Origin of the sequence: Peribacillus loiseleuriae, from assembly GCF_001183985.1 — a bacterium.
Lineage (GTDB): Bacteria > Bacillota > Bacilli > Bacillales > DSM-1321 > Peribacillus > Peribacillus loiseleuriae.
This window is the reverse complement of record NZ_LFZW01000001.1, coordinates 145261-230805: the sequence shown is the minus strand read 5'-3', so window position 1 is coordinate 230805 and position 85545 is coordinate 145261. Positions and strand designations below refer to the sequence as shown.

Sequence of the window (85545 nt, the reverse complement as noted above, 5' to 3'; positions counted from 1 at the left end):
TGACTTGCTCATTTGTTTTTATAGTGTGTACTCACTTAAATTTAAACGTTGGCGCTTTGTTTTGTTCAGTTTTCAAAGAGCAATTTATCGTTAACCCAAGATTAGATTAACACATTAGTGATTAGTTGTCAACTTCTGCGAAGTTTCAACGTTATTTATAATCGCTGTGTTTCGCAGCGACTAATTCATCTTACCATTCATTTTATAAGAAGTCAACATTTTTCTAAAAAGTGATTTGTCTTATTACTTGGTTACCCAAGTCAAAATAGTAATGTTTAGTCATTGCTCAATCAGCAACTTTGTATAGACTACTCCTTTTTCTCTTTATAGTCAATATATATTTCAAATTAATTCATCAAACCTAACAGTCAATTAAATGATTTTATTCTCTCTACATATCTTGAAGTAGAAACTTTAAAGTTAATCAGCCCCTAGCGAGCTTTTATAAAATAAATCACACTATGCATTTATTCGTCTTTAAATATATCTTATTCCCCTTTACTATTATAGAAAAAAATTTCCCCTTTCAATCCACACCTCAAAATCCAGCCATATCCTTACCTTTGCATGAGAAGTATCGATACGTTAGCAGTAGTCTAGTTGAACAAGTCGGTTCCGTTCGTACAATGAACATCGAATTCACCAATAGAGACGATCGTTCCATTCAATCTTTTGCCACTTTTCTTCTATATACATTACTATCATTTATTTCTTAACAAAAAAGGGGGTGACTCAAAAGCAAAGAGCCAGACCCCTAATCAACTAAATACAGTAAAAAATTAGTCTATAAACACTGCATACTGATTTAGAGTACGAGGTCAGCCCCTTATAAGACACCCTCGTTTTCACATATTATTTTGTTAAATTGACTGAAGAAGAGCTCATTTGTTTGGCTTCTACATATAGAACATGATGTCCATCCATCTCTTTCACAGTGAATTCATAGTCCTCGAATTCTAATTTATCTCCTACTGCCACATCATATCTACCAGTTAAAATCCAACCGCCAATCGTGTCTATGTCCATTTCAGGCAGGTGGATTCCTAATGTAGAGTTGACATCACCTATTAATGTTTTGGCATCAAAAACAAAATGTTCATCCGTGATCTGCTGGATATTTGGTCGTTCGTCCTGATCAAATTCATCACGGATATCACCGACAATCTCTTCTAAAATATCCTCAACCGTTACTAAACCTGCCGTTCCACCATATTCATCTGACAAAATTGCCATATGAATCCGTTCTTTTTGCATTTTAAGCAGTAAATCATGAATAGGTATCGTCTCAAGCACACGAATAACTGGAGTGATAAATTCATCAACATTTAAATCCGTCACATTTTCTTCCGTTATTGTAGCCGTATAAAGTCGTTTAATATTTACCATTCCAACAATATTATCTTTATCTCCATCTGTTACTGGGTATCTTGTAAATTGTTCTTCTTGGATTAATTCAATGACTTCAAGAAGCGAAGTTCCTTGTTCAATCGTTACCATTTCCGTTCTTGGCACCATGATTTCATTGGCAATTCGATTATCAAATTCAAAGATTTTATTCACATATTTATATTCAGATTGATTAATTTCACCGCTTTTGTAGCTCTCTGATAAAATCAAGCGTAATTCCTCTTCAGAATGGGCTAATTCATTCTCAGAAGCAGGCTTCATTCCGAACATACCGACGAGCAGACGAGAGGAACCATTGAGAACCCAAATAAAAGGATACATAATACGGTAGAACCAAATTAAAGGTTTAGCAAATGTAAGCGTAACTTGCTCAGCTTTCTGAATAGCAACTGTTTTTGGAGCCAATTCACCAACAACGACGTGCAAGTAAGTTACTGAGGCGAAGGCAATAGCGAATGACAAGATGCTTATTGCTGATTCAGCCACGTTCAATTTTTCAAACAAAGGATGCAAAAGCGCCTCGACTGTCGGTTCCCCTAACCAACCAAGACCAAGAGCGGTAACCGTAATCCCTAATTGACAAGCAGATAAATACTCATCTAGATGAGACGTTACCCGCTTCGCAGCGAGAGCATTCTTATGTCCTTCTTCAATTAATTGGTTAATACGTGAACTTCTCACTTTGACAATGGCAAATTCAGAAGCAACGAAAAAAGCTGTTAAAGCAATTAGTAGTGCTATGGCTAACAATTTTATGGTAATCTCCAATGCGGGTGGGTAATCGGTAAACAATCCTTTTTTGATTCTACTTTCTTGCTATCGATCAAAATAAGGAAACACTTGAATACGATTGAATCCCAGGCACCTCCTGTAAAAGTATCTCTAATTTTTATATATAATTTACACATAATCTCGATTTCTTAACCCACTGAACCTCACAAAAGTAAAAGCAGCAATGACTGCATTAATGTCACACTTTCATGTGACACTTGATTTTTTAATGAGCTGTTTTTTTTCTTATCATTTTCAAGCCATCTTATGACCGTTTGTAACTCTACATTTAGGTCATTCAATTTTTCGTTTAATTGCTTTTCAGATGCATGTATCTTAGACTCGCATTCTTGGATAAGCATCATCCTGATATGGTCAAGTGAATACTGCTTCTTTTTATAAGCAACAATCTTTCGTAACCGTTCAAGTTCACCATATTTATAATAGCGGTAATTAGATGCAGAACGTTCTGGTTTTAATAATCCGAGATTTGTATAATAGTCGACTGTGCGCTTTGTCACATTCGCTAATTGTGCTAGTTCACCAATTCTTAGTCTCTCGTTCCCAACATAACTACCTCCCAACTATCACGTTATGGTTTTGTTTGATTTAACCACTCAAACATAGTTCTATTCTACAAAATGAATGAGCTTTTGAGAAATATTTTTCACTGAAGCACATCATTTTCCTAAAAAATAAAAAACCGACTCTCCTTAAGCAAGAATAATCGGTTGAAATGAACGATTTTATTTATTCGTTTTAGAAGCTTGGGGTCCAATAAGAATCTTAGGACCACATTGACATAAGGCTGAATGTTTTAATTTTTTTATGGGTGCTCCACAAGTGTTACAAATTTTCACCGCCATGATACGTCCTCCTCTTTACTCGCTTTTCTTATAGTATACTATCTTTCGTTTTATAATCAATATTATTTTATAATGATTATAAAATAATTACTTACAAAGATTAATTACCATTTTCTCTTTCCACCATTAATTTTTCGTTTTCGTGATCCATAATCTTTGTTACTTTTTCCACAAAACTAAGAATGACAGCTAATTCTTCTTTATTATATGTCGAGCATGCTTCTTTGGTCGCTTCTGCCAATGATACGAAATGGTCTTTTATTTGTTGTTGTCGTTTCTGGATCGGGGTGATCATGACTCTCCTGCGATCTTCCTCGTCTTTTTCTCTCATTACATAGCCTGTTTTTTCAAGCCTATCAATAAGCGCCGTAACTGAACCTGAGCTTAGACCAGTAATTCTTGATAGTTCACCTGCAGTAATGGGCCCTGTTTCATTTAAAATTTCTGCTGTCTTTAAATCCGTATGAACAACGCCCATTTTCTGCGCCATATTTTGTTGAAATAAGACGGTTCTCATCCCATATTTGTGCAGGCTTTGCGACAAATTCTCTAGCATCTCTAATTTTTGAAGTTTATCCCTTGACATGGGTAGGCACCTCCCACTAAACTTGATTTTATCTCGATTATCAAGATAACCATTTTTATTACATTTTTCAAGTGAAATAATACATTGGTCCATTATTAAAAAGGGGGTTTTTAATTGGTGGCTCATATTCAAAAGAATAAACATCAAAATCTCATTGTTGCTGGTTTACTATTGGGGATTTTTATGTCGGCGATGGACAATACCATTGTCGCTACGGCGATGGGGACCATCGTATCAGATTTAGGCGACTTTGATAAATTTGTCTGGGTAACATCTGCCTATATGGTTGCCACAATGGCCGGGATGCCGATTTTCGGTAAACTTTCCGACATGTATGGTCGCAAACGTTTTTTCATTTTTGGTCTTATTGTTTTTCTACTCGGATCTGCATTATGCGGAATTGCCCAAAGTATGGTTCAATTAAGTATTTTTAGAGCGATACAAGGGATTGGTGGTGGAGCTCTGATGCCGATTGCCTTTACAATTGTATTTGATATTTTCCCACCTGAAAAACGTGGGAAAATGACTGGGTTGCTCGGTGCTGTATTTGGGGCATCAAGTGTTATGGGTCCTTTATTAGGCGCTTATATTACTGAATATGTAAGTTGGCACTGGGTTTTTTATGTGAACGTCCCCATTGGATTAGTATCCTTCTTTTTCGTACTACGTTACTATAAAGAATCTCCACAAGTTCAGGAACAAAAAATTGATTGGGGCGGAGCTGCAACACTTGTCATCGCCGTAATTAGTCTCATGTTCGCACTTGAACTAGGTGGTAGTAAATATAGCTGGGATTCAATCCAGATTATCGGTTTGTTTACTAGTTTCGCTGTATTCTTGTTACTCTTTTTCTTGTTCGAAAAAAGAGCGCAAGAGCCTATCATCTCTTTCTGGATGTTCAAAAAACGATTATTTGCCACTTCGCAACTTTTAGCGATTCTTTATGGGGCATCGTTTATTATTTTAACCGTATATATTCCGATCTTTGTTCAGGCAGTATATGGGGGATCAGCCACAAATGCAGGGCTTATCCTTATGCCGATGATGCTCGGTTCTGTGGCCGGAAGTGCATGCGGCGGAATTTTCCAAACGAAAGCAAGCTTCCGCAAGCTTATGATTATTTCTGTTGTCGCTTATTTCGTTGGCATGTTCTTGCTCGGAACATTAACTCCTGAAACAAGCAGAGGATTACTCACCCTTTATATGACAATTGTTGGTATTGGAGTTGGTTTTTCATTTTCTTTACTACCAACAGCATCCATACACGATTTAGAGCCGCGTTTCCGAGGATCAGCTACCTCAACGAATTCATTTTTGCGTTCATTTGGCATGACATTAGGAATCACCATTTTCGGCGCCATACAAAATCATGCATTTACGAGCAAATTAGCTGATTCATTTAAAGGGATGGGGAATGGGGCTGAAGGAACATTCACTAATCTTAAAGATACACGAGAGTTGTTCCAATCAGAAGCTCGTGCAAACATCCCAGACTTTGTTCTTAACAAGATCGTACTAACCATGTCGGATTCGATTACCTTAATTTTCATGCTGGCACTTATTCCAATCAGCATAGCAGTTATTACCGTTTTCTGTATGGGGAACACACGCGTTAAAGCTCCTCAAAAAAGGGCTGTAAACCAAAAATAAAACAAGGCTGTCTTTGTGACAGCCTTGTTTTATTTTTGAGAATTATTTCGTATCAAACCTCAAACCTTTACGGATTGTTGTTCAAATACTCGTAATCTCCACGTTATCAGGCAGTTGAAATGGATTTTTCTCATTAATCCTGTCATAGAACATGACGCCATTTAAATGGTCCAATTCATGCTGGAATACGATGGCCGGGAACCCTTTCAAGCGAAGTTGGATCCCCTCCCCTGTTAAGTCCGTTGCTTTCACTTTGACACGCTCATATCTTGGCACGTAGCCACTTATGTCACGGTCAACAGAAAGACAGCCTTCGCTTTGAGGCAAGTAGACCATTGATGCTGAATGGCTGATAATTTTAGGATTAACGAGTACATGTTCATATAGGGTTCCTTTTATGTCTGTAAAGTACATGACGAACATCCGTTTATTCAAACCGATTTGATTCGCAGACAGCCCTACTCCAGCACGTAAATGATATTTTTTTGCTGTATCTGGATCCTGACTATTCTTCAGGAACTGCATCATACTCTCCAATGTTTCTTTGTCTTCCGCAGAAAGGGGCAGTTTCACTTCTTCTGTATTCTGACGTAATATCGGATCGCCCTCTCTCACAATATCGTCCATTGTAATGATATAATCACTCTTAAATTTATTCATTCATAACCATTCCTCTATTGTTGTTTGAGAACTAGTCTCATGCCTTTTCACTTTACCACGTCACACTTAAGACTGTCTAACATCGCAGATACGATTAGGAAAAATAAACCGCAATACGGGGTATTACATTATTTTCCACTATAAATAGTTCAAAAGAACCATTTATAATAGTAGTTAGTTCACTATACTAGTTTCATATAATAAAGGGAGATGAGAAATTGAACTCAAACTCTAGATTCGTTTCGAAATTCTTGCCCATCTTTATGGCATTACTTGTGATCATTTCCGGTGTTTTATTGTATGCTGTTAACCAGTCATCGAAAACAGAAATTCCTTTTTCTTCGGTCGAAAGTACGATCGCTGCTCAAAATGGTGATTTAGTAACGTTGAAGGAAAATCAGAATGGTACCTTGACATTGACTACTTCAGAAGGAAGTTATATTTCTCACGTACCTCCAAATAGCCAATTAGTAAATAAACTTGTTGAAACATATAATATTCAGTATTCTTTCTCATCAACTAGCCCATTCAGTTTATGGTTGTTAGGCGGATTAATCGCTGCATTAGTGGCAACCGCCATTATTATACAAAGAAAAGCAAAAGGTGGCATCGGTATCGGAAAAATGAAGAATAGCGTGTCTTCTGCAAAACCGCTCCCAGCCATTACTCTTGATGATATCGGCGGATTACAGACCGAAATTAAAGAAGAAATTCTACAAACACTTTCCATTTTAAAAGAGCCTGAGCGTTCAGAGAAATTAGGAATCACCGCACCAAAAGGAATTCTATTATACGGGCCTCCTGGAACCGGGAAGACATTGCTGGCTCAGGCCATCGCTAAAGAAATGGGTGCAAATTTCTTTTCTACAAGCGGTTCAGCCTTTAATGAAATGTTTGTCGGTGTTGGGGCTTCTCGTGTTCGTAGTTTATTCCAAAATGCAAGAAAACAAACACCAGCGGTCATTTTTATCGATGAAGTAGATGCTCTGGCTGCTAAACGAAAAGAACATGGCGGTGAAGAAGGAGAAAAAACATTGACTGAGCTACTCGTTCAGCTTGATGGTGGGCATTCGAACGATGGAATTTTGTTTATCTCCGCTACAAACCGGAAGGATATGTTAGACGACGCCTTCCTTCGCCCTGGACGGATTGATTTTGCATTCCAAGTACCGTTGCCAGATACGAAAGGCCGGAAAGAAATTATTGATATCCATGCAAAAGGCAAACAGCTGTCAGCAGATGTTCTTCTTTCTCTTGATCTGTTAGCTGAAAGCACTTCAGGATTTTCCGGTGCAGATTTAAGTTCTCTATTCGATACAGCTTCAAGACGGGCATTACGTAATGGACAGGAATTTATTGAGAAAAGTGATCTTGATTATGCCATTGACCGTACGATTTTAGGAAGCACATCACGTTCATTGAATGATCCTGAAACCAAAAGACGTGTTGCCATTCATGAAAGTGGACATGCCCTAGTAGCTACGATTACGAAACCAGGTTCTGTTCGTAAAGCAACCATCATTCCTCGTGGCGATGCACTCGGTTATGTTGCACCGCTTCACAAAGAACTGCATTTAGCCACAACAAGTGAATTACTTGATCAAGTCAAAATGATTCTTGCTGGCGGTGTTTCAGAGCGGATGTTTTTGGGTGAACATAGCATCGGTGTAAGCGGCGATGTCAAACAAGCAAAACATCTATTAGAACAAATGGTCGAAACTGGAATGCTACAAGACGGCTTCACCCTTACGTTCAATAAAGGTGAAAAAGAACAAAGAATGCAGGAATTATTTAACGAAGCCATTCAAGCAACCGAAAAGCTTATTAGTAGTAACCGCGAACAATACGAAGAACTTGTCGAAGCGCTATTAAAGAAAGAAACGCTTGAAGGATCTGAAGTGGAAGAAATTGTTAGCAGTGAACGGCCTGAAATAGTACTTGTTTGATGAAAATCCCACCTAGGCACGACCGCTTAGGTGGGGTTTTCATTGTTAGATTAAATTGACTACTTCTCTGTCAATTGCCTAAACGATCTTTCATACAGTGTTTTTGTGTGCAATCTCCCCAATGAATATTAATTGAGATGAGAGTAGGTTAATTTTCCCTCGTTTATGTTGTTGCCATCTTCTGTGCCTTTAAATGGGCGCTCTGCTTTTCTTATTTGTCTTGCAGTAATTGAAAAGCAGCTTGGACCATCCATTTTACGCCGATTTTGATAGCTTCCTCGTCGACCATAAATTTGGGGTGATGCAGGTCGTAGGTGATTCCTTTTTCTTCATTTCTCGAGCCTAGCCATACATAGCATCCAGGTACTTCTTTTTGATAGTATGAAAAATCCTCTCCACCCATGGTTGAATCGGATAGAAGCGTATTTGCTTCGCCTACAACGGATATTGAAGCTGAGCGCGCAATTTCCGTTACTCTGGCATCATTTACTACGGCAGGGATTAAAAATTTGTAATCCACTCCGACTTCCCCACCAAGTCCTGTCACCGTATTTGTCACGACTTTTGTAAAAATCTCATAGATTTTTTGTCGAACTTCTTCATTAGAAGTCCTAACGGTCCCTTTTAAAATAGCGTGATCTGGGATGACATTATTGGTTGCACCTGCTTGAAAAGAACCAATACTTACAACCGCAGTTTCTTTAGCGGAGATGTTACGGCTGACGATCGTTTGGAGCTGAGTAACAACTGCACTGCCTATCACGATTGGATCAATGGTTCTTTCAGGCAGTGCCGCATGTCCGCCTTTCCCTTTTATCGTAAGGGTAAAATCGTCCACGCTTGCCATAAAAAATCCTTCTTTTATCCCCATTGTACCTGTAGGAATATCTGGGGAATTATGGAGACCAATGATGGACTTTACACCTTTTAATAGGCCTGCTTCAATGAGGGACACAGCTCCTCCTTCCGTTTCTTCTGCTGGTTGGAATAAAATACGGACATTTCCTGGCAGGGTCTCACTAAGCTCTTGCAAGATAATCGCAGCACCTAATGCAATCGTTGTGTGGACATCATGACCGCACATATGGCTGACGCCGTCTATTTTGGAACGAAACGGCAGATTAGATTCTTCTTGAATTGGTAGCGCATCAATATCTGCACGTAAAGCAATGGTCGGCCCTTGTTGTTTTCCAGCCACCCTTGCCGCTGTCCCTGTTTTTAAGTCAGTAGGAATTTGCGAGATTCCGAATTCTTCTAACCATTCGTTTAAGCGTTTTGTTGTTTCAAATTCTTTGTTGCTAATTTCAGGATTCATATGGAGATGTCTTCTGATTTCAATTAATCGAGGGAATAAATGATCTACTTTTTCTTCTAGAATGGCGGAAAATTCTTTATTTGAAACTTGTTTCATAATCCACTCTCCTATTTCAAATGTCCTAAAAATTCTTTCGTTCTCTCATGCTTTGGTTGACCAAAAATTTCTTCTGGAGAGCCTTGCTCAACGATATACCCTCCATCCATAAAGATCACACGGTCAGCTACTTCCTTTGCAAACCCCATTTCATGTGTGACGACCACCATGGTCATCCCTTCTTTTGCCAATTGTTTCATGACTGCTAGTACTTCACCGACTAATTCTGGATCAAGGGCAGATGTGGGTTCATCAAACAACATAATTTTTGGTTCCATCGCCAATGCTCTAGCAATTGCCACACGCTGCTTTTGTCCTCCGGATAATCGGTTAGGAAACTCATCTACTTTGTCTTCTAATCCTACTTTTTTAAGAAGTTCCATCCCTTTTTCCTTCGCCTGATCCTTTGTCACTTTTTTTAACAAGACAGGTGCTTCCATGATATTCCCGATTACGGTCCTATGAGGGAATAAATTAAATTGCTGAAAAACCATCCCGATGTCCTGACGAAGTTTATTTAATGAGGACTCTTTTGACTCGACTGTTTTTCCATTAACGGTAATCGTCCCACTATCAGCCACTTCTAAACAATTCATGCAGCGGAGAAACGTACTTTTCCCAGAACCGCTTGGTCCGATAATTACGACAACCTCACCGGAAGCAACATCTAAATCTATCCCTTTTAAAACTTCTAGGTGATTAAATGTCTTCACCACATTTTTACATGAAATCATTCGTATGCACCTACTTTTTTCTCAATTTTTCCTATAATAAAGGACATGACAGTCGTTAATAGTAAGTAGATTAAACCAACCAGGAAGAAAATCTCCATATAACGGTACGTACTGCTGATAATTTGTTGGCCTGTCCGTAACAAATCATATAAGGCAATGGTTGACACAAGGGATGACTCTTTAATTAAAGCAATAAATTCGTTTCCTAGAGGCGGCAGCATCCGGCGAAAGGCTTGAGGAATGATGACGCGTCTCATGGATTGACTCGAACTTAATCCAAGTGATCTTGCTGCTTCCATTTGTCCCTTGTCGATTGATTGAATCGCTCCTCTGGCAATTTCCGCAATATAGGCAGCTGCATTGATGGATAGCGCGATACAGGCCGACACAAATGGCGGCATCGTAAGGGAGCTGAATACCGATGGAATGGCAAAGTGGATGACAAATAATTGCAATAATAGAGGGGTTCCACGGATTACCCAAATGAAAAATTTACTTAACTGTGATAAAAGAGGATTCTTTGAAACCCGGCCAAGTCCAACTAGTAATCCTAATATACTTCCAAAAATCACCCCAATTACCGCGATTTCAACGGTAACTAATGCCCCCTGTAATAAGTAAGGTAAATATGTAAGTGCAAAGGATAAAAACTCGTTCATTTCTCTCTCTCCTTTTTTACAATAAAACGGATAAAGCGGTTACCCGGTTTATCCGTTTTTGATTACTGTTTCGTAATATCCTTTTCAAACCACTTTTCACTGATTTTACTTAACGTTCCATTACCCTCAACCGTACGCACTGCTTTTTCTAAGGCGTCCCGGAGCTGATTATCATTTTTTCGAACAGCAATCCCCATAGGTTGTACTTGGAATGCTTCGCCCACAATTTCAAATTCTCCAGGCTTAGTCGTCATGTAATAACGGCCAATCATTTCCCCTACAACAGCAGCCTCTACACGTCCAAGTCCCATGTCATTGAATACATCGGTAGTCAAATCATATTTTTTTATTTCTTTAATCCCGTTAATGGAGTTTGCGGCTGTTTCACCTGTAGAACCTAATTGGACCCCGACAATCTTTCCTTTCAAGTCATCTACTGATTTGATATTTAACGGATTTCCTGTTTTTACAGCCAAAATTTGCCCGACACCAAAGTATTCGACAAAATCAACTTTTTTCTTTCTTTCATCTGTTGCATTCATGGAAGATAAAATAATGTCAAATCGTTTCGCATCTAAACCAGGGATAATTCCATCCCATGCTGATGGGACAAATTTCACTTTAACCCCAAGTTCCTTTGCAAGTGCTTCAGCAAATTCAATATCAAAACCTACCAACTCATTTTTATCATTGCGATATTCCATAGGTGGGAGTGTATCATCTAAACCAATGGTGATTTCACCCTTTTCTTTTATTTCAGCTAAGGTATCGCCGCTCGTTGTCTTTTCACTCTGCCCACTTTTTGAGTTTTCTGGCATTTTAGGTTGTGTGCCGCACGCTGTAACCACTAAAGCAATTGCCACCATGAATAATGATAGAATAACCTTTTTCATATTTCTCCCCCCAAATGTCTTTATCTCTTTATCTCTTTACCTCTTTATTTATTTAGCGAAATAAAGTATTCTGATAAAATCATTTTACGAAAGTGAGAGGTAAAACGCAAGATGTTTTTTCACCAAATTCCGACACCTTTTCGCTGATATAGGCAAATAATCAAGCTAGGAGGTTGTAAAATCTATGTAAAACCCTAACTTCCGTTTATCAAAAGTACATAAGTTTTAAATAGATTGGAATAATAATAGCGCTTTTCCATTCCTTTAGAAGGGCCTGCCTCCACCACTTGAATAGGTGTGACGAAGGAACGAGAAGGCATTGATCCGTTGAAACATGGGAACGAAAACCTAAAAAAAAGGGCGTGGAGAATACATATCACACTAAGCAACCAACAATACTTAAAACACCCTAAAGAAAAAAACGAGCAATTTCTGCTCGTTTCTTTCTTTGAGTATTGAACTCATTATTATTTATTAGGAATTAATGTATTACTAATTTTATGATCTTTTTTCTGCTCCGCTAGCCATGTCGGGAATTCAGCAGTCAGTTTTTCCGTTTTTAGGGCTTCTCTGATGTCCTTTTTGCTATCTTCGAAGTTCGCTGCTTTTGCTTCCTTTTTACCGGTCACTTGAATGATATGATAGCCAAAATCTGTTTTAACTGGATCACTGATTTCATTTACCTTCAGGGAGAAAGCTGCACTTTCAAATTCTGGAGCCATTTCCCCTTTTCCGAAATAGCCCAATTTCCCTCCATTGGAAGCGTTAGCGGTGTCCGTAGAATATTCCTTTGCTAATTTAGCAAAGTCGCCTCCATCAGCTAATTTCTTAGCTACTTCTTTAGCTGTCGCCTCATCCTTCACTAAAATATGACTTGCTTCTACTTGTTCAGCTTGCGCATACTGGTCTTTATTAGCTTCGAAATACTCCTTCATTTCATCATCTGTAATCTTGATTCTAGGCTCTAATAGCTTAACAGTCTTTAAATAGGAGCGAATATCATCTTCAATATCTGCAGTTTTTAAACCACTGCTTGTAAGCTGTGCTTCGAACTTATCTTTTCCGCCATATGACTCTATCATTTTATCTAACTCTACTTGAATTTCCTTATCTGTAATTTTAACCTTTGCTTTTTCCGCTTCAAGGTCAACCAATTTATTTGTGATTATTGTGTCTAATACTGTCGTTCCATACTGACTGACAAGGGCGTCATATAACTCATCCTTGCTGATCTTATTCCCATCCACTTCTGCCACAGCTTCACTGTTTGAAAAAGAGGCAATAAGTACGGCTGCAGCGACAATAACTAGAATGGCTACAACCCATATATACGTTTTTGTACTTTTAAAGAATTCCTTCATCATCGCTCTCCCTTATCATTAATACGTTCGTTTCCGTGATTTGTTCTTGTCCATTCATCTTATCGAGAAAATATGACGAAACTATGAACGAGTCTTTAAATAAGTGTGACAATCACATGTTTTGTCAAAATGAAAAAGGGGCTACCCAGAACCAAGGGAACAGACCTCTCAACACCTAGTACAGTTCAAATTAGCATTTGCCACACATAAACCTGCTTTAGTCAGATCCACTTTCAAGGCACCCTCTTTGCTCATTATTTCCGGTGCATTTTAAACTCTAAGAAAAGTTCATTATAAGTGGCCAAATTTCTTTTCCCAAGGTTCTCATACACTTCTAGCTTATCGGTTAATGCCAGTGATGGATAAAAACGTTCATCATTCACCATTTCTTTTGGCATGTATTCAAGCGCTGCTTTATTTGGCGTTGAATAGCTTACATACTCCGTATTTTTTGCAGAAACCTTCGCATCTAACATGAAGTTAATGAAGGCATGGGCCCCATCAATATTTTTTACTGTTTTCGGTATGACCATATTATCAAACCATAAATTAGACCCCTCACTTGGTACAACATAGTCAAGGTCTTCATTTTCAGACATAATTTCAGAAGCATCTCCTGACCAGGTAATTCCAATGGCCGCTTCTTGGTTTGCTAGAAGCAATTTATTTTCATCACCGACAATCGCCTTGATATTTGGAGTCAGTGTATCGAGCTTCGCCTTCGCTTCTTGTAAATGCTTTAAATTTGTATCATTTAATGAATAATGTAAACTATTAAGTCCCATTCCGATTACTTCTCGCGCGCCATCAATTAACAGAATTTCGTTTTTTAGTTTACGATCCCACAAATCATTCCAACTTGTTATTTCCATTCCATCCAACATTTTCGGATTATAAACAATACCTACGGTTCCCCAAAAATACGGAATAGAATATATATTATCAGGATCAAATGGCAAGTCCATAAACCGTTCATCAATATTTTTCAGATTCGGCAGTTTAGAATGGTCAAGCGGAATTAATAAGTCTTCCTTAATCATCTTATCAATCATATATTCAGACGGAACCGCAACATCATACGTCGTTCCACCTTGTTCGATTTTCGTCATCATCGCCTCATTCGAGTCAAATGTCTCATAGATGACTTTTATGCCTGTTTCTTTTTCAAACTGATCAATTATATCCGGAGCAATATAGTCTCCCCAGTTATAGACCGTCAACGTATTGCCACCTGACAACCCTTGTGAACGATTCAATCGATCCGTGATATAAAGGAGCACAACAGAAACAAGAATAATCGTCAAAAATACACGGACTAATTGTTTCATTTGCGAACCCCCATTCCGCCTGACTTCGTACTACGCTTCGTGATGAAGTAATAGCCAACGACCAAAATAACAGTAAACAGGAACAGTAAGGAAGACAGAGCATTAATATTCAAAGATACTCCCCTACGTGCCAATGAGTAGATCTCAACCGATAATGTCGAGAACCCATTTCCTGTCACAAAGAATGTAACTGCAAAATCATCAAGAGAGTAAGTTAAAGCCATGAAAAACCCAGCAAATATGCCTGGTGTAATATAAGGTAGGATCACTTTTGTGAGCACACCTATGCTGCTTGCTCCAAGATCACGTGCCGCGTCAATATAAGTCGGACTCATTTCCATTAGCTTTGGAAGAACCATTAAGACGACGATTGGTACACTAAAAGCAATATGTGCTAACAACACGGAATAAAAGCCAAGTTTAATTCCAGCCATCGTAAACAAAATCAAAAACGATGCACCAATAATCACATCCGGGCTGACGATGAGCACGCTATTCAATGATAAAAAGGTGCTTTTCGTTTGTCTTTTCTTTACCGAATGAATATACAAAGCACCTATTACGCCAATAATTGTCGAGATTAGAGCAGATAATAACGCAATCACAAGTGTATTCAAAACAATAATTAACAAGCGCGTATCACCAAATAATTCGCGATACCAATCCAGCGTAAAGCTTTCAAAGTTGAACATAGTACCGCCGCTGTTAAATGAGTAAAAAATAAGAAAGAAGATTGGTGCATACAAGATAAAAAAGATAAGCACTAAAAATAGGGAAGATACAGGTGACAATTTCTTCTTCATCTTATACACCTCTTTTCCTTGCACCTGTCAATGCCATGATCAGGAACATAAAAATAATTAAAAAGACCGCAATGGTCGAGCCCATTCCCCAATCTTGGATGACAAGAAAATGCTGTTCAATCGCTGTACCTAGTGTAATCACGCGGTTACCAGAAATTAAACGCGTTAGCATAAACAGGGATAGGGCCGGGATGAAGACAACCTGACAGCCTGATTTCACACCGTCTAATGTTAATGGAAAAATGACACGGCGGAATGTAGTCCATGTCGATGCTCCTAAATCATTAGCCGCATCCATAAACGTAGGGTTCAACTTATTTAATGCATTAAAGATTGGTAAAATCATAAATGGAATAAAAATATAAACCGATACAAAAATAAAACTAAAATCAGTAAATAAAATTTGTTTAGAACCAATTCCAATCGTTTCTAGAAATTTATTCGCCGCCCCGTATGTACCGAAAATGCCAAGAAACGCATAAGCTTTCAACAGCAAATTGATCCATGAAGGAACAATGATCAGTAATAACCATAGCTGTTTATGCTTTGTCTTCGTTAACAAATAAGCAGTCGGATAAGCAAAAAGTAAAGAAAAAAACGTTATTAAAAAAGCATACCAAAAAGAATTCAACGTCATCATTAAGTAAACTGGCGTAAAGAAATTCTTATAATTAACCAGTGAAAAGTTCCCATCAATATCGAATAAGGAATAATAAAGGACGAGTAAGATTGGTGCAATAACAAAAAAGACGATCCACAGAAAGTACGGAATGGAATATAAATTAAACTTCGCTTTATTTCCCATCTTGCACTCCATCAGTGTATGCTTCTAAACGTTTGTCAAATTCCTCTTCAGATTCGCCAAAACGCATAACATGAATAGCCTCTGGGTCAAAGTATAGACCAATTTGATCGCCAACTGTCGCTTTCTTTGTAGAATGAACTAACCACTCATTCCCATCTGTATCATAGCTGCTAATTTCATAATGAACGCCGCGGAATAACTGCGAGTCCACGCGCACCTGTAATTTACCACGGTTCACATCGGTAATTTCCAAGTCCTCTGGTCGAATTACAATCTCCACTGGCTCATTTTCATTAAATCCACCATCGACACACTCAAACTCTTTTCCTGTAAACTCGACTCGATTATCACGAATCATTTTTCCTTCAACAATATTCGATTCCCCAATGAAATCCGCGACAAAACGGCTGATTGGCTCATCGTAAATATCCGTAGGCGTCCCGCTTTGTTGGATTTTCCCATTATTCAAAACGAAAATCTCATCTGACATCGCAAGCGCTTCTTCTTGATCATGAGTAACAAAGATAAAGGTAATCCCTAGCCTTTGCTGTAATTCTCGTAATTCATATTGCATCTCCGTTCTCAGCTTCAGATCAAGCGCAGACAAAGGTTCATCCAGCAAGATTACTTCAGGTTCGTTTACAATCGCTCTGGCAATGGCCACACGCTGACGCTGTCCACCTGACATTTCTGAGATTTCTCTTGTTTCATAACCAGCAAGATTGACAAAACTCAATGCTTCTCCAACCTTTGCATTGACTTCACTATTCTTCATTTTCTTAATCCGCAAACCGAATGCGACATTTTCAAAAACATTCAAATGAGGAAATAAAGCATAGTCCTGAAAAACGGTATTTACTTGCCGTTTATTAGCCGGTACTCGGTTAATAATTTTCCCATTAAAATAAATTTTTCCTTGCGTCGCCTCTGTAAATCCGGCTATTAAACGTAGAATGGTTGTTTTTCCGCAACCAGAAGGTCCTAATAGCGTATAAAATTTGCCTCGTTCGATTTCAAAACTAACATTATTCAATACAGCTGGATCTGTATCATATTGTTTAGTTACTTGTTCGAAACGAATGATTGACTCATTTGTCAAAATATTCTCCTCCTCAATATCTTCATGTATTCGTATGATCCGTTCCACCAAACAGCTGACTTCTTATAAATAGGAATTTGTAACAACTAGAAGCAATTCTGTTGGTCCATCAACATCATTAACTAATTGGTGAGCCTCAGAAGCATGAAAGTAAATAGATTCTCCTGCTTTAGCCACATAGATGCGGCTTCCTAAATAAACAGTGACTCTTCCACTTAATACATACCCAAAGGTTTCTGAAAGAGATGGTTCAAACTTCTTAAATTCCCCTTTTTCTTTAAACATCAGATAGATTGGTTCCATTTCCTTTTCGTTCGATTCCGGTACGAGCCATCTAATCTGATACCCTTTTTCTACCTCCGCAAAAAAGGTCTGTGAATCTTTATCATATACAACTTTTTGAACACGCTCTTCTTCATCGAAAAATTGCTTCGGTGAGCACCCGAGCACCTCTATTATATTGAAAAACGTTTCAATAGAAGGGGAACTCAAATCACGCTCCAATTGAGAAATATAGCCTTTACTTAAATCTGTGCGTTCGCCTAATTCCTCTTGGGTTAGCCCTTTTTTTAAACGTAAATTCTTAATCTTTTTTCCAATTTGCATAGTTACCTCCATGTGACTCGTCATAGCCACCGTTTTAAACGAAGGTTATTGTTTAATGATCTTCATCGCCTTGACCAAGAGTTTAGTTTTAGTAAACTCCAAGACACTAAAGTATTCTATATGTAAACTCTAAGTTTACTAACAACCTCAATTATTATACAGGAATCATAATAATCTTCAACTTCTTTTTTTGTAAGAACTAATGGTACTTCATTCGACACAAATATTCCCCAAGAAATAAATTCCATCAAAATACTACACTCATATTGTAGTATTTTGCCGGTACACTTTATTATAATGAAGAGCCTATTCTATTACTGCCCTTAGTAAAAGCAGCAAAAATCCCCGTGAGCAAAACCACGGAGATTAGGAATGTATCACTTATAGGGAAGTTTTTGATAAAAGTAATTTGGTTTAATGATTTGATTTTTATAAGGCTTATGGAATATATGAGTCGCTGCTGGAGAAACTGGCGGAATAAGCCACGTCCAATTACCAGTCACAGGACGGCTAGCCGCCTTTTCTTTTTTCTCAAACATCTTAAATTGCTGGGCAGCTGTATGGTGATCGACAATACTTACCCCATCCTCTTTAAAAGAATAAAGAACAGCCTGGTTGAGCTCAATAAGAGCCCGGTCCTTCCAAAGCGATGAATTTTTGTGGATATCGAGCCCCATATGTTCCGCTATAGTTGGAAGCATATTATAGCGTTCTTCGTCCGCTAAATTTCTTGCCCCGATTTCTGTGCCCATATACCAGCCGTTAAACGGGGCAGCGTGATAGGTGATTCCGCCGATTTCAAGACTCATGTTTGAAATAATGGGAACTGCATACCATTTGAGCTCTAGATCAATAAACCATTCATACTCAGGATGACGCAACGGGACTTCTTTTACAAGATTAGAAGGGATTTCAAACCACTGAGGCTCTCTACCATCTACTTGAATGACGAGAGGTAAGAGATCAAACCGACCAGTTCTGCCCCTCCATCCTAATTCTTCACAAACTTGTGTGAATCTCAAGGAATCCGGATCGCCGATAACCCCATTCTCAGTTTCATAGCCTGCATATCGAATAAGCTGATGATTCCATATCCGAACACGATCAGGATGAAAAACAGTAATAGACGGTCTTATTTTGCCACCGTTTGTTGCAATTGATATATGTTCGAGTAACGCTTCTTTTATTTCTTCTATGGATTGTAAATCACGCTTATCAATCACCTGCATCGTTTCCCAAAACAGCCGCCCAATACACTTATTGCTGTTTCGCCACGCCATTTTAGCCCCATGTTCAAGCTCTTCAAGCGTATGTTCATACTTGTCTAGTTGCTGAAGATGATTGGTCACTTCTTCTAAACGTTTATGAATTTCTTCTTCCCCTTTATTCAGCTCCCTATAACAAGCACGAATAAAATGTTCTGCTTCTTTTAGTCGATGTCCCATAGATATATGATGCCTCCTATGCCATTCTTCGACATTATTATCTTTTACAAGTAATGTACCACAATCATTCTCTTCTCTCTAAGTAAGATGATGATAAAAACCAGACAATCTAAAAAATTAACACAGTTTCCACAAATTGTTTGGGGGAACTAGCTAACGGTATCCAACAATAAAAAGGGGCTGACTCACATGCAACGAGCCAGACCCCTATTCATAATTGCTCCGTTACCCATTTAGCCGTAGCTTGACCATTTCCGATACAATCAGGAATGCCTACTCCGTAATAGGAACAGCCAGCTAGACGAATACCTGGAAAGTCTTTCTCGAGCTTCTCTTCCAACCGCTGTACAACTTTTCGATGATGGATATGATAGTTAGGCATCATACCACTCCAATTAGTCACTTCACTCGTGACAGGAATACCTGTAATGCCAAGACTTATTTTAATATCTTTTAATGCAACCTTAAGTAGTTCTTCTTCAGTAGCAGTTTGTAATGACGCAAAAGCAGGGTTTGTGCTTTTATAGAAAAGCCGGATTAGCAAATGATTCTTCTTGGATGTATGCCCCCATTTTCTACTTGTCCATGTACAAGCATTACAAGTTAATTCACTAGTTCCTGCAGTAATAAAGCCCGTTCCATCCTTTGGAAGCTCGCTGTCCGCCAAATTGAATCCTACATAAACACTAATAATGGAACTGTTCTTCAATTGGTCAAATTCCCTTTGGATTGCAGAATCCTTCAATACCCTTTGTGCAGCATTGTGGGGGATGCTTAAAATGATATAATCTGCGATGATGCTTTCACCGTTCACAAAAGTAACGATGTAAGTATCCCCTTTTTTAGTAACAACTTCTACCGCTGTTCCTTTACGTATTTCAACATCTTCCATCCGTTCTTCCATGCGATTAAGCAATGTAGAAAGACCGCCTTTAAAAGAAAGAAATTTCTTATCTCCATTACCTTGGAAAGCTTTTTCATTTTCTGAAAGTCCTCGTATGATGCTGCCGTATTTATTCTTGTAATCCAATAAATACGGTAGTGTAGAAGCAATAGTCAAGTCAGCAAGCTTGCCTGAGTATACACCAGATAGCACGGGAGCAATTTGTTTTTCCACTAATTCTTGTCCAAGAAAGTGCTCTAGAAATTCACCGATGGAATCATCTGCAGTGAACGTTTCATTTTTTGTGTAGAAATCCTTCAAAGCGGCAACTTTACCTTCCGCAGAAACTAATGTAGTTTTCGCCAATGATTCGATGCTAGTTGGTATGCCAAATACAGCTTCTTTTGGAATGAGCTTTAATTCTCCATCACTATGAATAAAGGAGCGACCAGTCGCATTGTACACCACTTCACTTTGCAGCTCTAACTCCTCAATTAACGGTCCAATATATCCTTTTCGTGCCACAATAGAATCCGCACCTGATTCCATTATGAAATCACCATCATGCACCGAACGAATTTTTCCTCCAAGCTCCTCTGTTGCTTCTGTCAATACAAGTCTAATGTTTGAGCCCGTCTTCTTTTTCCACTTTTGCAATTCATAAAGAGCAGATACACCCGTAATGCCTCCGCCTATCACAACGACTGTTTTCAATGAATGTACACCTCAATTACGATCCAATTTAAGTTACCTAAAGTGTACCATAAGGGTTCCTTAGTTAGTATTTCTAGACATGATAATCCTCACAATAGCCACAAATAAAGGGTAACTTCCATCGGTGTTTTTTCATCGCCACCTATTTTTTCTTGATTCCCTCACAAAAATTGAGAAGGGAATTCCAGCCTGTAAGACCGGGATGAATATTACGACAATCCATAGCTATATATATGCATTGAACCGCTTCGTCCAGATTTCTCGGCACCTGTATCGTGGAATCCAGATTTTACATACAAACCTTTTGCTGGCTCATTGTCCTTATTAACTGCGAGAATGATTTCTTCCTTACCAGGGAAGTGTTGTTGGACAAAAAAAGGTAAAGCAGTCATTGCCCTTGCTGCAATCCTGCTGCCTTGATGACTGTGATTTACACAAAAAACTCGTAGTAAAATAGCTAATGGATTTTCAGTAAACTCTTGAATACCTTCTCCTATATGTAGAATGAAAAAGCCAATTGGCACCCCTCCCGAAAAGACCACAATTGGTCTTCTATCTGGATCTTCTACGCACTTCTTCAATGCCTCAATAGGTATGGCTGTATATCTTTTCTGTTCCTCAGTTAAACAAAACTTGGCTAATTCCGCTTTATATCTAGGGTCATATAATTCTAATGATACACCCTGATTTTCAAGCATTTGTTTATTCTCCCCCTTTATCTGTCTAAACTTTTGCCTATATGAAAAACAATCATGTTGTATACCGCCCCAAATCCATTCCTTCATTACATCAAGAACCGTAACTGCTTTCATCTACTGTATTTGCTTCTCTAATATTAATGTGTTGACGTATTTTTTGCGCTAATTCGAAACTGATTGTTCCTTCTTCAAACATGTCCTGCACTTCATCACGTTCAGCTTGAATGGCTGTGTATTGTAAATCACGCTCGAAGTTTACTTGTTCGTGCCCCTTACTTGCTTTAGTCTCCCTTTTTAACCTTGAAATTAGAGAACTATATTCCGCGATCACTATTAAAGAAATCCCCTTATCATCTGGATTTGTTTGCTCCTTAATCTCTCTGATCGCTGCCTTAGCTGTCTTCACCTTCATTGCGATGATTTTATGGAGACCCTCTTTACGTTGCTCGATTAATTCTCTTTTTTTAGATAAAAATAGACTACTACTCATTACTAACAGCTTTTTAAACACAAGGAAGGATATCAGCCTACGATATTTCTTTCGATTGGTTACCGCCATTTTCATTCTGCGAATATGCTCTAAGCACAAGTTTGCTACTTCATGTTCAACTTGTTCCGCTTTTACAAATTTCATGATTTCTCGTTCCTCTGCCTCAAGTCCTATCAGTCGAATCTTATTTTCTTTCTCTCTGATTTCCAATTGATTCTTTTGACCCCCGGCTGCATGCGCTTGATTAATCCTTACATTATATTTAGAGATAATTCTTATTGCAGCTTCGCGGTTTTCATTTGTAATGGAAGATTCCACAGCTTTGATTGCCGCCGAATGCGATTGAATCAAGGCACGTTTTTCTTTTTCAGCTTTATTCTCACCCGTCTGTTCTTCTTTTGATCGGGCAATAACCGGCAAGAAAATACTTGTAACCAAAAGTGTCATCAAAATGACTCCGGCCGCAATAAAAATGATTAATGAACGTTCTGGAAACGGACTGCCATCATCTAGTGCAAATGGGATAGTAAAGGCCCCCGCTAATGTAACAGCACCTCGGACACCTGAAATAGTCATAATCCCAATGGCTTTTAATGGTGGCTTTACTATTCCCTGCTTCACCTTCCAGCCAGTCCACCATGCTGCCAATATCCAAACGAAACGGAGAACGAATAGAGACGCACTGATTACGATGATATAACCGATCACATCCATATTATTAAAAGCAGCGTTTTCGAAAATAGAGTTCGCTACACCTGGCACTTGCAAACCAAGCAAGACAAAAACAAGACCATTCAAAATAAATAAAATTACAGACCAGGTACTATTCGAAACGATTTGCAGCTTTATCGTCGGCGACTGCTCACGATCCCTTTCAATTGCATGGACGATTCCACCAGCTACAACACCCAAGATTCCTGAAAGGTGAAAATGTTCGACGCTTAAATAAATCACAAATGGGGTCAAAATCTGAATGAGCATATGGATCGTCACATCTTCCATGCCCAGTCGGCGGATTATGACCCTCAGCCTGATAATAGCAAAGGCAATGATTGCACCCCCGATAAGGCCCCCTAAAGCAATAATGATGAAGCTTAATGATGCTTCCGCTAAGGAAAAGTAGCCCGTTACCGTAGCCGCCACAGCAAACTTAAATGCTACAAGACCTGATGCATCATTCATTAATCCTTCTCCTTCAAGGGTATGCATTATGTTTTTCGGTAGCTTAACACGGCTAGCCATGGCACCGACGGCCACTACATCGGTCGGCGAAAGGATGGCTGCAAGCGCAAAAGCAGCTGGTAAAGGAATAGACGGAATCAACCAATGAATTAAATATCCGATTACAAGAACGGTTACAAAAACTAGTCCTAATGCTAATAATAAAATTGGTACTCTAAGTTTCCATAGCGCCTTACGCGGAACATTTTTTCCATCATTGAATAACAACGGTGCAATGAATAATACAAAAAACAACTCAGGCTCCATTGGCACTTGAAGGCCCATAGGCAAAATTGCCATTATCCCGCCCAAAGCGATTTGAATAAGCGGTACCGGAATGAATGGTATAAAGTGATTAATCATACTGGATAGGCCAATGATGAACAACAGAAGTAAAACGATTAGAAATATTTCCATCTATCCTTTAAACCACCTTTTCTATATGTTTTCTATCTTTAATTTACCATAATAACGTCTTTTCTATTTATCAGAAATACTTATTTGCTTCATTTTCCGAACTGCAATCAAACATTTCTACACAAAAAATTTACATAACCTTCACAAACTTTTAACATCATTCATGGATAATTAGACCCAGAAAGAAGAGGTGGATGATGGGAAAATTATTTAATTTTTATGCAAACTGGTCCTTAAAGACCAAACTCTTACTATTTATAATATTTATCTTAATTTTCACGTCCGGTATTATTAGTTATATGTCTTATGCAAAATCAAAAGATGCTACGATGACCGCTGTCGAACAACGTTTAAAAAGAGAAGTTATGCTTTTTTATCAAATGTCGCAAAACCTCATGTATCTTCATGTAGGAGATGAAAAGAATTTCAACAAAAAAATAGAGGGCGTCATTAAAAGCCAAAACGCGGATATGAGTCAAGATGGCCTCCATAGTGACTACTTCCTCATTAAAGGAAAAGAAGCCATCCCTTTCTCTGTAAGCCAGAGAACGACAATAACAATCCCTGAGTCTCTGCAAACAGAAATCACTAAAAAGGGAAAAGGCATTTTACATAAAAAAATTAACGGTGTTACCTATACATTTGCTTTTCAACAAATTCAAGAAGTCAAAGGCGCCTTTGTCATCGCTCTACCACAACAAGTCTATTTGACTAAAATACATGAAATGGCATTTTCAATTCTCACAGTCACGATTGCTTGTGTAATTATTACAGCTCTTCTTGTCATCGTACTCGTTAATCAATTGACAAGGCCTTTAGAAAAACTACGTGGGCTCATGAAAGAAGCCCGTGAAGGTAATTTTGATATATCGCTTAAAGATATCCCAAGGAGCTCAGCAGAAGTAACATCTCTTGTTAAAAGCTTCGAATCATTATTACTCACAGTGAAAAGCATGCTACAAAACATAGGCTCAACCACTAATCAATTACATACAACCGGAGCCAAGCTGCAAACTTCCTCAAATGTTGTTTTAGTCCGAAATCAGGAATTGATAAATGAAGTAGAAACGGTCAAAAAAGCCGCAGATGAAACAGCCGTTAGCTCTGAAGTATCCATGGTTGCTTTTGAAAGAATGAAGGCAGATATTTACCAGACCTTTCAGGAAATGCAACATATTTTTGACATCTCGAAAACGATGGAGGCTTCTTCTCTTAGCGGGAAAAACCATATGGATCAGCTAGTAAATGAACTAGGTTTATTTCAAAAAGAATTTAAACACATCACACAAACGATGGATACATTGAAAACTCATTCAGTCTCCGTCACTTCCATCGTCTCATTGATTCAGTCCGTTGCTGAACAGACGAAATTGCTGGCTCTGAACGCAACGATCGAGGCCGCAAGAGCAGGTGAAGCCGGTAAGGGATTCTCCGTTGTTGCAACAGAAGTCAGAAAGCTCGCTAATGAATCTTCCAAAGCAGCTGAAGAAATCGCTACAACGATGGGGCAAATGGAGGGGATAACCAACCAGACACATCGTGAGTTTGAGGATATTTATCATATTGTCAACAAAAATGTCCAAGTAGCATCAAAGAGTAAAGACTCGATTGATTTATGGAGTTCACATGTTGATGAGGTCAACGTTAAGCTTCGGTTCATTGAATCGATCTTAAAAAACTTGCAAAATTCCCTACCAGAAGTTGAACAATCTTCCGAAAGATACGTAGCACTATCACAGCAGACAAGTGCTAGCGCTGAACAAATGCTATCCAGCTTTCAAGAACAACTAGAACAATATAAAGGAACGTATGAAATCGGGAAAGTGCTCAATGATTTATCTAGCAAGCTAGGCGAACAGACAAAGGGTATTCGAGCTTAGGAAGATAGTAAAGTCGGCGTGGCCTACCTACATGATTATTTACTGTTGTAGCTTATTCAAAAAACACCTCATTTCCTTTCGGAAGTGAGGTGTTTTTCATTACATTCATTATTTCGTAGCAATTGGTTCAGTAAGCTGGCTTGCTCTTTCAGCCCATTCTTCATCTGTTAGATTGTGTTGCTTTACGTAAAGGTTACGTGGATGTACGCGGCACTCATGTGTACAGCTGCGCATATATTTGTGTTCATTTTCCTCTGATGCAAGGATTTGTTTATTACACTCAGGATTTGCACAATTAATATAACGTTCACAAGGCTCATCAGTGAAATAATCGCGGCCGACAATGACATGTTCCTTTTGATTGATCGGAACAGAAATTCGCTCATCGAATACATACATTTGTCCATCCCAAAGCTCGCCTTGTACTTCAGGGTCTTTTCCGTATGTGGCAATCCCGCCATGAAGCTGACCTACATCTTCAAACCCTTCTCTTACAAGCCAGCCAGAGAATTTCTCACAGCGAATACCGCCTGTACAATAGGTTAATACCTTTTTACCTTCTAACATTTCTTTGTTATCGCGTACCCATTGTGGTAGCTCACGGAAAGATTGAATATCTGGTTTAATGGCATTTCTGAAATGTCCTAACTCGTATTCATAATCATTTCTTGCATCTAGAACAATGGTATTTTCATCTTGAAGTCCTTCTAAAAATTCCGTTGGACTTAAGTAACGGCCAGTAACCTCGAGTGGATTAATATCATCTTCCAAACGAAGCGTGACTAACTCATTTCGTGGTCTGACATGCATTTTCTTAAATGCGTGTCCGTCAGCTTCATCTATTTTAAATACGATTCCTTCAAATCGAGGATCGCTTTTCATCATGTTGATGTACGCATCAGTTTGTTCAATGGTACCTGATACAGTCCCGTTAATCCCTTCATTTGCAACTAAAATGCGCCCCTTTAGCTCTTGTTCTTTACACCAAGCAAGATGTGCAGCTGCAAATTCCTCTGGGTTCTCAATCGTGACATAATAATAGTACAGCAATACTCTGTACGGTTTACTTTCTAACATTCTTATTACCACCTATCCAATTATATTTGCAAGATATAAAAGGTGATCCTTTTAGACACTTTACTCTTACAGCTAAATATTATACCAATAAAACTGCATAATCGTCAAAAAATGATTGGAAATCACCCCAGTTGTCCCCTACCATTAACCAAATCTACTTATTCTCCTTTTCTCTTTATTATTCGATATATTCAATCTCCACGATCTTCACACTTTTAATAACACGAAGATAGGATATTTGCCAAATGGAATATCCATTTCTCCCATAATTTTTAAACGAGTGTGGCAAAAAAACTCAAGAGTATTGGATTACGAAAAATTATTTTATTTTTCAGTTAATTATCTATACATTTTTAACGAATGGGTATATACTGTATTATAACAACAAACAATAAATTGGATCTGTACTATAAAAAAGGAGGAACTACACATGCAAACAAAAAAACCGATGGAATTCTTCAGAAACTTACCACCTAAACAATGTCCGGACTGCGGTCATCATATTGATGAACAAGCAGAATCCTACGCGGTTAAGTGTACAGAATGCTCATCAAAAAAATGAATTCAAAATAAAACGGGTTAGCATTGGAGCTAACCCGTTTTATTTAATTGAATGACTGTGTTATATAACGCTGTTGATTTTTGGCTTGTCTATCAACGCCGCTTTAATATGGATCGGATGGAACCTATGATGTGGCATTATGATGCTATTGGTTTGCAATAAACGTACTCCCTATCTCACTTACCGCTTTTCTATGATTCATCCTGCATGAAAAAGAAAAAGGGATTCCCGCATTCACAGAAATCCCTCCAGTCTTACATGTTCCACATGGTTAAAATAAATAATCCTGCTTACCTACTCGCTCGCTTTCACGATTCATTCACCACGAACGTCCGATATTTTTCGCAATCACTTTGCTTACACTCTACTTTGATTTTCGTGCCTTCTTCTTCATATTCCGTTTCAAGGATTTGCGCATGTTCATTAAAATAAGAGATGATCTGACCTTGATCATATGGGATGAGCAGTTCACAACGAACATAATCTGTGAAGATGTTTTCACGAATCTTTTCAATCAATTCATCCACACCAATTCTCTGTTTTGCTGACAAATACACAGAATCAGCACGAACTTGTGGAATCTCCATTTCCGTTAAATCCGCCTTATTATAAGCATAAACGGTTGGGATATTTTCAATTCCGATTGCTTTAAGTGTTTCATGTGTAATTTCAATAAGCTGCTCATAATTCGCATTAGAAAAATCAACAACATGAATAAGTAAATCAGCTTCTGCCACTTCTTCAAGCGTTGATCGAAATGCTTTTACAAGATGATGTGGCAGCTTTGAAACAAATCCAACTGTATCTGTTAACAGAAATTCTTTATTGTCTGGAAGCGGAATGTTTCGGACAGATGTCTCTAATGTCGCAAATAGCATATCCTTTTCAAAAACCTGCTTCTCCGTAGATGTATGAAACTTCTCAACAAGAGCATTCATGATCGTTGACTTCCCAGCATTTGTATACCCAACAAGTGAAACAACAGGGATTGCATTCTTCTTTCTCTGCTTTCGCTGTGTTTTCCTGTGAGCAACGAGCGTTTCTAGTTCTTTATTCAATACATTAATCTTCTCTTCGATTCTTCGGCGGTCCAGCTCGAGCTTTTTCTCCCCAACCCCTCTGTTCTTTGTTCCAACACCACCACTTTGACGTCCAAGTGATTCTCTAAGACCGATCAAGCGTGGCAACATATATTGTAATTCCGCCACTTCTACTTGTAGCTGCGCTTCTCTCGTCTTCGCCCGATCTGCAAAGATATCAAGGATTAATATCGTACGATCAATCACCTTACAGTCCAAATCCCGTTCTAAGTTACGAATTTGTGATGGAGATAGTTCATCATTAAAAATAACCAGATTACCCTCACTATATTCTACAAGAGTTTTTACTTCATCTACCTTACCACTACCAATATAATGAGATGAATTCACTCTTTGTAAATTTTGAGTCATCTCGCCAACGACCTCTACACCGCATGCTTCCGCTAAATTTGCGAGCTCTTCCATAGAGTAAGCAAAGTCCCGATGGTTATTAATATTCACTCCAACTAATACCGCTTTTTGTTGTAATTCTTCCATTAGCATATTCCCCCTTAAGTTTTGTATGAAGGACATGGGACGGGGCTTCGCGACTTACTTATATAGACAATCTACTTTGCATATATACTTACTTTGTTAAGAAAGTACCTCAAAATCCCGCTCCGCACCGCCACCATTGTGATTAGGTGAGTGTAGCGTGCTATATAATTTATCCTTCATGGTAAATGGTAGCTTTTTAACGCCATATTTGTTTTGTAAGTATCCTTGCTACACCGCAGATTGAATATGCTAAAAAACACAGACCCGTCGCCTGTGTTTGAGTAAACGAAAAAAGTGACGCAAAGGATATAGCACTCTTTTTAGTATAGACAAAAAAAGAGAGCGTTCATTCGCCCTTCCCTCATGTTTTCATTATAGGGTTTTGGTAATTAGGCAGACTTATCCCGTTCACCCTGCACACAGACAGAGCTTTTTGAGCACTATTCAGTTAGCGGCACAAAGTGTTGAACGTAGTCTGACAAACTTCACCGTAAACCCCTCCGTTTCATTTAAGTTATGGAAATTTTACCATATGAATGCTTGCTTGGCAATTTGTTTTTTATAACAGGTCACACGCTTCCTTCTTTACTTAGACAATATCATCAAAGTAACTGAACACAATTCAAAAAAGTTTCTTGATAAAAGGGATATAAAACAATTCATCATCTTTTAACTAATTAAGATTCCACTATACAACTGAATCTAAATCCAGCCCATGCAATCAAAGAACTCATCATACCGATTTACGGACCCTAATACTTTCTCTTAATTTCTACTTTCAATCAATCGTCATTTTCTCCATAGTCGCGAAGCTGTATCTTACAAAACATCTAGACAACTAACGAAGGAATCAGACTAAAATCTGCTATATAGCGTTTAACCTATAATTAACACAATAGACGGTGTATAGAGTGTGTAGTCATGCCATTTGAGAGATATCCTTATTTTCCATTAATATTCATAATCCATTTCTTCGGTCATCACGAGACCTTCCAATTCTTCATAGAGGGTATCTCCAATTTCTTTGTATAGTTTGGAAACGGTAGCTGCACTAATTTCATACTTATCAGCGATTTCCTTTTGTGACGGCGCTGACATATCCAGTAAAGCTGATTGTACCAAGTAGTCAATTGATGCGGCGTACACCTCCGGTTTACGTATAGAAGGTGACTCTTTCTCACAATACGACTTCCAAATTACAATAGCGGTCATGATCATATCTATGGAGCAATCGTCTTTTCTCATATATTCTTGAATCAGAATCGCAACTTGTAGCTCTTTTTCTGAGCTCCATTCAAATTGCGTTATATCTGGCAGTTCAATATCCCCCACCATCCTCAGGAGTAGCCTTTCAAGGATGTATGGAAAATCAATTTGGTAAAAATCGTCATACCCTCCGCCATCTTCAAGATGCTCTTCCAATTCATCCTGAAATTCTTTCACTAACTTTACCGTCCCAGCGGCGGGGAATCTTATGGGGTCTCCTAAGAAGTCCATTCCAGAACCCATATCCAACAGCATTCCAAGTAGTAAACTGTTTTCCTCCACCATTTCTTTTTCATACTCAAGCTGCAGTTCATACTCAGTCCTACCAAGTATGTCTTCTATCACGACCCTATCCGAATAGATTGTCTTTAACAGATATAGTTTTGGTGTCGATCCACGCCATGATTGAATCAGATTTTTCATTTTCTTCCTTACTATTTTAGAGGATTTCTTTCGATAAAATTCTTCAAAAATCGTCTGTCCTTTAGCAATCGGCAGGTTAAACACTGCCCATGTGCGCATGTATTGCATATAGGTGTCATGTGTTTCTACAAGAATTGGGTCCTCTTCAACATCCGTAAAGTCGAATAACGGATACTGAAAAGCAAGATCTAGAATCACAGTCTCATATCTTTCAAGAGCATATTTTAATAACTCATTTTGAAATATTGCTGCTTCTTCACTAATCGATATCGTTGGAAACTCTATTACATTCTTTCCGCAACAACTTTTATATCGATTCTCACTTCCACACGGACAGGGATTATCTTGATATATTTCACTCAAAAAACTTTCCTCCTTTTATAAAAACCATCATCGGTCCTTAGTTACAAAAACTAGGGATTTTAACATACCCTTATTAGTTAAAGGAGCACCTTGAAAACATAAACTCCTTGAGCCTGGAAAGACCGACTATGTTCGCCACACACTGCGTCAAACGTTGAAGTCAGCAATTGCTCCTGTACAAATGTCCGACAAGCTTAGGTTCTTCAAGCCCCCCTAAAGCCCGTCCTTTTAGAGCCCGGATAACATTTAAGCCTCAAGGGCCTATTTTCGCTAGATGCTGTTAAACAAATAGGCTACCAATATGGTAGCCTATTTGTTTATATTTCTATTTTTTCTCCGACCGCTGCTTCAATTTCTTTATAACGATTCGATAAAGTGGAAGCGCCTACCCCATATTTCTTAGCAAGCTTAGTCTGAGAAGGACTGAACTCCCCTTTAGAAAGCTGTTTCACTGTATACTCCAGCGCTGCAGCAAAGGCTTCTGGTTTTCGAATAGATGGAGAATGTTCCATACAATAGGTGTTCCATAACACTTGAACACGTTCTATTAATGCATCCGGATAACCCTCTTCATGCATTCCTTGTTTCACCATTTCAGCTGTTTCTCTTTCTTTCTCATTGTACCATACTAGCTCATTTGTTTCAGTTTTTGGTAATTCGATACCTTCTGTAATAGCCGCAAGACTATGGAAAATTTGCAAGAATTCCCGAACCATGAACTCTTCTGCTTTTCCGCCAGTATGCTTGTACGCCTCTACTTGTTCGTTTATCGTTCTTAAAATGTTGTCTGTATGCCTCGGCTCAAAACTAATAAACTGACCAAAGAAATCACTTCTTGTTCCCATATCAACCAAATACCCAAGAATGATTTCCCCAATTCCTAATTCTTGGTTTGCATATGGCGTAAATGGAAGCGTCGTAGTTTGTTTAGTCACGATATCTTCTAGAGTAATTGTTTCACTAATTAATTCCTTAATTGAAAACAATACCGGTGCCGTACCTTTCCATGACTCTACGATCTCTCTCGTTTTTTCTCTTACAATATTCGACCCTTCTTGCTTCATAAATGTATCAAAGATTGTATCACCATTTACAAACGGCTGCGTGAAAGTACCCCATATATTCACATTGAATTGATAAATTTCTTGTACTTCTTCACCCACAGTAGCCGGAAGTGGATAATCAAGCAAAAGTTGATTGATTTCAGCTTTATAATTCTTTTCTGTAAAATCCAATAAAGCCTTCTGCATGAGTGATGCTTCTTCATAATGAACGGCTGTTGGGCTTTCGTCGACTTTTCTACCACAACATTTCTTGTACTTTTTCCCGCTACCACATTCACACGGTGCATTTCTATTTAATTTTCCCATATATATACCTCCAAAAAACAAATCGCTATTTACCATTGTATCAAAAATTAATGAAATTACCTAATGGTACTCATAGGAAGATTGATATACCTTAGTCTCGAGGTATTCGTATTTTTGTTAGGGTGAGAACATAGCATGAAGGATAGTTGTGAAAAAAATAGGGACCATACAAAGCGCCACCATTTACCATGAAAGATTAATCCTGTAGCATGCTACACTCACCTATCACAATGGTGGCGATGCGGAGCCGGATTTTGAAGTACTTTCTTAATAAAATACGTATATTTGCAAAATAGATGGTCTATATTAGTAAATCGCGAAGCCCCGTCCCCATGTCCTTCATGCAAAAAGGGCTATTCCCAAAAGGAAAACCCCCTTGAAATAGCCTTTATCTTAATCAATGTCAAGTGATTAACAAATATGTAAACACAGGATTTTTTGAGGAGTTGGGGTGTTTAATTTTATCTGTCATATCAATCCATTTGACTTTCGCACATCTTTCTTCCAACTTCTCATTTATTTCCCCTTCAATGTCATGCATAAACTTAATCATTTCACCATATTCCAAATGAAAGTGTTTGGCCGCAGTCAGATGTGGCGCATGCTTCACAAACAACTGCAGAAGATGATCGGCGGTATCCGCTTGCTGAGCCAATTGGTCTTCTTCATTTACTATATATTGATAAATCTCACGCTTTTCATCCGATAAATTCGAAACAATATCTCGCAGTAAAAATTCCATTAGAATATCATTCATCATTAGCTACCTCGAGTTTTCATAAGCCCATTTTTCTCAATCATAACCCATCTTTTTAAATTTGTAAATCGTAACTATTACTATTTAATTCGTGGAATCCAAATACTTTTCTATGGAAAAATGGCGGGGCTTCGCAAAATCAGCTCCACAGCTCCACTTTCATAAGGTGATGCAATTTGAGAACCTGAACCTTTTTCAAAGTTTTAGTTAGAATCAGATGCTCTTAGAGGTTTTTTTATAATATGTGCAACCTCATCCCCAGTTACCTTTTTGCTTATTGCCACTAGTTGTGGCTGTAAGTCACAATTTGTTATATTGAAAAATAGTTAAACTAGGTTTTTCCAAAATGACTATGTTATACTTAGAAAAACCTTTTATGCAATTTACTTTACTTGTTACTACTGTTATCCCACTTGTTCATTGAGTGGGATTTTTTTAATTATTTTGTTTACATAACAAATGAACTCTAATTCAAACGTTAAAAAAGACAGACTCTAATATAGAGTCTGTCTTTTGCATGTATCAATTAAGCTTTTTGTACGTTAGAAGCTTGTGGTCCACGTTGACCTTGTTCAACTTCAAAAGTCACTTCTTGACCTTCGTCAAGAGATTTGAAACCTTCGCTTTGAATAGCTGAGAAATGTACGAATACATCGTCTCCGTTTTCGCGTTCGATGAATCCAAAACCTTTTTCTGCGTTAAACCATTTTACTTTACCTTGTTCCATTGTTGTTGCCTCCTAGTGCGTTCATCACACATTATATTACTATCCTTGCTCTGAGTGACAATCGAGTCAAAAAGTTCTCACTTTTAGATTCCTACAGTACCGAACAAAAATAATTCCTCTTAATAATAACAGGATTTGGCAACGATTGCAAATTATTAACGGAAATATTTTTGATAGGACACCGTCCTTTGGTAAGCTATTCAAATATGATTTACAATCCATAAAATTTTTTCGTATTTTTATACAACTCCACGTATACTTTCTCTACCTGAACCCTCTTTATTTCTGCTATTTGTTGTACACTGTCATGAATCATTTTAGGATGAGTCACAGTATCTTGGAATGGTCCTCCGAATGGCCATGGTCCGTCCGTTTCTACCATCATATTGGCTAACGGATAGGCTTTTATCAATTGCTGAATCTCTGTTTCATACAAGCAGTCCGGAGTAATTGAAATATAATACCCATTCTGAATCATACGTTGAACCGTTCTTTCATCACCTTTGAACCAGTGGAAATGTGCCTTTGTCACCGAGTATTTTTCTAAAAGGTCACAGACCACAGGAGCGTCGTCGTATACAGCATGAAGACTAATTGGCTTATTCAGCTCCGAAGCTTGTTTTACAAAAATTTCAAGCATTTCAAGATACGGCTCAACCTTTATTTCGGGATGTTCGCGCAGCAAATAGTAGGGTAAGCCTACTTCACCAATAGCAACCATTTGATTTTTGTGTTCATTTAAGAATGAACATAATTGATTCACTTCCCAATCACTTGGTAGCTCTTGTTCTGGATGAAAACCGAAAGCAGGCTTTATTCGTTCATCCACCTCTGCTAAAGCTAGGTTTTTTTGAGCAGAGACTAGATTCGTTGACACGGAAATAAGTGCCTCCACCTTATATTCTGGCAATTCTTTTAAAATGGTAGACCGGGTACTCTCTGAATATTGGTCAAAATGAATATGAGAGTCAATTATAGAATGTTTCACATAATCACCCGCAATTCATTGTAAATCTTCTTTTTCCAATGTAAAAATTCCTCACTTAGTAAAAGCGCTGCTTGTCTCGGTCTCGGAAACGGAACAATAAACTCTTTTTTCACTTGGGTAGGCTTCTCTGATAACACAATAATGCGATCAGATAAGTAAAGAGCTTCTTCAATATTATGGGTTACGAGTAAAATGGCACGTTTATCCTCTTCCCAAACAGATAAGAGCCAGTTTTGCATTTCAAGACGCGTGAATTCATCGAGCGCTGAAAAAGGTTCATCTAAACAAATCAGCGATTGCGGACTTAGCAGACTGCGAATAAACGCCACTCTCTGCTTCATCCCTCCCGACAGTTCATATGGATAAGCGTTCTCGTATCCTTTCAGACCCGCTTTATTAATCATATCTAAAGCAGCTGCTTCATCTGTCTCCCCAACAAGTTCTCCACCAAGCAAGATATTGCCGAGAACTGTTCGCCAAGGCAACAGAGATGGGCTTTGAGGTGTATAGCTAATCGAACCAGTTTTGCCGTTAATTCGTTTACCATCAAGTCTGATTTCTCCAGAATCCGGTGAATACAATCCGCCGATTAGTTGGAATAAAGTGCTTTTCCCACTCCCAGAAGGTCCTAATATCGACACGAACTCTGCTTCTTTTACATGAAGAGATAACTGATTCAGCACTTGACTTTCACCAAATGATTTCGATAGGTTCTCAATTAAAAGTTTAGTCACGCCCTTTTCCATCTCCTTTCGGCTTCCACTTCACAATCATCCGTTCTAGCGAAACAATCAAGGCAAAGAATACCAGACTCAGAACCATAATCAAAAAGATGGCGACAAAGACACGGTCCGTTCGAAAGGAAGAAGAAGCTAATGTCATATAGACGCCAATTCCTTCTTTTGCCCCAAGCCATTCAGAAATAACAGCCCCCATCACGCTATACGTAGCGGAGATCTTCAAGCCTGAGAAAATGGATGGTAGCGCATAAGGCCACTCCAATTTCCAAAAAATTTGTTTCTTCAAAGCCCCAGCCATTTTCATATAGTGCATAAGCTCTGAACTCGTTTGTCTAAATCCATCCAAAGCAGCTACTGTGATTGGAAAAAAACAAACAAGTGTAATGACAATGAGCTTAGGTAATATTCCGAACCCGAACCAAATAACAAGAAGTGGCGCCAACACAATGATTGGAATATTTTGCGAGAGAATGATAATCGGATAAAGTGCTTCTCTAAGCTTCGGAATAAGGTGAAGACCAATAGCCACTGCGATACCTACGCTTGAGCCAATTAAAAAGCCGATGATTGCTAATCCAATTGTCGATGTTAGATGGCGGTAGTAATTCGGCCATCCAGCTGCTCCTTCTAACAAAATCTGCGTCGGGGAAGGTAGAAGCCATTTTGGTATTTCGAACAATCGACAGGACACTTCCCATATGATGAATAAAAGGATGAGGACCAGAGCTGGTCTCCATCCTTTATACCAAATCTTCATGGGCGATATTTCTCTGTCAATTTAGCCATAGATGCGCCGCTCGGTTGATAAAGAATTTTCACTTGAGAAATCACATTTCTACTGCCAATCTCAATCATCCGTTGATTCATTTTTTCGATAATTGAAAAGATTTCTGTCAAATTTCCTTCCATGGTTGTTTCAAGTGGATGAACTTCATATTTAATTCCAGAGTCATGAATAATCGCTATGGCTTCATCTACATAAGGAATCACATCTTCCCCATTTTTTGTTTTCGGGATAATTTGAATGCTTACTAATGAGTCGCTCATGTTGCTCTCCTCCTTATTTCGGTAAAAATTCATTGGTGAATGCTTTTTTTGCGTCTAATTCACTTTCAAGCAAACCGTTCTCTAACATCCAGCTTGCATAGTTTTCCCAAACCTTTTGATCTTGAACACCCCATTTTGAAGCGTCATCTTGATATTTCGGTGATAACCATTTTTGACTAGCTTTTACCAATTCCGGATCTAAGTCTGGAACTGCTTTGATTAAGATGCTAGCCGCTTCATCCGGATGATCAATCGTATATTGATAACCTTTTGAAACTGCGGCTACAAAGGAACGGACTGTCTCTGGATCTTCTTTTATCAGATTCTCACTCGTTGTGAGAACAGGCGTATAGTAATCTAGCTTTTCCGTGTAGTCGGTCAAATATTGCATATTCAATTTCTCGCCACGCAGCTCAGCTTCTACACCTGTCCATCCATAATAAATCCAAGCAAAATCAACATCTCGTTTAACCGCTGTGAAAAAATCCGTATCTCCCATATTCACAATACCGACTTTTTCCACATCTCCATTTTCCTGCTTCATCAGAGAAGAAAGGACAGCCTTCTCGACAGGTGCACCCCAGCCACCATAAGTCTTGCCTTCGTAATCTTTCGGAGAAGTAATTTTCTTATCAGCTGGAGAAGCAAACCCAGACGTGTTATGTTGAATAATGGCGGCAATAGAAACTAATGGCACACCTTGTACACGCGCTTCTGTCAAAGATTCCTGGTAGCCAATTCCGAACTCTGCTTTTCCTGCCGCGACAAGCTGGTTAGCTCCCGCTTCACCTGGCATTATAATCTCAACATCTAATCCCTTTTCTTCAAAATACCCATTTTCTTTTGCAACATACAAACCAGTATGATTCGTATTCGGCGTCCAATCTAAAACCATGGTGACTTTCTTTAGCTTCTCTTGATTATTTCCCTTCGAACCATCGTCCTTACTATTCCCACAAGCAGCGAGAATCAGTACCGTGCATAGCAATACAAGCCATTTCTTCATCATAATTCCTCCTTTTAACATGTCTTTACAAAGCAGCAAACGAAGAAACAAGGAGGAAGATATGTAAACGTTTAATAGGAACAGCGCTACGTAAAAAAGCACCGTAGGTTTATACCTAGGGTGCATATCGTAACAATTGAGTCCTGTTTAAATATGTTCCCTACGCTGGTTTTAACCAGATCAGGTTCCAAGGGTATGTATCTATTGGATACGGTCTCAACCAGCAACACTGGTCCCCCTACATGTTTCGTTATTCAATTCGTTTAGTGCCTTATTATCTATTAACTTTGCCATAGGTCTTGTTAATTTTCAAGAGATATGTTTATGAAATTACAATTAGATTGGGCAAAAAGTTCCAGTAGATTGATTTTTTGTCATTCCTCTTGCTTAGATATGCCATACGAATTCCCAAGGGTAACTAGATCTTTTTTCCAAATAACATTCCAATTGTGGTTCGCTGTCGCTTGGATCGTTTTTCTCTTACGTATATAATTCGCAATTAGCTCCGTCATATCCATTGGAATATCCTTCACAACTAGTTTATCTTTAAACATCATATAATCCCCACCACCACAAGCACGATAATTATTCATCACAACATCGAACATTGAATCGAGGTTTAAGGGCTTGCCTTTAAAATATAATTTTGTTACACGCAATCCAATTGGTTTTGTAATATCCAAAATGTACTCAATGCCTTCCCACATATCATAATTATAGTGTTGCGGCTTCGGCTGAATGAATGAGGGGTTTATCGCAAGCTCTCCCGCTTGATCAATAGTAAAGTAGCTAGCACTTTGCTCAAGCGCCGCTTTGATATCATGTCCGGATAAGCGCAAAACGGTTAATGTATTAGGATAGATATAGTTTGAAACTATATCACGCATCGTTACTTGGTTGCCAAAGCCGAGTGAGGTATTATCAAATAATGCTGTATTAGAAATTTCTACACCAGCTACATCCATTTGCACTTTGTTAATAAACTCAATAAGTGGATGATCTTGCGTTCGGATTCGTAGCGGGTCGGTTATCCGCATATCTCCTTCAATGAATCCAATGGGTGTATCTAGCCATTTTTGCGTTTCATCTTCGTACTTTAAAGTAAGTTTGAGGATCTCTGTATCCACTTCAACTTCATCCATCCATAACAATTCGGAGTTTTTTTCAAGAATCTCTTTTTGCTTATTCAAGCTTACGGTTATTTTCCCCAATGCCTGCCCTTTGAAGGATGGCTGAATGACTTCCACCCCATTAATCTTGCCTGTAAGCTCACGGTGCTGATGACCTGTTAATAACACATCAATTCCTTCAACTTCCTGACAAATCGCAAACCCTTGATTCTCTCCTGTAAGGACTTCAGTTGGTTCACCTGTTTCTAAATCCCTTTCAAAACCACCATGATACGAAACAATTAATACATCTGGTTTCTCTTTTTCTTTCAAATATGAAGCCCATTTCTTCGTTTCTTGCAACGTGTTTTTAAATTCAATCCCCTGAATATTTTCAGGCTTTTCCCAATTCGGGATGTAATGTGTCGTAATACCTAATATGGCAACTTTCACAGATTTTATTTCTTTGATAATGTACGGTCTACCGAAATATGGCTTACCTGAGATTGAATCGATCGTATTTGCAGATAACCATGGAAAATTAGATTCATTTACAGCTTGATTTAGCAGATCAAGACCATAATTAAACTCGTGATTGCCAATGATGGCCGCATCATATGATAAATGATTTAAAAGGCGTACCATCGGATGTTCTTTATCCTGTAAAAATTGTCCATAATGATAGGTTAAGGGCGAGCCTTGAATCAGATCACCATTATCAATCAATAGTAAATCGGGATCTTCGGCCCTTTCCATCTTAACCTTCGTGGCTATCTTACTTAATCCCCATTCGACCGTCTCGTTATTTGCATAGTTAATTGGATAGATGCTTCCGTGAATATCACTTGTATAAAGAATGGTTAACTTAATTGTTTCGTCGTTATCCACCATGTATCACCTCCATTGTTTTTTAGCTCTTTAATCAGAACCAGAATATGAATTTCTATTTATCTCGAATATAATCATTTATAAGATCGTAAATCCAACAAGTTTATGAGATATGATATTTCTAGTGCCAATGCTCACTCTTACTGTTTTGTTAACTCGTGGTTCTTCAACACATACGTCACACCATACTCAGGTAATACTTGCTTACCGCGCCTAGGAATTAATCGTTCCGGATGAAAACTATGAAGTGGAATTAAGAAATCCGGATCGAGTTCGTCTACAATATATTGTAAATGATTCGGAATCGCGTGGCCTGATGTTCCAACAAGTACGTGATTGATACCGATTCTTTTTAAGAAGTTTTTCAAGTTTTGATAAGATGGATCGAAATCCCCCAACGGTACGCCGTTTGAATGAATATAAACGCCATTTTCTACGTGTAAATCAAACATCTCCATTGTCTGTTCATAACTATTTTGTACAAAATAACGCGAAGGGTCTTCATTGATTTGGACAGCATCCAATGTTTCATATCGCTCGAGTACAGCTTTCTTCCATTCTAATAATGAATCGTTCTTCATCTCTTCTTTCGTTTGGGAAGATAAATAAACAGCGAATTCACTTTCAGGCATGAACAAGGATGCAAGATATGCCAGTTCCGGTTCAAATACTACGATTCGTTTACTACTTTTTCCTGCTGTTAAAATACCTTCTATTCGATCAAGGTTTCGATTATAAATATTGAAACAGCCAACCCCTTTTGCTTCTTCTAAAGCTTCTACCATTTTTCTCGGCAATTGAGCCTCCGTTAAAAGGTCTTCAAAAATTTTATTCGTTGAAACCATCGAATCTCGCTGTACTTCTACACTATTTAAAGTCGTTCCTTCCATAATAAGAACATCAAAACCACATTCTTTTGCTTTTTGAATCATTTGCTCGATTCGTTCTGGATAGTTACCATGTAATCGAAGATCACCCGTGTAGAATATAGACCCCTCTGGCGTTTCAATATGGAATGCACAGGCTCCTAATATGTCGTGATCTACTTGGATTGGAGTAACTATTATTTCGCCAACACTGAAAGATTGGTCATAATCACAGTTCTGATAATCTCTGTTCCCTGGCACACCTTCTCCGATCGTGTCAAGAGCATGATAGAGCTTTAGTGAATCGCTTGTAAGATATACAGGTATTTCAGGAGCAATCGTTCCCATGGCACCAATATGATCAAGATGGATATGGGAAATAATCACAGCTGTTTGCCGTTTGTCTAATTCTGCAGGAATAACGCCTTCATTTCCCGCTAAGTCCTTTTCGGAATATAGACCATCTATCTTTGGAATCATGCCTAAACGTAAATAATCTTGAACAATGGAAGTTGTGCGCAATTGAAGCTTTCCGTCAAAAAAGTTATTGGCAGGATCGTATTTTAATCCAAAGTCAAACACAACTCTAGAATCTTTATATTCCACTGTCACGATTGTTCCACCAATTGTTCGTAACCCACCAAAAAAACGAATATTTGTCCGTTCGAGTGTTGCCACCCAAATCACCCCATCCATTCAAATTATCAAATTCATTTGATAAGAGGCTGCCTAAAAGCTTAGGGCTATGACCCCAAAGACAACCTCTTTGTTTTATTAGTAAATAAGAATATCCTTTTCTGCTTCTTTCTTCATTACTTCGCTTTATCTAGTGCGTCTTGTGCACCTTTTGCTGCATCTGCTAAACCTTGATCAACTTTTTTTTGTCCAAGAAGAACGGATTGAACTTCTTTTGATACAACATTCTTCATATCAAAAGCCCCGACTGGACGTGGATCGTAGAAGCCAGATTCAAATTGTAGTTGTCCCACACCGTACACTGGGTTTTCCTCGATATATTGCTTCCAAGTTGGATCTTCTAGTGCAGATGTACGAACAGGAATGTATCCCGTTTCTTTCGCCCAGAATACCGTTTGCTCTTTGCTTGTCATAAATTTCAAATATTCCCATGCTGCTAGTTTTTCTTCATCTGTTGCAGAAGAAAATACTGTTATGTTGGTGCCTTGGAAAGAAGTTGCTCCCACTTTACCTTTTGGCAGTGGAGCCGCAGACCAGTTAATATTACCTTCTGCTGCTTGTGACACAAATGGGATACCTGCCGACGATCCGATATAGATACCTGTGTCTCCACGACCAAATGGGTTAGACATGTATTCATCTTCTCCAGCTAATCGTGCAATTCCATCTACCATCATGCCATTTAAGAATTCAAGTGCTTCTTTTCCTTCTGGTGAATCAAACATAATTTTGTTACTTCCTTCATCAAGGAACGTTCCACCAGCTTGTCTCACCCATGTAGGGAATGAAGTGCCAATTGAATTCTCAAGCCCTAGCCCTACAACTTTTTTATCTTTATTCGTTAACTTTTGCGCAGCATTACGTAGCTCTTCCCAAGTCGTTGGAGCTTCTAAATTATTTTCTTTAAACATATCTGTATTATAGTAAAGAATCTCTGTACTTTTATTGAACGGTACTCCATATAATTTTCCATCCCAAGTATTCGCATCACGGAAAACCTTTACAATGTCGTTGTACTCCTCGTCCGTCCACCCATATTTCTCATCTTGCACATAAGGTGTTAAATCTGTAATGAGGTCATTTTGGATATATTGTGTCATCCAATCTTCATAGGCCTGTGACATGACAGGTAAAGTACGCGCTTTTGCAGAAGCCATTACTTTCTTAGATAGATCGCCATAGTTCCCTTGGCTCACAAGTTTAACTGTAATATTTTCTTGTGAATTGTTAAATTCATCTGTCATTTTTTGTAGTGTTTCACCTAAATGTCCGGTCATTGCATGCCAAAATTCAATCGTAACTGGTTTATCAATCGTTGTCGTGATCCCACTCGTTTGTCCATTTTTTGAATCTGATTTTTCGCTATTTGATGAATTCGTTTTTGCAGTTGAACCATTTGAACAAGCGGCTAAAGCAAATGTCAAAATGGCTGTTATAGCTAGTAAAAGGAATCTTTTCACCTAATAAACCCTCCGTTAACGTTTAATTATTATCTTGCATGTTGCTGGAATTCAACGTGGTGGAACACCACCTCCTTAAAGTCATTCACATGATCCGTTTCATGACTTTTCAAACATTCTTTACCCTTTAATACCCGCTCTCGCTACTCCTTCAATGATGTACTTTTGTAGAATGATATATAAAATAATCATTGGTAAGATAATCATTGTAGAAGCAGCCATTAATAGCTCATACATCGTACCTGCGTCTGTACTGAAAGACGTTAATCCTACTGGAAGAGTACGCATATTCTCAGAACTTGTTACGATTAGTGGCCATAAAAACGCATTCCAGCTACCGATTGCTTTTAATAGAGCAATCGTGATTAAAGCCGGCTTTGCAAGTGGTACCATGATAGACCATAAAAACCGAAAATCACTACATCCGTCAATCTTTGCAGCAAATGATAACTCCTTTGGAATCGAAAGGAAAAATTGTCGTAATAGAAAAATACTGAAAATACTTGCTAACCAAGGGATAATGAGCGCCTCGTATTGGTCAATCCACCCTAAATTGGCTAGTGTGACGAAATTAGGAATTAACAATACTTCACCTGGAACCATCATTGTTCCAAGTAATACAGCGAACGCAATATCTCGTCCATAAAAGTTAATTCGCGAAAAGGCATAAGCGGCCAATATCGTCGTAATTAATTCACCAATTGTGCTGGCAATTACAACAACTAGGCTATTCAATGTATAGCGAGCAAATGGAGCCATCGTCCAAGCAGTTACATAATTGTCCCAGTGGAAAATATCTGGGATCCATTTCGGTGGCATGATCATGACCTCATTTGGCGCTTTTAAGGAGGTACTAATCATCCATACGAATGGCAAAATCATTAACAGACCACCAATTATTAATAACGTATATACAAAACCTTTTGAGAGAGCTTCTCTTTGCAAATTTCTCCCTCCTTCATTAGTAGTTGACCTTACGTTTACCCACGTATAATTGTACGAGGGTCAGGATAAAAATAACGATAAACAAAGCATAAGCGGCTGCTGATGCAACACCAAAGTCCCATTCTCCATAAAATTTATTAAAGATATAATACACAACGGTTTGTGCACTATTTGCAGGACCTGGTTGTCCACCAAATAACGCAAACACCTCATCAAATACTTTAAACGAGTTGATTATTGATATAATTGAAATAAAGAAAGTGGTTGATGATAACAATGGAACTGTGATGTTTTTAAATCTTTGCCAAGACGATGCTCCATCTATTTTCGCTGCTAAATAGTATTGCTGATTAATATTTTGTAACCCCGCTAAAAAGATAATAATGTTATAACCGAGCCCCTTCCAAACCGCTAAAATAATAAGCGCTGGCATGGCCATTTGCGGATCTGATAACCACTTGATTGGCGATACTCCAAAGAAACCAAGGAAGTGGTTAAGTAATCCATACTGAGTGTGGAAAATCCAACGCCATACGATGGAAACGGCCACAACAGATGTAACAAATGGAATGAAATACACGGTTCTGAAAAAACCTCTAAATTTTATCTTTTGATTCAATAAAACGGCAATTCCCAAAGATAAGATGATAGAAATGGGTACAACACCGATCACAAAGATCATCGTATTTTTCATAGAAAGCCAAAACTCTGGATCTTGGAAAATATAGCTATAGTTACTTAGTCCTCGCTCATTAACAATATCTTTAAAATAATCATAGTCGGTATAAAAGCTCATTAAAAATGACTTGATGATTGGATAAATATTAAACGTACCGATAATAAGGAGGGCGGGAGCTAAATAGAGCAAAGCTTTAAGTGTTTTTCCAATGGTTGGCGTATCGTTCAACAAAGCTCCCTCCTATCGTAATTTCGAATCAAGTAAATTTTCTCCGGTATGAACAGCGAACAAATGGGCACGTTCAGGGAGAATGCCTAATTTCACAACATCCCCACGCTCAATTCGTAAATCTGGAGATACTATGGCTCGAACCGTTTTATTCTGAACTTCTACATTTAACAAGTTATCGCGGCCAATTCTTTCTACCATAATGGTTTTTCCGAGAATCCCTTGCTTCTTTTCATCTGTTTCAATATAAAAATCCTCTGGTCTTATACCTAACGTTACTTGCCTTGCAGGGTCCATTCCTTCTTTCAAAGGAGATGAAAGTGTAATGACATCGTTAGTTCCGCTAATCGAAACATCTTTTAAGTTGTCCATCAAAGAAGCTGGAAATAGATTAATAGGAGGACTTCCTAAAAAGCTAGCCACGAACTCATTTTCTGGATGATCATACATCTCTTGCGGCGGACAAAACTGCTGAAACTTCCCATCCTTCATTAATAAGATCTTATCGGAAATACTCATGGCTTCTTCTTGGTCATGAGTAACGAAAATCGTTGTTATTTTGACTTCCTGCTGAATTCGTCTTATTTCTTCTCTCATTTCTAGACGGAGCCTAGCATCTAAATTAGATAGAGGTTCATCTAAGAGAAGGATTTTTGGCTTTTTTACTAATGCTCGCGCTATTGCAACACGTTGTTGTTGCCCACCTGATAATTGTCCAGGCTTACGATCCAATAGATGATCAATTTGAACGAGTTTTGCCATTTCTCTTGCAAGCTCTTCCGCTTCCCCTTTAGATACTTTCCTCATTTTCAAAGGAAACATAATATTCTTTAAAACGGATAAATGCGGGTACAAGGCATAGTTTTGAAACACCATGCCAATTTCACGGTGTTCTGGTTCAATTTTGTTCACGAGACGATCTCCAAAGAATATCTCACCAGCAGTTGGTTTGTACAATCCTGCCAGCATAAATAAAGTTGTACTTTTCCCGCAACCACTAGGACCTAGCATAGAAACTAGTTCACCGTCTTCAATCGTAACATTCATGCGATCTACAGCAGTTATATTATTGAATTGCATCGTGACATCTTTCATTTGTACTTCCAAGGTTGGACCTCCTACATGTTGTTCAAATCTCTATCAATATATCATCTATAAATCTATTGAATACCAGAATATTGTAATGTAATTGTTAAGACACGGTTAACTTTATGTGTAGAAACCCCTTCATTATTTTGATTACTTAGTTCCAATGGGCATTTTTCTAGCAGAAGTTATGGTGATGGTAGAGGATCAGTCTGTTAAAGCGAGGGAAATCTTATCATAATAAGACCCTGCACACACCGAATAACTTGTGAGCAGGGTCTTTCTAATCCATATATGCACTTCAAATGCCGTTTTTGCACTTAGATTTCAGCTGTGTTTCTACTAAATATCAATCATATATGCCCAAGAACAGTCGGACCCTCTTGGTACATGAGTACAGTCATTGAATATAGAATGGATTTACATTATATGATGTATTCCTTGTAGCAATAGGTTACTCGACTAAAATAGATTTATTTCTTTACCTAAAAAAACACGTATGAAAAGCGACTTTCATCGCTTAACTCATACGTGTTCTTTAAGTGCTGTGTTTAAATAAATAGGTTGTTTAAGGTTCAATTTCCATTTTCATAATCATACTTCAGGTGCTTGTTCACCAAATGTCGCCCACTCTTCCCTTGCCGGTCCATATACGCCAGGAACAGTCAGACCCGCTTGACGCATGAGCACGGTCATTTGGCCACGGTGATGTGCTTGATGAGTGATTATTAGCCCAAGCACGGTGGTAATCGACCACATTTGCCCGTACATATCTCTCTCTTCGTTTAATGTTTCGTCATTCCATTGCTCGCGAATCGAAGCGACCATCTCTTCACTTGACGTGCGGTATGCTTCAGCGATTTCACTCGCTGTTTTCGGCACTGGCGAATTATGCCGCGCCGCTTTAAAAACAAGCCCTGTACGTCCTATCATTTCATCAAGCGTCGTAACGACATGCCAGGCGATTCGTCCAAGTGTACGGTCCTCAGGTGATACCTCCTGCGCTAATGATTCATCTGTCAATGCATTCAATATTTTTTGCGTTGATCCACTTTCATGCTTCCAATTGGTCAAAAAATCTTCAATTGTACTATACATCCCTTCGCCTCCGTTTATCAATTTCCACCCATCATCATTACCTACATTCGCTAATAACATGCACTATCCTACTAAAGATAACTCAAGATAGAATGTCTATCAACTTCGCTATTAGTAATATTTATATTGTTCAGTGGATTATCATTATTGTTATCTTCCGTTTATTCCAGGAATATTTGGCCTAGAAAGGGCATCGGGATGGTTCAGTTGGATTGGACCCTTCATTACGCTGGTGGTACATTGAAAAAATGAAGTTAAAGTATGCACAATACCGTCCACAAATGTAGACGGTATTGTGCATATAGCTATGGAAATTTTACAAACCAAGTCAAATATTAACTCGTAACCATACAATTAATGATGATATTATAACTCTACACCATTAGACTCAATGACTTTTTTATACCAATCAAAAGAATCCTTCTTCGATCTCTTTAACGTTCCATTTCCATCATCATCTAAATCAACGTAAATAAACCCATAGCGTTTAGTCATTTCGGAAGTAGACATACTTACTAAGTCAATAGGTCCCCAGCTCGTATACCCCATAAGATCAACACCATCTTCAATCGCTTCTCGCATTTGTTCGATGTGTTTTCTTAAGTAATCGATACGATAATCATCGTGAATCGAACCATCTTCTTCTACCCTATCATAAGCACCTAGGCCATTTTCAACAAGGAATAGTGGTTTTTGATAGCGATCATACATATCATTTAGCATAATTCTTAAACCAATAGGGTCAATTTGCCAGCCCCAGTCTGATGATTCTAAATATGGATTTTTTACACCGCCAAATAAATTCCCTTGTGCTCTTTCCCCTTCTGGACTTGCAGAAGCAGTTAAAGACATGTAATAACTAAAAGAAACGTAATCCACAGTATATTCTTTTAGTATTTCATCGTCACCATCTTCTTTTTTAATAGAAATCTGATTTTCTTTAAAGAAACGATTCATATAGTTTGGATATTCTCCACGTGCATGTACGTCTGTGAAGAAGAGGTTCATTTGATTTTCTAGTTGCGCTTTACGCACGTCTAATGGATTAGGCGTGTTAGGATACGTTTCCATCCTTGCAAGCATACAGCCGATTTTTGCACCAGGGATAATTGCGTGACAAGCCTTTGTAACTAAGGCACTTGCAACAAATTGATGATGTAACCCTTGATATTGGGCTTGTAGAGGATGTTCTGTGCGATCAGAAACAATGCCTCCACCCGTAAACGGACTCAATGTAATCATATTAATTTCATTAAATGTCAGCCAATATTTCACTTTGTCCTTATAACGTGTAAATACGGTTTTGGCATATCTTTCAAAACAGCCAATGACTTCTCGTCCTAACCAACCATTATATTTTTCAGTAAGCCCATAAGGCGTTTCATAGTGAGAAAGCGTAACTAAAGGCTCAATTCCATATTTATGAAGTTCATCAAACACATCATCGTAAAATTTTAGACCTGCTTCATTTGGTTCTTGGTCATCTCCATTTGGAAAAATTCGCGCCCAGTTAAGCGATAATCTGAAAACCTTAAAACCCATTTCAGCGAATAATGCGATATCTTCTTTATAGCGGTGATAAAAATCGATACCTTCCCTTTTAGGATATCTAGCAACTTTTTCACCTGACAAGATTTTCTCAATTTCATCCGAAGTGATTTCGATCGCATTATCTTTCTTTCTTTGATCTTTCGGGATATAAGCAACTAAATCTGCACTAGACAAACCTTTCCCGTCTTGGTCAAATGCACCTTCTAATTGGTTCGCTGCTGTAGCACCGCCCCATAAAAAGCCTTTTGGAAATTCTTTATTTGTGATTGTCATTTTAATAATCCCCTTTCTATCTTTTCATTTTCTACTATCTTTTTCAGTATTACTAACATATACAAATTCTCGAATTTATGAATCTTAGAAATAGCCCCAAATTAGATTAGATGTCTTGTCCGTTCGTTTTAATGACTTTTTGGTACCAATAAAAGCTGTCTTTACGGATACGGCGCATATCAAGTAGCTCAAATTCATCACGGTTAACATAGATAAAACCGTAGCGTTTGCTAATACCTTGGTGTGTACTGACTAAATCAATCGCAGACCATGGACAGAAGCCAAATACTTCTACACCATCAGAAATTGCCAGTTGCATTTGTTCAAGATGCTTTCGCAAGAAGTCAATGCGGTATTCATCATGTACTTTGTCGCCTTCTTCTAACTTATCGAATGCGCCAAGCCCTGTTTCTGTTACGATCAGTGGCAATCCGTAACGTGAATAGATTTGACGAAGTGTTGTTCGGAACCCCACGGGATCAATCTCCCAACCAAACTCATTCGTTTTCAAATGTTGATTTTTCGCACCCTTGAACACGCCCGTCTCACCGATCGTTAAATGTTGATCACCTGTTCCTTGCTTGTCTTCCTCGTCACCTGTACTTTCTTGGACAGTCTGAGAGGTATAGTAGTTAAAGGCGATGAAATCTGGCTTTGCTCCTTTAAGGATTTCCATATCTCCATCTTGAATCACCGGAGTCCATCCATTTTCTTCAAGATAGGACCAAACAACATGATTATATTTTCCAAAAACAGCCATATCTAGGTACAACCAATTGCGAATCGCTACATAGTTGTCTGCCGCTAAAATATCTTCCGGCTTGGACGTTGCAGGATAAATCGAAACGATGTTCGGGGCAGGACCAATCTTCGCGTGCGGCAATTTATCATGACACATCTTCATCGCTTTTGCCTGTGCGACTAACATGTGATGGTTTTGTTGATATAAGTCTTTCTTTGGATCCTTCAAGCTCGGGTCCAACGTTCCAATGGCATCCCCATGAAGAATCATCATATTCTGTTCATTAATGGTTAACCAGTATGTCACCTTGTCTCCGTATTCGTTAAATAAAACTTGCGCATATTGCTCAAAGGCATCGACCATTGCACGATTCGCCCAACCACCTTGCTGTTGAAGAGCGTAAGGTAAATCAAAGTGATACATCGTTACGATTGGTTCCATATTATGCTGTTTAATTTCATCAATCAGGTTATGGTAGAACTCTACCCCTTTTTGATTGACTTCCCCTGTCCCTTCTGGGAAAATGCGTGTCCATGCAATCGAAAAACGATAGGCTTTAAAGCCCATTTCAGCAAATAATGCCACGTCTTCTTTGTAGTGATGATAATGGTCACTTGTTACCTTAAAATCTGTCACACCTTCTACGTGGTTGGCCATGTCTACAACAGATGGACCCTTGCCATCTTCATTCCATGCACCCTCTACTTGATAAGCAGATGTTGAACCACCCCATAGAAAATTTTCCGGAAATGTTTTTAAAGAAGTATGTTTCATTTTAGAATCTCTCCCTTATATTTATTTACCTTCTTCGACTGACTTTCTTTACAAAATAAACCTTTGTGTTTTCATGTTTTAGTGATCCGTTACTTTCTCACAACAAAAAATGGCGTTTGCTATCTCCCGTATCGTTTAATCACTGTGAATCGTATGCCCCATTCGACATACGATTCACATCTTAATTAATAACTGTAAGGATAGACTGCCCGCTAACTACTTCTTTCGGCTCATCTGCAATGACATCTAAATAATTTGTTGTATTCGTTACAATCACTGGTGTCGTCACTTTATATCCTGCTTCTTTAATACCAGCAATATCAAATTCTACTAGGATGTCTCCTTGATTAACTGCCTGTCCATTTTCGACATGGGCAGTAAAATGTTTTCCTTCTAATTGGACCGTATCTAACCCAATATGAATGAGAACTTCCACTCCGTCATTTGAAGTTAATCCAATCGCATGACTTGTTGGAAAAATCATTGTTACTGTTCCATCAAACGGAGCGACTGCGCGTCCAATCGTTGGTTCAATTCCAACTCCTTTGCCCATCGCGCCACTAGAGAATACAGGATCCGGTACATCTGCTAACGGAAGAAGCGTACCTTCAATAGGACTAGCTATAGCCATTTTTTTATCTCTAGCTGGTGGAACTGGTGTTGTTTGTTCCGGTTCGATTTCTTCTTCTTTCTTTTTCTCATATCCGATTATAAAAGTCAGAATGGTCCCAACCAAGAAAGCAATCATTACGCCAATTGTATATTTAACTGGAGGCTGGTAAGCCGGGATTGTTAAGATGCTGTTAAATACAAACGTGAATAAACGTACATCAAATGTCGCAACGATGGCTCCGCCAATAACACCCGCAATCACCATGATTGGAATCAACCTGCGGTAGCGCATGATCACACCATATATAATCGGCTCGGTCACACCAGCAAGGACACCTGATAACACCGCTCCAAGGGTCAAGGATTTCAATTTCTTGTCACGTGCACGCAGGAACACACCAAAAGCAACACCCATTTGAGCAAACGTTGAAGCGGCTGTGATAGGCAAAATCACATCCCCGCCTTTGGCAAACGCACTAATCGCGATTGGCACAACACCCCAGTGGACACCGAGAATAACAAGAAATGGCCACACACCCGCAATAATAACCCCTGTTAGAATAGCTGATACAGACGATAGATAAGAAACACCGTTCATAATTCCGTCACTCACGTACACTGCAAACGGACCAAATACTAAGGCTGTTAACGGGACCATTACGAGTAGACAAACCATCGGCGTGAAAAATAATGTGAGTACACTCGGTGTAATTTTTTTAACCCATTTTTCTAATAGAGCAAAAATAGCAATCGCAATCAACATCGGGAAGACTGTTGATGAATAATTGGTCAAAATTAACGGCAAATTCAAAAATTCCGAACGAGCTCCGTGTTCAAGAAGAGCTGTAAAGCTAGGTTCTAATAAACCCGCTCCAATCGCGCCACCGACATATGGATTCGCACCAAGTTTCAACGCAGCCGTGATCCCTACAAAGATAGGCAAGAAGAAAAACACTCCACCCGAAGCTGCATTTAGCACTGCATACGTACTGCCATCTACATCAATCCAGTGTAATAATGTTAATATCGCAAGAAGGGCTTTAATCATCCCCGCCCCAGCTAGTGCGGGGATCAAAGGAGAGAATGTTCCAGAAATATATTCAAAAACCTTTGAGACTGCACCGACTTTTTCAGTGGATGTTGATTCTTTGATCGTTTCTCCACTAATTTTTGCTACTTTCATAACTTCCGCATACACTTTGGGCACATGGTTCCCAATAACAACTTGAAATTGGCCACCACTTTCAACTACAGTGATGACCCCCTCCATGTTTTGGAGTTCGTCTTTTTTCGCTTTACTACGATCATCCAATTTAAAACGTAAACGAGTTGCACAATGTACAAGAGAGTTTATATTCTCTTCTCCGCCTACCTTTTCAACAATCTTTTTAGCTAATTCTCTATTATCCATCTGTTAGTTTCCCCTTTTTGTAATTTGACTAGGATATCCTATCCGTCGTTAAGTTTTTATAAGTAGTAATCCCCCTCCTAAATTCCTTTTATCCTTGATTTTTCGAGATAAGAGGGTTTGCTGCCCCATCATTTACGGTAAAAAATAAAAAACCTGAAAAGAAATGCAGATAGAAAGGAGGGTTACACACCCACTTTTCTCAACATTTCTTCTCAGGTTTTGCCTGCCGAACAGTAACAATCCTAATCAGAAAAATTATGCTTTTTTCTCACGACTAGATACGCGATGAATATGGATCATGAAATACACCATTTCATCCTTCGTCATCTGGACGTTATAACTTAACTGCAAATAAGTTTGTACTTTGATGGTACATTGATACGCTTCAGAATATTGCTTACTCACTTGATCAAATAACGAGTCCTCATCTTCACGGGATAGTTCACCTCTTTGCATACGGTAAGCAAAATAGCGTAAATGAGTAATAAATCGACTATAATTCATTGAATCTTCATCAAACGTGATGCCAAAATGATACTTCACGATCGTAATGATGTCATTGACAATCTTCGTCATCTCCATGGTTTGTTCCATGCCTGCCGAATCATGCCTTGCATTAAACAGATGCAGCGCAATCGATGCACTTTCATCATCTGGTAATTGAATACCTGTCCGGTCCTCAATCATCTGAACCGCTTGTTTAGCTACTCGATATTCATCTTTATAAAATTTCTTAACTTCCCACAATAGGGCATTCTTCACTATCAGTCCTTCTTGAATCCTTGTTAGCGCAAAATGGATATGATCCGTCAATGACAAGTAAACGGTTTCGTTTAACTGATATCCCAATTCTCGTTTGGCCAATTCGATAATATCATTAGACAGTTCCAAGTGATCAAATGGGATTTCTTTGAGCAATTCAGATAATTTATCAAAGACATTTTTCGAGTGAATGACGAAGGTTTTCTCAATCTTCGTTTCATCGATTTCATCTCCAACTTTCTTCTGAAAAGCGAGTCCACGCCCCATAACAACCATTTCTTCTAGGTTCCCATCTTCTGTCAGTATAACGTTGTTGTTAAAGACTTTTTTTATGCGCATAATGAGTCACCTTATCACTGATTTTTTAAATACTAACAAAAAAACCTGAACTGATCCCAATATTACAGTTTCCCCGTAATACTCCAATCAATCCAGGTTTTGCCTGCCGAACAGTAACAATCCTTTGTCTACCATTATTATATAAAAGCATGTTTGCGTTTGCAAGAGGTATTTTTAAAAGGGGAGAAATATTTTCATAAAACCACGGAAAGCCCTTCGATCAAATTGCCGACCGTGGAATTTATTATAATGAGATAATCTTATTGCTACTCAATGGACTCATTTTCTTCAGTTTCCGTTTCCAGAACATTCTCGATATAATATTTCCCCCATTCATACATAGAATCCAGAATCGGCATCAGACTCCGTCCATGTTCAGTAAGGGAATATTCTACTTTTGGCGGTACAACAGGATAAACTTCTCGATGTATAATCAAATGATCTTCTAGCTCACGCAATTGATTCACCAGCATTCGTTGGGTAATCCCCGGCATGAGCGCCTTCAGTTCACCAAAGCGCTTGGTTCCCTCTTTCCCCAAATGCCACAATATCAACATTTTCCACTTACCACCAATAACTGAAAGAGTCAATTCCTTTTCACAATTAAAAAATTTATTCTCTAGATTGGGCATTTGCTCCACCTCCAACACTTATATTACATTAAGTATACTTTTTACCATTATATTCAAAATAAGCATGTACTATAATTATACTAATATACTTAGTATAATTACCTGTTTACGATTAGTAAAGGCTGTATCATTGGTGCAAGTATTAATACATACAAAGTTATCGAAAAATTAAATCAAAGCGTGATTTTCATTTTAAATGAATAAGCTGGATTGTTAGTCAACAAGATACTTGTATTAAAAAAGCTCTGCTGCTGAAGCAGACAAATCTAGATTCATGAGCTATGCATATTTGGTCAGTGTAACGGTAACGACCCATTTAGAAACAGACGATATGTTGATGATCGGCTCTATATCACAAAAAATGAGACATTGATTTCGATAGCTAATAAAGCAAAGGATAGGTGAGACAAACGCATCTGTAAGGATTTCTCCTGAATTCACGATTGGTAAGTTCATATTACCGTTAAATTTCCTAGATCGGTAATATTTCAATCTGAAAGGGTTTATAGGACGCTCCAACCAATGAAGTCACTTTTCGAGCAAGCTATGCTGTTATTCGATGCCGTATTCTTAGGTTTTTTAGAAAAAGGTTAGACTATACTAAATTGTATGAAAAATATACCAATCTAGAATAGAACCTACACTTTAACTACCCACCACTTCATTTTTATAGCCACAACACGAACAAAGTTGACTGGAAGGGAAGTTTGTTGCAACCGTTACGACTTGTTTTCCATACCATTTCTCCTTGTATTCAATTATACTTTTGAGCTGTAACCAGGATACTTCACTCAGAAAATGATAAAAATAAAGGATGGAGGTTCTTAACTCGCACACTATACAACCCTTTATAACGCCTCTGGATCTGACCCTTTTATTATGGGCCCCTCTACTAGTCAAGCAACCGTTAATTAGTTAAAAGTCTTTACAAGAAAAAACATCACTCGAATTATTTTCGAATGATGTTTAGTATGGATCAGTTCTCGATTAAGTAGTGCTATAGAGAATCTGATTTACGCAACGATTCTTTATACTCCTCTACTTTCTCAATCTAGTTGAGCAGAGTATGGATTGATTTTTTTTCTTAACAAACTGATAACATATCCTAATACTCCCCCGATAATAGCAGAACCGATCCAGCCAAGTCCTACTTCATATCCAGGTAGAATCGCACTAAATAGGTCATCAATTACTTTAATATTTAATCCTGCAGCACTTAATCCGTCAAATAAACTTATAATAAAAGTCATTAGCATTGTGCCTAGATAAACTTCTTGTCTCCCTTTAAAGAACGAATGTAAGAAAGTTAAAAAGATTAACGCGATTGCTAATGGATAAATCGCTGTGAGAACAGGGACGGATATACTAATTAATTTCATTAAACCAACATTAGCAAAAATCATGCTAAAAATAGACAATACAACGGCGAACATTTTGTAAGAAATGGTTGGAAATAACTTATGGAAATAAGATGAACATGCCGTAATAAGTCCGATACTCGTTGTTAAACATGCTCCTAATACGATTATTCCTAGTATTGGGCCTCCGAATGATCCGAAGTAGTGATTAGAAACGGCTGTTAAAACTGCTCCACCATTTTCTAAATGTCCAATCCCTTCTACACTGGACGCTCCAATATACGTAAGAGAAGTATAGATAATAGCCAAAAGCGCTGAAGCAATTAGTGCAGCTTGTGTACAAACGATCATCGTTTGCTTCTTAGTTGTTACACCTTTATCCTTAATAGCGTTAATAATAATGATACCAAAAACAAACGCCGCAAGAGTGTCCATTGTTAAATATCCCTCTTGGAATCCTTTAAAGAATGCACGCTCCGTATAAGCTTCAATCGGAGCTTGGTATTGCCCAATCGGATTAATGAAACCAGCTATAATCAGTATTGCTATTACGATTAACAAAATAGGCGTCAAGATTTTCCCTACTATATCGACAATTTTCGCAGAATTTAGTGAAAAAAAGCAAGTAACGCCGAAAAAGATAATCGTGAAAATTAGCAATGGTAAAAAGCCAGTATTTTCAGATAAATAAGGCTTCAGAGCTATTTCATACGAAACACTGCCAGTTCTTGGTATAGCGAATAACGGGCCAATTGATAGATAAAGAGCCATCGTAAAAACAAGTCCAAAGATAGGATGTACTCGACTCGCTAACGATTGTAAGTCACTTTTCCCCGATACCCCAAACGCCAGAACTCCAAGTAACGGAAGCCCAACTCCTGTTACGACAAACCCTGCATTGGCTGACCAAAAATTCGTTCCTGATGATTGACCTAACATTACAGGAAAAATAAGATTCCCAGCCCCAAAGAATAAAGCAAATAGCATAAATCCTATAGCTACTAAAAATGAAAACGATATTTTTTTCGTCATATTAAACTCCCTTCGTAGCAAGTAAATTATTTTTTTAATATACGAAAGATATCATATAAATTATACTTACGCAATATATTTCAAAGAATTTGCAATTTTTAATTTATATGCAATATATTGAGTTTAACTTAGTTTTTTTATATACTACAATTAAATACAACCTAAGATTTAAGAGTAGATAAAATTCACGAGACGTTTTCAAAATTATTTCATTATCATATTATAAACAATTTTAAAAGGTGGTCATACTATGCCCATACCTGCTAATTTCTCAATAAAGCCTCGTGTATCTGCAAAAAAACGTGCATTTAATCAAATACAGGAATGGATTATTGATGGTACTTTTAAGCCAGGAGAAAAACTGAATGATGCCGACCTTGCACAAGCATTAGGTGTAAGTAGAACGCCTATTAGGGAAGCCTTGCAATTGCTCACTGTCCAAGGTTTCGTCGAAATGTATCCCGGAGTCGGTACACAAGTCACCGCCTTAAAGAAAGAAGATGTTTCAAAAATATTGCCTCCGTTAGCAGTATTACAGGCTTTGGCAGCAGAACTAGCAACACCTGTCATTAATCAAGAAACGATTCATTTGTTACGCGATATTAATACAAGATTTGCTCAGTCTATTAAAAATGGCGACTCTGACAATGCCCTAAGGTTTGATGAACAATTCCACAATATCATTGTAGAAAACGCCCACAATGAATATATCTCAAGTTCGGTTTCCACGCTTCAGTCGCATGTTTTTCGACTTTATTTTCATTCATCAATTGTCTTTACTCAACGTTCGATCGAAGAACATGAAGCAATTTTGAATGCTTTCGAAGAGAAAAATAAAGAAGAGGCTGCTAAGTTGGCACGAATCAATTGGCTTCATCCTATTGATCTTTTCTATGCTGAACAAGAACAATAGGTAAACAAAGATTAGACCTCTCTCTTATTGCAATATCCTAAAAAAACCAGTTCTCTGAATGAGAAGGCTGGTTTTTTTACTGGAAAAAGCCTATCTTGATCATGAATGATAAACATTTTTTACAATCACAGAATATACTAGAGCAGTTCTACACAAGCTTTACCTTGTAAACGTTTGACTATTAAGCCCCCACCCTACTTCTCTTAAAATTCTTCAGTCCATTTGCCACGTTACACCACTGGCAAATATTTTGACATTGTAAGCGTCCGCAGACATTATATCAACCCTATTAACTAGTAAGTCTCTCAATAAAATCATTTAATTTATCAAGTGAAATTATATTTTGATTACACTTTTGACTATTTTCACAAATATAGTTCCCTCTTTTAATAAATGTACCGATTGCTGTTCCTTTTGCTTCAGAAAGAAACATTCCTATTTCTTCGTGATGATTACACAGTGCACAAATTCCTTTTTTGTTTATACTTTTATATGTGCCTTGTATGCCTATGAGCTTATTATGATGATGAGCTACGATATATTTTTTATTAGATCCCTTATCGTTCCAACCCAAATATGAAATCTCATACAGATTCATGTTTTCGAGTATTGGAACTTTTAGCTTCTTTGCTTTAGGGAATAATTTTTTTATCGTTTTTTCTGTTACTTCTTTGAAAGGAATCACATACGGCAAAACATGCGATAGAAACTCCTCAGCCTTATCGTTATCTTCAATGTTAATGATTGGATGTAGTATCTGTCTTTGCTCTTCGCTAATGTCCATGAATAAATGTAGAACTTTTTCTTGAACAATAGATTTTAATGCATGAAGAACTTCAATATCATTTACAGTCGAGTGACCATTAATTAGAATCTGTGTTTGGGCCTTAATAAAGTTATACTGATCACTTCTAATAAAAAGTTCCATTTTCATCACTCCTGGTACTATATTATTTTGTAGCTAAATCAAGCTGCCAAGAAGCCATCATATTAGAAAACCCATTACATTCTTTTCTTTTGTAACCATACATTCCACACCCATTATTATTGCTAAATTCCCTATTTATTTTAAAAGTTCTGCTTACCTTTTTCAATGTAGAAAATGACTATGAAGCAAACTTACCATATAAAAAGAGGATGTCTCAAAGCAAAAGGTCAAACCCCGCAACAATAAAATACAGTATAAGATAAGTGTATGAAACACTACATACTGATTTAGAGTGCGAAGCCAGACCCTTATGAGACATCCTCTTTTAAGGAACCACTGAGAGTTCCATTATTTTTTAGAATAAACAATTTTTTTGATTGTTTCAATTGAAAGAAAATATTCTTCAGCTAATTGATGGATCGTCCTGCCATTTTTAAAAGCATTTTTAATAGTGGTATTTCTGGCATCCATTAACTTTCTTCCTCCAGAACGTGTCCCCCACTTTTGATAGTTCGTTTCTAATTTAGGTATATAAATGGTTTCTCCTTGAATATACTTTTGAATTTCTATGATCAGCTTTTCGGGTAAAATAGTCGTTGCATTTACATATTTCATTTCTGCCAGCCCCTTATTTTTTGTGTAAATGAAAATAAGGTGCAAAGCCAACTATTAGAAATAATTTGAACTAAATTTGGGCGATATTAAATACGTGTTCACCCCATACAAAGTATCGCCTTTCCAATACTAGGCTTTGCATGAGATGTTGCAGAATCTGGCAACCAAGTTTTATTTACCATTTTACCTCACCCCCTTAAACGTTTATGATCCTTTCAAACCATGCTTTTAATCCATTATGGTCAAATTACGAAAGAATTCAGATCTCCTACATCATTTTTTGATCGACTCGTATGAGATCCGTCCTTGAAGAAGTGCCTTCCATCCTTCAGAACCACAAATTTATTTCTTATCACATTATTTCTGGATTATACAATACTACCCTCTATTTTTTCATTAATTACATCCTATTAATCACTCCTTCTTCGTACAACTCAATTTCCCCGCTGACTCCTTAAAAGGGATTCAATAAAAGCTATGCAGATGATAAGCTTTAGAGTATAGCCGCCCTGTAGTCACGAGTAGGACAATGGCTGGGAAGCAACGGCTACTTAAATTGAAAGATCAACTAACTAATGAATTCGATAGGACCCGGGGATAAATATCACAGACGGAGAGGATTGGCTTAAATGAAAATAATTGTTCCACGAGAAACAATTTATTTAATTTAGGCTCTGTTAAATAATATTGTTAGGAATCTTCGTTACGGAAAAGGGGATTTGAGAATACAAAGCGAATTTATTTCTTAAGATAAATCAAAATAATGCGAACTGGAACCGGCCATCTATGTAGGAGTACAGCTTGTGAAACCGAGATAAAATAGGAGAATAGAGGGAGGAATGAATGTGTCTTGGGTTTATTTATGCCTAGCTATCTTGCTTGAAGTAGCGGGCACAATCAATATGAAGTTATCTGATGGTTTCACCAAATTAATACCAAGTATATTATTAATTTTCTTTTATATTGGTAGCCTTAGCTTTTTAACATTAGCACTGAAGACCATTGAAGTGTCAGTCGCCTATGCAATTTGGTCCGGTATTGGTATCTTGATTATTACTTTCATTGGCGTTTTTTTCTTTAATGAAAGCTTTAGCCTTTTAAAAATTGCTTCAATACTTCTCATTATTATCGGTGTTATCACTTTAAACTTTACTGTAAGTCATGATGCATCCAAAGATGGGAAGATAACAGAAAAGCAAAAATGAATAACTTCTCTTTTAGAAACTCAAAATGAAATAAAGTAGAAATTCAATCAGTTTAGGTTTCTTTCATCATCCTCTAACTACGCTTCTTTGATTCTTCTAGGCTTTGAGATAGGGTTTACTGCCCGTTAATGTGGGATAAAAGAAGAGGGAATTGTTTAAAATCACGTACTTCAGCCTTTTTCCAGATTTAAGTCTTTAAAAAAGATAAATGCCCATTAAAAACGATCTTAATGGACATTCTTTTTATCAATTATTTAGATGATATGTGATGACTATAAAGAGAATCGAGGTTTTTATAGTGGAAGTGTTCTATAGCACGCCTATTATTATAGAATCTATTTCGGTCTGTTTCTTTAAACCTTTTTAACAAATTCAGATTTTAATTTCATTTCTCCAAAACCATCAATTTTGCAATCAATATCATGATCCCCATCAACCAAACGTATACTTTTTACTTTTGTCCCTATTTTTACAACTAATGAACTTCCTTTTACTTTAAGGTCTTTGATTACTGTTACAGAATCACCATCATTTAAGACGTTGCCATTTGCATCTTTAATAACCTTTTCGTCTTCACCGATTTCAGTCTCTACTTCTAAAGTCCACTCATGACTACATTCAGGGCAAACAAAAAGACTTCCATCTTCGTACGTGTATTCAGAATTACATTTTGGACAATTTGGTAAATCAAACATTATTTCATTTCCTCCATTCATTAATTGTTCCTTCTAATAAATAGGTATTATTTGCAACAGATCCCTTTTTACACCTTCGTAAGAATAGCAATTACGAACTTTTAATTATAAGCCAATAAGCGTGATTTAAACAACTCTATACTTTTAAAGGATAATACGCCTAAAAGTACAAGTGCTTCATCAAAATAGCTTGGTAAGTGTAGTACCTCACATAAATATACAAAGCCAAATCTGGCCTTAGTAAAGTCATCAAAAAAGAGGGACTCAAATGGCTTTTTTCACACTTCGCAGGCTAAATATCAAAGTGCAGCTAAGGGTCAGCCATAACGAGTCCTATATTTTAGGACGGGGTTAATATAAAGTTGCTTAATGTACTAAAAAATATAACAATAAAGTCGTTTATATCTACCACAATCGCGCCCGATTGTTGAACAAGCTACTCTTATATTGCATATTGTTGGACAACTATAAATAACGCCACCTTATAAAGGTGACGTTAAAAATGATCAGCTACATATCTTCTCCCGGATTCACCATGCAATTTCCATCTCAGATTGCTGATACTGGAACAGCGTCACTATTTAGCACAGGTGGTTTCACATCAGATGGAATACCAGATTTGTAAGCCGCTCCTTTTGTGCTTGCTTTGAATTCGTCCTTTGCTTTTTCAAGAATACCATCTTGATCCAACAGTAATTCGTAAGCAGATAATGCCATTATTTTTGCTGCATAGTGCATTCCCTTCAGGCCGATTGATGAACCAAATGAGGCCGTAGCCTGCCAAGTGTGGAATTGAACCCCGAGTGGTGCGCAGGTGGTCATTATTTGCCCCATTGGAACAATCCAAGATACATCTCCTACATCGGATGATCCACCAATGGATAAACCGAAATGATTCATGTTGTGGTAAAAGGCTGTATCGAGCATTTTGCTTGCATCCGCACTCATGAGTTGATTTTTAGCACCTACCAATACAGATGGCTCAACCGTTTGGAGAAGTTCTTCAGCAAATTTCTCTTCCTCTTGGGTAAAAGTAAATAATCCTGTTGCTTCCTCTTGCATATACATAAGCTCATTCAAAGTTTCGTTTGGCAATGTTTCATAGCATCCAGATTTGATTTCCCAGCATACTGAGGTCTCTGTCATCATAGCTGCCCCCTGAGCAACTTTTATTAACCTTTCCTCTAATTCCTCCACCTGCTTACGGTCTGCCCCACGTAAGAAATAATAAACACTAGCCTTATCTGGTACGACATTGGGTGCCATTCCCCCGTTTGTAATCTGATAGTGAATTCGGGTACCATCTAGAACATGCTCCCGTAAATAGTTAGCACCGACATTCATTAACTCAACGGCGTCTAGTGCACTGCGTCCAAGATGTGGAGCAGCACCGGCGTGGGAAGTTCTCCCAGAGAAATAAAATTCGATTGCAGTTAATGCCTGCATACGGAAATTAGCTGTCGTATTGACCGTTCCAGGGTGCCATGTAAGGGCGCAATCTAAATCATCAAATACACCCGCCCTTGCCATAAACGTTTTTCCGGAGAGAAGTTCTTCAGCAGGGCACCCATAGTATCGAATGGTTCCTGGTAGCATTTCTGCTTCCATTCTTTCCTTAAGAGCAATCACAGCATTTACCCCAGCTGTTCCAAGCAAGTTGTGACCACAGCCATGTCCTGGGCCATTTGGAACGATTGGGTTATAATTTGGAGTGATATCTTGGGATAATCCTGGTAGGGCATCAAATTCACCGAGAATCCCTATGACTGGTTTTCCTTTTCCGTATTGTGCAACAAAAGCGGTTGGCACATCACCAATCCCAGAAGTAACCTCAAATCCTGCTTCTTCTAAAGTCTTAATTTGCAAGGTAGATGCAAACGTTTCATTATAGCCTAATTCAGGATTTGCCCAAATTTGTTTGGCCAAGTCTGTAAATTTAGCTTCATTCTCATCCATCCACTTAGTAATGTTCGATTTGCCCATTTCTTCTCCACCTTTTCTTTAATTATTGACTCTGCTAAAGTTCAATGTTGAAAATAATCTATTATTATTCATGCGTATCGGTTTTATTCAAATGAATAACGTAATGGCTACTATTTGATCAACACTAATGTTTAAAACAGCCTAATTATTCATTCAATCCTGCGATTAATCACTCAATTTGCTTTTTCTATGGTAGAATACTCTGTTGCTGCTTGGCTCTTTTTAGCTGATGGTAAGAAACAAACAACAACTGCAGCGACGAGGCAACATATCGTTAAGAAAATGAACGCGGCTTTGTAAGACCCTGTCGAAGCGATAAGAGCACCCATAATCATTGGGGAAAAAATACCTGCAGCCTGACCTCCAAAATTTATGATGCCAAATGCGGTACCCACTACTTTCTGTTCCATAACCCGATGTGGCACTGTAAAGACAAAGCTCATGACAAATGACATAAAAGTAAACGCGATGCTCTGATACATAATTACCTGAAAAACACCGGATGAAAGTGACATTAAATAAAGAGAAGCCCCTGTAATAATAATTCCAGTTAATACTCCATATTTTGCCTTCGAACCAATCTTATTAATGATTCTTCCACTAATAATCATCCCTATTGTCAGAAACAAGCTGGGAATCGCAGTGAATAACCCAACTGATTTAAGATCGATTCCAAGCCCCTGCATTAAGTATGAAGGCATCCAGGAAATAAGACCCCAATTTGTAACATTAACAAAAAAGAAGATTAATAGAACTTTCCATAAATAAGAATTGCGGAGCAGCTGTGTATATTCTTTTCGACTAGGCTTAACTGCTACCCCAGAATTAGAGTAATTCCCTGCTTGTCTAGTAGATAGAAGGAACCAGACCAAAAAAACAATACCTAATAGGCCGACAAACAAAAACACGTTCCGCCAACCAAATGCGACTAATAGTGGGGCACAAATAATCGGTGCAAGAGCAGCACCAAATGCATTTGAAGACATCATTGTGGATTGAGCTTTCGTCCTTTTATCAGCGGGAAAATAATCAGATATTGCTTTAGTACTTGCTGCAGGATATCCCCCTTCACCAATTCCAAAAAGAAACCGAATTAGAATTAACGAAGTAAGGGACCAGGCAAGTCCAGACAATGCAGTAAATATCGACCAGGCCACAACAGCTGCCACGATGACTTTTCGTGATCCAAAACGGTCTGCGAGCCAGCCACCTGGAATCTGCATTAATGCATAACCCATGAAGAAGGCACTTAGTACAATCCCTAATTTTGACGCATCAAGTGTTAAATCTTCTCCAATCTGCACAATTGCAAGACTTATAACAGTTCTGTCAATGTACGATATAATCCATCCAAAATAGAGAACTAATAAAATCATTTTTTCTCTTGAATTGTTAGCGCTTTCACTCATTGTAAAACCTCCCTTTTTTACTTGAATGATTACAAAATAAATATTAATAGAACAAGCTGTTAGTTGTCATTGTCAAAATAAACAATATATTCAGCATTCAATTGTAAATCTCAACAATGCATAAGATAATGAATGGAGAATTGTACAATTTTAAAAAAAGAAATGGTTTAGGGTGAGTGATATGGAACAGAAAGAAGTTATAATGTGCAAACCTGATTGGACCTATACATACCATATTTGGATATTGGATTCTACAGAGGATTGGGTCCACATATGCGGGGAACCCCTCACCAATCGTGATAAAATTATTTTTTCGCATGAAGATAATTGGCCGAATTTAACATGCATAGAAAGTAATCATTATGCTACTTGCTACAATCCTGATAACGGTAGCCAACTGTTTTTGTTTAAAACGGAAGTTCCTGAATCAACTTCAGTTCGCGCGTGCATATGTTCTGGTAGGACGTTATCTAAATTAGAGTGCGATCATTTTGTGCTACAAGTCCGTTATTTGCTTCTTCAACAAACATTAAAGCGGCATTGGCAAGAGAATGATGCATGGCTCGAGGGTTTGCATTCGTTAACTTCCATTCTTGAGTTGGATGAGCTGTTACACAACATCATGCACAACGCATTGATCGCTATTCCAGCCGTTGACCGTGGATTTTTAATGCTTTATGACCCTGAGATACAAAGGCTTGTCCCTAAAGCAAGCATTGGAATGGGACCGTCTATCTACGATTTCAAGACCGAATTAGGGGAGGGGATTGGAGGGGAGGTTTACCGGGATGGAGTCGGCCATACCTACAATATGGAACAAGGATTTGCAGCTATATCGAATATCAAGCCGGACAACATGAAAAATTTAATGGCCGCAATGGAAAATACAGAGGGAAATACTGTTCTATTTTCGATGGCTGTTCCTGTTAGTATGAAAAAAGAGAAGCTTGGTGTAATGATCGTCCACCAGATTAATAAAAATCGAAAGTTGACAAATGATGATTTACGCTGGTTGCAGGGTTTTGCCGATCAGGCAGCGATTGCGATTACCAATGCAAGACTTTTTTCAAATCTAAGAGAAACAAACGAATATTTGGTTAAACGAAACCATATTCATGAAGTTTTTACTAAACTCTCTTTAAAGGATTCTGATTTGATAATGGTTGCTAAAACAGTTGAACAGATGATCAACCTTCCTGTTTCTCTTTTCGATATGACTAAAAATGAATGGTATCCACATTACACTCCTCTTTCAAGGAGGCTAAAGGATACAGATTTAATAAAAGGATGGGAAAATCGTGTGAACACATTGACAGTTACTATTAACGAAACTTCTGTTCATTTGTATCCCATTGTGAATGATGGGGTTCCAATCGGTTACTTTGTGGTGGAGCTTCGCCGATCGCTCCGTCCTCTTGATACTGTAGTGTTAGAGCAGGGAAGTGCTTTGGTGGCACTAAAAATGGTTAATACCTATTCCATGACGGATATGTACTATAAACAATGCTATGAATTTTTTAATGAACTTCTCCAATATAGGGAGCCAAATCTACTTGCTTCTAAATCAAGAGATTTTGGTCTTTCTCCAGACAAACCACTCTTCGTCACAGTAATACAACTGAGTGGGAAGGCACAAGTCGTCAAGAAACGAGAAACACACCAGAGAATGCTAATTTCCACTCTACATAAAGAGCTGGGGTCTTTAGAGTACCTCCTGTTCGGTTTTCATGATAAAGTGACGATCATAATGAATGCCACTACCGAGTCTCAACAGGACAGCCTAATCCAAAAATTAAACAAAGCAGTAAAGTTGTGGACAAATAAAGATACTCCACTTCTTATGGGAGGTATAGGAAGGCTTTACCCAGGTCTAGAGCATGTTGTGAGGAGTTCTAAAGAAGCGAATAAATCATTAGCTTATCTCTTAAGTCGTGGGACTCCTGGCATTATCAGTTATGAAAGTATTGGCATTAACCGATTGTTTCTGAATCAGCAGACCGAGGATATTGAACAATTTATTCAAGAGGTGTTTGCACCGCTCCAATCTCCTAAGGCCAAGGCAAGTGATCTGGAGTTGACACTGAGAACATACATTGCTGCTAATCGATCTATATCCGATACGGCAGAACGTCTGCATATTCACCAAAATACACTCTACCATCGAATAAGAAAAATCGAGGAAGCTCTTGCAGTTGATCTAAACGATTCTAATGTTTGGCTTAAGTTGCTCCTAGCCTGTCATCTAAGTGAAACGTATTAGAAGTTGAAAAAGCAAGGTATTTAACTCCTTAAGGGTAAGTGCTGTTAACTACAAATAAAGTACTACCCTTTTAAGAAGTCATTTTAATTAAACGATGAACACAATATAAAATGTGCTTTACTAAATCAAACCGTTGCTCAACAAACTGGCCCTTCGTATTATAAGGTCAGCCAGAACATATTTCTGGTTGACCTTTTTTTATATCGATATATGATAACGGTAGCCGGGGTAGAACGTAATGGCCCTTGGGACTTGATCCCGTCCGTTAAACCGTTCGCCCCTACTTGTAGAAACATGATTGAGGCTGGTTGGGACTTGGATCTCGTATAACAAGCGAAGCTATGACACTACAAGAAGGAATTAGGGGTACCGGCAATTTTCTTGAGGAGGAGATAAAACATGAATCCAGTCATTGGTCTGGATGTGGCAAAAGATGAAAGCCAGGTTCAGGCATTCGTGGCGTTGAAACACTATAAATTGTTCAGCCCTTCATGATTTTACTCATTATTATTTATGACTAAGAAACTTATATAAATTTGCCTGGGTCAATAAATATCCTAACAATAAGTCCAATATTTAACATAGAAATCGAAAAGCCACCGACTAGAAAATCTTTATATGACTTCATTTTATTTTTTTCGATGAATGATTAAAGGGAGCAAGTAAAACCAATAAAGACTCTGCTAATTGTAAAATCATCATCATCAATTATTTGAATTAGCATTAGTATATGGCTGACACAACGAAAAAAGAGGCCGTCCATTTTTGGACAGCCCCCTTTCCGCTAATTATAAAATTTCTAGTAAAACTCTTTAACATTGCATTGGTTACCATCTTTGCTTCAGAGAAGGTATCTCCTAAATAAAGCGACTTTCAATATTTGAAAACTATGAGAATACTGCAATTTTACGTGCGATAGATTCTGTTAAACGAGATGCTACTTTTGGAACAGCCCATTTAATAATTGGTGTTAACACCGCACCCGATATTCCACCTGCATGGACTTCCACCGTACAAGTCATTGTAGTTTTACCATTAACATCTTCTGCAGTAAAGTGACCGCTTCCTGTAAAATTATCTGTTAAACCTTTTAGTTCAAACGTAATATTTGAAGGTTCATTCCATTCAGTAATATCTACCTGCGCTTGTATTGTTTTTTTAATACCTTTCACACTACCTTCAAATGTCCAAATAGATTGCTTGCCATTTATGATTTCATGTTCTTTATAGGCTGGTACTGTCGTTGCCCATTTTTCAAGATCACTGACATACTCCCAAACTGCTTGTACATCTACTGGAATTTCTACTGTATGTGTTCCCGTTGCCATTATGATCCCCACTTCCACTACGTATGAATTGTAAATTTACATTTCTATAAAATAATTATTACATGAAAAGCATAAACTTACATCAATAATTTTACCTAGCTTTCCTTCTTCCAATAACCTGATTATTTGAAGAACCCAAATCTTCTAATCCCCCTAAATCTGGCTCTATACATAAAGAAAGAGCGCAACTTCTACTCTAGAATTGCGCCCGATTGCTTAACTCCACAACGTCTTTTAAATAGATATCGCCAATATGATGTGCATCAAAGTTGTTTGTAAACTGTTAGATCCAGTTTCAATACCAAGTTGGAGATCGAAATCAATTCAAAGCTTCCCCCTCAATATTTATTTGATTTCCTCAGCCAACTCCAAAATAATTCCCTCTGGCCCACGAACGTAGCATAACTTATAGCTTTCTTCATATTGCTCTCACTAAAGACTTCCGTTCCCTTCTTTTTCAATTTGGCAACAACAGCTTCAATATCTTCAACAGCACATGTAATATGTCGGATACCCAGCATATTTGCAAAGGGTTTCTGAATACCTTGTTCATCTGGCGGCTGCAATACTACACATTTGCCTTTAACGTCATTAATCCCAACTATCCAATCCACCCATTCTCCTTCAACTTCTTCTTCCCCTTACACTTCAAGTCCAAAATCGAGAAAAAACGCTTTAGCTGCTGAAAGATCATTTACGATTACACCCACATGATCTATTCTATTGATCTTCATATCCCACATCTCCTGTGTTCCTGTTTTTTTGCAATACCCGTATTCAAATTCTATTTAGTGTTTTATAGTATTCCTTTGATTCTTAAACACTCCGGCTCTTATATGGGTATTTTGGGATGCGGATACCATGTCAATTTAGTTTTTCATTAAATGTCGCTAAACTTGGAATCCTTCCAACTGTTTTTGGTCTATATTCAACATTTGCCTTTACATATTCTATGAATCCTTCACTAGTATACGAATTAGCAATTTGCTTCGCTTGTTTAATAGCTAATAACGTATAATCTTCAATAGGTATACCCGTTCTTTCAAAGAATTCATACCAAGTAACATCATATTTAATCTCCTTAATTATCAGAAATTGATCTTTATAATCATTAACAATTACAAGTATTTTTTCTAACCTGCCCTTTAACGGAACAACTATTGTCACTTATCAGTTCCTTAATCCACTTTTCAAATTCAGGTGTTCTTTCCTTTTTCACTATAAATAAACACCCCTTCAGATCATGTCTAAGGGGGTATAACTATGGCTTTGGAATAAAGTCACGACGTTTGTAAAAAAGATGCAATGTTTAAAATAGAGTCGCGACGTTTAGAAAAATGTTGCGATGCTTTTCCCTTAGATAATCTTTATTTAATGGTATTTTTCTCACCATATTATAGAGCATAAGAAAAACATGTTGATTTAAAATAAAACTTGATCATTTATAAATTGATAAAACCCTTTATTAATTAGGTGTTTCTTTTGACTCTTAAACTCCAGCTGTATTGTTCAATTAAAGGGCCATGATTGTTGAGGATGTAATTTAGCATTTATAGTGGGGAACCGGTACCATCAGTAAACGAGGTTTTTGCGAAAAAAGTAACAGCACCCTTTAATTTGATGGAAAGGTGCTGTTTTGTTATTTGAATGCCTAGATGGACATTTGTTGCATGAATGGTTGTTTTTGCTCTTGCGATGAATTTAATTTTTTTTGCTCAATCAGGATTTTCTTATCCAAATGAAGTAAAAGAATGACCAAATACAAAAAATGGATGAATTCCTCCACTTGCGCTTTTGCTTAAGTTAATATTCTCCTTTAATTACAAAAAACGAGCCCCGAATTGTTCCAGCTAGTTTAGACTTCTGCCTAGCAAACTTAAACTTTCCTTCTAACTCCTTTGGTACATCCATCCCCTCAGAAAGTTTAAAACCAACAGCTCGCTTCTTAGGGTCATCAACCGTATACATGACGTTGAGCACAAGACCATCCTCATAAATGACGTAGGCAAATTGGATATTTTCCACTTGAAAACGCGACGTTTCTAATGGTGTGGCCGCAAATTCAATATCACGTTCTGCTTTCAAAATTCGGTTCACATAATCAAGAGTCTTCTGGCTTTCGCTAGCTGGTACAACCGTAAATTCATGCTTGTATTTGTTCATAAAGTAACGGGCTTCATTAGCACGTAAACCAGCAAGTGCGTCCACTATAGGTGAAGACTCCAAACCAACCGTAGACACATTTTTAAAATCAACGATATAAGACATTTCTATCCTTCCTTTTATCTCGTTATTTCCTAACAACAGGAATCCACATTTCACCAAATACTAAGCCGTTTCGCTGCCCCATCTCAACCATTGTATTGGGCCCACCAACATAGGCAAAATTCTTTGCTTCTGGCAAGATTTGACCAAAGACAATGCCAGCAAGCTTATTACTCAACTCATCAGCCGTCTTCTCTTCCCCTTTAACAACTAAGTATTCCCCCTTAGGAAATTGGATAACTCTCGATGCTTCTGGTACCGATGCCTCTGTCATGACGCCAGCATAATGCATCAACTTGTTATTCACCGCTTCGTTCACGGCAAAAATGTAGTCATTTGTGGCTACGGCTTTTAAAGTGCCAAGTCTTCCATCTTGTTTGACGGCTCTCCAAAAGGCTGCTTTTTCATTGCTTATGCCAGCAAAGTCTGTGAAATTGCTCTTAAGCTCAGTTTCAATACCTAAAACGGTAAAGCTGTCTTTTTCTTCCAGTGTATAATTTGTCATATTCAGAACCTTCTTCTTTTTTTATTCATCAAATGATTTGTCTTTTCACTTGATGGGTTTATAATAACCTTAAATCATGTCAAAAAATGATACTGTTTAGGAGGCCCCGATGAAAAAAGTTGAACGGATTAATATCATCATGCGGTATATCAACAACCGCGCCCACTTTACAATTTCTGAAATCATGCGGGAATTTAACATCTCTCGTTCGACAGCTATTAGAGATATTAGAGAAATTGAAGCCATGGGGATGCCGCTTGTCGCTGAAGTTGGAAGGGATGGGGGGTATTTTGTCATGAACAACTCTGTCCTGCCCACTGTTCGTTTTACAGATAATGAGATTAAAGCTCTTTTTATTGCCTTTATGGCCACAAAAAATCAACAACTCCCTTATCTAAAGAGTCGTCAGTCGTTAGCTGAAAAATTACTAGGCCTCATCTCAGAAAACCAACAAAATGAACTTGTTCTTTTAAATCAAATCTTACTTTTTGAAGGGACCAACCCCAATAATCCCGACCTACTTGATCTGTCAGACCTACCTCATCCCATGCTAGAAAAATTCATCCAAATCCTTCTTTTGGATAGCTATTTATTGATTACTATCAAAGAAGAGAAGGTGATAAAGTCTTATCCAATTAATCTCTTGCACCTTTATCATGAAAAAGGTCTTTGGTTGATTGAAGGATTTGACTTAAAAGAAGAAAAGAAACGGATTTTTCCTGTCGATAATCTCACCAATGTCAAACCCTACCCGACGAAAAAAAGATTAAGTAAGAAAAAGATTTTAGAAAAACTAAGTAAGCAGGAAGAAGAAATTAACCTTGTCCTTGAACTTGGTCCAAAAGCGATTGCCCAGTTCAAAAAATATCATCCTTTAAAAGTTTCAATTTCCTATACGAATCCTTACCAAATGACAGCCATTCTAAAGACTTTTATCGATATTAATAATTCAGAAGAATTGTCTGAAATAACAAATTGGCTGCTTTTCCTAGGTGGGGATATCAAGATCAGGGAAGTGCCAGAAGAAGTCTTAGAAGGTTTACAAGCGAGATTATGCTTATTCTGCCCATAAGCAGTGCCAGTTAAAACCCAAAATAATTTTGAGTTTGGCCAATTGCCAGTTACCCTTTATTTTCGCACACCCAAAGAAAATAAAGGTTTCTGGATGTTGGAAATACTTTAAAAGGGTAATAGCATTTTATCAGTACTGTTCTTTATTGAATTTCTCGTAAATTCATATTAGTAAAAACAGGTTAAGCCTCATTTAGATGCGTTACCGTTGAGTAATAATAAAGACATTGAATTACAAATAAAGTTATTTAATTTACAACAAAGTTGTTTTGTGGCTTTAAAATAAAGTTACGATGTTTATAAAAAAGATGCGATGTTATTGTAGCTTTGAAAAAAAGTTTGATTAAAAGTAACCTTTAAAGTCAAATTTTATACCGAACGAAAAGAAACCATTTTGAACAAAGATTGATCAAAATGGTTTCTTTCCTGGTGATTTAGTATTCAGTTTTATAAAAAATTTTGATCATTTTTTAGTAACTCTTCTTCAACTAACGATGCACATCGTTTCATTTTGTTTTTCAATGTTTAAACTTCAAACTGTTTAAAATGATGGTCAAGGTGCTTGTATATTCCTTTACCCCATTGCTCAGAAGTGAGTTTACCAAAAAAAGGATGTGGATGAGTTGTGCACTTCTCTGGTCCGTTATTTTGGAATGTGATAATTTTTTGTTTAAGCTTTTCTTTTTCTGCGTCAAATTCTCTATCATCTGCAATCAAAATGGTTGGAATAGTAGACATATTATGGGGCAATGCCTTGTCATTGTAAATGATTTGTTTTGCAAACCTCCCTACTATTATTCCTAACCAACTCCTTGGTGGAAAAGAATTTCCCATTGCAATGTCTTGGAAAGATGAACAATGCGCTAGCATTTGGGCAACATCCATTTTTCCCCATTTTGGTTGTGAATTTGGACTCAATTTGTCAATACGTTTTAAAACTTCTGCTGTATGCATATGATTAAAAATATTTTTCATTAGTGCATATCCCCTTTAATTATAATGAGTCAACCTTCTTAACTTATTTGCCCGCTAGTTGAACAAGTACTATATTCAAGAGATATTCAAGTAATCACTTACTTACTCAAAAGGTATAAATTGTAACTTTTAATTGATAAATAAACGAAAAGGATACCTAAAATGAAAAAAGAGATGCTCAAACCTTTCTTTTTCAAAATGAATTGTTCAACACTATTTAAAATATTAATTAAAGCAAAAATAATTTGAAATAGTCCATTATAGAGATAATTAATGCTATTAGTAGGAAAGGAATAAACCGCCATTATTAATAATGGAATCAGCAAAATAAATTGGATAATTACTATTTTTTTAATTCTGTCTTTAAATATTCTGTTTATAAATTGACTCATGATAGGTATCAAATTATTCTCCTTAAATATTTTCTTAACTTTATAATAATTTTACCATTTATTCTTCTTGTATTTAATCCCTAAAAATTACCGATTCTTCTTCAACTAGTCGAGTAGAAGGGAACCTTTCTACCTTTCGGTAGATTGTGTTCCTCCCCCCTCACAGAACCGTGCTTGCGCTATTCACGCACACGGCTCCTCCTAGTTATCATTCACAAAATGTAGCTAATCTCTTTTCTTAAGTCATATATATTGACCTTAACTCTTGGTGAAGGTAGTGGATATTTATCAAGAAATAGTCTGAATTTATCCCATGTAAAGGATTTCCTTTGACTTCTTCTGTTGAGCCATTTATACAGTATGTATCCGATTTTGTCTTTGAATTTGTTTACACTTTGGATGTTATCTGTGATGCAGTAATAGTTGTAATAACCTATTAGTGAGCGTTTAAATCTATCCATAATCATATGAATATCTTTATTTCTATTATTCTTCAACCATTCTTTTGATTCCTTAAGTTTGCCTTGGACTTTCTTCCTGCTTGATTTCCTTTTCACTCGAAAATTTCCCTGTTTACTCTTCCCACAATAGTGTGTAAAACCTAGGAAATCAAAGGTTGCTGGTTTTCTATTTCCCTTTTGTTTCGCATCTTTCTCCGCAAACCTCCCGAAGGGAATAATTTTAGTTTTATCCTCAGCTATCTCTAGTTTAAACTTCTTTAATCTAAGTTTTAATGATTGGAAGAATTCCTGAGCTTCGCTCTTATATTGAAAACAACAGACAAAATCATCTGCATATCTCACTATGTATGCTTGTCCTTTGCACTGTTTTCTTACCCTTTTCTCAAACCAAAGGTCGAGGACATAATGAAGATACACATTGGCTAATACCGGAGATATCACTCCACCTTGCGGTGTACCATTATCTGTTCTATGTTTCTTACCTTCCTCCATATATCCACCTTTAAGAAACCTACCAATCATTCTTAGTAAGTTAGGGTCAGAGATTCGCAGTTTTAAGAACTCCATTATCCATATGTGGTCAACGTTGTCGAAGAATCCTTTAATATCTACATCTACTACATAATTTACTGACCTCTTTTCAATATAGTGGTTCAGTATTTTCAAAGCATCATGGCAACTCCTATTTGAACGGAATCCAAATGAACAATCTAGAAAGTCATTTTCATAAATGGTATTAAGTATCTTTGTAATGCCTTTTTGAACAATTTTATCTTCATGTTCAGGTATTCCCAATGGTCTTTTCTTGTTTGAACTGAGCTTTGGAATGTACATTCTCCTTACTGGAACAGGACGGTAACTTTTGCTTTTAAGCCTACTTATTAAATCCTCTATGTTTTCTTCTAAACTTTCACCGTATTGCTCTTTAGTTGTACCGTTGATCCCAGTTGCCCTCTTATTGGGAAGTTCATGATGACATTGAACTAATGCTTCCTTATTTAAAAGATGTGCAAGAGATGTAAATTTCATTTTAGGATCAGATTTTGCTAATTCTGCTATCCTTAGTAGTTTTGTTTCCATTTATTATACCTACCTCTGTGTGTAGTAAATGTGTCCCTAATAAGGGTGATAACTGGTAGCTAGCCTTTCCTACATCGGCATTTGGTTTCCTTGCTTATTATCGCTTGTACACCATACTCTTCTAAAAGGAAGAAAAGACCGGTAGGGTCTCCCGAGTTGCCGTATCATATCAATGTGTAACGTGCCAAGGTCTCTGACTTCAGAGAGGTTTTATCCTTCTTGCCTTTTAACGCAGGATAAAATGTAGCTTTCTGCTGCAGGTAAGGCATCAGCCCTCTCGATTCACTAACATTATGGAGCTCAATCCCTTCATCCTTTTGGCTTTCGGCCCGCCACCTAACTGTCTACGCTTAAGGACTAAAGTTACCTTTAGCCCTCCAAGACTCGCTACGAGCGAATGGCTAATTCTTACTCGACGGGAATCCCACCCGTTATATGATACGACCTAGGCTCGGCCGCACACCTGCTTCTTTAGTTTAAGTACAAACTTTCACAATTTCGTCTACACTGTAATATAGATATCCAATTTTCTTTAAATGTCTTGCTCAATAATTTGGCCCTTTAATTGAATATGGAGAGGTTATTTGCACAAAATAAAAACCCCTAATCCAAAAGAGCATTAGAGGTAAAATTTGTTTCATTAGTAAACAGCTTTTTTATCTTGTAAAGGACTTTTTTTCACGTAAAGAACTTTTTTTCATATAACAACACATGTCATTTTCAGCTTAAACCTTACTCCACTGTAACACTTTTCGCTAAGTTACGTGGTTTATCTACGTCGCATTCGCGGTGAAGCGCTGCATAGTAGGCAATGAGTTGGAACGGTATAACAGAGACAAGAGGTGTTAATAATTCATGAACAGCAGGGATGACAAAGCGATCGTCTGCTTCTTCCAAGCCTTTCATTGAAATGATGCATGGATTTGCTCCACGGGCTACGACTTCTTTAACGTTGCCGCGGATGCTTAAGTTTACTTTCTCTTGAGTGGCAAGGGCAATAATTGGTGTTCCATCTTCAATTAAGGCGATGGTTCCGTGTTTTAATTCGCCGCCCGCAAATCCTTCTGCTTGGATATATGAGATTTCTTTAAGCTTCAGTGACCCTTCAAGACCAACGTAATAATCTAATGAACGCCCGATAAAGAATGCATTGCGTGTAACAGACAGATATTCACGAGCGATGGCTTCAAATTCTTCTTTCGAATCACAAAGTGCTTCCATGGCTGTTCCGATAATCCCCAGTTCTTTTACAAGATCAAACTCGATAGACTGGTTACGGAATTTAGCTGTTACATTGGCCAAAATAGCAAGTACAGCAATTTGTGCTGTATAAGCCTTCGTTGAAGCAACAGCAATTTCAGGACCTGCATGTAATAGCAATGTGTAATCTGCTTCACGTGACAAGGTGGAACCAGGAACGTTTGTAATCGTTAGAGCTTTATGTCCAAGTTCTTTAATGGCTACAAGTACGGCACGGCTATCAGCTGTTTCACCGCTCTGCGAGATAAAGATGAATAGCGGTTTTTCTGAAAGCAATGGCATATTGTAGACAAATTCAGATGCAACATGAACCTCAACTGGAATCTTCGCCATTTTCTCAATAAATTGTTGGCCAATTAAACCTGCATGATAACTTGTTCCGCATGCAACAATATAAACACGGTCCGCTTCACTCACTGCTTCAGCAATATTGTAATCAATGACAAGCTGACCTTCTTCATTCTGATAAGCTTGAATAATTTTACGCATAACAGCAGGCTGCTCATCAATTTCCTTCAACATGTAGTGAGGATACGTCCCTTTTTCAATATCACTTGCATCCAGCTCTGCTGTATAAGGGGAACGAATCATTTCTTGACCATCCAAGTTCTTAATTGTCACGTTTTCCTTCGTTAAAATGACAATTTCTTTGTCCATCAATTCTACGTATTGATCGGTTACTTGAATCATAGCCATAGCGTCAGAAGCGATTACATTGAAATCATTTCCTACACCAATGAGCAACGGACTTTTATTTTTTGCAACGAAAATCGTGTCGTCATTTTGGTTATCTAGTAATGCAAGTGCATAAGATCCCTTAAGAAGCTTAAGCGTTAAAATAAAGGCGGCTTCAACATCATGTCCTTCATTGACGAACTTCTCAATAAGCTGAACAATAACTTCTGTGTCTGTATCACTGTTGAATGCTACTCCATCCAAATAGTCGCGCTTTAGGATTGCATAGTTCTCAATCACTCCATTATGAACCAATGTCAATCGTCCTGATGTGCTTTGATGCGGATGAGCATTCTCATGGTTTGGCACACCGTGTGTTGCCCAGCGCGTATGGCCAATCCCTGTGTTTGCAGTTGCCGATACATTCACAACTCTACGTAAATCAGCAATCCGTCCTTTTGCTTTAAAAACTTGCACACTTGACTCATTTTTGACAGCAATACCTGCAGAATCATAGCCTCTATATTCAAGCTTTTCTAAGCCTTTTAATAAAATTTCCTTTGCATCTTGATTACCAATATATCCAACAATTCCACACATAATTTGTTCCTCCAGAAATCGTCAAGGGAACAAGAATGCTGGGGGGCATGCTTGCCCCCTTGTCTCTACTATTTTTTTATGTGTATTTCCGATCCTTTGTGCAGCAAGTTGCCCAGCTGTTTTAAAATCGAAATTTTTGCGGCTATACACATACAACCGGGAGGCATCCGCCGAAATCTCGATAAACCTCCACCTCGTCAACTAAGCCATATCGTCCGAGCTTAGTTCTGGCGCTTATATTAGTACTGACACAATCCTCCTCCCATAATTTTTTCCCCATTCATGTAAAAACAGGATAATCATAACCTAAACATTATGATTCGTCAATCATCTTGTTAAAACTCTTGCTTTTATAAAAATATGCATAAGAGGGGAAAATGTTCCTCTTATGCACACTTGTTTCATTCTTCAAGTCCCATTTCCGCTTTCACAACTGTTACAATACGCTCTACATACTGATTACATTGTTCGGCATCAGGAGCTTCTGCCATTACACGGACCAATGGTTCTGTACCAGATGGGCGGACCAAAATTCTTCCGTTTCCATTCATTTCTGCTTCTACTTCAGAAATGATTTCCTGAACTTTAGCATTTTCTGTCACACCGTACTTATCAGTGACACGAACATTTACCAGCGTTTGTGGATATTTCTTCATTTCAGCAGCAAGCACAGATAATGGTTTTTTTGTCATTTGGAGAATACTAACGAGTTGCACACCAGTCAACAAGCCATCCCCGGTTGTATTGTAGTCTAAGAAGATGATATGGCCTGACTGTTCTCCGCCTAAGTTATATCCGTTTTTCTTCATCTCTTCTACAACATAACGATCGCCAACAGCGGTTTGAACACTTTTAATACCAATTTCATCTAACTTTTTATAGAAGCCAAGATTACTCATAACTGTTGAAACAACCGTACCGTGTTTCAGTCGATTTTCTTCATTCAAGTATTTTGCACAGATATACATAATTTGGTCACCATCGACAATATTCCCTTTTTCATCAATGGCAATCAAACGATCTCCATCTCCATCAAATGCTAACCCAATGTCTGCGCCCTTTTCCAATAAATATTGTGAAAGAGCTTCTGGATGAGTAGATCCAACCTGATCATTTATATTTAATCCGTTAGGTGAAGCACCCATTGTAGAAATATCTGCATCTAAATCTGCAAATAAATGTGCAGCCAATGAAGATGTCGCACCATGTGCACAGTCCAAAGCTACGTGAATCCCCGTGAAATCTTCATCGACAGTTTGCTTCAAATATTGAAGGTATTTCTGACCGCCTTCAAAATAATCATTTACATGACCCAAATCTCCACCTACAGGACGTTGTAAATGATCCGTTTCTAAATCAATTAAATCCTCTATCTCTTGCTCTTGATCATCGGAAAGTTTGAATCCATCTGGTCCAAAAAATTTAATTCCGTTATCAGCTACCGGATTATGTGAAGCAGAAATCATAACACCTGCTTCTGCACTTAAGGCTTTCGTCAAGTACGAAACACCTGGTGTTGAAATAACTCCTAGACGCATGACTTCAGCTCCAATGGATAATAGCCCTGCCACTAAGGCGCCTTCAAGCATATGACCGGAAATGCGAGTATCACGGCCAATTAATACTTTAGGTCGTTCCGTATTCTTGGTTAACACATAGCCCCCAAATCTACCTAATTTAAATGCCAATTCAGGTGTTAATTCACTGTTCGCGACTCCTCTAACCCCATCCGTTCCAAAATATTTTCCCATTACAATTCGCTCCTTCTTCAAATGATTCCTAAATGGAATACATCACATTATGTCTCGTCTTTTTTTATAATCGATATCGATACTGATGTCTGTTTGTTTTGCAGTTCCCAGGTTATTGAAGATGGAGCATTGACTTGAATCTCTAAATCATGCTCACCTTCCTCCAAATCCGCTGCGTTAATCGTAAGCTGTATATTGGACTCATTCACTTTTTTCAATTCATCTTCAGGTCCTTTTATAAGGATACTTGTAACACCATTTGTTGGTGATAAAAACTCCAAATGTTTCTCCGCTGGCAATCCAATCGCTTGAATTTTAAGATTGGGGATGGTCTTCGTCTGTACAGAAACCTCCTGATCTTTTGGCTGTTCCGTTACCTGATTGGTCGGCGGGCTTGCCTCTTCTTTAACACGGTCTGTCTGAATTTTCACTGTTACTACTTCCCTAGAAATCCTTTGAACATTATCGGGGACAGCAATCGGCAAGTCAAATTCTTCATCACCCGCAATTTTTGATACATCAACGGGAACCTTTACTTCTTTTATATTTTGTAAGACCGACGCTTTACCGTAAAGGACAACTTCCTTCTGTTCAGCTGTAACACTTTTTATCTCTAGACCGCTTCTTACTTTACCAGATTGAACGAGTGTAATCGGAACAGTTTTGGAAGAGATATTTACCTTTAACGTAAAGCGTACAGTAGCTGGCTCAATTATAACATTTAACTTATTCAAGTCTCGATCCAGTGCGCGAATGGTTGCTTGTCCATTGACAGTATCTTTTATATCTTTATTTAACTGAAGCATCGCCTTTACATAAGAAATCTGGTCAATCGTATCCTTCGCCCCTGTAATCCTCACAGTTTGGGGATTAATAACTACGGATTCTGTCGTATAGCCATCTTTTAGATTTGCCCGATTATAATCTGGTTCTACTGAAAACTCTTCTGTCACCCGTTCTTGAACATTCACCGTCACATATCCAGGGTCAATTGTGGCTTTCAACTTTTCACTTAAATCCATGATCTTAATTGGCACTCTTTTATCGCCCATTGTAATGTCTGGATCTGAAAGGTCAATGTATACTTTAAAATCCCGTTTACTTTTTGCAGACATTAGGACAGGCTTCACACCTGTTAACGTAACATCAACCTTTTCCGGTGCGCCAGTAACAACAAGATTCTTCTGATCATAGTATATTTCTACCGGTATATCTTTAATAAGTTCAGTATCATTTTCCCCAGGGGTAGATGTACCTGCTTTACCGAGTTTCGAATCAGGCACAAAATTGACAGAAATAAATAAAAGAGCAGCGATTGCAAAAGCAATAATTCGCGTGAACCAAATGCTGTTCATAAATCTATCCATTTTTCTTCCCCCTCAAATTCCAACGTCCTGAGGAAGCTGCCTTCGTGTCATCAACAAGCTCTTTCGTCAACATTTCTTTAAAAGTCTCAAGACTGAGCTCACGATAAATCTCTCCATTTTTCGTTACGGAGATTCCGCCGGTTTCCTCGGATACAATCACTGTAATACAATCGGTCACCTCACTGATCCCAATCGCCGCTCTATGCCTCGTTCCAAGTTCTTTTGATATGAATGGGCTCTCTGATAGCGGTAAATAACAGGCTGCAGCTGCCAATTGATTATCCTTTAGTATAACAGCACCATCATGCAACGGGGTATTAGGTATGAAGACATTTATTAATAACTCCGATGAAATATGAGATCCTAATGGAATACCCGTCTCAATGAAGTCGGTTAAACCTGTATCCTTTTCAATTGAAATCAATGCACCAATTCTTCGTTTTGCCATATAAGAAGTAGCCTTTACAATTTCTTCTACCAAGCGGTCCTGTTCTTCCTCCTCTTGCACGATGCTCCTTGAGAAAAATTTCCCTCTACCTAGCTGCTCAAGCGCTCTCCTTAATTCTGGTTGAAAAATAATAATAATGGCGAGGACCCCCCAGGTCATCACTTGCTCCATAAGCCATCCGAGCGTATTAAACCCAAGCAGATTACTTAAACTGTGAACTACAACAATGACAAATATCCCTTTAAGCAGTTGAATTGCCTTCGTTCCTTTAATAACAACTAATAATTTATATATAACAAACCATACAAGGACAATATCAATAATATTTATGAAATAATCCAGGAAAGTAAAGTTGGATAATGACATGGTACTTCCTCCAGTCGGTGATACTCTAAAGCCATTCATAGCAACACACCTTAGTATACCATTTATTTTCTAATACTTCTAAGGAATGTATATCTTTAAATTGAGATACGTATCCTGAATTTCAATCATAGACAAATAAGCCCTACTTACAAAAATAGGGCTTCATATTTGTATTTTTGGTCAATCCTCATCCAACTGGAATAAATCTTTTCCTGTGTCCTTTATACTAAACCAAAGCCATTCAAACATTTGATCAATTACGTAAATTTGACCAGTAACGTTACCTGCAGAAGCCATGTATTGCTCACCGTTGATAACAGTTACATTGCCCTGCACTTCCCCTTCAATACGAATGTCCCCATTTCTAACGACTACATCCCCTTTAACAATTTCGCCAGCAGGTATAATGACGGTCTCGTTGTCTACTACCAAATTATTTTGTTTTGATACAGAAAAGGTTGCATCCTGGTTCCATGTTGAGAACAGCGACCCTGCCATTAAAATAATAAACAACGAAGCAGCAATTAACAGCGGGTGATTTCTCATCCATCGCTGAGCACTGATCTTTTTCTTTTCTTTTGGAAGACTCGCCTTTACTCGTTCTGTAAAGTTGTCAGGGGCTTTAATATGCGACGTACTTTGCACTAATGCCACTGCTTTCTTCATTTCATGAAAATACGTACGACACTCTTCACAGCCCTGTAAATGCTTTCTCAAAAGTCCCTCATCTTCTGCACTGATTTCTTCATCTAAATAATTATGCATATATTCATAAACTTTATCAGGACATTTCATTCTTTCTTCACCTTCTTTTTATAAATGGCGCATTTGCTTTCTTAATGACTCTCGACCTCTATGTATCCTCGTTTTTACCGTACCAATTGGCAAATCCAAGATCTCACTGATTTCCTTTAAAGATAATTCCTCAATATACTTCAATACAATCGCTGATCGATACTTTTCTGGCAGTTTAAGAATTTCGGCTTGAATCGTTTCTTGCAGCTCCATCGATTCTACCTGCTCTTCTGGCAGGGCAATTTCAGCTGCAATTTGAGAATACATGTCCAAGCCGTCAGTACCTGCAACTTCCGCATCTAAAAAATAATCAGGCTTCTTCTTCCTAATCCGGTCTATACATAAATTCGTTGCAATTCTGTAAATCCAGGTCGAGAATTTCATTTGAGTATTAAATCGATGAATATTCACATATGCCCTTACAAAGGCTTCTTGTGCCATGTCTTCAGCCTCATGGCGATTGCCTAACATTCGAAAGCAAAGTTGAAAGACTTTATCTTTATATAGCTCGACAACTTCCCCGAAAGCATTTTGATCGCCTTTTAATACTTGATGAATTCTCTGTTTAACAATTAACTCCATTTATTTACCCCCGCTCATGCGGCTGTACGATACGTATACGAATCGCAAGCTAAAAGGTTCCAAAAAACATTACTATTATTTTAACAAACTTTAACCAAATATGTTTAATTAAATCCAATAATAGAAATATAAAGGATATATATCCATTCATAAGCAGGGGATCTGCACTCTTATTAAGTTGGGGTCTATCAATTATCTAAAACCTATCTTCAATCTCCGCTTCTTCTATTGATATCTCCGAATAATTTGTAACATATATACAGAAATACGATATATTACTTTTGAAGTGTCAGCATATGAGACAAATGCACAAAGTCTAAGGCCTTCGCATTATTAATCCTGTTTCTTTCATTAGGGATATATAATCTGTTTACTCCATTCCAAACTTATTCTTGATTTCTGATAAAAATGGAAGAATGGGTACAACCAATAAAAAAAGTCTTAAACCTGGATGGCTTAAGACATAAATGTAGTGATATGTAATTAGATGGTGGAGCCTAGCGGGATCGAACCGCTGACCTCCTGCGTGCAAGGCAGGCGCTCTCCCAGCTGAGCTAAGGCCCCTTACGTTATCAAGACTTGGAGCGGAAGACGGGATTCGAACCCGCGACCCCAACCTTGGCAAGGTTGTATTCTACCACTGAACTACTTCCGCAATTAAAATGAGCCATGCAGGATTCGAACCTGCGACCCTCTGATTAAAAGTCAGATGCTCTACCAACTGAGCTAATGGCTCGAATAAGACTAATGAGAAGATGCGTATTAATTCGTTTGATACATGTTTGTATACACTGCTATAAAAAATGGCTGGGCTAGAAGGATTCGAACCTTCGCATGACGGAATCAAAATCCGTTGCCTTACCGCTTGGCTATAGCCCAATAAATACAGCATTTTGACAAAAAAATAGGTGGTAATCATATACTTCCCTTTTAAGGATAATATATAACTGACCAACAGATAATTTTTTTATAAAATGGTGGAGGGGGGCAGATTCGAACTGCCGAACCCTAAGGAGCGGATTTACAGTCCGCCGCGTTTAGCCACTTCGCTACCCCTCCAGAAAACTGGTGCCGGCAAGAGGACTTGAACCCCCAACCTACTGATTACAAGTCAGTTGCTCTACCAGTTGAGCTACACCGGCAATATAGGTAATGATGGAGGATGACGGGATCGAACCGCCGACCCTCTGCTTGTAAGGCAGATGCTCTCCCAGCTGAGCTAATCCTCCAAAATATATATAGTGACCCCTACGGGATTCGAACCCGTGTTACCGCCGTGAAAGGGCGGTGTCTTAACCGCTTGACCAAGGGGCCGGTATTTAAAACTAATTACATAATAGTCAATCAGGAAGCTCCCAAGCGGGCTCGAACCGCTGACCTCTTCCTTACCATGGAAGTGCTCTACCTGCTGAGCTATGGAAGCATGGCTCCGCAGGTAGGACTCGAACCTACGACCGTTCGGTTAACAGCCGAATGCTCTACCACTGAGCTACTGCGGAATAGTATAATGTTTCCTATAAAACTCAAAATAAAAAAATGGAACAGCCTGGCAACGTCCTACTCTCACAGGGGGAGACCCCCAACTACCATCGGCGCTAAAGAGCTTAACTTCCGTGTTCGGAATGGGAACGGGTGTGACCTCTTTGCTATCATTACCAGACATATTCTTTTTTTCGAAAGACATCTATTATTATAATAGATTTTGAAAATAAAATCAATAATAATTTTCATTCTTTCAAAACTAGATAATAAGAAGGGTTTTTGCTTTTTTCAAGAACAATAAGGTTAAGTCCTCGATCGATTAGTATCAGTCAGCTCCACATGTCGCCACGCTTCCACCTCTGACCTATCAACCTGATCATCTTTCAGGGATCTTACTAGCTTACGCTATGGGAAATCTCATCTTGAGGGGGGCTTCATGCTTAGATGCTTTCAGCATTTATCCCGTCCGCACGTAGCTACCCAGCGATGCTCTTGGCAGAACAACTGGTACACCAGCGGTGCGTCCATCCCGGTCCTCTCGTACTAAGGACAGCTCCTCTCAAATTTCCTGCGCCCACGACGGATAGGGACCGAACTGTCTCACGACGTTCTGAACCCAGCTCGCGTACCGCTTTAATGGGCGAACAGCCCAACCCTTGGGACCGACTACAGCCCCAGGATGCGATGAGCCGACATCGAGGTGCCAAACCTCCCCGTCGATGTGGACTCTTGGGGGAGATAAGCCTGTTATCCCCGGGGTAGCTTTTATCCGTTGAGCGATGGCCCTTCCATGCGGAACCACCGGATCACTAAGCCCGACTTTCGTCCCTGCTCGACTTGTAGGTCTCGCAGTCAAGCTCCCTTGTGCCTTTACACTCTACGAATGATTTCCAACCATTCTGAGGGAACCTTTGGGCGCCTCCGTTACATTTTAGGAGGCGACCGCCCCAGTCAAACTGCCCGCCTGACACTGTCTCCCGCCCCGATAAGGGGCGCGGGTTAGAATTTCAATACAGCCAGGGTAGTATCCCACCGACGCCTCGACCGAAGCTAGCGCTCCGGCTTCACAGGCTCCTACCTATCCTGTACAAGCTGTACCAAAATTCAATATCAGGCTGCAGTAAAGCTCCACGGGGTCTTTCCGTCCTGTCGCGGGTAACCTGCATCTTCACAGGTACTATAATTTCACCGAGTCTCTCGTTGAGACAGTGCCCAGATCGTTACGCCTTTCGTGCGGGTCGGAACTTACCCGACAAGGAATTTCGCTACCTTAGGACCGTTATAGTTACGGCCGCCGTTTACTGGGGCTTCAATTCAAAGCTTCGCCTTGCGGCTAACCTCTCCTCTTAACCTTCCAGCACCGGGCAGGCGTCAGCCCCTATACTTCGCCTTGCGGCTTCGCAGAGACCTGTGTTTTTGCTAAACAGTCGCCTGGGCCTATTCACTGCGGCTTTTCCGGGCTATTCACCCTAAAAAGCACCCCTTCTCCCGAAGTTACGGGGTCATTTTGCCGAGTTCCTTAACGAGAGTTCTCTCGCACACCTTAGGATTCTCTCCTCGCCTACCTGTGTCGGTTTGCGGTACGGGCACCCTACATCTCACTAGAGGCTTTTCTTGGCAGCGTGGAATCAGGAACTTCGGTACTATATTTCCCTCGCCATCACAGCTCCGCCTTGATGGAAACGGGATTTTCCTCGTTTCCGGCCTAACTGCTTGGACGCGCATATCCAACAGCGCGCTTACCCTATCCTTCTGCGTCCCCCCATCGCTCAAACGATGTATAGGTGGTACAGGAATATCAACCTGTTGTCCATCGCCTACGCTTTTCAGCCTCGGCTTAGGTCCCGACTAACCCTGAGCGGACGAGCCTTCCTCAGGAAACCTTAGGCATTCGGTGGAAGGGATTCTCACCCTTCTTTCGCTACTCATACCGGCATTCTCACTTCTAAGCGCTCCACCAGTCCTTCCGGTCTAGCTTCAACGCCCTTAGAACGCTCTCCTACCACGGATACCATACGGTATCCATCCACAGCTTCGGTGTTACGTTTAGCCCCGGTACATTTTCGGCGCAGAGTCACTCGACCAGTGAGCTATTACGCACTCTTTAAATGATGGCTGCTTCTGAGCCAACATCCTGGTTGTCTAAGCAACTCCACATCCTTTTCCACTTAACGTAAACTTGGGGACCTTAGCTGGTGGTCTGGGCTGTTTCCCTCTTGACTACGGATCTTATCACTCGCAGTCTGACTCCCGAGAATAAGTATTTGGCATTCGGAGTTTGACTGAATTCGGTAACCCGTTGGGGGCCCCTAGTCCAATCAGTGCTCTACCTCCAATACTCTCATCTCGAGGCTAGC

67 protein-coding genes, 10 tRNA genes, 1 rRNA gene, 2 pseudogenes, 1 riboswitch and 3 other annotated features are annotated in these 85545 nt (G+C 38.4%); of the genes and pseudogenes, 8 read left to right on the top strand and 72 right to left on the bottom strand.

The window, feature by feature from the left end:
- Positions 1–852: 852 nt before the first annotated feature.
- The 3 genes from AC625_RS01180 to AC625_RS01170 form a co-directional block, all read right to left on the bottom strand.
- Positions 853–2157 carry a hemolysin family protein gene (locus tag AC625_RS01180; protein ID WP_049679633.1) on the bottom strand — a complete coding sequence of 435 codons (1305 nt, stop codon included), beginning with the start codon at positions 2155–2157 and terminating at the stop codon, positions 853–855.
- 185 nt (positions 2158–2342) lie between these two features.
- Entirely contained in the window at positions 2343–2762 is a 420-nt protein-coding gene (locus tag AC625_RS01175) for a MerR family transcriptional regulator (protein ID WP_049679632.1), read from the bottom strand.
- A 382-nt stretch (positions 2763–3144) separates the two neighbouring features.
- Positions 3145–3630 carry a MarR family winged helix-turn-helix transcriptional regulator gene (locus AC625_RS01170; RefSeq protein WP_053177971.1) on the bottom strand — a complete coding sequence of 162 codons (486 nt, stop codon included), beginning with the start codon at positions 3628–3630 and terminating at the stop codon, positions 3145–3147.
- 117 nt (positions 3631–3747) lie between these two features.
- On the opposite strand from AC625_RS01170, the gene AC625_RS01165 reads away from it, so the two are divergent.
- Positions 3748–5280, top strand: a complete 1533-nt coding sequence (locus AC625_RS01165; protein WP_425415471.1) for an MDR family MFS transporter — start codon at positions 3748–3750, stop codon at positions 5278–5280.
- A gap of 81 nt (positions 5281–5361) precedes the next feature.
- Here AC625_RS01165 and def read toward each other — a convergent pair whose 3' ends face one another.
- The gene (gene def, locus AC625_RS01160) at positions 5362–5940 is read right to left on the bottom strand and encodes a peptide deformylase (RefSeq protein ID WP_049679631.1); all 579 of its coding nucleotides are present in this window, start codon (positions 5938–5940) and stop codon (positions 5362–5364) included.
- A 218-nt stretch (positions 5941–6158) separates the two neighbouring features.
- Here def and AC625_RS01155 point away from each other — a divergent pair, with 218 nt between their 5' ends.
- Complete coding sequence (locus AC625_RS01155; protein ID WP_156187383.1) at positions 6159–7886, top strand: AAA family ATPase; 1728 nt, start codon at positions 6159–6161, stop codon at positions 7884–7886.
- Positions 7887–8097: 211 nt separating this feature from the next.
- Here the strand turns inward: AC625_RS01155 and AC625_RS01150 are convergent, their stop codons facing one another.
- The 14 genes from AC625_RS01150 to AC625_RS01085 all read right to left on the bottom strand — a co-directional run bounded on the left by AC625_RS01150 (position 8098) and on the right by AC625_RS01085 (position 23453).
- Positions 8098–9297 (bottom strand): M20 metallopeptidase family protein, encoded by a 1200-nt coding sequence (locus AC625_RS01150; RefSeq protein WP_049679630.1) that lies wholly within the window; start codon positions 9295–9297, stop codon positions 8098–8100.
- A gap of 11 nt (positions 9298–9308) precedes the next feature.
- Entirely contained in the window at positions 9309–10031 is a 723-nt protein-coding gene (locus tag AC625_RS01145) for an amino acid ABC transporter ATP-binding protein (RefSeq protein ID WP_049679629.1), read from the bottom strand.
- Positions 10028–10690 (bottom strand): amino acid ABC transporter permease, encoded by a 663-nt coding sequence (locus AC625_RS01140; protein ID WP_049679628.1) that lies wholly within the window; start codon positions 10688–10690, stop codon positions 10028–10030. The genes AC625_RS01145 and AC625_RS01140 overlap by 4 nt, the downstream gene beginning before the upstream one ends.
- Before the next feature lie 62 nt (positions 10691–10752).
- The gene (locus AC625_RS01135; protein WP_049679627.1) at positions 10753–11583 is read right to left on the bottom strand and encodes an ABC transporter substrate-binding protein; all 831 of its coding nucleotides are present in this window, start codon (positions 11581–11583) and stop codon (positions 10753–10755) included.
- Between the two features lie 467 nt (positions 11584–12050).
- The gene (locus AC625_RS01130; protein ID WP_049679626.1) at positions 12051–12944 is read right to left on the bottom strand and encodes a foldase protein PrsA; all 894 of its coding nucleotides are present in this window, start codon (positions 12942–12944) and stop codon (positions 12051–12053) included.
- A 254-nt stretch (positions 12945–13198) separates the two neighbouring features.
- The gene (locus AC625_RS01125; RefSeq protein ID WP_049679625.1) at positions 13199–14272 is read right to left on the bottom strand and encodes an ABC transporter substrate-binding protein; all 1074 of its coding nucleotides are present in this window, start codon (positions 14270–14272) and stop codon (positions 13199–13201) included.
- Positions 14269–15075 (bottom strand): ABC transporter permease, encoded by an 807-nt coding sequence (locus AC625_RS01120; protein WP_049679624.1) that lies wholly within the window; start codon positions 15073–15075, stop codon positions 14269–14271. The genes AC625_RS01125 and AC625_RS01120 overlap by 4 nt, the downstream gene beginning before the upstream one ends.
- Before the next feature lies 1 nt (position 15076).
- A complete protein-coding gene (locus tag AC625_RS01115; protein ID WP_049679623.1) occupies positions 15077–15880 on the bottom strand; it encodes an ABC transporter permease in 804 nt (267 codons plus the stop codon).
- A complete protein-coding gene (locus tag AC625_RS01110) occupies positions 15870–16979 on the bottom strand; it encodes an ABC transporter ATP-binding protein (protein WP_049679622.1) in 1110 nt (369 codons plus the stop codon). Before AC625_RS01110 ends, AC625_RS01115 begins: the two co-directional genes overlap by 11 nt.
- Before the next feature lie 63 nt (positions 16980–17042).
- Positions 17043–17585, bottom strand: coding sequence for a helix-turn-helix domain-containing protein (locus AC625_RS01105; RefSeq protein ID WP_049679621.1), 543 nt, complete (start codon positions 17583–17585; stop codon positions 17043–17045).
- A gap of 377 nt (positions 17586–17962) precedes the next feature.
- Complete coding sequence (locus AC625_RS01100; RefSeq protein WP_049679620.1) at positions 17963–19030, bottom strand: nitric oxide synthase oxygenase; 1068 nt, start codon at positions 19028–19030, stop codon at positions 17963–17965.
- Positions 19031–19241: 211 nt separating this feature from the next.
- Positions 19242–20627, bottom strand: a complete 1386-nt coding sequence (locus AC625_RS01095; RefSeq protein WP_049679619.1) for a protoporphyrinogen oxidase — start codon at positions 20625–20627, stop codon at positions 19242–19244.
- A gap of 209 nt (positions 20628–20836) precedes the next feature.
- Positions 20837–21325 (bottom strand): GNAT family N-acetyltransferase, encoded by a 489-nt coding sequence (locus AC625_RS01090; protein ID WP_180320048.1) that lies wholly within the window; start codon positions 21323–21325, stop codon positions 20837–20839.
- 91 nt (positions 21326–21416) lie between these two features.
- Entirely contained in the window at positions 21417–23453 is a 2037-nt protein-coding gene (locus AC625_RS01085) for a Na+/H+ antiporter (RefSeq protein WP_049679617.1), read from the bottom strand.
- Positions 23454–23650: 197 nt separating this feature from the next.
- On the opposite strand from AC625_RS01085, the gene AC625_RS01080 reads away from it, so the two are divergent.
- Entirely contained in the window at positions 23651–25333 is a 1683-nt protein-coding gene (locus tag AC625_RS01080; RefSeq protein ID WP_049679616.1) for a methyl-accepting chemotaxis protein, read from the top strand.
- Positions 25334–25441: 108 nt separating this feature from the next.
- On the opposite strand, the gene trhO is transcribed toward AC625_RS01080, so the two are convergent.
- Positions 25442–26410: an oxygen-dependent tRNA uridine(34) hydroxylase TrhO gene (trhO, locus tag AC625_RS01075; protein ID WP_049679615.1), complete on the bottom strand. Its 969-nt coding sequence runs from the start codon at positions 26408–26410 to the stop codon at positions 25442–25444.
- A 430-nt stretch (positions 26411–26840) separates the two neighbouring features.
- On the opposite strand from trhO, the gene yhfH reads away from it, so the two are divergent.
- The gene (gene yhfH, locus AC625_RS25275; protein ID WP_082190900.1) at positions 26841–26972 is read left to right on the top strand and encodes a protein YhfH; all 132 of its coding nucleotides are present in this window, start codon (positions 26841–26843) and stop codon (positions 26970–26972) included.
- A 308-nt stretch (positions 26973–27280) separates the two neighbouring features.
- Here yhfH and hflX read toward each other — a convergent pair whose 3' ends face one another.
- The 24 genes and pseudogenes from hflX to brnQ all read right to left on the bottom strand — a co-directional run bounded on the left by hflX (position 27281) and on the right by brnQ (position 55777).
- Positions 27281–28549 (bottom strand): GTPase HflX, encoded by a 1269-nt coding sequence (gene hflX / locus AC625_RS01070; RefSeq protein WP_049679614.1) that lies wholly within the window; start codon positions 28547–28549, stop codon positions 27281–27283.
- Positions 28550–29500: 951 nt separating this feature from the next.
- Positions 29501–30601: a cyclin family protein gene (locus AC625_RS01065; protein WP_049679613.1), complete on the bottom strand. Its 1101-nt coding sequence runs from the start codon at positions 30599–30601 to the stop codon at positions 29501–29503.
- 317 nt (positions 30602–30918) lie between these two features.
- Positions 30919–31971 carry an SEC-C metal-binding domain-containing protein gene (locus AC625_RS01060; protein ID WP_049679612.1) on the bottom strand — a complete coding sequence of 351 codons (1053 nt, stop codon included), beginning with the start codon at positions 31969–31971 and terminating at the stop codon, positions 30919–30921.
- A gap of 403 nt (positions 31972–32374) precedes the next feature.
- Entirely contained in the window at positions 32375–32731 is a 357-nt protein-coding gene (locus tag AC625_RS01055) for a hypothetical protein (protein ID WP_180320047.1), read from the bottom strand.
- Positions 32732–33254: 523 nt separating this feature from the next.
- Entirely contained in the window at positions 33255–33455 is a 201-nt protein-coding gene (locus AC625_RS01050; RefSeq protein ID WP_034304915.1) for a cold-shock protein, read from the bottom strand.
- 211 nt (positions 33456–33666) lie between these two features.
- Positions 33667–34443 (bottom strand): TatD family hydrolase, encoded by a 777-nt coding sequence (locus AC625_RS01045; protein WP_049679610.1) that lies wholly within the window; start codon positions 34441–34443, stop codon positions 33667–33669.
- On the bottom strand, positions 34440–35177 hold the full coding sequence (locus tag AC625_RS01040; protein ID WP_156187382.1) for an ABC transporter ATP-binding protein: 738 nt from the start codon (positions 35175–35177) through the stop codon (positions 34440–34442). The genes AC625_RS01045 and AC625_RS01040 overlap by 4 nt, the downstream gene beginning before the upstream one ends.
- On the bottom strand, positions 35170–35940 hold the full coding sequence (locus AC625_RS01035) for an ABC transporter permease (RefSeq protein WP_049683521.1): 771 nt from the start codon (positions 35938–35940) through the stop codon (positions 35170–35172). The genes AC625_RS01040 and AC625_RS01035 overlap by 8 nt, the downstream gene beginning before the upstream one ends.
- Positions 35937–36230, bottom strand: coding sequence for a thiamine-binding protein (locus AC625_RS01030; protein ID WP_049679608.1), 294 nt, complete (start codon positions 36228–36230; stop codon positions 35937–35939). The genes AC625_RS01035 and AC625_RS01030 overlap by 4 nt, the downstream gene beginning before the upstream one ends.
- Before the next feature lie 13 nt (positions 36231–36243).
- Complete coding sequence (locus AC625_RS01025; RefSeq protein ID WP_049679607.1) at positions 36244–37236, bottom strand: ABC transporter substrate-binding protein; 993 nt, start codon at positions 37234–37236, stop codon at positions 36244–36246.
- Between the two features lie 140 nt (positions 37237–37376).
- Positions 37377–37486, bottom strand: a riboswitch (TPP riboswitch).
- A gap of 124 nt (positions 37487–37610) precedes the next feature.
- Positions 37611–39236: a bifunctional metallophosphatase/5'-nucleotidase gene (locus AC625_RS01020; RefSeq protein ID WP_049679606.1), complete on the bottom strand. Its 1626-nt coding sequence runs from the start codon at positions 39234–39236 to the stop codon at positions 37611–37613.
- 137 nt (positions 39237–39373) lie between these two features.
- The gene (locus AC625_RS01015; RefSeq protein WP_245644887.1) at positions 39374–40777 is read right to left on the bottom strand and encodes an MBL fold metallo-hydrolase; all 1404 of its coding nucleotides are present in this window, start codon (positions 40775–40777) and stop codon (positions 39374–39376) included.
- A gap of 134 nt (positions 40778–40911) precedes the next feature.
- The gene (locus AC625_RS01010; protein WP_049679604.1) at positions 40912–42255 is read right to left on the bottom strand and encodes an ABC transporter substrate-binding protein; all 1344 of its coding nucleotides are present in this window, start codon (positions 42253–42255) and stop codon (positions 40912–40914) included.
- Positions 42256–42375: 120 nt separating this feature from the next.
- Positions 42376–43200, bottom strand: a complete 825-nt coding sequence (locus AC625_RS01005; RefSeq protein ID WP_156187381.1) for a carbohydrate ABC transporter permease — start codon at positions 43198–43200, stop codon at positions 42376–42378.
- A gap of 16 nt (positions 43201–43216) precedes the next feature.
- Positions 43217–44107, bottom strand: coding sequence for a carbohydrate ABC transporter permease (locus AC625_RS01000; protein ID WP_049679603.1), 891 nt, complete (start codon positions 44105–44107; stop codon positions 43217–43219).
- 12 nt (positions 44108–44119) lie between these two features.
- Positions 44120–45214, bottom strand: coding sequence for an ABC transporter ATP-binding protein (locus tag AC625_RS00995; RefSeq protein ID WP_049679602.1), 1095 nt, complete (start codon positions 45212–45214; stop codon positions 44120–44122).
- Positions 45215–45787: 573 nt separating this feature from the next.
- Complete coding sequence (locus tag AC625_RS00990) at positions 45788–46351, bottom strand: DinB family protein (RefSeq protein WP_342670978.1); 564 nt, start codon at positions 46349–46351, stop codon at positions 45788–45790.
- Between the two features lie 306 nt (positions 46352–46657).
- Entirely contained in the window at positions 46658–48115 is a 1458-nt protein-coding gene (locus tag AC625_RS00985; RefSeq protein WP_049679601.1) for a glycoside hydrolase family 1 protein, read from the bottom strand.
- Between the two features lie 106 nt (positions 48116–48221).
- Positions 48222–49631 (bottom strand): glycoside hydrolase family 1 protein, encoded by a 1410-nt coding sequence (locus tag AC625_RS00980; protein WP_049679600.1) that lies wholly within the window; start codon positions 49629–49631, stop codon positions 48222–48224.
- A gap of 181 nt (positions 49632–49812) precedes the next feature.
- Positions 49813–51654 (bottom strand): beta-glucoside-specific PTS transporter subunit IIABC, encoded by a 1842-nt coding sequence (locus AC625_RS00975; protein WP_049679599.1) that lies wholly within the window; start codon positions 51652–51654, stop codon positions 49813–49815.
- Positions 51655–51909: 255 nt separating this feature from the next.
- Complete coding sequence (gene licT, locus AC625_RS00970) at positions 51910–52755, bottom strand: BglG family transcription antiterminator LicT (protein WP_049679598.1); 846 nt, start codon at positions 52753–52755, stop codon at positions 51910–51912.
- Between the two features lie 266 nt (positions 52756–53021).
- The gene (locus AC625_RS00965; RefSeq protein WP_049679597.1) at positions 53022–53387 is read right to left on the bottom strand and encodes a winged helix-turn-helix transcriptional regulator; all 366 of its coding nucleotides are present in this window, start codon (positions 53385–53387) and stop codon (positions 53022–53024) included.
- 654 nt (positions 53388–54041) lie between these two features.
- Positions 54042–54182: pseudogene (locus AC625_RS25270) on the bottom strand (zinc ribbon domain-containing protein); the annotation flags it as partial.
- Positions 54183–54433: 251 nt separating this feature from the next.
- Positions 54434–55777: a branched-chain amino acid transport system II carrier protein gene (gene brnQ, locus AC625_RS00960; protein WP_049679596.1), complete on the bottom strand. Its 1344-nt coding sequence runs from the start codon at positions 55775–55777 to the stop codon at positions 54434–54436.
- 250 nt (positions 55778–56027) lie between these two features.
- Here brnQ and AC625_RS00955 point away from each other — a divergent pair, with 250 nt between their 5' ends.
- Positions 56028–56690 carry a GntR family transcriptional regulator gene (locus tag AC625_RS00955; protein ID WP_049679595.1) on the top strand — a complete coding sequence of 221 codons (663 nt, stop codon included), beginning with the start codon at positions 56028–56030 and terminating at the stop codon, positions 56688–56690.
- A 289-nt stretch (positions 56691–56979) separates the two neighbouring features.
- Here AC625_RS00955 and AC625_RS00950 read toward each other — a convergent pair whose 3' ends face one another.
- Positions 56980–57618: a FusB/FusC family EF-G-binding protein gene (locus AC625_RS00950; RefSeq protein ID WP_049679594.1), complete on the bottom strand. Its 639-nt coding sequence runs from the start codon at positions 57616–57618 to the stop codon at positions 56980–56982.
- A 348-nt stretch (positions 57619–57966) separates the two neighbouring features.
- On the bottom strand, positions 57967–58233 hold the full coding sequence (locus AC625_RS00945; protein ID WP_049679593.1) for a CD3324 family protein: 267 nt from the start codon (positions 58231–58233) through the stop codon (positions 57967–57969).
- 845 nt (positions 58234–59078) lie between these two features.
- Between AC625_RS00945 and AC625_RS00940 the strand changes: the two genes are divergently transcribed.
- Positions 59079–59438 (top strand): DMT family transporter, encoded by a 360-nt coding sequence (locus tag AC625_RS00940; protein ID WP_049679592.1) that lies wholly within the window; start codon positions 59079–59081, stop codon positions 59436–59438.
- 353 nt (positions 59439–59791) lie between these two features.
- Here the strand turns inward: AC625_RS00940 and AC625_RS00935 are convergent, their stop codons facing one another.
- From AC625_RS00935 to AC625_RS00925, 3 genes are all read right to left on the bottom strand, one after another.
- Positions 59792–60133 (bottom strand): zinc ribbon domain-containing protein YjdM, encoded by a 342-nt coding sequence (locus AC625_RS00935; protein ID WP_049683518.1) that lies wholly within the window; start codon positions 60131–60133, stop codon positions 59792–59794.
- A gap of 549 nt (positions 60134–60682) precedes the next feature.
- Positions 60683–62116: an amidohydrolase gene (locus tag AC625_RS00930; protein ID WP_049679591.1), complete on the bottom strand. Its 1434-nt coding sequence runs from the start codon at positions 62114–62116 to the stop codon at positions 60683–60685.
- A 173-nt stretch (positions 62117–62289) separates the two neighbouring features.
- The gene (locus AC625_RS00925) at positions 62290–63525 is read right to left on the bottom strand and encodes an MFS transporter (RefSeq protein WP_049679590.1); all 1236 of its coding nucleotides are present in this window, start codon (positions 63523–63525) and stop codon (positions 62290–62292) included.
- Positions 63526–63706: 181 nt separating this feature from the next.
- Between AC625_RS00925 and AC625_RS00920 the strand changes: the two genes are divergently transcribed.
- Positions 63707–65785 (top strand): helix-turn-helix domain-containing protein, encoded by a 2079-nt coding sequence (locus tag AC625_RS00920; protein ID WP_049679589.1) that lies wholly within the window; start codon positions 63707–63709, stop codon positions 65783–65785.
- 887 nt (positions 65786–66672) lie between these two features.
- Here the strand turns inward: AC625_RS00920 and AC625_RS00915 are convergent.
- The 5 genes and pseudogenes from AC625_RS00915 to AC625_RS00895 form a co-directional block, all read right to left on the bottom strand.
- Positions 66673–67113, bottom strand: coding sequence for an SRPBCC family protein (locus AC625_RS00915; protein WP_049679588.1), 441 nt, complete (start codon positions 67111–67113; stop codon positions 66673–66675).
- Between the two features lie 345 nt (positions 67114–67458).
- Positions 67459–67847 (bottom strand): annotated as a pseudogene (locus tag AC625_RS00910) (VOC family protein).
- Between the two features lie 130 nt (positions 67848–67977).
- Entirely contained in the window at positions 67978–68280 is a 303-nt protein-coding gene (locus AC625_RS00905) for a hypothetical protein (RefSeq protein ID WP_049679587.1), read from the bottom strand.
- A gap of 636 nt (positions 68281–68916) precedes the next feature.
- Complete coding sequence (locus AC625_RS00900; RefSeq protein ID WP_049679586.1) at positions 68917–69381, bottom strand: hypothetical protein; 465 nt, start codon at positions 69379–69381, stop codon at positions 68917–68919.
- Positions 69382–69403: 22 nt separating this feature from the next.
- Positions 69404–69883 carry a GyrI-like domain-containing protein gene (locus AC625_RS00895; RefSeq protein ID WP_049679585.1) on the bottom strand — a complete coding sequence of 160 codons (480 nt, stop codon included), beginning with the start codon at positions 69881–69883 and terminating at the stop codon, positions 69404–69406.
- A gap of 109 nt (positions 69884–69992) precedes the next feature.
- Here AC625_RS00895 and AC625_RS00890 point away from each other — a divergent pair, with 109 nt between their 5' ends.
- Positions 69993–70955: a helix-turn-helix transcriptional regulator gene (locus AC625_RS00890; RefSeq protein WP_049679584.1), complete on the top strand. Its 963-nt coding sequence runs from the start codon at positions 69993–69995 to the stop codon at positions 70953–70955.
- Positions 70956–71479: 524 nt separating this feature from the next.
- Here AC625_RS00890 and AC625_RS00885 read toward each other — a convergent pair.
- The 19 genes from AC625_RS00885 to rrf form a co-directional block, all read right to left on the bottom strand.
- Positions 71480–71929, bottom strand: a complete 450-nt coding sequence (locus AC625_RS00885) for a DUF1569 domain-containing protein (RefSeq protein ID WP_049679583.1) — start codon at positions 71927–71929, stop codon at positions 71480–71482.
- 604 nt (positions 71930–72533) lie between these two features.
- Positions 72534–73862, bottom strand: coding sequence for a group II intron reverse transcriptase/maturase (gene ltrA / locus AC625_RS00875; RefSeq protein ID WP_049679581.1), 1329 nt, complete (start codon positions 73860–73862; stop codon positions 72534–72536).
- A 732-nt stretch (positions 73863–74594) separates the two neighbouring features.
- A complete protein-coding gene (gene glmS, locus AC625_RS00870; RefSeq protein ID WP_049679580.1) occupies positions 74595–76397 on the bottom strand; it encodes a glutamine--fructose-6-phosphate transaminase (isomerizing) in 1803 nt (600 codons plus the stop codon).
- A gap of 401 nt (positions 76398–76798) precedes the next feature.
- Positions 76799–78148 carry a phosphoglucosamine mutase gene (gene glmM / locus AC625_RS00865; protein ID WP_049679579.1) on the bottom strand — a complete coding sequence of 450 codons (1350 nt, stop codon included), beginning with the start codon at positions 78146–78148 and terminating at the stop codon, positions 76799–76801.
- Between the two features lie 47 nt (positions 78149–78195).
- Positions 78196–79515 (bottom strand): CdaR family protein, encoded by a 1320-nt coding sequence (locus AC625_RS00860; RefSeq protein WP_049679578.1) that lies wholly within the window; start codon positions 79513–79515, stop codon positions 78196–78198.
- Positions 79508–80329 (bottom strand): diadenylate cyclase CdaA, encoded by an 822-nt coding sequence (cdaA, locus tag AC625_RS00855; protein ID WP_049679577.1) that lies wholly within the window; start codon positions 80327–80329, stop codon positions 79508–79510. Before cdaA ends, AC625_RS00860 begins: the two co-directional genes overlap by 8 nt.
- Before the next feature lie 180 nt (positions 80330–80509).
- Positions 80510–81124 (bottom strand): anti-sigma factor family protein, encoded by a 615-nt coding sequence (locus AC625_RS00850; RefSeq protein WP_049679576.1) that lies wholly within the window; start codon positions 81122–81124, stop codon positions 80510–80512.
- Positions 81125–81142: 18 nt separating this feature from the next.
- Complete coding sequence (gene sigW / locus AC625_RS00845) at positions 81143–81706, bottom strand: RNA polymerase sigma factor SigW (protein ID WP_049679575.1); 564 nt, start codon at positions 81704–81706, stop codon at positions 81143–81145.
- Between the two features lie 488 nt (positions 81707–82194).
- Positions 82195–82270: transfer RNA gene (locus AC625_RS00840), tRNA-Ala, on the bottom strand.
- Positions 82271–82286: 16 nt separating this feature from the next.
- Positions 82287–82361, bottom strand: a tRNA-Gly gene (locus AC625_RS00835).
- 8 nt (positions 82362–82369) lie between these two features.
- Positions 82370–82442, bottom strand: a tRNA-Lys gene (locus tag AC625_RS00830).
- A 68-nt stretch (positions 82443–82510) separates the two neighbouring features.
- Positions 82511–82585 (bottom strand) — tRNA-Gln (locus tag AC625_RS00825).
- A gap of 96 nt (positions 82586–82681) precedes the next feature.
- A tRNA-Tyr gene (locus AC625_RS00820) sits at positions 82682–82765 on the bottom strand.
- Between the two features lie 7 nt (positions 82766–82772).
- Positions 82773–82848, bottom strand: a tRNA-Thr gene (locus tag AC625_RS00815).
- 14 nt (positions 82849–82862) lie between these two features.
- A tRNA-Val gene (locus AC625_RS00810) sits at positions 82863–82935 on the bottom strand.
- Between the two features lie 13 nt (positions 82936–82948).
- A tRNA-Glu gene (locus AC625_RS00805) sits at positions 82949–83020 on the bottom strand.
- Positions 83021–83056: 36 nt separating this feature from the next.
- A tRNA-Thr gene (locus AC625_RS00800) sits at positions 83057–83129 on the bottom strand.
- A gap of 1 nt (position 83130) precedes the next feature.
- Positions 83131–83205: transfer RNA gene (locus tag AC625_RS00795), tRNA-Asn, on the bottom strand.
- Positions 83206–83250: 45 nt separating this feature from the next.
- Positions 83251–83366, bottom strand: a 5S ribosomal RNA gene (gene rrf / locus AC625_RS00790).
- A gap of 133 nt (positions 83367–83499) precedes the next feature.
- Positions 83500–84368, bottom strand: a sequence feature (23S ribosomal RNA rRNA prediction is too short).
- A 1-nt stretch (position 84369) separates the two neighbouring features.
- Positions 84370–85117: a sequence feature (23S ribosomal RNA rRNA prediction is too short), on the bottom strand.
- An 11-nt stretch (positions 85118–85128) separates the two neighbouring features.
- Positions 85129–85545 (bottom strand) — a sequence feature (23S ribosomal RNA rRNA prediction is too short).

Coding starts and splice junctions, on each gene's coding strand:
- AC625_RS01170 (WP_053177971.1), bottom strand. CDS start 3,630: ATGTCAAGGGATAAACTTCAAAAATTAGAGATGCTAGAGAATTTGTCG.
- def (WP_049679631.1), bottom strand. CDS start 5,940: ATGAATAAATTTAAGAGTGATTATATCATTACAATGGACGATATTGTG.
- AC625_RS01150 (WP_049679630.1), bottom strand. CDS start 9,297: ATGAAACAAGTTTCAAATAAAGAATTTTCCGCCATTCTAGAAGAAAAA.
- AC625_RS01145 (WP_049679629.1), bottom strand. CDS start 10,031: ATGATTTCATGTAAAAATGTGGTGAAGACATTTAATCACCTAGAAGTT.
- AC625_RS01140 (WP_049679628.1), bottom strand. CDS start 10,690: ATGAACGAGTTTTTATCCTTTGCACTTACATATTTACCTTACTTATTA.
- AC625_RS01135 (WP_049679627.1), bottom strand. CDS start 11,583: ATGAAAAAGGTTATTCTATCATTATTCATGGTGGCAATTGCTTTAGTG.
- AC625_RS01130 (WP_049679626.1), bottom strand. CDS start 12,944: ATGAAGGAATTCTTTAAAAGTACAAAAACGTATATATGGGTTGTAGCC.
- AC625_RS01125 (WP_049679625.1), bottom strand. CDS start 14,272: ATGAAACAATTAGTCCGTGTATTTTTGACGATTATTCTTGTTTCTGTT.
- AC625_RS01120 (WP_049679624.1), bottom strand. CDS start 15,075: ATGAAGAAGAAATTGTCACCTGTATCTTCCCTATTTTTAGTGCTTATC.
- AC625_RS01115 (WP_049679623.1), bottom strand. CDS start 15,880: ATGGGAAATAAAGCGAAGTTTAATTTATATTCCATTCCGTACTTTCTG.
- AC625_RS01105 (WP_049679621.1), bottom strand. CDS start 17,585: ATGCAAATTGGAAAAAAGATTAAGAATTTACGTTTAAAAAAAGGGCTA.
- AC625_RS01100 (WP_049679620.1), bottom strand. CDS start 19,030: ATGGGACATCGACTAAAAGAAGCAGAACATTTTATTCGTGCTTGTTAT.
- AC625_RS01090 (WP_180320048.1), bottom strand. CDS start 21,325: ATGCTTGAAAATCAGGGTGTATCATTAGAATTATATGACCCTAGATAT.
- AC625_RS01085 (WP_049679617.1), bottom strand. CDS start 23,453: ATGGAAATATTTCTAATCGTTTTACTTCTGTTGTTCATCATTGGCCTA.
- AC625_RS01080 (WP_049679616.1), top strand. CDS start 23,651: ATGGGAAAATTATTTAATTTTTATGCAAACTGGTCCTTAAAGACCAAA.
- trhO (WP_049679615.1), bottom strand. CDS start 26,410: ATGTTAGAAAGTAAACCGTACAGAGTATTGCTGTACTATTATTATGTC.
- yhfH (WP_082190900.1), top strand. CDS start 26,841: ATGCAAACAAAAAAACCGATGGAATTCTTCAGAAACTTACCACCTAAA.
- hflX (WP_049679614.1), bottom strand. CDS start 28,549: ATGGAAGAATTACAACAAAAAGCGGTATTAGTTGGAGTGAATATTAAT.
- AC625_RS01060 (WP_049679612.1), bottom strand. CDS start 31,971: ATGGGAAAATTAAATAGAAATGCACCGTGTGAATGTGGTAGCGGGAAA.
- AC625_RS01055 (WP_180320047.1), bottom strand. CDS start 32,731: ATGATGAATGATATTCTAATGGAATTTTTACTGCGAGATATTGTTTCG.
- AC625_RS01050 (WP_034304915.1), bottom strand. CDS start 33,455: ATGGAACAAGGTAAAGTAAAATGGTTTAACGCAGAAAAAGGTTTTGGA.
- AC625_RS01035 (WP_049683521.1), bottom strand. CDS start 35,940: ATGAAGATTTGGTATAAAGGATGGAGACCAGCTCTGGTCCTCATCCTT.
- AC625_RS01030 (WP_049679608.1), bottom strand. CDS start 36,230: ATGAGCGACTCATTAGTAAGCATTCAAATTATCCCGAAAACAAAAAAT.
- AC625_RS01025 (WP_049679607.1), bottom strand. CDS start 37,236: ATGAAGAAATGGCTTGTATTGCTATGCACGGTACTGATTCTCGCTGCT.
- AC625_RS01020 (WP_049679606.1), bottom strand. CDS start 39,236: ATGGTGGATAACGACGAAACAATTAAGTTAACCATTCTTTATACAAGT.
- AC625_RS00990 (WP_342670978.1), bottom strand. CDS start 46,351: ATGTTATTAGCGAATGTAGGTAATGATGATGGGTGGAAATTGATAAAC.
- AC625_RS00985 (WP_049679601.1), bottom strand. CDS start 48,115: ATGACAATCACAAATAAAGAATTTCCAAAAGGCTTTTTATGGGGCGGT.
- AC625_RS00980 (WP_049679600.1), bottom strand. CDS start 49,631: ATGAAACATACTTCTTTAAAAACATTTCCGGAAAATTTTCTATGGGGT.
- AC625_RS00975 (WP_049679599.1), bottom strand. CDS start 51,654: ATGGATAATAGAGAATTAGCTAAAAAGATTGTTGAAAAGGTAGGCGGA.
- licT (WP_049679598.1), bottom strand. CDS start 52,755: ATGCGCATAAAAAAAGTCTTTAACAACAACGTTATACTGACAGAAGAT.
- AC625_RS00965 (WP_049679597.1), bottom strand. CDS start 53,387: ATGCCCAATCTAGAGAATAAATTTTTTAATTGTGAAAAGGAATTGACT.
- brnQ (WP_049679596.1), bottom strand. CDS start 55,777: ATGACGAAAAAAATATCGTTTTCATTTTTAGTAGCTATAGGATTTATG.
- AC625_RS00955 (WP_049679595.1), top strand. CDS start 56,028: ATGCCCATACCTGCTAATTTCTCAATAAAGCCTCGTGTATCTGCAAAA.
- AC625_RS00950 (WP_049679594.1), bottom strand. CDS start 57,618: ATGGAACTTTTTATTAGAAGTGATCAGTATAACTTTATTAAGGCCCAA.
- AC625_RS00945 (WP_049679593.1), bottom strand. CDS start 58,233: ATGAAATATGTAAATGCAACGACTATTTTACCCGAAAAGCTGATCATA.
- AC625_RS00935 (WP_049683518.1), bottom strand. CDS start 60,133: ATGTTTGATTTACCAAATTGTCCAAAATGTAATTCTGAATACACGTAC.
- AC625_RS00930 (WP_049679591.1), bottom strand. CDS start 62,116: ATGGGCAAATCGAACATTACTAAGTGGATGGATGAGAATGAAGCTAAA.
- AC625_RS00925 (WP_049679590.1), bottom strand. CDS start 63,525: ATGAGTGAAAGCGCTAACAATTCAAGAGAAAAAATGATTTTATTAGTT.
- AC625_RS00920 (WP_049679589.1), top strand. CDS start 63,707: ATGGAACAGAAAGAAGTTATAATGTGCAAACCTGATTGGACCTATACA.
- AC625_RS00915 (WP_049679588.1), bottom strand. CDS start 67,113: ATGGCAACGGGAACACATACAGTAGAAATTCCAGTAGATGTACAAGCA.
- AC625_RS00900 (WP_049679586.1), bottom strand. CDS start 69,381: ATGTCTTATATCGTTGATTTTAAAAATGTGTCTACGGTTGGTTTGGAG.
- AC625_RS00895 (WP_049679585.1), bottom strand. CDS start 69,883: ATGACAAATTATACACTGGAAGAAAAAGACAGCTTTACCGTTTTAGGT.
- AC625_RS00890 (WP_049679584.1), top strand. CDS start 69,993: ATGAAAAAAGTTGAACGGATTAATATCATCATGCGGTATATCAACAAC.
- AC625_RS00885 (WP_049679583.1), bottom strand. CDS start 71,929: ATGAAAAATATTTTTAATCATATGCATACAGCAGAAGTTTTAAAACGT.
- ltrA (WP_049679581.1), bottom strand. CDS start 73,862: ATGGAAACAAAACTACTAAGGATAGCAGAATTAGCAAAATCTGATCCT.
- glmS (WP_049679580.1), bottom strand. CDS start 76,397: ATGTGTGGAATTGTTGGATATATTGGTAATCAAGATGCAAAGGAAATT.
- glmM (WP_049679579.1), bottom strand. CDS start 78,148: ATGGGAAAATATTTTGGAACGGATGGGGTTAGAGGAGTCGCGAACAGT.
- AC625_RS00860 (WP_049679578.1), bottom strand. CDS start 79,515: ATGGATAGATTTATGAACAGCATTTGGTTCACGCGAATTATTGCTTTT.
- cdaA (WP_049679577.1), bottom strand. CDS start 80,329: ATGTCATTATCCAACTTTACTTTCCTGGATTATTTCATAAATATTATT.
- AC625_RS00850 (WP_049679576.1), bottom strand. CDS start 81,124: ATGAAATGTCCTGATAAAGTTTATGAATATATGCATAATTATTTAGAT.
- sigW (WP_049679575.1), bottom strand. CDS start 81,706: ATGGAGTTAATTGTTAAACAGAGAATTCATCAAGTATTAAAAGGCGAT.